At 47.8% G+C, this 115343-nt stretch carries 118 protein-coding genes (1 of these 118 running past the window's edge); 98 read left to right on the top strand and 20 right to left on the bottom strand.

The genetic code is table 11. The annotated features are described in order from the left end of the window. The 26 genes from KI362_RS13060 to KI362_RS12935 form a co-directional block, all read left to right on the top strand. Positions 1–701: the 3' portion of a UbiA-like polyprenyltransferase gene (locus KI362_RS13060; protein ID WP_301627585.1), read on the top strand. The gene continues 166 nt to the left of window position 1, outside the view; only the last 701 of its 867 coding nucleotides appear in the window; its start codon lies off the left edge, out of view; its stop codon occupies positions 699–701. 2 nt (positions 702–703) lie between these two features. Continuing rightward, positions 704–1330 (top strand): UbiX family flavin prenyltransferase, encoded by a 627-nt coding sequence (locus KI362_RS13055; protein WP_301627583.1) that lies wholly within the window; start codon positions 704–706, stop codon positions 1328–1330. Next, complete coding sequence (locus KI362_RS13050; protein ID WP_301627581.1) at positions 1311–2177, top strand: menaquinone biosynthesis protein; 867 nt, start codon at positions 1311–1313, stop codon at positions 2175–2177. Before KI362_RS13055 ends, KI362_RS13050 begins: the two co-directional genes overlap by 20 nt. Then, entirely contained in the window at positions 2174–3148 is a 975-nt protein-coding gene (locus KI362_RS13045) for a polyprenyl synthetase family protein (protein ID WP_301627579.1), read from the top strand. Before KI362_RS13050 ends, KI362_RS13045 begins: the two co-directional genes overlap by 4 nt. 122 nt (positions 3149–3270) lie before the next feature. After that, a complete protein-coding gene (ndk, locus tag KI362_RS13040; protein WP_216479334.1) occupies positions 3271–3714 on the top strand; it encodes a nucleoside-diphosphate kinase in 444 nt (147 codons plus the stop codon). Positions 3715–3732: 18 nt separating this feature from the next. After that, a complete protein-coding gene (locus KI362_RS13035; protein ID WP_301627576.1) occupies positions 3733–4539 on the top strand; it encodes a CheR family methyltransferase in 807 nt (268 codons plus the stop codon). Between the two features lie 69 nt (positions 4540–4608). Next, complete coding sequence (locus tag KI362_RS13030) at positions 4609–4782, top strand: hypothetical protein (protein ID WP_187375137.1); 174 nt, start codon at positions 4609–4611, stop codon at positions 4780–4782. A gap of 469 nt (positions 4783–5251) precedes the next feature. Beyond that, positions 5252–5875 carry a histidine phosphatase family protein gene (locus tag KI362_RS13025; protein WP_301627574.1) on the top strand — a complete coding sequence of 208 codons (624 nt, stop codon included), beginning with the start codon at positions 5252–5254 and terminating at the stop codon, positions 5873–5875. 45 nt (positions 5876–5920) lie between these two features. Then, entirely contained in the window at positions 5921–7243 is a 1323-nt protein-coding gene (locus tag KI362_RS13020) for a sugar ABC transporter substrate-binding protein (protein WP_301627572.1), read from the top strand. 91 nt (positions 7244–7334) lie between these two features. After that, positions 7335–8645 (top strand): carbohydrate ABC transporter permease, encoded by a 1311-nt coding sequence (locus tag KI362_RS13015; protein ID WP_301627570.1) that lies wholly within the window; start codon positions 7335–7337, stop codon positions 8643–8645. Continuing rightward, a complete protein-coding gene (locus KI362_RS13010; RefSeq protein ID WP_044479019.1) occupies positions 8645–9484 on the top strand; it encodes a sugar ABC transporter permease in 840 nt (279 codons plus the stop codon). The genes KI362_RS13015 and KI362_RS13010 overlap by 1 nt, the downstream gene beginning before the upstream one ends. A gap of 85 nt (positions 9485–9569) precedes the next feature. Beyond that, positions 9570–10379: a histidinol-phosphatase gene (locus KI362_RS13005; RefSeq protein WP_301627568.1), complete on the top strand. Its 810-nt coding sequence runs from the start codon at positions 9570–9572 to the stop codon at positions 10377–10379. A gap of 18 nt (positions 10380–10397) precedes the next feature. Beyond that, the gene (locus KI362_RS13000) at positions 10398–12491 is read left to right on the top strand and encodes a methyl-accepting chemotaxis protein (protein WP_301627566.1); all 2094 of its coding nucleotides are present in this window, start codon (positions 10398–10400) and stop codon (positions 12489–12491) included. Between the two features lie 64 nt (positions 12492–12555). Then, positions 12556–13251, top strand: coding sequence for an MgtC/SapB family protein (locus KI362_RS12995; protein ID WP_301627775.1), 696 nt, complete (start codon positions 12556–12558; stop codon positions 13249–13251). 43 nt (positions 13252–13294) lie between these two features. Continuing rightward, a complete protein-coding gene (locus KI362_RS12990) occupies positions 13295–14350 on the top strand; it encodes a LacI family DNA-binding transcriptional regulator (protein WP_301627564.1) in 1056 nt (351 codons plus the stop codon). Positions 14351–14651: 301 nt separating this feature from the next. Beyond that, on the top strand, positions 14652–15821 hold the full coding sequence (gene aroC, locus KI362_RS12985) for a chorismate synthase (protein ID WP_212939239.1): 1170 nt from the start codon (positions 14652–14654) through the stop codon (positions 15819–15821). After that, positions 15821–16927 carry a 3-dehydroquinate synthase gene (aroB, locus tag KI362_RS12980; protein WP_301627561.1) on the top strand — a complete coding sequence of 369 codons (1107 nt, stop codon included), beginning with the start codon at positions 15821–15823 and terminating at the stop codon, positions 16925–16927. Before aroC ends, aroB begins: the two co-directional genes overlap by 1 nt. Beyond that, positions 16920–17288: a chorismate mutase gene (gene aroH, locus KI362_RS12975; protein WP_044479011.1), complete on the top strand. Its 369-nt coding sequence runs from the start codon at positions 16920–16922 to the stop codon at positions 17286–17288. Before aroB ends, aroH begins: the two co-directional genes overlap by 8 nt. A 353-nt stretch (positions 17289–17641) precedes the next feature. Continuing rightward, positions 17642–19204, top strand: coding sequence for an anthranilate synthase component I (gene trpE / locus KI362_RS12970; RefSeq protein ID WP_301627559.1), 1563 nt, complete (start codon positions 17642–17644; stop codon positions 19202–19204). A gap of 38 nt (positions 19205–19242) precedes the next feature. Further along, positions 19243–20283, top strand: coding sequence for an anthranilate phosphoribosyltransferase (gene trpD / locus KI362_RS12965; protein WP_301627558.1), 1041 nt, complete (start codon positions 19243–19245; stop codon positions 20281–20283). Continuing rightward, entirely contained in the window at positions 20273–21079 is an 807-nt protein-coding gene (gene trpC, locus KI362_RS12960) for an indole-3-glycerol phosphate synthase TrpC (RefSeq protein ID WP_301627556.1), read from the top strand. The genes trpD and trpC overlap by 11 nt, the downstream gene beginning before the upstream one ends. Positions 21080–21161: 82 nt before the next feature. After that, complete coding sequence (locus KI362_RS12955; protein ID WP_301627554.1) at positions 21162–21842, top strand: phosphoribosylanthranilate isomerase; 681 nt, start codon at positions 21162–21164, stop codon at positions 21840–21842. 5 nt (positions 21843–21847) lie between these two features. Continuing rightward, positions 21848–23047 carry a tryptophan synthase subunit beta gene (gene trpB, locus KI362_RS12950; protein ID WP_301627553.1) on the top strand — a complete coding sequence of 400 codons (1200 nt, stop codon included), beginning with the start codon at positions 21848–21850 and terminating at the stop codon, positions 23045–23047. Between the two features lie 23 nt (positions 23048–23070). Then, positions 23071–23871 carry a tryptophan synthase subunit alpha gene (trpA, locus tag KI362_RS12945; protein WP_301627773.1) on the top strand — a complete coding sequence of 267 codons (801 nt, stop codon included), beginning with the start codon at positions 23071–23073 and terminating at the stop codon, positions 23869–23871. Between the two features lie 35 nt (positions 23872–23906). Further along, complete coding sequence (gene hisC / locus KI362_RS12940; RefSeq protein ID WP_301627552.1) at positions 23907–24989, top strand: histidinol-phosphate transaminase; 1083 nt, start codon at positions 23907–23909, stop codon at positions 24987–24989. A gap of 61 nt (positions 24990–25050) precedes the next feature. After that, positions 25051–26145 (top strand): prephenate dehydrogenase, encoded by a 1095-nt coding sequence (locus KI362_RS12935; protein WP_301627551.1) that lies wholly within the window; start codon positions 25051–25053, stop codon positions 26143–26145. Between the two features lie 614 nt (positions 26146–26759). Here KI362_RS12935 and KI362_RS12930 read toward each other — a convergent pair. Both KI362_RS12930 and KI362_RS12925 read right to left on the bottom strand, forming a co-directional pair. Beyond that, the gene (locus tag KI362_RS12930) at positions 26760–27824 is read right to left on the bottom strand and encodes a GNAT family N-acetyltransferase (RefSeq protein ID WP_301627550.1); all 1065 of its coding nucleotides are present in this window, start codon (positions 27822–27824) and stop codon (positions 26760–26762) included. Between the two features lie 220 nt (positions 27825–28044). Beyond that, the gene (locus tag KI362_RS12925; protein WP_301627549.1) at positions 28045–29955 is read right to left on the bottom strand and encodes a GxGYxYP domain-containing protein; all 1911 of its coding nucleotides are present in this window, start codon (positions 29953–29955) and stop codon (positions 28045–28047) included. A gap of 387 nt (positions 29956–30342) precedes the next feature. Between KI362_RS12925 and KI362_RS12920 the strand changes: the two genes are divergently transcribed. The 25 genes from KI362_RS12920 to KI362_RS12800 all read left to right on the top strand — a co-directional run bounded on the left by KI362_RS12920 (position 30343) and on the right by KI362_RS12800 (position 58604). Beyond that, on the top strand, positions 30343–31575 hold the full coding sequence (locus KI362_RS12920; protein ID WP_301627548.1) for a GntR family transcriptional regulator: 1233 nt from the start codon (positions 30343–30345) through the stop codon (positions 31573–31575). Positions 31576–31799: 224 nt separating this feature from the next. Then, on the top strand, positions 31800–32786 hold the full coding sequence (locus tag KI362_RS12915) for a carbohydrate ABC transporter permease (RefSeq protein WP_301627547.1): 987 nt from the start codon (positions 31800–31802) through the stop codon (positions 32784–32786). Continuing rightward, positions 32770–33693 (top strand): carbohydrate ABC transporter permease, encoded by a 924-nt coding sequence (locus KI362_RS12910; protein WP_044479000.1) that lies wholly within the window; start codon positions 32770–32772, stop codon positions 33691–33693. Before KI362_RS12915 ends, KI362_RS12910 begins: the two co-directional genes overlap by 17 nt. A gap of 51 nt (positions 33694–33744) precedes the next feature. Continuing rightward, a complete protein-coding gene (locus tag KI362_RS12905; RefSeq protein ID WP_301627546.1) occupies positions 33745–35205 on the top strand; it encodes an extracellular solute-binding protein in 1461 nt (486 codons plus the stop codon). A gap of 48 nt (positions 35206–35253) precedes the next feature. Further along, positions 35254–38247 carry an alpha-mannosidase gene (locus tag KI362_RS12900; protein WP_301627545.1) on the top strand — a complete coding sequence of 998 codons (2994 nt, stop codon included), beginning with the start codon at positions 35254–35256 and terminating at the stop codon, positions 38245–38247. A gap of 18 nt (positions 38248–38265) precedes the next feature. Continuing rightward, complete coding sequence (locus tag KI362_RS12895) at positions 38266–40476, top strand: hypothetical protein (protein ID WP_301627544.1); 2211 nt, start codon at positions 38266–38268, stop codon at positions 40474–40476. 51 nt (positions 40477–40527) lie between these two features. After that, the gene (locus KI362_RS12890; RefSeq protein ID WP_301627543.1) at positions 40528–42576 is read left to right on the top strand and encodes a glutaminase family protein; all 2049 of its coding nucleotides are present in this window, start codon (positions 40528–40530) and stop codon (positions 42574–42576) included. A 265-nt stretch (positions 42577–42841) separates the two neighbouring features. Beyond that, positions 42842–43435 (top strand): RNA polymerase sigma factor, encoded by a 594-nt coding sequence (locus KI362_RS12885; RefSeq protein ID WP_044478993.1) that lies wholly within the window; start codon positions 42842–42844, stop codon positions 43433–43435. After that, complete coding sequence (locus KI362_RS12880; protein ID WP_301627542.1) at positions 43432–44031, top strand: zf-HC2 domain-containing protein; 600 nt, start codon at positions 43432–43434, stop codon at positions 44029–44031. The genes KI362_RS12885 and KI362_RS12880 overlap by 4 nt, the downstream gene beginning before the upstream one ends. Before the next feature lie 120 nt (positions 44032–44151). Beyond that, a complete protein-coding gene (locus KI362_RS12875) occupies positions 44152–44748 on the top strand; it encodes a histidine phosphatase family protein (protein ID WP_301627541.1) in 597 nt (198 codons plus the stop codon). A 101-nt stretch (positions 44749–44849) separates the two neighbouring features. After that, entirely contained in the window at positions 44850–45533 is a 684-nt protein-coding gene (locus KI362_RS12870) for a response regulator transcription factor (RefSeq protein ID WP_301627540.1), read from the top strand. After that, complete coding sequence (locus KI362_RS12865) at positions 45530–46447, top strand: sensor histidine kinase (protein ID WP_301627539.1); 918 nt, start codon at positions 45530–45532, stop codon at positions 46445–46447. The genes KI362_RS12870 and KI362_RS12865 overlap by 4 nt, the downstream gene beginning before the upstream one ends. Positions 46448–46572: 125 nt before the next feature. Beyond that, entirely contained in the window at positions 46573–47250 is a 678-nt protein-coding gene (locus KI362_RS12860) for an ABC transporter ATP-binding protein (RefSeq protein ID WP_301627538.1), read from the top strand. Further along, entirely contained in the window at positions 47247–49901 is a 2655-nt protein-coding gene (locus KI362_RS12855) for an ABC transporter permease (RefSeq protein ID WP_301627537.1), read from the top strand. Before KI362_RS12860 ends, KI362_RS12855 begins: the two co-directional genes overlap by 4 nt. A gap of 121 nt (positions 49902–50022) precedes the next feature. Next, positions 50023–51111 carry a hypothetical protein gene (locus tag KI362_RS12850; RefSeq protein ID WP_044478984.1) on the top strand — a complete coding sequence of 363 codons (1089 nt, stop codon included), beginning with the start codon at positions 50023–50025 and terminating at the stop codon, positions 51109–51111. Between the two features lie 58 nt (positions 51112–51169). Then, the gene (locus tag KI362_RS12845) at positions 51170–51352 is read left to right on the top strand and encodes an IDEAL domain-containing protein (protein WP_044478982.1); all 183 of its coding nucleotides are present in this window, start codon (positions 51170–51172) and stop codon (positions 51350–51352) included. Between the two features lie 98 nt (positions 51353–51450). After that, positions 51451–51882, top strand: coding sequence for a DUF2487 family protein (locus tag KI362_RS12840; RefSeq protein ID WP_301627536.1), 432 nt, complete (start codon positions 51451–51453; stop codon positions 51880–51882). 180 nt (positions 51883–52062) lie between these two features. Beyond that, positions 52063–52605, top strand: a complete 543-nt coding sequence (locus tag KI362_RS12835; RefSeq protein ID WP_044478980.1) for a QcrA and Rieske domain-containing protein — start codon at positions 52063–52065, stop codon at positions 52603–52605. Between the two features lie 16 nt (positions 52606–52621). Then, entirely contained in the window at positions 52622–53293 is a 672-nt protein-coding gene (gene qcrB / locus KI362_RS12830; protein WP_044478979.1) for a menaquinol-cytochrome c reductase cytochrome b subunit, read from the top strand. Between the two features lie 82 nt (positions 53294–53375). Then, positions 53376–54260: a menaquinol-cytochrome c reductase cytochrome b/c subunit gene (locus KI362_RS12825; RefSeq protein WP_301627535.1), complete on the top strand. Its 885-nt coding sequence runs from the start codon at positions 53376–53378 to the stop codon at positions 54258–54260. A 66-nt stretch (positions 54261–54326) separates the two neighbouring features. Beyond that, positions 54327–54983, top strand: coding sequence for a DUF1405 domain-containing protein (locus KI362_RS12820; RefSeq protein WP_301627534.1), 657 nt, complete (start codon positions 54327–54329; stop codon positions 54981–54983). A 96-nt stretch (positions 54984–55079) separates the two neighbouring features. Then, positions 55080–55967, top strand: a complete 888-nt coding sequence (locus tag KI362_RS12815) for a sporulation protein YpjB (RefSeq protein WP_301627533.1) — start codon at positions 55080–55082, stop codon at positions 55965–55967. Positions 55968–56135: 168 nt separating this feature from the next. Beyond that, on the top strand, positions 56136–56528 hold the full coding sequence (locus tag KI362_RS12810) for a BlaI/MecI/CopY family transcriptional regulator (protein ID WP_044478974.1): 393 nt from the start codon (positions 56136–56138) through the stop codon (positions 56526–56528). Positions 56529–56539: 11 nt separating this feature from the next. After that, the gene (locus KI362_RS12805; protein ID WP_301627772.1) at positions 56540–58099 is read left to right on the top strand and encodes a M56 family metallopeptidase; all 1560 of its coding nucleotides are present in this window, start codon (positions 56540–56542) and stop codon (positions 58097–58099) included. Between the two features lie 106 nt (positions 58100–58205). Further along, positions 58206–58604, top strand: coding sequence for a hypothetical protein (locus KI362_RS12800; protein WP_301627532.1), 399 nt, complete (start codon positions 58206–58208; stop codon positions 58602–58604). Positions 58605–58790: 186 nt separating this feature from the next. On the opposite strand, the gene KI362_RS12795 is transcribed toward KI362_RS12800, so the two are convergent. The 4 genes from KI362_RS12795 to KI362_RS12780 all read right to left on the bottom strand — a co-directional run bounded on the left by KI362_RS12795 (position 58791) and on the right by KI362_RS12780 (position 61656). After that, complete coding sequence (locus KI362_RS12795; RefSeq protein WP_301627531.1) at positions 58791–59534, bottom strand: ABC transporter permease; 744 nt, start codon at positions 59532–59534, stop codon at positions 58791–58793. After that, a complete protein-coding gene (locus KI362_RS12790; RefSeq protein ID WP_301627530.1) occupies positions 59521–60255 on the bottom strand; it encodes an ABC transporter ATP-binding protein in 735 nt (244 codons plus the stop codon). Before KI362_RS12790 ends, KI362_RS12795 begins: the two co-directional genes overlap by 14 nt. Before the next feature lie 59 nt (positions 60256–60314). Beyond that, the gene (locus KI362_RS12785) at positions 60315–61085 is read right to left on the bottom strand and encodes a MerR family transcriptional regulator (RefSeq protein ID WP_301627529.1); all 771 of its coding nucleotides are present in this window, start codon (positions 61083–61085) and stop codon (positions 60315–60317) included. Between the two features lie 352 nt (positions 61086–61437). Beyond that, positions 61438–61656 carry a helix-turn-helix domain-containing protein gene (locus KI362_RS12780; RefSeq protein ID WP_301627528.1) on the bottom strand — a complete coding sequence of 73 codons (219 nt, stop codon included), beginning with the start codon at positions 61654–61656 and terminating at the stop codon, positions 61438–61440. A 111-nt stretch (positions 61657–61767) separates the two neighbouring features. On the opposite strand from KI362_RS12780, the gene KI362_RS12775 reads away from it, so the two are divergent. The 5 genes from KI362_RS12775 (at position 61768) to KI362_RS12755 (ending at position 65287) form a co-directional block, all read left to right on the top strand. Continuing rightward, positions 61768–62040, top strand: a complete 273-nt coding sequence (locus tag KI362_RS12775; protein WP_301627527.1) for a DUF6809 family protein — start codon at positions 61768–61770, stop codon at positions 62038–62040. A gap of 371 nt (positions 62041–62411) precedes the next feature. Beyond that, entirely contained in the window at positions 62412–62507 is a 96-nt protein-coding gene (gene comI / locus KI362_RS12770; protein WP_301627526.1) for a competence inhibitor ComI, read from the top strand. Positions 62508–63005: 498 nt separating this feature from the next. Then, entirely contained in the window at positions 63006–63635 is a 630-nt protein-coding gene (locus KI362_RS12765) for a GNAT family N-acetyltransferase (RefSeq protein ID WP_301627525.1), read from the top strand. Positions 63636–64030: 395 nt separating this feature from the next. Next, a complete protein-coding gene (yqeK, locus tag KI362_RS12760) occupies positions 64031–64567 on the top strand; it encodes a bis(5'-nucleosyl)-tetraphosphatase (symmetrical) YqeK (RefSeq protein ID WP_301627524.1) in 537 nt (178 codons plus the stop codon). 240 nt (positions 64568–64807) lie between these two features. Beyond that, on the top strand, positions 64808–65287 hold the full coding sequence (locus tag KI362_RS12755) for a DinB family protein (protein ID WP_044478964.1): 480 nt from the start codon (positions 64808–64810) through the stop codon (positions 65285–65287). Positions 65288–65515: 228 nt separating this feature from the next. On the opposite strand, the gene KI362_RS12750 is transcribed toward KI362_RS12755, so the two are convergent. Continuing rightward, positions 65516–65782, bottom strand: coding sequence for a type II toxin-antitoxin system RelE family toxin (locus KI362_RS12750; RefSeq protein ID WP_044478963.1), 267 nt, complete (start codon positions 65780–65782; stop codon positions 65516–65518). Next, entirely contained in the window at positions 65766–66005 is a 240-nt protein-coding gene (locus KI362_RS12745) for a hypothetical protein (RefSeq protein ID WP_044478962.1), read from the bottom strand. Before KI362_RS12745 ends, KI362_RS12750 begins: the two co-directional genes overlap by 17 nt. A 301-nt stretch (positions 66006–66306) precedes the next feature. On the opposite strand from KI362_RS12745, the gene KI362_RS12740 reads away from it, so the two are divergent. From KI362_RS12740 to KI362_RS12730, 3 genes are all read left to right on the top strand, one after another. Beyond that, positions 66307–66378, top strand: coding sequence for a putative holin-like toxin (locus KI362_RS12740; RefSeq protein ID WP_301627771.1), 72 nt, complete (start codon positions 66307–66309; stop codon positions 66376–66378). A gap of 732 nt (positions 66379–67110) precedes the next feature. Then, positions 67111–67800 carry a DinB family protein gene (locus KI362_RS12735; protein WP_301627523.1) on the top strand — a complete coding sequence of 230 codons (690 nt, stop codon included), beginning with the start codon at positions 67111–67113 and terminating at the stop codon, positions 67798–67800. A gap of 301 nt (positions 67801–68101) precedes the next feature. After that, positions 68102–68197 carry a putative holin-like toxin gene (locus KI362_RS12730; RefSeq protein ID WP_222860707.1) on the top strand — a complete coding sequence of 32 codons (96 nt, stop codon included), beginning with the start codon at positions 68102–68104 and terminating at the stop codon, positions 68195–68197. Positions 68198–68505: 308 nt separating this feature from the next. Here the strand turns inward: KI362_RS12730 and KI362_RS12725 are convergent, their stop codons facing one another. Continuing rightward, complete coding sequence (locus tag KI362_RS12725; protein WP_301627522.1) at positions 68506–69216, bottom strand: GntR family transcriptional regulator; 711 nt, start codon at positions 69214–69216, stop codon at positions 68506–68508. A gap of 207 nt (positions 69217–69423) precedes the next feature. Here KI362_RS12725 and KI362_RS12720 point away from each other — a divergent pair, with 207 nt between their 5' ends. The 8 genes from KI362_RS12720 to KI362_RS12685 all read left to right on the top strand — a co-directional run bounded on the left by KI362_RS12720 (position 69424) and on the right by KI362_RS12685 (position 75843). Continuing rightward, positions 69424–70398, top strand: coding sequence for an SIS domain-containing protein (locus KI362_RS12720; protein ID WP_044478954.1), 975 nt, complete (start codon positions 69424–69426; stop codon positions 70396–70398). 39 nt (positions 70399–70437) lie between these two features. Continuing rightward, a complete protein-coding gene (locus KI362_RS12715; RefSeq protein WP_301627521.1) occupies positions 70438–71307 on the top strand; it encodes a fructoselysine 6-kinase in 870 nt (289 codons plus the stop codon). A gap of 121 nt (positions 71308–71428) precedes the next feature. Further along, positions 71429–72745, top strand: a complete 1317-nt coding sequence (locus tag KI362_RS12710; protein ID WP_301627520.1) for an anaerobic C4-dicarboxylate transporter family protein — start codon at positions 71429–71431, stop codon at positions 72743–72745. A 33-nt stretch (positions 72746–72778) separates the two neighbouring features. Continuing rightward, complete coding sequence (locus KI362_RS12705) at positions 72779–73609, top strand: sugar phosphate isomerase/epimerase family protein (protein WP_301627519.1); 831 nt, start codon at positions 72779–72781, stop codon at positions 73607–73609. Between the two features lie 30 nt (positions 73610–73639). Beyond that, positions 73640–74053, top strand: coding sequence for a cupin (locus KI362_RS12700; protein ID WP_301627518.1), 414 nt, complete (start codon positions 73640–73642; stop codon positions 74051–74053). A gap of 420 nt (positions 74054–74473) precedes the next feature. Next, positions 74474–74569, top strand: a complete 96-nt coding sequence (locus KI362_RS12695; RefSeq protein ID WP_306432682.1) for a putative holin-like toxin — start codon at positions 74474–74476, stop codon at positions 74567–74569. A 284-nt stretch (positions 74570–74853) separates the two neighbouring features. Continuing rightward, positions 74854–75174: a hypothetical protein gene (locus KI362_RS12690; RefSeq protein ID WP_301627517.1), complete on the top strand. Its 321-nt coding sequence runs from the start codon at positions 74854–74856 to the stop codon at positions 75172–75174. Between the two features lie 24 nt (positions 75175–75198). Continuing rightward, positions 75199–75843: a class I SAM-dependent methyltransferase gene (locus KI362_RS12685; RefSeq protein ID WP_301627516.1), complete on the top strand. Its 645-nt coding sequence runs from the start codon at positions 75199–75201 to the stop codon at positions 75841–75843. Between the two features lie 244 nt (positions 75844–76087). On the opposite strand, the gene KI362_RS12680 is transcribed toward KI362_RS12685, so the two are convergent. The 3 genes from KI362_RS12680 to KI362_RS12670 are packed head-to-tail and all read right to left on the bottom strand — an operon-like array spanning position 76088 to position 78016. After that, positions 76088–76771 carry a hypothetical protein gene (locus tag KI362_RS12680; protein ID WP_301627515.1) on the bottom strand — a complete coding sequence of 228 codons (684 nt, stop codon included), beginning with the start codon at positions 76769–76771 and terminating at the stop codon, positions 76088–76090. A 1-nt stretch (position 76772) separates the two neighbouring features. Next, a complete protein-coding gene (locus KI362_RS12675) occupies positions 76773–77642 on the bottom strand; it encodes an ATP-binding cassette domain-containing protein (RefSeq protein ID WP_301627514.1) in 870 nt (289 codons plus the stop codon). Positions 77643–77647: 5 nt separating this feature from the next. Beyond that, positions 77648–78016, bottom strand: coding sequence for a GntR family transcriptional regulator (locus KI362_RS12670; protein ID WP_301627513.1), 369 nt, complete (start codon positions 78014–78016; stop codon positions 77648–77650). Positions 78017–78257: 241 nt separating this feature from the next. On the opposite strand from KI362_RS12670, the gene KI362_RS12665 reads away from it, so the two are divergent. The 6 genes from KI362_RS12665 (at position 78258) to KI362_RS12640 (ending at position 84540) form a co-directional block, all read left to right on the top strand. Further along, complete coding sequence (locus KI362_RS12665; protein WP_301627512.1) at positions 78258–78962, top strand: ABC transporter ATP-binding protein; 705 nt, start codon at positions 78258–78260, stop codon at positions 78960–78962. Positions 78963–78964: 2 nt separating this feature from the next. Continuing rightward, positions 78965–81289, top strand: a complete 2325-nt coding sequence (locus KI362_RS12660) for an ABC transporter permease (protein ID WP_301627511.1) — start codon at positions 78965–78967, stop codon at positions 81287–81289. Between the two features lie 346 nt (positions 81290–81635). Continuing rightward, entirely contained in the window at positions 81636–82166 is a 531-nt protein-coding gene (locus KI362_RS12655; protein ID WP_301627510.1) for a hypothetical protein, read from the top strand. Between the two features lie 69 nt (positions 82167–82235). Further along, on the top strand, positions 82236–83015 hold the full coding sequence (locus KI362_RS12650) for a phosphotransferase family protein (protein WP_301627509.1): 780 nt from the start codon (positions 82236–82238) through the stop codon (positions 83013–83015). 113 nt (positions 83016–83128) lie between these two features. Further along, complete coding sequence (locus KI362_RS12645) at positions 83129–83893, top strand: YqjF family protein (RefSeq protein ID WP_301627508.1); 765 nt, start codon at positions 83129–83131, stop codon at positions 83891–83893. 35 nt (positions 83894–83928) lie between these two features. Continuing rightward, the gene (locus KI362_RS12640) at positions 83929–84540 is read left to right on the top strand and encodes a class I SAM-dependent methyltransferase (RefSeq protein WP_301627507.1); all 612 of its coding nucleotides are present in this window, start codon (positions 83929–83931) and stop codon (positions 84538–84540) included. On the opposite strand, the gene KI362_RS12635 is transcribed toward KI362_RS12640, so the two are convergent. Both KI362_RS12635 and KI362_RS12630 read right to left on the bottom strand, forming a co-directional pair. Then, positions 84494–85054, bottom strand: a complete 561-nt coding sequence (locus KI362_RS12635; RefSeq protein ID WP_301627506.1) for a PadR family transcriptional regulator — start codon at positions 85052–85054, stop codon at positions 84494–84496. The genes KI362_RS12640 and KI362_RS12635 overlap by 47 nt on opposite strands. Continuing rightward, positions 85051–85893, bottom strand: coding sequence for a sialate O-acetylesterase (locus tag KI362_RS12630; RefSeq protein WP_301627505.1), 843 nt, complete (start codon positions 85891–85893; stop codon positions 85051–85053). Before KI362_RS12630 ends, KI362_RS12635 begins: the two co-directional genes overlap by 4 nt. Before the next feature lie 263 nt (positions 85894–86156). Here KI362_RS12630 and KI362_RS12625 point away from each other — a divergent pair, with 263 nt between their 5' ends. From KI362_RS12625 to KI362_RS12610, 4 genes are all read left to right on the top strand, one after another. Then, complete coding sequence (locus tag KI362_RS12625; protein WP_301627504.1) at positions 86157–86651, top strand: GNAT family N-acetyltransferase; 495 nt, start codon at positions 86157–86159, stop codon at positions 86649–86651. Between the two features lie 49 nt (positions 86652–86700). Beyond that, a complete protein-coding gene (locus KI362_RS12620; protein WP_301627503.1) occupies positions 86701–87357 on the top strand; it encodes an SMI1/KNR4 family protein in 657 nt (218 codons plus the stop codon). A 346-nt stretch (positions 87358–87703) separates the two neighbouring features. Continuing rightward, a complete protein-coding gene (locus tag KI362_RS12615) occupies positions 87704–88528 on the top strand; it encodes a MerR family transcriptional regulator (RefSeq protein ID WP_301627502.1) in 825 nt (274 codons plus the stop codon). A 23-nt stretch (positions 88529–88551) separates the two neighbouring features. Then, positions 88552–89532 carry a serine hydrolase domain-containing protein gene (locus tag KI362_RS12610; RefSeq protein ID WP_301627501.1) on the top strand — a complete coding sequence of 327 codons (981 nt, stop codon included), beginning with the start codon at positions 88552–88554 and terminating at the stop codon, positions 89530–89532. A gap of 115 nt (positions 89533–89647) precedes the next feature. Here the strand turns inward: KI362_RS12610 and KI362_RS12605 are convergent, their stop codons facing one another. Next, a complete protein-coding gene (locus KI362_RS12605; RefSeq protein ID WP_301627500.1) occupies positions 89648–90109 on the bottom strand; it encodes a VOC family protein in 462 nt (153 codons plus the stop codon). A 118-nt stretch (positions 90110–90227) separates the two neighbouring features. Between KI362_RS12605 and KI362_RS12600 the strand changes: the two genes are divergently transcribed. Continuing rightward, positions 90228–91148 (top strand): helix-turn-helix transcriptional regulator, encoded by a 921-nt coding sequence (locus KI362_RS12600; protein ID WP_301627499.1) that lies wholly within the window; start codon positions 90228–90230, stop codon positions 91146–91148. 56 nt (positions 91149–91204) lie between these two features. Here KI362_RS12600 and KI362_RS12595 read toward each other — a convergent pair whose 3' ends face one another. The 4 genes from KI362_RS12595 to KI362_RS12580 are packed head-to-tail and all read right to left on the bottom strand — an operon-like array spanning position 91205 to position 95851. Next, on the bottom strand, positions 91205–92791 hold the full coding sequence (locus tag KI362_RS12595) for a methyl-accepting chemotaxis protein (protein WP_301627498.1): 1587 nt from the start codon (positions 92789–92791) through the stop codon (positions 91205–91207). 29 nt (positions 92792–92820) lie between these two features. After that, the gene (locus KI362_RS12590) at positions 92821–94842 is read right to left on the bottom strand and encodes a chemotaxis protein CheA (RefSeq protein WP_301627497.1); all 2022 of its coding nucleotides are present in this window, start codon (positions 94840–94842) and stop codon (positions 92821–92823) included. Between the two features lie 11 nt (positions 94843–94853). Continuing rightward, complete coding sequence (locus KI362_RS12585; RefSeq protein ID WP_301627496.1) at positions 94854–95288, bottom strand: chemotaxis protein CheW; 435 nt, start codon at positions 95286–95288, stop codon at positions 94854–94856. Positions 95289–95314: 26 nt separating this feature from the next. Beyond that, positions 95315–95851 carry an HD-GYP domain-containing protein gene (locus tag KI362_RS12580; RefSeq protein ID WP_301627495.1) on the bottom strand — a complete coding sequence of 179 codons (537 nt, stop codon included), beginning with the start codon at positions 95849–95851 and terminating at the stop codon, positions 95315–95317. A gap of 305 nt (positions 95852–96156) precedes the next feature. On the opposite strand from KI362_RS12580, the gene KI362_RS12575 reads away from it, so the two are divergent. From KI362_RS12575 to KI362_RS12565, 3 genes are all read left to right on the top strand, one after another. Next, on the top strand, positions 96157–97125 hold the full coding sequence (locus KI362_RS12575; protein ID WP_301627494.1) for a tyrosine-type recombinase/integrase: 969 nt from the start codon (positions 96157–96159) through the stop codon (positions 97123–97125). Positions 97126–97559: 434 nt separating this feature from the next. Then, positions 97560–97847, top strand: coding sequence for an RNA polymerase sigma factor (locus KI362_RS12570; RefSeq protein WP_301627493.1), 288 nt, complete (start codon positions 97560–97562; stop codon positions 97845–97847). A 19-nt stretch (positions 97848–97866) separates the two neighbouring features. Further along, positions 97867–98463, top strand: coding sequence for a hypothetical protein (locus KI362_RS12565; RefSeq protein ID WP_301627492.1), 597 nt, complete (start codon positions 97867–97869; stop codon positions 98461–98463). Between the two features lie 76 nt (positions 98464–98539). On the opposite strand, the gene KI362_RS12560 is transcribed toward KI362_RS12565, so the two are convergent. Next, positions 98540–99403 (bottom strand): YitT family protein, encoded by an 864-nt coding sequence (locus KI362_RS12560; protein ID WP_044478913.1) that lies wholly within the window; start codon positions 99401–99403, stop codon positions 98540–98542. A 148-nt stretch (positions 99404–99551) separates the two neighbouring features. Between KI362_RS12560 and KI362_RS12555 the strand changes: the two genes are divergently transcribed. The 17 genes from KI362_RS12555 to KI362_RS12475 form a co-directional block, all read left to right on the top strand. Continuing rightward, positions 99552–99884, top strand: coding sequence for a nucleotide pyrophosphohydrolase (locus tag KI362_RS12555; RefSeq protein WP_301627491.1), 333 nt, complete (start codon positions 99552–99554; stop codon positions 99882–99884). A gap of 52 nt (positions 99885–99936) precedes the next feature. After that, complete coding sequence (locus KI362_RS12550) at positions 99937–100467, top strand: tetratricopeptide repeat protein (protein ID WP_301627490.1); 531 nt, start codon at positions 99937–99939, stop codon at positions 100465–100467. Positions 100468–100489: 22 nt separating this feature from the next. Continuing rightward, positions 100490–101296, top strand: a complete 807-nt coding sequence (dapB, locus tag KI362_RS12545; protein ID WP_044478910.1) for a 4-hydroxy-tetrahydrodipicolinate reductase — start codon at positions 100490–100492, stop codon at positions 101294–101296. An 18-nt stretch (positions 101297–101314) separates the two neighbouring features. Then, positions 101315–101734, top strand: coding sequence for a methylglyoxal synthase (gene mgsA / locus KI362_RS12540; protein ID WP_044478908.1), 420 nt, complete (start codon positions 101315–101317; stop codon positions 101732–101734). 2 nt (positions 101735–101736) lie between these two features. Further along, positions 101737–102456, top strand: coding sequence for a bacillithiol biosynthesis deacetylase BshB1 (gene bshB1 / locus KI362_RS12535; RefSeq protein ID WP_044478906.1), 720 nt, complete (start codon positions 101737–101739; stop codon positions 102454–102456). Positions 102457–102497: 41 nt separating this feature from the next. Continuing rightward, positions 102498–103658, top strand: coding sequence for an N-acetyl-alpha-D-glucosaminyl L-malate synthase BshA (gene bshA, locus KI362_RS12530; RefSeq protein ID WP_044478904.1), 1161 nt, complete (start codon positions 102498–102500; stop codon positions 103656–103658). Positions 103659–103699: 41 nt separating this feature from the next. Further along, positions 103700–105037: a CCA tRNA nucleotidyltransferase gene (locus KI362_RS12525; RefSeq protein WP_301627489.1), complete on the top strand. Its 1338-nt coding sequence runs from the start codon at positions 103700–103702 to the stop codon at positions 105035–105037. Beyond that, positions 105024–106001 carry a biotin--[acetyl-CoA-carboxylase] ligase gene (locus tag KI362_RS12520; RefSeq protein WP_301627488.1) on the top strand — a complete coding sequence of 326 codons (978 nt, stop codon included), beginning with the start codon at positions 105024–105026 and terminating at the stop codon, positions 105999–106001. Before KI362_RS12525 ends, KI362_RS12520 begins: the two co-directional genes overlap by 14 nt. Before the next feature lie 285 nt (positions 106002–106286). Continuing rightward, entirely contained in the window at positions 106287–107156 is an 870-nt protein-coding gene (panB, locus tag KI362_RS12515; RefSeq protein WP_301627487.1) for a 3-methyl-2-oxobutanoate hydroxymethyltransferase, read from the top strand. Then, complete coding sequence (gene panC / locus KI362_RS12510) at positions 107153–108046, top strand: pantoate--beta-alanine ligase (protein ID WP_301627486.1); 894 nt, start codon at positions 107153–107155, stop codon at positions 108044–108046. Before panB ends, panC begins: the two co-directional genes overlap by 4 nt. A 4-nt stretch (positions 108047–108050) precedes the next feature. Then, positions 108051–108434: an aspartate 1-decarboxylase gene (gene panD / locus KI362_RS12505; protein WP_212939113.1), complete on the top strand. Its 384-nt coding sequence runs from the start codon at positions 108051–108053 to the stop codon at positions 108432–108434. A 133-nt stretch (positions 108435–108567) separates the two neighbouring features. After that, complete coding sequence (locus tag KI362_RS12500; protein WP_212939112.1) at positions 108568–109209, top strand: tetratricopeptide repeat protein; 642 nt, start codon at positions 108568–108570, stop codon at positions 109207–109209. 156 nt (positions 109210–109365) lie between these two features. Beyond that, positions 109366–112227: an ATP-dependent DNA helicase DinG gene (dinG, locus tag KI362_RS12495; protein WP_301627485.1), complete on the top strand. Its 2862-nt coding sequence runs from the start codon at positions 109366–109368 to the stop codon at positions 112225–112227. Between the two features lie 38 nt (positions 112228–112265). After that, positions 112266–112928, top strand: coding sequence for a redox-sensing transcriptional repressor Rex (locus KI362_RS12490; RefSeq protein WP_044478891.1), 663 nt, complete (start codon positions 112266–112268; stop codon positions 112926–112928). Next, a complete protein-coding gene (locus tag KI362_RS12485) occupies positions 112906–114204 on the top strand; it encodes an amidohydrolase (RefSeq protein ID WP_044478889.1) in 1299 nt (432 codons plus the stop codon). Before KI362_RS12490 ends, KI362_RS12485 begins: the two co-directional genes overlap by 23 nt. 76 nt (positions 114205–114280) lie before the next feature. Further along, positions 114281–114766, top strand: a complete 486-nt coding sequence (locus KI362_RS12480; protein ID WP_301627484.1) for a cell wall elongation regulator TseB-like domain-containing protein — start codon at positions 114281–114283, stop codon at positions 114764–114766. A 204-nt stretch (positions 114767–114970) separates the two neighbouring features. Beyond that, the coding region (locus KI362_RS12475; protein WP_301627483.1) for a transposase at positions 114971–115343 on the top strand (373 nt) is incomplete at its 3' end.

Raw genomic sequence — 115343 nt, 5'->3', positions numbered from 1 at the left:
GCAGCGCGGCGATGGGCCTGAACCGTCTGATTGACCGGGCCAGCGATGCCAAGAATCCGCGGACTGCAAATCGCGCGATCCCAGCCGGACTTCTGAAGATCGGCGAAGTTATTATTTTTATTATTGCATCCTTTGCACTTTTGTTCTGGGCTTCCTCCCAGCTTAATTCCTTATCGATGAAGCTGCTGCCAATCGCAGTAGTCATGCTGGTGTTCTACTCTTTTACCAAGCGTTTCACATGGTTGTGCCATATTGTCCTGGGACTGACCATCGCCCTCGCGCCGCTCGGCGGCTGGGTAGCAGTTACAGGCAAGGTGGACGCGGCGGCATGGGTCCTGTTCGGAACGATTGTGTTCTGGGTTGCCGGCTTTGACATCGTCTATGCCTGCCAGGATGTGGAGTTCGACACCAAGGAAGGCTTGAATTCCATTCCGGTCCGGTTTGGAGTGGCCAATTCGTTGAAGATTGCCAAGGCGTTCCATATCATCACCGCTATCGGCTTTATTGGACTGCTATTATTAAGTCAGCTTGGCTGGTGGTACATCGCGGGAATGGTTATCGCTTACCTGATTTTGTTCTATGAACACTATATTGTGTCTCCTGCGGATCTTAGCCGCTTGCAGACATCCTTCTTTACCATGAACGGTGTGCTTAGCATCGTCGTCTTTTCCTTTACTCTGATTGATCTGGTGGTGCAGTAAATTTGAGCAATAACCATGGTCAAAGAAAGATTGTTGTCGGAATAACAGGTGCGAGCGGCTCCATATATGGAATCAGATTAGTACAAGCTTTGCTCGATACTGGTTATCAGGTTCATCTGGTCATTTCAAATGCGGGGTGGCGGGTGCTGAATGAGGAGCTGGGCTGGAGCGCTGCGGAGCGGGAGCGTATGCTGAGCGAGCATTTTGAAGCCGCCAGCGGCTCCCTCGTCTACCATCCGGCCGGCGATATCGGGGCCACGATTGCCAGCGGCTCCTTCCTTGTGGAGGCAATGGTCATCATGCCCTGTTCCATGGGCACGCTGGCCTCGGTTGCTAACGGAATCTCCGATAATCTCATGACCCGGGCTGCGGATGTCATGCTGAAGGAAGGACGGCCTCTGGTTCTGGTTCCCCGCGAGACACCGCTGCACGCTATTCATTTGGAGAATATGCTGAAGCTGGCCCGGCTGGGAGTTACTATTGTACCGGCTATGCCGGCCTTTTATTTCGGACCTCAATCCATAGAGGATCTGGTTCGTTTTCTGGTCGGCAAGGTGCTGGACACACTTCGAATCGAACATTCACTGTTTACTAGATGGGGGGATCGCAATGAACATCAGAGAGAATGAAGATATCCTCATCGGGAAGATCAAATATACCAATGTCTGGCCCGTATTTCATTATTTTGAGGCAAGTAGGCTCCCGCTGCCGGCCAGCCTGGTGACTGAAGTTCCTTCCAGGCTTAACCGGCGCATGCTTGAGCACACGCTGGACTTGTCACCAGTCTCCTCCTTCTCCTACGGCTACGGATCGGAAGAGCTTCTGCTCCTGCCGGATTTGTCCGTCAGCACAGATGGTCCTGTCCACTCGATCCTGGTCTTCTCGCGCAAACCGCTAAAGGAAATTCGGAACGGAACATTTGCGTTGACGAATACTTCCGCGACTTCGGTGAACCTGCTCAAGATCATTATGGAGCGGGCCTATGAAGGTAAGCCGACATATTGGGACAGCGAGCCCGTGCTGGAGAAAATGATAGAGAACAGCGACGCGGCTCTGCTGATCGGGGATCATGCGATCCAGGCCTCCTGGAAGGATCACGGTTATATCGTCACGGATTTGGGGGAAGTCTGGAGGGAGTGGACCGGGTACAGCATGACGTTTGCCGTCTGGGCGGTGCAGCGTTCTCTTGCCGAGCAGTATCCGGAGTTTGTCTCCGCCGTGTGTGAGGCGTTCCAGACCAGCAAAGCGAAAAGCCTTTCTAATCTTAAGCCGCTTGCAGATGAGGCGATGACTCAAATCGGCGGCACAGCATCTTACTGGAATCATTATTTTCATAACTTGCGCTACGACTTCCCGGAACACCGTCAGGCCGGGCTGGCTCTGTATTTCGCTTATGCCAGAGAATTGGGTCTGCTGGATCACGAGGTCCGGATGAACATATGGAATGACAATAAGCTGATACGGGTGAAAGAATGAAATTATTGGACATTTTCGGCGCACTAAAAAAAGATATGGATGTTATTGAGCAGCAATTGTACCGGAGCATCGAAGGCGATGAGGACCTGCTGAGCGAGACTTCTCTCCACCTGCTGAAGGCGGGAGGGAAGCGGCTGCGCCCTGTGTTTGTCCTGCTAGGCGGAAAGTTCGGAGACTACGATTTGAACAAGCTGCAGCATGTAGCGGTTCCGCTAGAGCTTATTCACTCGGCATCCCTCGTTCACGATGATGTCATTGATGATGCGGGGACAAGACGCGGCAAGCCCACGGTAAAGGCCAAGTGGGATAATAAAATTGCGATGTACACGGGGGATTTCATCTATGCCAAGGCATTGATGATGGCGACTACGCTGGAGAACCCGGAGCTGCATCGGATTTTGGCCAAGGCGATGGTTCAGATGTCCATCGGGGAAATGGAGCAAATCCGTGATTTCTTCAATACGGATCAAAGCGTGCGCAATTACCTGCTCCGTATCCGCCGCAAAACGGCGCTATTGATCGCAATCAGCTGCCAGTTGGGAGCATTGGCTGCCGACGCGCCATCATCAGTTCATCACCGATTGTACCGCTATGGCTATAATGTAGGCATGGCCTTTCAAATCCGGGATGATCTGCTGGATTTATTGGGCACCGAGAAGACCATCGGCAAGCCGCCGGGAAGCGATATGCGACAAGGCAATATTACGCTGCCGGTCATTTATGCGCTGCAGGAAGAGGGATTGAGAGCACCGCTGCTTGCAGAGCTGGAGCAAATCCGCGCTGCCGGACTAACGGCTGATACTTCCTCAGCCATCAACATGATTCGCCGGAGCGAGGGAATACGCCAATCCGAGGAGCTGGCTGACCGGTTTATCGCCAAGGCCTTTAATGCTCTGGAAGGGCTGCCGGAGTGCAAGGCGAAATCGCATTTGAAGGAGATCGCTCTGTTTGTTAACAAACGTTCTTACTAGAAAAGTGAAAAGTGATAAACTCCTTATCAGCTCTCTTTTTTTCTGGTAAACTACGGTTGATCTTTATCCTTCGCCGGTAGGCGGATGCTTCAGTATATTGACAAGTGAGACGGAGGTTAGTTATGGAGCGGACTTTTTTGATGGTGAAGCCGGATGGCGTTCAACGCGGATTGATCGGCGAGATTGTTGGCCGGTTTGAGAAGAAGGGCTTCAAGCTGGTGGCGGGGAAGCTGGTGACCGTTAGCAAGGAGCAGGCAAAAGCTCATTATGCCGAGCATGAGGGCAAGCCCTTTTTCGACAGCCTGATTACATTCATTACCTCAGGGCCTGTATTTGCCATGGTATGGGAAGGCGACGATATTATCGAGCTGTCGAGAATGGTGATCGGCAAGACGAAAGTAACGGAAGCGCTGCCAGGCACGATTCGCGGTGATTACGCTGCTCACACGCCATTCAATCTGATTCATGGTTCGGACAGTCCGGAAAGTGCGGAGCGGGAGATCGCCAACTTTTTTGACGAATCGGAGCTCGTGCTCTACGCTAAAAGTATTGCAACTTGGGTCTAATGATTGGGGGATAATGTGATGCTGCCGGAAGAACAGATTCAGATGGATCCGGACTATCTCGGATTTATTCAAAGTATCAAGAAGAGCACAGGCATAGATTTGGCCCAATACAAGGAAGCCCAAATGAAACGCAGACTGACTACGCTGCGCAACAAGAACGGCTTTCCTTCATTTGATGCCTTTTACACAGCCATGATGCAGAGCAAGCCTTTATTCTATGAATTTCTGGACAAGATGACGATCAATGTTTCGGAGTTCTGGCGGAATCCGAATCGTTGGGAGGTGCTTCGGGACAAGGTGCTTCCGTCCTTGCTTCCTGAATCCGGAACCCCCAAGCTGCGCATCTGGAGTGCGGCCTGCTCAACAGGAGAGGAGCCGTATACGCTGTCCATGATTCTGGCTGAGAAGGGATTGCTCCATAGTACATATTTGCTGGCGTCGGATATTGATGAAGGGGCGCTGGCAAAAGCCGCAGAGGGCAAATATCTGGAGCGTTCATTGAAGGATGTTCCCGAGGAGATTGCGAAGAAATACTTCACACAGGACGGAGCGATGTTCCGCTTTGACGAGAAGGTGAAGAAAGCCGTGAACTTTAAGAAGCAAAATCTGCTGCTGGACAAATTCGAAGAGGGCTTTGATCTGATCGTATGCCGCAATGTAATGATTTATTTTACAGAGGAAGCAAAGCATCAGCTCTATCACAAGTTTGCAGGAGCGCTGCGCCCGGGGGGCATTTTATTCGTCGGAAGCACTGAACAGATCTTCTCGCCTTCGCAATACGGATTTGAGTCTGCCGATACGTTCTTTTATCGTAAAAAAGCCTAGCCGCTGTATATTCCTCCTCTCGTTATCCCATAATGACGAACAACAGGGTCAATAGGAGGCAGGGCATATATGGATAAGAGAAAGGTCATTGATGCTTACCGGAGAGGATTATTGACGCTGCAGGAGTGCTCTCAGGTGCTGGGGCTCGAAAAGGCACAGCTGTCAGGAATATTGGAGCAATCCTACAGCGACAAGCGGCGTGAGCTATTGGATGAGCAGCAGCATGCGTCAGGACATCCTTAATCTTCCGGTATTCCGGGCCGATTTCCTTGCTGCATATTTTTTTAACCACCCGTTTTTGCAGGTAGTATTCCTGCAGAAACGGGTTTTTTATCTTTATGCAGCCGATCACACAAATGATTTTTTCAGCGAGCATCATAAACAGAATTCCCCTAGATAAAAACCACCCCAAAGTATATGTCATGTAATCCAAGTGTAATTTTTTATGGAATTATTTCTGAATGATAATGAAATATCTTATAAACATTTCGCAAATTTATTCATAATTTATGTCAATATAGACTATGCTAACGTTTATTATAAACGAATATTGATGTTTTAGGGTTTTTTATGTAAAAAAGCGCTTCACAAAGAAAGGTATATGTGATTAAATAAGAAAGTATCAAGTGAAATAAATATGAAATACTATGAAATAAATATGAATCTAATTTCACTTGAAGTATTCCATTTGGAGAAGGGAGGGAATTGTACGTTGAATTTGTACGTAATCCGACATGGACAATCAACAATGAATATCGGAAAAGGAGGCGGAGCAGATTGTGAGCTATCTGAAATAGGATATTGGCAAGCTCAGCAAATACCCACGTACTTTAAGGATATTAAAGTTAAGGTCATATTTTCTAGTCCGCTTCGAAGAGCTCTTCTATCAGCATTGCCTCTTGCACGTGCCTGCAACTTGCCGGTGATCCTGGTTCCCGAAATGTCTGAGATGTTTCTGGATCAATGGACAGAGTATCGGGATTATAACTGGCTAAGATGCGACCAAATTGAAAGCGATTACGACAACGTGAGGTTTATACATACACACGATAAAAGTAAGCAGTGGTGGCCGGTATGGCCGGAGGATCAACGTGCGGTAAGAGCTAGAGTTCGTTCTTTTTATGATAGGCATATTGCTCCAGAACTAGGGACTGACGAGAACATTGTTGTTGTTGGGCATGGACAATCTACTGCGGACTTGAAGCAAATTGCTAATCCAGGTGATATGATTCCGGTCTATAATGCCGGTATTGTCAAGTTCACGATGAGAGCTGATGGTAAATGCGAGTCTGCCGAAGTTTTTACCGAACATCTAGGAATACATGTAGCTGATTGAATCTTATTCACTTAATAACAAGGCCCAATTAGGAGGTTTTTTATAATGAATTTCAAAAAAATTACACTTTTGTTGACTGCATTAGTTTTAGTCTTTTCTATTACTGCATGCTCGTCGGGCTCTGGCAATTCAGTGACATCCGATGCAAGCAATAACATTTCGTCCGAGAATGGGTCATCAACATCAGTGAATGGTGAAGATGAAGGTTTAGTACCGGAGCCTGGTGCAAAGCTGGTCATTTGGGAAGGTAAGGATGAGCAGCCTTTCATTGAAGCGATTGCGAAGGAGTTTACAAGCAAATATAATATTCCGGTCGAATTTCAGGAGGTTCCAGCTACGGAACAACGGAAAAAGTTGAAAACTGACGGCCCTGCCGGCCTGGGCGCGGATATATTGGTTATGCCTCATAATACCTTAGGCGATGCGGTAGCTTCTGGCATTTTACTGCCTAATGATTATTATGCAGAAGAAACAATAGCCAACTACCCTAAGGAACTGGTGGATGCTGTATCGTTGGACGGTATGATCTATGGCTACCCTCGTAATGTAGAAACCTACCTCTTGTATTACAACAAGGAGCTTGTTGATGAGGAGGTTCTAAAATCATGGGACAGCATTGTCGAATTTGCTAAAGGATATAACGATGTAGCTAACAATAAGTTTGGTTTTATGTGGCAGGTGACGGATTTTTATTATAACTATTCTTGGATTGGGGGGAGCGGGGGTTATATCTTTGGAAACAATGGAACGGACCCGGACGATATTGGTTTGAATAGCGATGGCGCTATTGAAGGAATGCAATTTTTCCAAAGCTTAAAAGCAGCTCTTCCGATTAAAGGTGTCGATGCAACCGCAGACGTAAAAACTAACCTGTTCCAAACCGGGAAATTGCCGATCAATATGGATGGAGTAGCTCAATTGGGAAACTTCACGAAGGAAAAGCTGGGATTTGAAGTTGGGGCGGTTCCTCTTCCTCCGATGCCAAACGGCAAGACGCCTATCAGTTTCTCTGGAGTAAAAGCTTATTATGTAAGCTCATTCAGCCAATATCCGAATGCAGCTAAATTATTTATTCATTTTGCCACTACAGAAGAAGCTGCAATGAAGAACTTTGAATTAACGGGGATCATTCCGTCGCTTAATGGCATGGATTCTCTGCCTGAAATTACTGGTAATGAGGTAGTGAAAGCATTTACAGAGCAAATTAAAAACTCTCAGCCGATGCCCAATATTCTTCCAGCGACTCAAATGTGGGGACCGATGACTGCTGCCTTGGAATTAATCTGGGAAGGCGCCGATGTAAAGACGACACTGGACAAGGCTGTTACTGACATCAAGGCAGGCATTGAACAGCAAAGCGCTAAGTGATTCTCGGATTGTAGTAGATAACATAAAAGTTAAGCAGTTATCCTCTTCAAAATGGATAATTGCTTAACTTGAAGGAGATGTAATACTGATAATGAAACCCAACAGGAAGACGGCATCCATTCTCTCCGTCGTTGCAATGGGACTGGGACAAATCTATAATCGCCAATACATAAAGGGTATTCTAATGCTCTTATTACACGGCTTGGGATTATATTACATTGTCTTTAATTTAAAAGAAGCATTATGGGGCATCATTACTTTGGGCGAAAAGGCTCAGCAATTGGAACTGGTTGGAAAAGTATATAAGATGATTCCTGGCGATCATTCCATTTTCTTGATTGTTCAAGGATTGATTGTGTTGTTCGGGCTTATTGTGTTTGGCTATGTATACATTGCTAACATTAAAGATGCATATAAAGTCGGGAAGTCCCTTGAACAAGGAATTCGACCTCATAAATTTATAGAATCATTGAAATATGTTAGTCAGCATAGGTTTCCGCAGCTGATTATTTCTGTACCGCTTCTTTTTGTGTTCTTCTTTACCGTTCTACCGCTTGTATTTTCGGTCATGATTGCTTTTACTAACTATTCGTCGCCTAAGTATTTACCCCCCGCTAATTTGATAGATTGGATTGGCTTTGATGCCTTTAAACAATTGTTTACATTGAACAAATGGGCAAATACATTCTACGGGGTGCTAAAATGGAATGTTATTTGGGCGGTTCTTGCTACGGTATCGACATTCTTCGGTGGATTTGGCGTGGCGCTTCTGGTGCAGAGCACCAGAACACGACTCAAATCCGTATGGAGGACGATATATATTTTGCCCTTTGCGATTCCGAGTTTTGTCTCATATTTAATTATGCGCAACATGTTTAATTCTCAGTTTGGACCGATTAATCAGTATTTGAAATGGATCGGTATTCAGGGACCATCCTGGCTCTCTGACCCTACCTGGGCAAAGGTAACCGTGTTATTAGTTAACCTCTGGCATGGTTATCCAATATCGATGCTGTTGATCATCGGAATACTAACTACAATTTCCAAAGAATTGTATCAAGCCGCAGAAGTTGATGGAGCCTCTGCCTTCCAAAAATTTAGAATGATCACATTCCCAAGCGTTATGTATTCTTTATCTCCGATCCTAATTGGTATGTTTGCCGGCAATGTGAATAGCTTCAGTGCTATTTTCCTATTAACCAACGGCAACCCGGCTAACAGCGAGTATCAATTCGCGGGAAATACAGACATTCTGATTACATGGCTATATAACCTTACGATGAACCAAGGTAATTATAATTTTGCATCTGTCATCGGTATCATAATCTTTATCATCTTGGCAACTCTGTCGATCTGGAATGTTCGGCGGACACGCTCATTTAAAGAGGAGGATCTTAACTGATGATAAGTGCAGCGAAGTTGAAAAAAATTGTGGGCGACTTTAGTCACCATTTACTCCTGATTGTCATTGCCATCGTTACGATCTATCCTGCCTTATGGGTTGTATTAGCCTCTTTCCGGCCAGGAACTGCGCTATACAGCGAGCATTTGCTGCCTGAACGTTTTACCATTGAGCATTATTTAGAGCTTTTTAGAGAGTTTCCTTTTGCACAATGGTATATGAATACGCTCAAAATTGCGATTGTATCCATGGTATGCAGTACATTCTTTGTACTGCTGACCGGTTACGCTGTTTCACGCTTCCGCTTCCGTGGACGGAAAAGCTTGATGTCGGGACTATTTGTTCTGAATATGTTTCCTTCTTTTATGAGTATGATTGCAGTTTACATTTTGTTGTTAAATATGAATTTACTGAATAAGCATTCTGCTTTGATGTTTGTCTATTCAGGCGGGGCAGCTATGGGGTATTTGCTGGTAAAAGGCTATTTCGACACCATACCACGGAGTCTGGAAGAGGCGGCCAGAATAGATGGGGCCAATCACTGGATTGTGTTCTTTAGAATTTTTGTCCCCCTATCGAGGCCATTAATTGTGTATTTGTCGGTAACCTCGTTTGCCGGGGCGTTTAATGATTTTATTTTCGCTCAAATGGTGCTTCGAACCAAGGAGCAGCAGACGCTGGCAGTCGGATTATACAACATGGTAAGCAGTCAATTTTCAACACAGTTTACTTTGTTTGCTGCTGGATGTGTATTAGTTGCACTGCCTATTACACTAGTGTTCATGTTCTTCCAACGCTTCTTAGTGGAAGGGTTGACCGCTGGTGCTGATAAAGGATAGTCCGTAAGAGAGCTCGCGAGGTTATTGTGCTCGCGAGAAATCTCTGAATTGTATCTTGTCGTAGAAGGAGATTGGAGGAGAAGCTGTGTTTGATTTACATACACACCACGAAAGATGCGGACATGCAAGCGGCGCATTGGAGGACTATATAGAAATCGCAATTTCAAGAGGTATGAAAGTTCTTGGAATAACCGATCATTCTCCGTACTTTTTTTCAGATGAGGACAAGCCTTTTCCGAAACTAGCGATGGGAAAAAGTGAATTCTTTAAATATGTAGAAGAAGCTTACTATTTAAAAAAGAAATACAAGGATCAAATAGAACTGTTAATTGGTGTTGAATCGGATATCTTTAAGGAACACATTGACTTATATGATCACTCTTATAGCAGCTTTCCGCTTGATTATGTCATTGGGTCGATCCATTTTACTTCTCCCTCGCTTGTGAGTAAGGGCGTGGATTGGAGCACCGCCTCTGAAGAAGAGCGGGACGAGGAATTCAAAAGGTTTATTGAGTTAATGCAACTGTCTGTTCAGAGTAGATGGGTTAATATCATTGGACATATGGACAGGTTTAATCGGGGGTATGAGTCGTTCCAAAATTTATATGCGCCTTATATAGGGCCGCTGCTCAAGACTATGGCCCAAAGAGGAGTTGCCCTAGAAGTAAATACTGGAGGATTCCGAAAATCCCCAGAGGACTGGTATCCATCTATCAATGTGATTGAGCAGGCCTATTATTATGGAGTGGAGATTACATTTGGCTCAGATGCTCATGATCCTTTGCGGGTCGGAAACGAGTGGGAGAAGGTACGTAACACATTAGCGCAAATTGGATTTAGAAGATGGGTTATTTTCAGACAACGCAATCCTTATTACTTGGATCTCAAATCTTAATAAATCTGGAGGGTATTTATGAAGAAGAGGTTATCAGGAGTACGGCCCTTCAGCGTCATCAATCAATCAGTGGGACTAAAGCTTTTTTTGATAATTATTTGCAGTATTGTTGTGCTCGTATCGACTCTTGGAGTGGCCTCTTATTCAATATCGAAGAGTATTATTAAAAAGAAGGTTGCTTCTGCGTCTCTGCAAACGATTGAACAAGCTTCAGATAAATTAAATTTTCTATTTGGGGTATACGAGAGTCAATCTAGACAGCTAATGGTAGATCAAGAACTCATTGGACAATTGCTTGCCTATAATGAGCCTGGATTATCCACTGCCGGGAAGAACCAGTTAACGAATAATATTGTTGAGAGATTAAACAGTATAGTTGCGGCAGATAAAAGGCTGTTCTCGGTGAGACTTGTCCCGAAAAATTTGGATAAAACAAAGCTATTGAGTTCAAAGGGTGCAAGCTCACTGAATTTGACTGATGATAACCATTCGTGGCTCAGCCAAGTGATTGAAGCGAATGGTGAAGTCGTATATATGCCTGCTCAGAAGAAGGGGCTATTTGATCTGAATTCCGAGCCTACGATGATGATTGGACGACTACAAAAGAATCTAAATAATCCAGAGAAAGAATATATTATCTTGTTTGAAGTCAGGGATCAGGCATTAACAGATGTTCTGGCGAACATCTCTCTGGCTGAATCGAGCCGGATTATGTTAATCGGCAATGACAACAATATTGCTCACATTGAGGATATAAGTTTACTGGAAAGTAAATCATCACTCCGTATATTTGATACCGGTCATGGAGAAGAAGACAGGGGATCCATCTTTATTAAAGATGAGCAGAGCAAGACTCAGCTTGTAGTGTACAAGCGCAATGAACTATCCAATTGGATGGTGGTGGGTGTAGCACCGGTTAGTGAGCTGGTTCAAGAGACGAGTAGTATTATTACAGTTACTATTGGTATCATAATCATTTCTGCGTTATTAAGTATCGCTATCGGTTTTTTTGTACTTCGAATGGTAGGGAAACCCTTGCAGCAGCTTTCTTCCTTAATGGAGGAGGGAGAGGGAGGGAACTTATCGGTACGTACAAAATTTAAAGGACAAGATGAAATAGGCAAGCTGGGAAAGAGTTTTAACCGGATGATGGAGAAAATCTCCCTATTAGTCACCAAAACCGATGGTTCCGCACAGCATGTATTCCATACTGCTTTTGAATTGTCTGAGGTTTCTGAGAAGACTTCTGAGATGGCGAGAGAAGTGGCTTCAGCAATTGAACAAATCGCAAAAGGGGCTATGGAGCTTTCGATCGAGGCGGAAAGAGAGATGACTTATGCCGAGAACATTGGCCTGAGTATGAATAAAGTAATTGATTTTAATTCAAAAATGGAAGAGTCGGCTGACCAAGTGTATTTAATTAGCAGTCAGGGAACAGAGTATATGAACGACCTCATCTCAAAGACCAATACAACGGAAGAACTGACAAGCTCTATGGTCGGTAAAGTAGATCGGTTGAAGGAAAGTACCATTTCAATTCATAAAATATTGGAAGTATTAAAGACGATGACGCAGCAGACGAACATATTATCTTTGAATGCGTCGATTGAGGCAGTCAGGGCAGGTGCAGCAGGAAAAGGATTTATGGTCATCGCCAATGAAATACGCAATCTGTCAGATCAATCGAAGGAGTCTATTGGTATTGTACAGGCAATTACCAGCGATATTCGAAATGAAGTTGAGGCGACAGTTGAATTGCTCCTTACAGCATCTCCGTTGTTAAACGAACAGATTCGTTCAATTAAGGAAGCTGCAACTATATTTGATCATGTACGGGAGAAAATGGACTTGTTTATTGAGCATAATAAGTCATCTATTTCGTCAATTAAGGAATTGAATCAATCACAGTTAATTTTGTCGGAGTCAATAAGTAATGTGAGCGCGGTAGCGGAGCAGTCATCAGCAGCTTCTGAGGAGGTGGCTTCGATCACATCCGAGCAATTAAGCAGCAGCGAGAAGCTAGTCGGTCTCTCCCGCAAACTTGAGGATTTGTCACAAAAACTGAAAGAATCATTAAAACTATTCCAAACAAGAAATAAGGAGAGTGAATAGGGAAAGGCAGGGGAGACATGTGTTTGATATAGGCTCAGGTGTATGGCATATCACTTACTTGGATATGACGATCAGGATATTAATAGCCTTATTGCTGGGCGGGATCATTGGTTTTGAACGGGAAGTTAATAATCATGCAGCTGGATTTCGAACCCATATACTTGTCTGTGTTGGTTCTGCGACAATTATGTTGTTATCTATTTATGGATTTGGAGAATTTGCCGGTGAATCCAATGTTAGAATGGACCCGGCCCGGCTAGCTGCTCAGGTTATCACTGGTATTGGCTTTTTAGGGGCAGGTGCTATTATTCGAACAGGATCGTTTGTTTCCGGTTTAACGACAGCAGCCTCAATCTGGGTCGTGGCGGGGATTGGTCTTTGTGTTGGGGCTGGATTCTATTATGTGGCAGTTCTTGTCACTTTGCTCGTACTAGTCAGCTTGTTCGTATTCCAGAAGTGGGAGAAGTATATACTCCGCAAATACAGAAGACATGAAATGAATATAAAAATGTATGATCATCAAGGAACTTTAGGGCAAATTGTAGAAGAACTAGATGAACAGGGAATACAGATACACGAATTGCTGGTTCAGTCAAACAACAAGACGGAAGAAAAATCGAAAACCATAATTGTTCGCTTAAGCGTTAAATTGCCCCGGGAGAACAAAATTGTAAGTGCAATAAACAGGATTTACAATTTTGAAGACGTATTGTCAATAGAAATATCCAATTTATTCAATCTCTCTAAGAAACTCAACTAGATTCAACGGGATATTCATTATAAAATAAAGAGTAATATCTTTAATGTACTCATTTTTTGGAGAGGTGATTGAAATCTCTACTATAAAAGATGTAGCTCTTCTGGCAGGAGTTTCGCCAGCAACTGTCTCGAGAGTTATTACGCAAAAAGGTAATATTGCAAGTGAAACAAAAGCAAGGGTTTTATCCGCCATGGAGCAAATTCAGTATGTGCCGGTGCATTCTCAAGCAAATGATAAATCTGGAACAATAGGCTTTTCAATCGCTAGGGATCCAAAGGATATGCTTGACAATGTGTTCTTCAGCAACGTACTTTGCGGAATTTCTGATGCAGTGAAGAAGTTTGACTACAATGTTCAATTCTCCCTGTACTATAACATTGAAGAGTTGATTGAGAAGTCTATAGACTTGTTTAAGAAGAAGCAAGTTAATGGATTTGTTTTTACCAGCATATTCTCCTCGGACAAGGATTTATTGCTAAAGAGTATGCAGGAGAGTCATGTTCCGTTTGTGATGATAGGAAGCAGCTTGAACCAGAATGTTTTTTCTGTTCACAACGATAATATACGAGATAGCTATATGGCGACTAAGTACTTACTGGATAAGGGCTACCGTAAAATATTGTTTCTGACCCCCGATTTAAAACAAGATTTTACTTATGACCGTATTCATGGCTATCAGAGAGCTATTGAGGAAAGCGAAGAGACCGACTTTACCAATATCATCTATTGTGACAATGAAGAATTGGATATAACAAAAGCCCTGGACAAGGCTATTGAGGAAGAAGTGAGCTTCGATGCAATAATAACAATGGAGCCCATTGCATCTTTAATTACATTGAAGTATTGTCAAAACAAAAAAATGAGAGTGCCGGAGGATGTGGGTATTTTGACTTTCAATAACGTTACATATTTAGACAAAGTCGCACCATCCATCACTGGCTTAAACCTGAATCCATCAGCACTTGGAACCGAAGCTGTTCAATTGCTAAGCGAATTAATGGATTCGAAACCACCGGCTTGGGTACACAAAAGTGTGACATTACCTTCAGAAATTATTGAACGGCAATCTACAAATCGTTCTACAGTTAGTTTTATCTGACAAAAGAAGGTCTCTATAAGTCTCGGCAGTGGCGGTCGCGTAGACAACCAAAAGCCTCTAAGAGGAGTTAATGATGTAGATTAGTGCAAATAAAGAAGATCGTCAGCAGTTCACCCATACCGGGTAGGGTTGTGGCGATCTTCTTTTTCACTACCCTATATTCCAGCGTGCTAAAATTATAGCTTTCTTGTTTTTTACGGAAACATGCGTGACAAGACATTGCAACTAATATTATAATGATCAGAAGAATTATCGGATTTTAGCTCTTTACAGTTTAACAGTTTAAAGGGGGAACGCATCCATGACACTACGTTACTTAACGGCCGGGGAGACGCACGGACCCCAGCTGACCGCGATTATTGAAGGATTGCCCAGCAATTTGAAGCTGGATTTCGAGGCTTTGAACTTTGAGCTTGCCCGTCGTCAGAAAGGCTATGGCAGAGGCCGGCGCATGCAAATCGAGAAGGATACGGCTGAGATTGTCGGCGGAGTCCGCCACGGCTTGACGACCGGTGCGCCTGTCGCATTGGTGGTTGCCAATAATGATTGGACTCACTGGCGCAATATCATGAATATCGAACCGATCTCCGGCACAGATGAAGAGAAGCGGCGGGTTCATCGTCCGCGTCCAGGTCATGCGGATTTGAACGGAGGACTTAAATATAATCTGAAGGATCTGCGGAATGTACTTGAACGCTCCAGTGCTCGCGAGACAGCGATACGGGTAGCCGTTGGCGCGATTGCCAAGCAGCTGTTGGGCCATTTCGGCATCAAGATTGCCGGTCAGGTTATCCGGATCGGCGAGATCGAAGCCCCTCCGCACCAGCTTCCGATTGATGAACTGATCTCGAAGACCGAGAATTCCTCGGTACGGGTTGTTGACCCGGAGACAGAGAAGCTGATGGAGGCTTATATCGACAAGATTAAGGAAGAAGGAGACTCCATCGGCGGGATCGTCGAATGTATTGTCGAAGGCGTGCCGGTTGGCCTGGGAAGCCATGTACAATATGACCGCAAGCTTGACGGACGTATTGCCCAAGCCGTGATGTCGATTAATGCCTTTAAGGGCGTGGAGATCGGGATTGGCTTTGAGGCGGGCAGATTGCCTGGCTCCAAGGTGCATGATGAAATTCTGTACAGTGAAGAACGCGGATATCATCGGGCCAGCAACCGGCTTGGCGGCTTTGAAGGCGGTATGACGAATGGAATGCCGATCGTCGTCCGCGGTGTGATGAAGCCGATCCCGACGTTGTATAAGCCGCTGCAAAGCGTAGATATCGATACGAAGGAGCCGTTCGCGGCCCAGGTGGAGCGTTCGGATGCATGTGCAGTGCCAGCGGCCAGCGTCGTGCTTGAGCATGTAGTAGCCTGGGAGGTTGCGAAGGCATTTCTGGAGAAATTCGGCGGTGACTCGCTGGAGGAAATCGAACGGAATGTGAAAAGCTACCTGGCTCAGCTGGAGAGTTACTAATGCGTACGTTAACGGTTGAGCTGGGCGAACGCTCGTATCCGATTCATATTGGCTCCGGCCTGCTTGAATCAGCCGGCGAATATCTGGAGCAGCTTGGGATTAGCAAGAAGAGTCCGCATTTGATCGTAACCGACGATCAAGTGGGGCCGTTGTATCTGGAGCGTCTGACCACTTCGCTGGCTTCAAGCGGATACCGTACTGTTCATGCGGTGGTTGCAGCCGGCGAAAAGTCGAAGTCGTTGACGGTATTCGAGGAGGTTATGACCTCTGCGATTGAAGGCGGACTGGACCGCGGCTCGTCTGTTCTGGCGCTTGGCGGCGGAGTCGTAGGGGATTTGGCCGGGTTTGTCGCCGCTGCCTATATGCGGGGAGTACCTTTTATTCAGGTGCCGACAACCATCCTGGCGCATGATAGCAGTGTGGGCGGCAAGGTTGCAGTCAACCACAGACTCGCGAAAAATATGATTGGCGCTTTCTACCAGCCTGAAATGGTATTATACGATCTGGGTACTTTGCAAACCTTGCCGATTCGTGAAATTCGCGCCGGGCTTGCTGAAATGGTGAAGCATGGCCTGATCTGGGACGCGGCATTTACGTCTTGGTGCAGGGAGCATGCTGAGGAGCTGCTGAATCTCAAGCCCGAATCGCTTGGTTACGGTCTGGAGATGGGCTGTGCAATCAAAGCTCAGGTTGTATCCAAAGACGAGCGGGAGCTTGGTCTGCGGGCCATCCTCAACCTGGGGCATACGCTGGGCCATGCGATTGAAGCGGTTGGCGGCTATGGAGAGCTGTTGCATGGTGAGGCGATATCCATCGGCATGGCAGCTTCCGCAAAAATCGCTGTCAATCGGGGATTCGCGCCTACTGAGCTTTATGAGGAGACAAAGAATTTGCTGCAGCGGTTCGGACTTCCTGTAGCCCTTCCCGAGCACATGGATGAGGAGCGGCTGATTGCTGCTATGATGCATGATAAAAAGTTTGTGTCCCAGCAGCTTGTCTTTGTACTGCCTAGGGAGATTGGAACTGTAGAGATTGTTCCGGATGTGACCTTGGATGAAGTCCGTCAGGTCATCCGTGAATTGAAGGAGGTCGACCGCCGTGTATAACCGGGGGATTCGCGGGGCGACGACGATTGCCCGTAATGAAGAAGAGGAAATGTTATCAGCTACCTTGGAATTATTGAAAGAAATCGTAAAGCGGAATGAAATTGTTCCCGAAGATATCAGCAATGTCTGGATCACGGTCACACCGGATTTGGACGCGACCTTCCCGGCTCGCGCCATCCGCGGCTTAAGCGGCTGGGATATGGTTCCGTTGATGTGCTCCACCGAAATTCCGGTGAAGGGAAGTCTGCCGAAATGTATACGGCTGCTGGTGCAGGTTAACACGAACAAAGGCCAGAGGGAAATGCATCATGTGTACCTGAACGAGGCGCAGAGCCTCCGTCCAGATCTGAGCGTCAAGTAATTCCCTGTTGCCAAAAGCAGCTGGCATAAGGTATATTAGTTTTAAGATTTTTGAGGCCATAGGGCATGCTAGTCTGTGATGAGTGAGTATTAGAGCCGAGTAGAGTTGAGTTTAGCTGAGTTGAGCAGAGTTGAGATCATGATGAGCAGCGGCTATAGGGCCGGGTTAACAGAGGATGAATCCAGGGGACAGGTGTATTTTGCCTATCTGTTCTGGAGAAATTGTCCATGGTTCTGTTTCCTTATATGTTCATCATACGTGAATAATCTGCGATAAAAGCAAACCTCTACTTCGGTAGAGGTTTTTTTGTTATATACCGAAGATTTTCAATATCCGCGAAGGAAGTGAGCGAAATGACAACGCCGCAAGTGGAGCAAGTGATCGGGATGGCCAAAGAATATAATTTGATTCCAGTCGTCCGCACCTTGCTTGCTGACATGGAAACCCCTATCCGCATTTTTCGGCGGATTGCCGAACGGAATTATGCTTTTATGCTTGAAAGTGTAGAGGGCGGGGTGAAATGGGCTCGCTACTCCTTCATCGGTACCGATCCTTTCCTGCTTATGAAGGTGAAGAAGGGGGAGGTGATTCTGGAGAAGAAGGGCGTCCAGTCGACGCTCCAATCCGAGAAGCCCGTGGATGAGCTTAAGGCAATCTTACGGGGCTACCGCAGTCCCGAGCTTCCTGATCTTCCTCCTTTCACAGGCGGAGCCATCGGATTTTTCGGATATGATCTGCTCCAGTATTATGAGAAGCTCCCGGCACATCGCCGTGACGATCTGAATATGCAAGATATGCAATTTATGTTCTGCGATCAAGTGATTGTATTCGACCATGTGAGACAGCATATTTTGCTGGTGGCGAATGTGCATATTCAGGAGGGCGACAGGGATGAGGATATCCGCCGGGCTTATGCGAAGACCGAACGTAAGCTCGACGATATGGCTGCCCTGCTGCAGGAAGAAGGACCTGGAGAAAGCTTTAACCGCAGACCGGTGCCGCGGCAGGTGGATCTGGGGAATATTCAATCGAATCTGACCAAGGAGCAGTTCATTGCCAATGTGGAAAAAGGCAAAGAGTACATCCGGGCAGGGGATATTTTCCAGGTGGTATTGTCCCAGAGATTTCACATCGAGACCGAGGTTGATCCGCTTCATGTCTATCGGGTGCTGCGCACGATGAATCCTTCGCCGTATATGTATTACCTGAAGCTCGGGGAAGAGATCATTGTAGGCACTTCCCCTGAGGTGCTTGTCAAGGTGGAGGGCGAGCGCGTTGAGACGAGGCCGATAGCCGGCACAAGACCGCGGGGAGCGACAGATGCCGAGGATCAACGCTTGGAGCAAGAACTGCTGCAGGACGAGAAGGAACGCGCCGAGCACTTGATGCTGGTTGATCTGGGCCGTAATGACCTGGGGCGGGTAGCCGAATTCGGAACGGTCAGATGTGATTCCTACATGGAGATCGAACGATATTCTCATGTGATGCACATGGTGTCCAAGGTATCAGGCAAGATTCGTGAGGATAAAGACTTCTTCGACGCCTTTCTCTCCTGTATGCCAGCCGGTACGGTATCCGGCGCACCCAAGCTGAGAGCGATGGAGATTATCGCGGAACTGGAAAATGAATCGCGCGGCACATATGCCGGGGCCATTGGCTATCTTGGATTTTCCGGCAATATGGACTCCTGTATTACGATTCGAACTATTGTGTTCAAGCAAGGCAGGGCCTATGTCCAGGCTGGCGGAGGTATTGTCTGGGATTCGATTCCCGAGAACGAATATCAGGAGTCCGTGAACAAAGCCAAGGCGCTGCTGACTGCGATACGAACCGCAGAAGAGATGTTTCCGCCGCAACAGAAGAATGACTCGACAGTGAATCAGGACTATCTGTATGAATACCAGCCGCGGAGCTGACCGATATCCAATTACGACTAGGAACAGGAGGAAGGAAGATGAATGCACAAGAAGCGATTCAAAGCGGAATCTCAAAACTGATTGACGGTCAAAATCTGAGCCGGGAAGAGGCAAGGGGAGTCATGGAATCCATTATGGACGGACAATCGACACCTGCTCAGATCGGCTCGCTGCTGACAGCGCTGCGAATCAAGGGGGAGACGGTAGAGGAGATCACCGGATTTGCCGAGGTGATGCGGCAGTATGCAAGCCGGGTAGACGCGCCAATCGGCCCGTTGCTCGATACCTGCGGCACAGGGGGCTCAGGCATCCACAAGTTTAATATCTCGACCGTGTCAGCGATCGTGGCTTCAGCGGCTTCGGTACGTGTCGCGAAGCACGGCAATCGCTCGGCGTCAGGACGTTCGGGCAGTGCCGATGTGCTGGAGGCGCTCGGCGTCAACATTCAATTGAGTCCGGAGCAGGCGAGACGCTGCCTGGATCAGATCGGCATCTGCTTCTTGTTCGCACAGGTCTATCATCCATCCATGCGTCATGCCGCAGCCCCCCGCCGGGAGCTCGGGGTGCGGACCGTATTCAATATGCTGGGCCCATTGACGAATCCGGCCGGTGCGGACCGCCAACTGCTCGGGATCTATGATGGCTCGCGCACGGAGACGATCGCCTGCGTATTGCGGGAACTTGGCTCACGGAGAGCGCTTGTTGTCAACAGTGCGGAAGGATTGGATGAGATCAGCATCTCCTCGGCAACGAAGGTTTCCGAGCTTAAAGACGGTGTGGTTAAGACTTACGAATTGACGCCGGAGGCGCTCGGACTTCGCAGATACGGATTGTCTGACATGCTGGGCGGCAGCCCACAGGAGAATGCGGCCATCATTCGCAGAGTGCTGGAGGGAGAACGGGGGGCATACCGGGATGTCGTGCTTGCGAACAGCGGGGCCTGCATCTATGTGTCAGGCCAGGCCGAGAGCATCAAGGAGGGCATTCTCTTTGCTGCAGAAGCGATCGACAACGGGAGCGCGCTCGGCAAATTGGAACAACTGATTCAGACAACGGAGGAATTCAGCTATGTATCTTGATCAAATTGTTGCAACCAAACGGGTTGAGGTGGAACGGCTGGCGGAATCCTTTTCGCTTCGGGAAGCGGAGCAAGCCATTTCTGCCCTTCCGCCGACAAAGGGATTTCATAAGGCATTGACGACAGGGCGCCGCCGGGAGCTGGGGCTGATTGCCGAGGTAAAGAAGGCTTCGCCCTCCAAAGGGTTGATTCGACCGGACTTTCAGCCGGTAGAGCTAGCGCTGAGCTATGAAGAAGCCGGGACTGACTGCATATCGGTGCTGACGGATGAAGCGTATTTTCAGGGCAGCAATGCTTACCTGACAGCGATCCGCAATGCAGTCAGCGTGCCGCTGCTCCGCAAGGATTTTATAATTGATGAACGGCAAATTTATGAAGCAAGACTCATCGGAGCTGACGCTGTCCTGCTGATAGCGGCAATTTTGGAGGACTCGCAGCTTCGCGCCTATATGGATATTGCTGCAGGACTTGGACTGGATGTGCTGTTGGAGGTTCACGATGCAGGAGAACTGGAACGGGCGCTCGCGTTGGGTGATGCGAAGCTGATCGGCATTAACAACCGGAACCTGAAGACCTTTGAGACCCGGCTTGAAACAACCGCCGCGTTGGCTGCACTGGTTCCACCAGATGTTACGCTGATTAGCGAGAGCGGGATTTCCAGCAAGGAAGACATAGCTTATTTGACACAAGCCGGAGCAAAGGGCGTGCTGATCGGGGAAACCTTTATGCGAAGAGAAGAGGTTGGAGAAGCGATTCATGATTTATTGGGACCGGTTAAAGGTAATCGAGCGGAATGAATGGAGTTTGTGATAAGGAAAGCGAGAGCAGGGACGGCGTTGCACGGAAGTGAACCTGGGTGCAGTATGGGGGGCATGGCAAGTGAGTAAGGAGACAAAGGTAAAAATCTGTGGACTTCAGGACGTTGAAGTGCTAAAATCTATGATAAACTTGCCGATTGATTATATCGGCTTCGTGTTTGCACGCAGCAAGCGGCAAGTCAGTCCTGTTCAAGCAGCAGGGCTGATGAAGGTGCTCGGAGAATGGACCGGTACATACAGACCGGAAAGTGTCGGTGTATTTGTAAATCCCGATATGAGGCACATGGCTGAAGTGATGGAGCAAGCCGGGTTGGATATTGTGCAGCTGCATGGACAGGAGTCCCCGGCATTGTGCAGAGAGCTGAAGGAACGGTTCGGAGTCAAGGTGATCAAAGCATTGTCCGTAAAGTCAGATGGCAGTCTGCACGGAGTGGGGGATGCGGATGATCTTGACCTTTACGGAGAGGTCATTGACGGGCTGCTGGTAGATGCCTATGATCCGATCTATGGCGGCGGCGCAGGAGTGACCTTTGCCTGGGAGGCGGCGAAGCCGTTGCAGGCTTGGGCGAAAAATTCGAACATCCCGTTTCTGGTTGCCGGAGGACTTCATCCGGACAACGTGCATCGGGTGCTGAACGAACTTGAGCCGGATGGCGTGGATGTATCGAGTGGCGTGGAAAGCAACGGGGTCAAGGACCCCGCTAAAATAACAGCTTTTGTGGAAAGGGTGAAGCGGCGGTGAGCGAAGTGAAGCAGGTACCTGATGAGCATGGACGATTCGGCCCGTTCGGCGGTCGTTATGTTCCTGAGACGTTGATGAATGCACTGATCGAGCTGGAGCAATCGTATCGAAAATACCAGGATGACCCCGAGTTCCTGGAGGAAATCGGCTATTTGCTGAAGCAGTACTCCGGTCGTGAAACCCCGTTATATTATGCAGAGCGCTTAACCAAGCATCTGGGCGGGGCGAAGATCTACTTGAAGCGCGAGGATTTGAACCATACCGGTGCTCATAAAATCAACAATGCAATTGGACAGGGCATTCTGGCCAAGCGGATGGGCAAGCAGAAGGTGATCGCCGAGACAGGCGCCGGACAGCACGGGGTAGCTACAGCTACAGTAGCCGCTCTTCTGGGCATGGAATGCAAGGTATTCATGGGCGAGGAGGATACCAAGCGACAGCAGCTGAATGTCTTCCGCATGAAGCTGTTGGGCGCGGAGGTTGTGCCGGTCATGTCAGGCACTAGGACGCTTAAGGATGCCTGTAATGAGGCGCTGCGTTATTGGGTCAGCCATGTTCAGGATACGTTCTATATTCTGGGCTCCGCAACAGGGCCGCATCCTTATCCGATGATGGTCCGCAATTTCCAACGGATCATCGGCGATGAGACGCGGAGACAGATTCTGGAGGCGGAAGGACGGCTTCCTGACATGCTGGTTGCTGCGGTAGGCGGCGGAAGCAATGCCATCGGGATGTTCTATCCGTTTGTGGAGGATAGCAACGTTCGGCTTGTCGGTGTTGAGGCTGCAGGGAGAGGCGTCGATACGGATTACCATGCGGCGACGATGACGAAGGGAACAAAGGGAGTGTTCCAAGGCTCCATGAGCTACCTGCTTCAGGATGCTTACGGGCAGGTCTTGCCGGCGCATTCGATCTCGGCCGGACTGGACTATCCGGGGATTGGCCCCGAGCACTCCTACCTGAAGGATATACAGCGGGCCGAATATTACCCGATCACCGACCAGGAGGCCCTTGAAGCGCTGCAATTGCTCAGCCGGCTGGAAGGCATCATTCCGGCATTAGAGTCGGCGCATGCGGTGGCACAGGTTGCCAAGCTGGCTCCGCAGATGAAGCAGGATGAGATCCTCGTCATCTGCTTGTCCGGACGCGGGGATAAGGATGTTGAATCCATTATGGCTTATACCGAAGGAGGTGCAGAGCTGTGAAGGAAGCCGTCAGCAACAATTTGATGGAGCAGACGTTCCGCCGTCTGCGTGAAGCCGGAGAGACAGCGCTGATGCCGTTTATTACGGTCGGTGATCCGGACCCCGATACTACAGTCGACATTCTGCTTCAGCTGGAGCAGGCCGGGGCAGATATCGTAGAGCTTGGCGTGCCTTATTCTGACCCGCTGGCTGACGGACCGGTTATTCAGCGGGCATCCGAGCGTGCGCTGGTGCATGGGATTACGATCGAGACATGTCTGGAGACGGCGAAAAAAGCGCGAAATCGTGGCGTAACCATGCCGTTTGTCCTGTTTACCTATTATAATCCCATGCTGCAGATGGGATTGGAGCAGTTCTTCACTTTACTTCGTCAAGCGGGTATCAGCGGGCTGATCGTTCCGGATTTGCCGTTCGAGGAATCGGAAGAGGTGCTGCGCCTTGGGGATGAGCATGGTATCCTGCTTGTTCCGCTCGTCGCTCCAACCTCAAGCGAAAGAATTTCGCTGATTTTGTCCCGGGCCAGAGGATTCGTGTATTGCGTATCTTCCTTAGGCGTAACGGGAGAACGGAGCGATTTTCACAAGGGTGTCGATGACTTCATTGCCTCGGTTAAAGCAGGAACGGATCTTCCGGTTGCCGTAGGCTTCGGTATTTCTAACGGAGAGCAGGTCCAGCGGTTTGCAAAGATTTGTGACGGCACCGTAGTAGGCAGCGCCATCGTCAGAAAGATCGAGGAAAGTCTGCCGCTCTTGAAAAGTAAGGAGCTGCGGGAGCAGGGGCTGTTGCAAATTCGAGACTTTGTGGCACAATTAAAGATACGATAAGTTGAAAGTTTAAAGAGATAGAGGAGGGACCCGTCTTGTTGCCAAAACCCCATATTGTTAATCTGCCCGTCTATCAGCCGGGCAAGCCCATTGAAGATGTCAAGCGTGAGCTGGGATTGACCGAGGTGATCAAGCTGGCCTCAAATGAGAATCCTTTTGGTTGTTCTCCGCGAGTTCAAGCCGTATTGGAAGAGGAAATTGCGAACATCAGCCTTTATCCTGACGGCAGTGCGGTTGAATTGGCAGGTGCGCTGGCGGAGTATCATCATGTGAATTCCGACCAGATTATTTTCGGCTGCGGTTCGGATGAGATTATCGCATTGATTGCCCGTGCATTCTTCCTTCCAGGGGATGAGAGTGTCATGGCGGATCAAACCTTCTCGGTGTATAAGAGCAACGCGGACATCGAAGGGGCCAAGAGTATTGAAGTTCCGTTGAAGGACGGAGTTCATGATCTGGAGGGGATGCTTCAGGCGATTGGACCGAAGACTAAAATCGTCTGGATATGTAATCCCAACAATCCGACGGGAACCATTGTACCGGACAGCGAGCTCACCTCGTTCCTTGACCGGGTTCCGGAGCAGGTGCTGGTCGTGCTTGATGAGGCTTATGCCGAATATGTGGCTGATCCTACATACTCTGACGGTATATCCTTGCTGGAAAAATATCCGAACCTGATTGTTCTGCGCACCTTCTCGAAGATTTACGGGCTGGCATCGCTGCGGATTGGGTATGGCGTAGGACAACCGGGTGTGATCAAGCTGATCAATCAGGTTCGTGAACCGTTCAACACGTCCCGCTTTGCCCAGGCAGCAGCCAAGGCATCCCTTGCTGACCTTGAATTCGTTGCAACCTGCAAGGCCAGAAATCGGGAAGGAATCCGGTATCTGAATGAGCAGTTTGACCGTCTGGGTCTGGAGTATTTCCAGGCGCACGGCAACTTTATAATGGTTAACGTAAAGACGAAAGCCACCGAAATGTTCCAGTCCTTGCTTCGCCTTGGCATCATCGTACGTGCCGGGTTCCCGGTGTATCCGAACCATATCCGTGTGACTGTGGGATCGGCGGAACAGAATGCCAAGTTCATCTCAGCCCTGGAGCAGGTGCTCTTGAAATAAAAGCTCTAAATATGATCTTCTAGTAGATTCAATAACCTATTGTAGAAAACGAGTGAACAAGATGACGATAAAAGTTGCTATTTTTGGCGTAGGACTGATTGGAGGCTCACTTGGCCTGTGCCTGAAAGGGAAGCCTGGAATCACGGTTGTGGGACATAGCCATCGTCCCGGTTCCCTCAACCGGATGATTGAGCGGGGCGTTGTGGACGCTGCGACAGCTTCGATGGAGGAAGCGGCTGCAGATGCGGATTTTATTTTCCTATGCGTTCCTGTAGGCAACCTGGAGGAGTACTTGCGCAAGCTGAATGAGCTGCCGTTAAAGCCGGGCTGCATCATTACGGATGTGGGAAGCACGAAAGCTTCCATTTCGGCATGTGCGGAAACCTGCTCCAGACCGGGGGTGCATTTTATCGGCGGACATCCTATGGCGGGCTCTGAGCGCTCCGGAGTGGAGGCAGCCTCGACCTTGCTGTTTGAAAATGCCTTTTATGTTCTAACGCCTTCTGCTGGCGTGCCGGAGGAAGCCTATCTGCGGCTGGAGCAGCTGCTGGGTTATACCCGGGCACAGATTGTGCGGGTAGACCCGGTGCTGCATGACGAGATTGTCGGAGCGATCAGTCATTTGCCGCATATTATCGCTGTCGCCCTTGTCAATCAGGTCTGTGATTACGATAAGGATAACGGACTGCACCGGATGCTGGCTGCCGGAGGCTTCCGCGATATTACGCGAATCGCGTCCAGCGATCCGATTATTTGGCGTGATATTCTGCTGAGCAACCGTGATGTGCTGCTCTCCCTCTTGCAGGATTGGAACCGGGAAATTGACGGTTTCATCCATATGCTGGAGGAACGCGACGGCGAGAGGATTGAACAAGCCTTCCAAAAGGCGAATCAGTTCCGGGGAGAGCTTCCTGAACGCCGGAAGGGTGCAATCACCTCGTTGTATGATATTTACATCGATGTGCCGGACCACCCGGGAATTATCGGTCAAATTGCTACAGAGCTCGGCGTCCAGCATATCAACCTCAGTAATATGCAGATTATTGAGAGCCGGGAAGATGTGCCTGGCGTGCTGCGCCTGTCCTTCCGTCAGGAGAACGAGATGGAGCGGGCCAAACAGCATCTTCATGCGCAAGGCTATGCCGTATATTTATAATGACTAAGCTGGAGGCAGCGTGTGAAGCCATGATGTAGTTTTAGTTCAGCTTATATAGTTGAAACTTGGGAGGAACAGCACATTTTGATGGGCGAGTTCCTTCTTTTCGATTTAAAAATGAAAACGCTTAAAAAAAAGTGGTTGACAGAATGAAAACGTATACATATAATAAAAGTACAGTATGGTTTCTCTCCACTCCTATCCAATATCTGTTGCTCTAAAATGGGCAAGAACCGCTTCGGTTGAGAAGCGGTTTTTTTTTGCGGATTTAGCCAGTTGAGCTCGCGCAGCGTAGGAAACAGAAAACCACCCGCTATGCGGGTGGAGGGAACAAAGGCCGAACCAACAGGATCATTACTCCAGTTTATATTCAATTTATGGTGGCGGTTTAATGGTAAAAGGTACACCTAATTTCTGAACTTTGGCTCTGAATTTAAAAATAGCTGTATAGGGTGCAGTTAGATTCGCAAAAACGCAGCCATTCTGAAAAAAGACAGACTATTAGTTGTACGTGGTACACTTAAGCTTATGAAATTTGGAAATGTCAAGATTTTAGTTGCACTTTATACAATTCATCGACAAGGTGATCCAGTGATCAGCCTAGCGTCTTTAGGTTAAATGAAGAATAATCCGTACATATAAGGCAGTGGAACAAGAGGCAAACTGGAGTGATCTTCCTTGCGATAAGGACTTCGCGGATCAAACAGGCAGGAGCATAGCTCTTCCGCCGTCAAATCGGCTTGTCCATCATGCCCTAACTGCCGCAGGAGCTCCGGGCCGTCTACGATCATGACAGTTCCCGCATTACGTTCGGCAATGGGCTGGGAAGAATAGCTTTGCAGCAAGGAAGACAATGCCTGATCCTGCCAAGGAAGTGTGATCGTCAATCCGTCTAGTTGCTGGGAGGACAGGACGTTATGAAGGATTGCGATTATGCTCTCCGGTTCACCGGCCCATTCCAGCAGCCTGCCCTTGCTTTCCCGCTCCGCATTTACGCTTGACGTGTCCGTGGAAGGGATGCTGAACATGGCAATCCCGACGATCTCACCCGAGGATGAAGCGGCTGTCCGGAAGCAGGGAATTTGATCGCTGACAGCGGCATAAGGAGCGGCATCCACATATTGCTCCAGCTCAGCGACGCTCCAGCCTAATGCAGCAGGCTTCTGTTCAAGTAAGCGATGCAGCGTAAAAATATCAGAGGCTGTAAAATCAGAGATGATATAGGGCGATTCCTTCTGTGAATCTTGCGGGATAAGACTCCCGGCGTGTAGCTCAAACCGCAGCGATTGTCCGAAATAAGCAGCCCCGTTGCGAGTATAGAGAGAGCGGTCACCGGATATGAACAATAGGGGAGCACCGGAAATCCTCGCATAGGCTTGGCATTGCTCCAGCAGTGTACTGGCCAGACCGGCTCCGCGAAATTCGGGATCTGTGCATACCGAGCCGATCGCAAAGGCGTTCACCACGCCGGCTTCCGTACGAATTTGTAATGGGGCCATTCCCATAAATGCTCTTAGCTTGCCTTGGTCATCAAAAGCGCCGAAGGAATGAACTATACCGGGCTGGAATAGTGCCGGAAAGGCGGATCCCATGATCGGCGAACGGTTGCTTCGAAATACTTTGTTAGCCAGCTCGGCCGCTTGGGCCAGTTCGTGCTTGCGTACTTTTCTAATCTGCATAACTGCTCATCCTTTTAAAGTTGAAGTTGATAGGTTCACTCGCTATCTTAACAAACCTCTACTCAAAATAACAGAAGTAGCGAGGCGAGGCAGAAAAAGCCCGGAAATCATCAGTGAGACTGTGATTCCCGGGCTATATAAGTTGAACTGGATCAGATACGTTTGAAAAGACGAAAGTCTGAAGTTTGAATGCAGTTAAATCGTGAAGTCTAAATGCAGCTTAGGGTTTGACAGGAAGACCGTATGCTTCACGAATGAGTGAAAAGTAGTGATCTCCGCGCACCGCTTCGAACTCAGGCCCAAGTGCCTCTGTGATCTCTGCAACATCCGAAGGAGTCAAGCTCCAGGCCAGCAGACCGATCGACACAAATAACGGCGACTTTCCGTCCCAATCCGCTTTTGCCCGCTCCAGAATCTGCACCCCCTCTTGCACGGTGCTGATGCCCTGAATTGTCGATACCGGCAGCGAGTTATCGAGAATTTCCACGCCAAAGCGGTCCTCCCAGCTCAGGAATAAGCCCGGTGCTTTGTAATAGCGCTCATAGGCTTTGGCATAAGAGGAGCCCAGAGGGACGTTCTGACCGTCGATCCGATTCAACGCATAAGTCAGCTCCATACCGGATTTTTGCATATATTTATAGGATTGCTTCAAATAATCGGCAAACGTCGATTCCGGCCAGGCAGCGGGATAGAAGTACCCGGCTCCGGATGGACCGGCAATGATCAGGTCGTTCGCGCTTGCTGTCTGACGGTAGTAGTTCAGGATGGCCGGAGCGGCATCGTATAACAGCGGGCTTGAGGTCCAGTTGATCGGAACTTCTCCCCGTGCTGGATCATCCCACAGAATACGCATGCGGTGCTGGTTGTATTGGAAGTTATCGCCTTCGCTGAAGGTATATGTCACATAAATCTTGTTGTTCAACTTAGGCTGAGGGGATGATTTGGCCCGTGAAGGCTGTATTTTGGTGCCGGAGAACACGGTCAAATTGCTGAACCAGTCGGCTGCCAGCACATATACGCTGTGATTGGAGGCCACTTCTACAGAGCTGAATTCGCCCTCCACATCATTGCTGAACCAGCCCAGATAAGGTGTTCCAGGTTTAACGTCCGACATTATTTTTTCAAACAAGGCTCTTTGCTTTGGATCATTCACCTCGAGCCAGAACACCATTGCTTTATTGGCTACTGCATAATCTCTAAGATAGCCGTAAGGCTCCTTCTGCTCGGAGGAGAGGGGTTGGATATTCCCTGCAGAAACCTTATACTGGTTCCACATATACACCGTAGCGGTCAACTCACGGGTGCCGGCAGGAGGCGTGAATTTGTAGACGAAATAGCGTCCGTTATCGGCAAATCGATGCCCGCCGTCGCCAGCGGAGACTTGAGAGTCCTGACGGTCGTATAAGAAGGCTTTTTCTTCCGGCGTACCGGGAATGAATTGAGCAATCGTCCTGCCGTCCGCTTTAATGATCACTTCATGAACCGCCGAGCCCCATCCGTCCTGGGTGAATGCATCATCAAAGCGCAAATACACAGCCTCTTTACCCAGAAATGAGGTCAAGTCCAGATCATAAGCAGCCTTATTGCTGGCATCGCGAATCGGATCGGTTTCTTGCGCGATAGTCACAAAGGATTCAGGCAGTCCCGCCGGAATCTTGATCGATACGTTCGGACTGAGGCCAACGAGTATCCGGTGCGTGGTTTTGTCCCAAAGCTGCTCGTATTGCCACGTATACGCGTCCAACCGATCCTTGAATTTGCCGCGCAAATCCTGAACAATCTTCAGCTTGTAGGGGGCGGCTTGCAGCTTAACGGCCAACTCTGGACTAACCACGACAGCATCCTTAAGTCCGGCCAAAGTTGTAGCTACATTGATGGAATCGGGGACTTCCGGATCATAGATAATCAGGCCTTTAAGTTCGTTCTTGTATTTCTTCACAATGGTCCAGACATCGTCGTGCAGAACATAAGGAACACGAAGATCCTTCAGCCAGGTTAATTTTCCCTCTTCTTCATTTTCCAGCAGATAGATTCTCGGTTCAGCGCGGTTTACAATGCCTTGGAGCGTAGCCAGCAGCAGCCGGGTATCTCCGGGGGCGTCCAGCACGTTGGCAACATCCAGATGCTTCACGCTTGCAAAGCTGGGAAGTGCTTGCGATGCAGGCCAACTGATTTGGTTTTTTTGTGTAGAACCTGTAGAGGAATGTGCAGATGCTGAGGCGGTGCCAAAGACTAAGGACAGTGTACAACATACAACGAAACATCTGATCGCGAATGTTCGAATCAAGTTCGTTCACCTCATATCCTCGAATTGGGGGTTATCGTCTGGAGTCGCAGGCCTGGCATGAATTCCCTCCTTTCAGACCCTATATTTTAGGTTTAACGACAACACCTAAACAATATGTTAAATATATCCAATGTGGTTTGTCAATAATTTAAACAATATTTTAGAAGATTGACTAAATGACATAAATGATATAACGTAAATATGTAATAGAGAAATAGTAAGGAGAGTCCTATGCAAAATGAACGTAAACCGTTATATATGCAGATTCAACAATACTTTAAGGATTTGATCCTGTCCGGCAAGCTGCGGGAGGCAGACAAGATCCCTTCGGAAAAAGAATTGATGGAGCAGTTCGACGTTAGCCGGATTACGGTGGCGAATGCGCTCATCCAGCTTGCGAAGGAAGGGTGGATTTATCGTATTCCCGGCAGAGGAAGCTTTGTCAGCGAACAAATCGGCGATTTACTGTCACATCAACATCAGCAGGAGAGTGCGGCGCGACTGCTTCCGGAAGGGAGCGGCATCAGCTTTCCGCAGGCGGGAGCAGGTCACGTAGCTCATGGAGATCGATCCCTGGTGATGCCGGGGCAGAATGAGGTGACTCCAGGCTCCATGACGATCGGATTGGTCATGCCGCTTCTGGTCGATTACTTTGCGATCCGGCTGTTGCAAGGGATCAACAGTGTGATCGAGAATAGTCCCTATAACCTGCAAATTGTCCTGACCTATAATTCAATTGACCGTGAAAAGGCGGCGATTCAGGATCTAATCCGCAAGGGGGCTGCTGGACTGATCATTTTCCCTTCCGATGCTGAAATGTACAACGAGGATATTCTGTCGCTTAAAATGCAGGGCTTCCCGTTTGTCCTGATCGACCGGTATTTACCCGGCGTAGCCACCAATGTGGCACGCAGCGACGGGATGGTCGGCGGTCAGCTTGCCGTGGATTACCTTTGGGGATTAGGACACCGCGATATTGCGATCTGCTCGGATTCTCCCTTGCCGACGATTACCGTGGAGGATCGGATCAACGGATACATGGAGGCCATGAAGCAAAAAGAGGCGATGATTAATCCGGCGCTGATCCTGACAGACTTTGCCGTGGATTACAGTGAAATTGATAAGAAACACCCGCTTTACCGGTTCATTAAAAATCAAATTGCCACCGCCTATATTACGCTGAATGGCCGGCTAGGCTTGCATATATACTCCATCTGCAAGGAGCTGGGACTCAGGGTGCCTGAGGATGTTTCGATTCTGACGTTTGACGATCCCTCTCCGGGGCTGCATGAATGGGGCTACTTCTCCCATATTTCACAGTCTGAAATGGAAATGGGGGAAGCGGCGACGCAAATTTTAATGGATATGCTGGAGAACGGGAATTCCAGGGAGCAGGGCTACACCAAAGTGATCCTGGAGCCAAAGCTCATTGAGAGCCAATCCACAGGACCCTTGCGCAGATAGAGCGCAGCATGGAAATGGAACAAATGGAAATGAAACCATCAGAATAAGGATGGATGACACTTGACCTTTGCGTCAGGTGTCTTTTTTTGAAGCAAATTAGCGATAAATGATATATCTAATATCTTGACATAAATGACATACTACAATATATTTAATAATACAATTCGAATTGTAATCCGCAACATGTTTTTGCAGGGCAGAAATCACTAGGAGGTCGCTTGGCTATGGAAAAAACGGCAGAACAGGAGGGAAGGGTTTCTTTCAGCCGGCGCATGGGCAGACATAAGGATGCCATTATCGCCGCCGTCATTCTGATACCGATGTTTTCATTTTGGCTCGTCGTATCGGGGTTCCCAACGTTGTTCGGTTTCGCACTCGGATTTTTTGAGTGGGTCGGATTGGCGGATACGCCGAATTTTATCTGGTTCGACAACTTCGTCAGCTTCTTTAACAATCCGGTCTACACAGACGCATTGTGGCGATCGATATGGCTGGGCGGACTCGTTACGGCGATTACGCTTGGTGCGGGATTCGGGGCCGCGTTACTGATGAACATGCCTCTCTTCGGCAAAGGATTCTACCGCTCGATCTGGTATATCCCGGCTGTCACAGCAACGGTAGCCACAACACAGGTGTTTAACATTTTTCTCGATTCGAATAACGGAGTGATCAATAACATTCTCAAGGCCTTGGGCAAGGACCCGATTGTATGGCAGTATTCCGTAGGCTGGGGCATTTTCTGGATTGTAGTCTATTCGGTCTGGAAGGGTGTCGGGGGTGCGGCGCTAATCTGGCTGGCCGGACTGCAGTCCGTGGATGCGTCATTATACGAGGCGGCGGAAATGGATGGAGCAGGTCGGTTCAGCAAGCTCCTCTACGTAACCATGCCCGGTCTAAAGCCGATTGCGACCTACATTGTAATCACGAACCTGATCGGAGCTATCCAGATTTACGAGCAGGTACTGTTCATTACAAACGGCGGACCATACGGGCAAACGGAGGTGCTTGTCTTCCGGATTTACCGGGACGGCTTCTGGGATTTCAATCTCGGGATGGCCGGAGCCTCTTCGCTCATCATGGCGATCATCGTCATCACAGCTACGGTGCTGTACTATAATTGGTCAACCAAATCCGACAAGCAGACAACGATTCCGATCAAGCCTGTGAACCGAAGCGCGAAGGGGGGAAGCAGCCATGTCCGGAACACGTAACACAAATTTCAAGAAGCAGTTTAAGCCAGCCTATTTTTTCGGTCATATCGTGTTGCTCGGCATTGGCCTGATTCTGCTCTATCCCCTGATCTTCATGGTGCTTGCCGGCTTTTTTACCAAGACAGAATTTACGGCAACCGTGTTGGGGATCTTCCCTATTCCCAAGCAGCCGACATTAGAGAACTTTAAAGCCTTGATTATTGGATCGACGGACTCCTCGGTAGCGATGTATTTCCGCAACTCCGTGATTCGGACGGCATACAACACCTTCTGGGCGATTCTGACTTCCTTTCTCGCAGGGTATGTATTCGCTCGTCTGAAGTTCAAGGGGCGCGAGGTGCTGTTTCTGATTATGCTGGCTACGCAAATGATCCCGGGTACGCTGGCTATTATCCCGACTTATCTGGAGTTTGCCAGATTTCCGTTCGCGGGCGGTAATGATATTTTCACCGGCGGAACAGGGATCCTCAATTCCTGGTGGGTGTATTTGATTGGCGGGCCGAGCATCAATATTATGGGCACGTTTCTAGTCAAGCAGTCACTTGAAAAGGTACCGATTGAAATCGATGAAGCTGCAATTATGGATGGAACCGGAACGTTCCGGCTTATCTTCCAGATCCTGTTCCCGCTGCAGTTGCCGATCATGGCCTTTATCGCGATTACGACAGCGCTCGGGACATGGAATGATTTCATTACCCCGTTCTTCTACACAACCAATGATAATTTGCAAACGCTTCCGGCAGCGATCACCCGATTATCGTCGGTCGGCGCCAGTCCGGGTGCTGTAATCAATTATCCGATGATCATTACCTTAAGCCTTGGCATCACGATTCCAGCCTTGCTGATTTTTGCCTTCTTCCAGAAGTATATTGTACAGGGATTGGCAAATACCGGCATTAAGGGCTGAGCGACTAGTTCGAACATGCATTATCTATAAATATCATGGAGGGGTTCAAGAATGGTATTGAGAAAAATGACGCTCATCGCGCTCACGCTTATGCTTACGATTGGTCTGGCCGCTTGCGGCGGAGGCGGGAATGGCAGTGGAAGTGGAAACAACCAGGCCGGCGGTCAATCCGGAACCGATAATTCGCAAGGAACTAACGAGACCCCGGGAGGAGCAACAATTACCGTCCTCAATGAAGGTGCCGTCGGGGTTGGAGTCGGTGTACTGAATGATTTGCTGGAGAAAAAGAAGCAGGCGTTAATCGCCGATGAAGCCATGAACCCTAGAGTCGTGGAAGAGGATTTCAGCTATACTCCTGGAGAGCCGCTCATGGCTGGCGTCTTCCCTTACTTCTATCAATCCATCATGCTGGAGAAGATGGAAGCTCAGAATATTACGGTAAAAATGGAGGATTGGGGCTGGGGAGAGCAGCTGATCCAGAAACAGACAGCTGGATTCCTGGCAAAGAATATTCCGGACATTATCGTAGGAGAAACACAAATGCCCGGCTTCGCCCAACAAGGCCTGCTAGAGCCCTTCCCTGATGATATGGCACAGGAAATTCGCGAGAATATAGCGCCTGCAGCCTGGAAGCCGATGGAGTATGACGGGAAGATTTACGGCTTCGCCTCGCAGCCCGGGGTAAGCAGCTTGTTCTGGAATAAAAAGCTGGTAAAAGAAGCGGGCCTCGATCCTGAAAAGGCTCCCGCAACCTGGGATGAATTGCTGGAAAATGTACAGAAGGTAACGGAAGCGGGCAAAGGCAAGTACTACGGCGGCGGCGTATATGCCGGTCCGAATGCGGGCGGTTATTTGCGCTACGGTACGCTTCTGGTCATTAACGGCGGCGGGTTTGCTGATGATCAAGGTCAGCCGGTCTTTAACAGTGAGGCGAATGTGGAAACGGTACAGTTTTTGAAAGAGCTGAATGCGGCCCATCCGGCAGGATTGATGGCGAACACCAATGAAGGAACTTATTTCGATGCCTTCAAAAAAGAGCAAATCGCTTACCTGATTGACGGCCCATGGCGTGCCATTGAAAGCTCGCAGATCGGCATTGACTACGGCATGTCGCAAATTCCGTTAAGCTCTGACGGCAAGGCAGGGAATATTACGATCGGCGCGGCATTCCACTCGGTGCCTAAGGACGCGAAGAACAAGGAAGCGGCGTTTGCCTATATCCGGGCGATGTACAGTGATGAGATTCAACAATTGATCGCCGACACTGGCGTACGTTCCCCGGTGCTGAAATCCATCGCGGAGACAGACGAATATCAGGCCGTTCATCCGGAAATGTATCAGCATTATCTGGCCATGGCCGGAAATGTGCAAGGCCTTCCTACCTTTGCGAAGGAAGATTCAAAGATCTGGCAAATGTTTGGCGATGCGGTCACAAAATCCTTGATGACGAATGGGGATATCAAGTCTATTCTGGACGATGCACAGAAGAAGGCGGAAGCGATAACGAAGTAAACTACATTGAAAGAGTGATTCAGCATGCCTTTTGAAACAAATCCAATCATGACCCAAAAAGCAAAGGGACGTTTGTCCAAGCTGCAAAGCTGCATTTATGAGCCAGTCTCCTCACTTGGAGTTACCGCTTGGGTAACCAAGGAGCCCGTAAAGTATAAGGACCGGATCACCGGAACCTCCATCAAGCTGAAGCCCGGTGATAAATGGGGGAATCTATGGGATTGCGCCTGGTTTCATTTCCAGGGAGAAGTCCCGGCCTCGGCTGCGGGAGCAAAGGTTGTCTTGTTGATTGATATCAACGGGGAGCTGTGCCTTGTGGACGAAGCCGGAACGCCGCGACAGGGATTGACGAATGTAAGCTCTGAATTTGATTACAGCTTGGGCATGCCCGGCAAACGCGTAGTGGATATCACCAACGAAGCCCGAGGCGGCGAAGTGATCGATTTGTGGGGAGATGCAGGCTGTAACGATCTGTTTGGTCTTTATCGCAGCGGCACGTTGAAGGAAGCTTGCATTGCCATCTGCCATGAAGAGGCGAGACAGCTCTATTACGACCTGGAGGTGCTGATCGAGCTGTCAGAGCAGCTGCCTGATTCCAGTGCCAGAAAGGCGCGCGTGCTGCAGAGTGTCTATGAAGCGTCCAATCTGCTCGCCGAAATCAATGAAGAAACCGTCCGGTTAGCCAGAGCCAGAGTTGCGCCGGAGTTAGCCAAGAAAGGCGGGGACCCGGTGGTTACCGTCAGTGCCGTCGGGCACGCGCATATTGACTTGGCCTGGCTCTGGCCGATTCGGGAGACGATCCGCAAGGGCGCCCGGACCTTCTCTACCGCGCTTCGGAATCTGGAGAAATATCCGGATTACGTGTTCGGGGCGAGCCAGCCTCAGCTATATGCCTGGATGAAGGAGCACCATCCTGAGCTGTATGCAGAGGTGAAGGAACGTGTCCGTGAAGGGCGCTGGGAGGTCCAAGGTGCGATGTGGGTAGAGCCGGATACGAATATCTCAGGCGGCGAGGCGCTGATTCGGCAAATTTTATATGGAAAGAGATTCTTTCAGGAGGAATTCGGCCAGGACATGAAGGTGCTGTGGCTGCCTGACGTATTCGGCTATACGGGGAGCCTGCCGCAGCTGCTGAAGAAGTCCGGCGTCGACTATATGATGACGCAGAAGCTGTCGTGGAGCGTCTATAATAAGCATCCGCATCACAGCTTCCTGTGGGAAGGCATTGACGGTACGAAGGTACTGACGCACTTGCCGCCGGAGGATACGTACAACAGCCCGGCGGCTCCCCGCTCGCTTGCCAAGATCGAAGAGAGCTATCTGGATCGGAGCGTGTCGGAGCATGCGTTAATGCTGTTTGGTATCGGCGATGGCGGGGGCGGCCCGGGAGAGGAGCATCTGGAGCGCCTGTCCCGGGAGAAGAATCTGCTAGGCTTGCTGCCGGTTGTTCAGGAGCCTGCCATTTCGTTCTTCCATCGGCTGGAGGAGGAGGCTTCACGCTTCCGGACCTACCGCGGCGAATTGTATCTGGAGAAGCATCAGGGAACCTTGACTACGCAGGCAAGGAACAAGTGGTATAACCGTAAGCTGGAGAAGGGCCTGCGGGAGCTGGAATTTGCGTTATCCTTGCTGTGGCTGCTAACGGGAGACGATCATGCTTATCCGGCCGAACGGCTTGAGGTGATCTGGAAAGAGGTTCTTCTGTACCAGTTCCATGACATTCTGCCCGGCTCTTCAATAACACGAGTATATGATGAATCTCTGGAGCGGTACGGCAAGCTGTTGAGTGAAGTACAGACGATGATTAACGAGGCCTACAAGCAGCTCGCAGGCCTGTCCGGAACACCGAAGGGAGAGTCTGTTCTGTTCAATTCACTGCCTTGGGACCGGTCGCAGTGGCTGGAGCGCGGAGGCAAATGGCATTACGTGCAGGTTCCGGCAATGGGCTGGAGCTCGCTTGCAGATGCTGAAGCGAAGCATCCGGATGAGCTGCTGGCCGCGGAAAGTTTCAAGCTGGAAAATGAACGGCTCAGAGTTCTCTTTGATGAGGATGGCAGCATCCTTTCATTGTTCGACAAGCGGGCTAATCGCGAGGTGTTGAAGCAGGGGGCGAAGGCCAATCTATTCTCGGTGTATCACGATGACGGCGATGCCTGGGACTTCCCGCGCGATTACCGGGAGATGATCGCCGGAACAATGAAGCTTGAAGGTGTAAAAGCAAGCCAATCGGGGCCTTATGCTGTCATTGAGCAAGAATACCGCTTCGGCAAATCCACGCTGAGACAGAGAATCTCCCTGGAGCAAGGCGGAGAACTGCTTCGGTTCGATACGGAGGCGGATTGGCACGAGGCCGGTAAAATGCTGCGCGTCGCTTTCCCGGTGAATGTGGCGGCAGATCTGGCGAACTGCGAAATTCAGTTCGGGGTGATGAAGCGGCCTACAACGCGCAACAATCAAATTGAGTTTGCCCGCGATGAAATTTGCGCTCATCATTACATTGACTTGTCTCAGCCGGACTATGGCGCGGCCCTGTTGAATGACAGTAAATACGGACACAGCGCGGAGAACGGGGTACTGGATCTGAATCTGCTGCGCAGTCCTGCTTACCCTGATCCGAAGGCTGATGCGGCTGTGCATAGGTTCACTTACGCGCTGTATCCGCATGAAGGGGATTATATCGAAGCTGCAGTATACCGCAAGGGATATGAGTTGAACATCCCGCTTCATATCGCGGAGGCGTCGGCGGCGAGCCGGGGAGTAGATGCTATGAAGCTTCCGGAAAGCCTGGTGCACATCGACCATCCGAATGTCATGATCGAGGCTGTGAAAAAAGCCGAGGGCAGCGGTCATTTAATTCTGCGCCTGTATGAAACAGCAGGCGCGGGAGCCAAGGCCCGGTTATCTCTGTCCCTGGACTGTCAAACCATCGAGGAGACCGATTTGCTGGAGAATGCGACGGAATTACTGGTTGAACGAAAGAATGAGGCAAGCTTGTGTTTTACACCGTTTGAGATCAAGACCATCCGTATAAAGCTTGCCTAAGCGAGGGGGAGACGCATCGTGAGCGGAAGATCACGAGCAGAGGAGCGAACAGGCTTTCAAGAAGGGAGCAGCTTCGGTCCGGCATATGATCTGCAGGCCGATTTCGTAATGGTGTACGGCATCAATGATTCGATGCCGCGCAGAATTGCCGAATGGGCCGCGAAAGGATACCGGGTACACCTGATGACCGGCGTGTCCTGGGGCGGTTATCAGGATTACTTGAACGGTAAGGTAGACGGACGATCCCACTGGGATGAAGCACAGAAATACCATGACGGGGAGACGATTATCCACGGGACCTCAGCGGATATCCCCTATATGGTGCCGACGGTGAGTTACAGTGATTTCCTCGTGGAGCGGATTCGTCCTGCCGTGGATGCGGGCGTTGAAGCGATCCACCTGGAGGAGCCCGAGTTTTGGGTGGAGGGCGGTTACTCCGAAGCCTTCAAGCGGGAATGGCAAAATTATTATAATGAGCCGTGGATCCCGCCGCATGCCTCGGAGGATGCACAGTATCGCGCCTCCAAGCTGAAGGCCTATCTGTATACCCGATGCCTGGATCGCATCTGCTCGGCACTGAAGGAGTATTCGCTGGTTCGCTATCAGCGGCCGCTTCGCTTCTTCGTACCAACGCACAGCCTGATCAATTATACGCAGTGGAGGATTGTCAGCCCGGAATCGCGGCTGCTGGATTTGCCTTCGATTAACGGCTATATTGCACAGATCTGGACGGGAACCTCACGTACGGCAAATGTGTATGAGGGGACTCGTGCAGAAAGAACCTTCGAGACGGCATTTCTGGAATACGGCATTATGCAGGAGTTGGTGCGCGGCACAGACCGAAAGATGTGGTTCCTGCATGACCCGATTGAGGACGATCCCAAGCGGACATGGGCGGATTACCGGACTAATTACATCAAGACGCTGACCGCTTCACTGCTTCACCCGGATGTTGCCCGCTATGAGGTATCTCCTTGGCCGAGAAGGGTCTTCGAAGGGCAATATCCTGCGGAGCACGGAAATGGGAAAGAGGTGATCCCCTCCGATTATGCGAGCACTCTTCTGACCGTTATGCATTCATTAGGCAATATGGAGCAGGAGGATGTTCAGGTCTATGGGAATCCCGCGGTAACGGGAGTGCTGCTTGCCGATTCGGCGATGTTCCAGCGCAAGGTGATCGGAACGGAAACGGCTGGATTCATGATGAAGTATGACGGCACCAATGAGGTGGAGCTGACCGATGAGGCTGCTGTGGAATTGCTGAATCTGTCGGATTTCTACGGCTTAACGCTGCCATTGGTGAAGCATGGACTTCCGGCAAGGCCTGTCCAGTTGGATAATGTACGGCGGTTTCCCGGTTATCTGGACGGCTACCGGGTGCTTGTGCTCAGCTATGAGTTTATGAAGCCGGAATATCCGGATTTGCACAATGCGCTGGCTCAATGGGTACGGGAAGGCGGGGCGCTGATCTATATCGGTGACGACAGCGATCCCTATCACCAAATCCGGGAATGGTGGAATCAAGGGAAGCGAAAGTACGCTACGCCGCGAGCCCATTTGTTTGAAAGCCTTGGCCTGGACCGTGCTGCTGTCTGTGAAGGGATATCCCCGGTGGGAAAGGGAACAGTCACCTTCTTGCGCATGCATCCCAAGCAGCTGGCACAAAGCCGTAATGCCGCGGACATTTACCGGGCCAAGGTTCGCGAAGCCATGGCGGCGTTGAATGACGCCTCTGAGACCGGAGAAGCGGCCGAAGCCGGGAAGAGGGGAAGGCTGCATTGGGAACCGCTTAATTATTACCGGATTCGCCGAGGACCTTATGTGGTGGCATCCGTGATGACGGAATCCGTCAACGATACACCGCTTATCCTGCAAGGGCGGTATGTGGATCTGCTGGAAAAGGGACTGCCAGTACGCGAGCAAATTACTGTATCGCCCGGGCAACAGGTCCTCCTTTATGATCTGGATTACAAGGAGCGGCAAAGCGGAAAGATTGTGGCAGCCTCGTCCCGTGTTGAGGATTACAATGAGAACGACCGGACGATCACATTTACCGCCAAAGGTCCCCGCCCGCTTCAGGCTATTGTGCGGATACGCTGTGAGTCAAGGCCGGAAGCTGTCACTAACGGGACTGATCCGCTTCACTATGAGTATGATGCCGAATCACAAACATTGGTTATTTTTTATGAGCATGGAGAAGAGGGTACGAACATTACGATTATAAAATAAGTTTAGGGTCCGGCCTTTTGCCGGACCTATAACCTTGGAGGCCGATAACGAATGACGACGACATTACGCCCGCCGGCAGTTCCGCTGGTAGCCATTGATCCCTATTTCAGTGTCTGGTCGATGGCAGACCGGCTGACCGACGATTTCACGCGCCATTGGACAGGCAAGCGCAATGCTATGACAGGATTAATCCGTATTGATGGTATTCCGTGGCGATTCGCAGGACGGACAGAGCCCAACCCGGAACAATATTACACCGAGCCGGAGGCCATGCGGCAGACCGGAGTTCAAGTCACGCCATTATCCACGATCTACCGTTTTGAAGCGGGAGGTGTTGCACTGGAAGCTGTATTCACAAGCCCGCTTTTGCCGGGCAGCCTGGAGCTGTTGTCCCGGCCGGCATCCTATGTGTCCTTCCGGGTTCATTCCATCGACGGCAAGCCTCATGCCGTGCAGATTTATTTTGATGTCACAGGGGAATGGTGCGTAAATACGAGCGATCAAAAGGTTATTCTGGAAACGGAGCAGTCCGATGGCCTGACGGTCTTGAAGGCAAGCCATGCTAAGCAGCAGGTGCTCAATGCTTCCGGCGATGATCACCGGATTGATTGGGGAACCCTGATGCTTGCTGTGCAACAGAAGTCCGACACGCAGACCTGGATCGGGTCGGCACAGATTCGGAAGGCGTTCGTGCGATCAGGCGAGCTTAAGCCGGCGGACTGGGAGCCCCAACTGGCAACGTCCGAAGCGCATGAAGTCCGCGCGGCACAGCCGGTGCTGGGCACCCTATGGGATTGCGGCGAAATCCATGGAGAGGAAGAAAAGTCGCATCTGATCGTGCTTGCCTATGATGATATATATGCGATTGAGTATTTTGGAGAGAAGCTCGAGGCTTATTGGAAAAAAACGGGCCAGTCCGCTCTGGAAATGGTTGCAGCGGCATATCGGGAATACGCTGAGATCATGATTCAATGCGAGGCCTTTGATCAACGCCTCCAAGCGGATGCTATCGCTGCGGGCGGAGAGAAATATGGTGATATTCTGTCCATGTCCTACCGTCAGGCCATTGCTTCTCATAAGCTGGTGCTTGATTCAGAGGGACAGCCGCTGTTCATGTCCAAGGAGTGCTTCAGTAACGGCTGCATCGCAACCGTCGACGTCAGTTATCCTTCCATTCCGATGTTTTTGTTGTATCAGCCTGAGCTGGTGCGGGGAATGATGCGGCCGATTTTGAAATATGCGGCGAGCGATGCGTGGCCGTTTGAATTTGCCCCGCATGATGTGGGACAATATCCGCTTGCCAATGGGCAGGTGTATGGAGAGAATGCGCGCGAGGCGCAGATGCCGGTGGAGGAATGCGGCAATATGCTGGTAATGGCAGCGGCAGTCAGCCTGGCTGACGGGCATCTGGAGTTTGCGGCAGAGCACCGCCAATTGTTGTCTCGGTGGGCAGATTACTTGCTGGAATTCGGGCTGGATCCGGAGAATCAGCTGTGTACGGATGATTTTGCCGGACATTTAGCCCGGAACGCCAACTTATCGGCTAAAGCGATCATGGGGGTGGCGAGCTATTCCATCCTGTGTGGATTGCTGGGTGAATCTGCGGAGGCTGACCGCTATCTGCAGGCGGCCAAGGACATGGCTGTCCAATGGGCTCAGCTTGCAGCGAACGAAGGCGAAGGGAGTCCGCACACCAGGCTTTCATTTGGCAGTGAGGACACCTGGAGCCTGAAATACAACCTGATCTGGGATCTTATTTTCGATACACAAATCTTTGACAAGGCCATCATTCAACGTGAGATCAAATGGTATCTGGAACAACAGAATCGTTACGGTGTTCCGCTTGATAACCGGAAGTCCTACACGAAGGGAGACTGGCTGGTATGGGCGGCTTCATTGGCGGAGGAGCAAAAGGATTTCGAGGCGATGATCGCCCCGCTGTGGGATTTCATGAACGAGACCAGCGACCGTGTTCCGTTCTCGGATTGGTATGATACCATTTCCGGGCGGCAAATCGGGTTCCAGCACCGCAGCGTTGTGGGCGGCATGTTCATCAAGCTGCTGAAGGATAAGGGTCTTGTCCAAGCGGGTCAATCATGAGCTAAGCTTTATTGGTGAGAGGGTGTCCCAAAACCATCGTAGATGATTGGGACACCCTATTCTATTGGGAAATTCATAGGATACACTTTCTTTTATTTTGTTAATTTGGTTTTCGTGCTATAATATGGCTTGATTAAAAACCCGCTATTATGGATTAATTTTTATTACATAAGTTCCGCAACTTTTACTTTCCTGTTCGGTCTAATTATATTAGATGGATTGGACGGGAAGATGTATATAGACGGGCGAGGAGGATCGCGCTGTGATGACGGATTCCCAAATGATTCGAGAGATTAAGGAAGGCAATACAGAGCTCTATTCCGAGCTGATGCGCCGTTACCAGCGCAAAATTCTGGCCTTTATTTATCACATGTTAAAGAGCGCTCATCTGGAGCTGCTGGCAGAGGATATTTGTTCGGAGACGTTCTACAAGGCATTCCGGAGCCTGCATTCCTTCCGAGAGGTGGATGCTTCGTTCTCAACCTGGCTGTATACGATCGCGAGAAACACGGTGCTCAGCGAGCTTCGCAAGCAGCGGAGCAGCAATATTCCGCTGGAAGAGAGCGGATTTGTACCTGTAGCCTCAAACGATGAAGTTCCTGAACAGGCCGTTCTCCGTAATGAGAAGGTCGGCATGGTGCGGGAAGCGATCAATAATTTACCGGAGAAGCAGCGTTCGGCCCTGATATTGCGGGAATACGAACAGCTGGATTATCAGGAGATTGCCAATATACTCGGCCAGAGTGTGAGCGCAGTGAAATCCTTGCTTTTTCGGGCGAGGAGCAGTGTGAAGAGTCAGCTTGAACCCTACCTGTATGAACCTGTTTTCGAGCAATTTGAAGGGATGAAAAGCAGATGAATTGTAAAGAGGCCCAAGAGCTGTTTGGGGTCATGCCCGAATTGTCGGAGAGTGATCCTAAACGCAAAATGCTGGATTTGCACCTGCAAGGCTGCGAGTATTGTGCAGCTGAATACAAGATATGGAATTACAGCATGGATGCTGTCCTTGCCATGCCGGCAGAGGTCACGGAGTTTCAGGCCGAGCAAGTGAACCGGCGGGTGATGGACAGAATTTATGCGGAATCTCCGTGGCTTGCGCCGGATATCCGGGACAAAGCGCACTCCAGACGACTTCGCCGCAGAAGTACCATCTGGGCTGCATGCTTTATGGCGGTGTTTCTCCTCAGCAGCATTTTGTATGCCTTGGGCGGTTCCTTTAAGGAGGAGCAGCAATCTCAGCAGCTGACTGGCATTCTGCCGGCAGTTGTTCTGGCGGCTGACGAAGAGATGACTTCCGATTTCTCCTTCACGTTACCGGGATCTTCCCGCGGGATCGTGGATCCGTTTGTCGTACAGCTGGGCCCTGCTTATCCGCAGTACTGGATGCTGCTCTCGTCGGCAGGGATGGTCCTTGCATTTGTATCCTGGAAGAGCCTGCGCCGTTACCGGAGATAGGCCGTTCAATAGATTCAGACCTAACGCTCCCCGCATGCTGTTGCGAAGGGGCGTTTTTTTGATCATTTTTTTAGTAATATCATGCTATAATGGTCTGACATAGAAAAGGAGGGGGCAGCTATGCTGATAGGTTTGATCAGACACGGCTTAACCGACTGGAATGCGGTCGGAAGAATTCAGGGTCAAAGTGACATCCCGCTGAATGAAGAAGGGCGGAGACAGGCTAGACTTCTTGCTGACCGCCTGAAGAACGAGCAAGAGCCTCATTGGGACTTTGTAATTACAAGCGGACTTTCCCGAGCTCAAGAGACGGGCTCCATCCTTGCCGATGCGCTCGGTATCCCCTTATTAGATCCGGATTCACGCATTGTTGAACGCTCTTTCGGACAAGTTGAAGGATTGACTTCTACGGAACGGGAAGCCAGATGGGGCAAGGATTGGATTCTTCAAGACCTGGGTCAGGAGACCGAAGAGCAGCTGCGCAGCCGGGCACTGTCCTTTCTAGAAGAGATGAAGAAGAAATACGGTGATAACCATGTGCTCGTTGTGTCGCATGGTGCCTTGCTGGCTCAGATGTATGAAGCTCTTTTTCCCCAGCAATGCACGGAACGCATCGGCAATTTATCGCTAACCATCCTCGAGAATCATACCGCTGAATGGAAGCTGAATCTATACAACTGCACCCGTCATCTGGAGTATGCGTCCAAGGAAAATTAAACGGAGCGTCGAACCGCAGGATATGATATTATTCTGCGGTTTTTTTCGGTGTCTGTATTATACTAAGGCTGAAACTATACATAGTAGAGGATAAGTGAACTATGAAGCGTATCTTATTGATAGAAGATGACCGGACCCTGAGCCATGGCATTCTGCTAACGTTAAGAAATGACAGTATAGAGGTGGAACAGGCCTTTGATCTCCATTCAGCCAGGGAGCTTGCTCGTAAAGGGATCTTTGATTTGTTCATTCTGGATATTAACCTTCCGGATGGAAGCGGACTGGATTATTTGCAGGAATTGCGCAGTTCTCTCAACACCCCGGTGATCCTCCTGACGGCCAATGATATGGAGACTGATATTGTAGCTGGACTGGAATTGGGCGCGGACGATTATGTAACCAAGCCGTTCTCCTTGGCTGTGCTTCGTGCGCGTATCAATAATCAGCTCAGGCGTACGGAGCAGCCAGTTAGCGGGCTGGTTGTCATGGATGATTTCAGGTTCGACTTTGAACATATGGAATTTCGCAAGAAAGGTCAGTTGATCGAGCTCAGTAAAACTGAGCAGAAGCTGCTGCGTTTGTTAGTGATGAATCGGGGGATCACTTTATCGCGCGCCGATTTGGTTGACCGCATCTGGACGGATGGAGCCGAATTTGTCGATGAAAATGCCTTGTCTGTCACGATCAAGCGGCTGCGGGACAAGCTGGAGTCGATCCCTTCAAAGCCTGAGTATATCCGGACGGTATATGGCATCGGCTACACCTGGAAGGCGGGAGAAGCGTGAATCGGTTGCAATGGTTCGTGCTGCTAGTGTCTTTCTTGGCATTGTTCTCAGCTATAGTGCTTGCTTGGCATACCTTTTACCGGCAGAAGAAATTGATGAAAAAGTTGAATGATATGCTGGATTCTGCAGCCGCAGGCAGCTTCTCGGAGACGATGTTTGACGAGAGCATGCTCTCTGCGGTAGAGACGAGGATGGCGAACTATTTATCGGCTTCGCTCTTATCTGAACGGAGTCTGGCCGGTGAGAGAGACAAAATCAAGATGCTGATCGCGGATATTTCTCACCAGACCAAGACGCCGATTGCCAACATCTTGCTCTATGCTGAGCTGCTTAGCGAGCAGCAACTGCCTGAGGAGAGCATGGACAGTCTGGAAGTGCTGAAGGGACAGGCCGGGAAGCTGGCATTTCTTGTAGATGCTCTCGTCAAAATATCCCGGCTGGAATCCGGGGTGCTTGTGCTTAGCCCGAGGAAGCAGCCGGTTCAGCTGTTGCTGGAGCAGGTCTTGGAGCAGGCTATTCCGAAAGCGGCGGCGAAGCAAATCAGCGTGCACTTTGACCGGACTGAGAGCGCAGCCTGTTATGATCTGAAGTGGACGGCAGAAGCCCTCTATAATTTGCTGGATAATGCGATTAAATATACCGCTCCGGAAGGCGAAATCCATCTCGCTGTGAAGACGTATGAACTATTTCTTCGCATTGATGTTTCCGATAACGGCATCGGCATCTCGGAAGAGGAGCAGCCGCGGATATTTGCCCGTTTCTACCGTTCTCCAGCCGTTTCCGAGACAGAGGGGGTCGGCATCGGTCTTTATCTCTCACGGCAAATCATCACGGGTCAGGGCGGCTATATCCGGGTTCAATCTACGCCGCATGCGGGCAGCATCTTCTCTGTCTATTTGCCGCTGGAGAAATAAAGCGAACATCTTTCAGAACTGTTAGAATTCATGCAGCACTGGAAAGAATGTGGAAAGATTATGCTGGTAAAGTCTGTATGAGCAAGACGAATACAGACTTTTCTTTTTGGGGAGGCAAATGGAGGATGGAGATTTTAAGGACCTCGGATTTAAAGAAGGTATACGGAAAAGGTGAAACCGCAGTCCGGGCTCTCGACGGGGTTGACTTTCAGGTGAATAAAGGAGAGTTTGTCGGTATCGTCGGCACTTCCGGATCGGGTAAATCAACCCTTCTGCACATGCTGGGCGGACTAGATCGTCCAACGTCAGGCACGGTGTGGGTAGATGGTAAGGATATTTTTGCGCTTGGGGATGAAGAACGCACGATCTTTCGCCGCAGGAAAATTGGATTCGTCTTTCAAAATTACAATCTGGTGCCCGTTCTGAACGTATATGAGAATATTGTTCTGCCGATTCAATTGGATGGCAACGAGCCGGACAAGCAGCATGTAGACAATATCGTCGAGACGCTTGGTCTTCATGCGAAGCTGAACAATTTGTCCAATCATTTGTCCGGAGGGCAGCAACAGCGGGTGGCGATTGCGCGGGCTCTGGCGGCCAAGCCGGCCATTATTCTGGCGGACGAGCCGACGGGCAATCTGGACAGCCGTACCAGTCAGGACGTGATGGGGCTGCTGAAGGTGACCAGTCAGAAGTTCGCCCAGACGATCGTCATGATAACCCACAATGAGGAGATCGCCCAGCTGTGCGACCGGATCATTCGCATCGAGGACGGGAGAATCGCAGGCGGTGAGGGGCAATGATCAAGGTCAATAACAAGAAAGCGATCTCCAGGCTTTCCTGGAAATCGTTAAGGGCCAACCGGAACCGGAATTTGATCGCGATAATGGCCATCATGCTGACTACGGTGCTGTTTACCGCGCTATTCACGATTGCTTTTTCGATTAACCACTCTTATCAGCAAGCTAACTTTCGGCAGGTAGGCGGGTACTCTCACGGGGGCTTCAAGTATTTAACGGAGCAGCAATTTGAGGAGCTGAAGGATGACCCGATGATTCGGGATTACGGATTACGGCGATTTGTTGGCATGCCTTCAGAGCCCCCTTTTAACAAAGCGCATGTGGAAGTCAGCTACAGTGATGCTACCGAAGCGAAATGGATGTTTGCCGAGCCGGTCGAGGGGCGGTTTCCCCAGGAGGGAACCCGGGAAGCAGCAACGGATACGCGGGTGTTATCCCTGCTAGGCGTCGAGCCGAAGCTCGGCGCCGAGTTCACGATGACCTTTGAGGTAGACGGGAAGGAGACGACGGAAACATTCCTCCTGAGCGGTTGGTGGGAATACGATGAGGCGGTTATAGCGAGTCATGTGTTCATTCCCGAGAGCCGTGTCGAGGAGATTTTCGAGCGTCTCGATACGCAAGGCGTGGACGGAATAACAGGGACCTATCATTTGGATATGATGCTCGGAAGCTCGCTCCATATTGAGAGAGATCTGAATACGATTTTGGAACGTCATGGTTATCAGAGCAATACCAAGGCAGAAGGCAACTATGTCGCCATCGGGGTGAATTGGGGATATACCGGTGCTCAGCTGGCGGATAGCCTTGACCCGATGACCGCCATCACGATCATTCTGCTGCTGATCATCATCATCATTACCGGGTATCTGATCATCTATAATGTGTTTCGGATTTCCGTAACCAGCGATATCCGGTTCTACGGCCTGCTCAAGACGATCGGAGCCTCGGGAAGACAGCTTCGGCGGATCATTCGCCGGCAGGCGCTAATATTATCTGCTGTAGGGATTCCATTGGGACTTGTCATCGGATACGCAGTGGGCGTGCTGCTGACCCCGGCCATTTTAAATCAGTTAAACGGGGTAACTCACGGACAGTTCACGGCCAATCCGCTCATCTTTATCTGCGGAGCGGTCTTCTCGCTCGTGACGGTCATGCTGTCCTGTGCTAGACCCGGTAGACTGGCTTCCCGGGTCTCCCCGGTGGAGGCGGTTCGTTATACGGAAAGCTCTTCAATCCGGAAAACCGCACGAAAAGGGAAAACCAAGGTCTCGTTGTGTCGTATGGCCCGGGCGAATTTGGACCGCAGCCGAAGCAAGACGATCATCACGGTGATTTCCCTCTCTCTTGCGGTAGTATTGCTAAATCTTGCCGTTACCTTCACGAACGGCTTTGACATGAACAAATATTTGGCGGACAAGGTTGCCGATTTCATCGTGGCGGACGGCAATTATTTTCAGGTGGCCGGCCAATTCTGGAACGAGGATATGGAGGTTTCGGAAGATGTCATATCCGAAATTCACAAGCAGCCGGGAATTGAAAATGCCGGAAGAATTTACGCGAATACCACAAGCGTATTGGAATTCGTCTCCGAAGCGTTCTACCGCTCCAAATGGGAAATTTGGAACGATAAGGCTGCATTGGATATGATGGTTGAAAGAAAGGATCGACTTCCAGACGGCCTGCTGGCGGATCAGGTCCAGCTTTACGGCATGGAACGAAGCCCGCTGGATAAGCTGATCTTGCTAGACGGGGATATTTCGAAGCTTTACGAGGCAGGGAGCAAGTATGTTGCTGCGGTCTACAGTTATGATGATTACGGAAACCCTGTCATGTCCTCGCATTGGGCCAAGCTTGGAGATGTCATTACTCTGCGATATGTTAAAGAGTATGAATATTATAATCGGAATACCGGTGAGATTTATTCCGAAGGAAATATCCCTCAAGATGAGCCTGTCGATGCGCGACCGATCAAATATGAGGATAAAGAGTATGAAGTAGCCGCTCTGGTGGGCGTTCCGCATACGATAAGCTTCCGGCATTACGGTGCCGATGAATTCGTGCTCAATGCCGAGACGTTTGTTCAGGATTCCGGCACCGATTCGATTATGCTATACGCTTTCGACACTACGGATGAAGCGGAAGCATCGATGGAGGCCTTCTTGTCGGATTATACAACCACTACGCAGACCAGCTATGACTATGAGAGCAAGCAGACCTATGCCGAGGAATTTGAGGGCTTCCGGTCCATGTTCCTGCTCCTGGGCGGGGTATTGTGCGGCGTCATTGGATTGGTAGGCATTCTTAACTTCCTGAATGCGGTTCTGACGGGTATTCTTACCCGCAAAAGGGAATTTGCCGTCCTGCAATCGATCGGCATGACCGGGCGGCAGCTCAAGGGAATGCTGGTCTGGGAAGGATTACTCTATACTTTAGGCGCGGTAGGGTTATCTCTGGTAATCAGCGTGCTGACTGCCCCGCTGGTAGATCCGGCTTTATCCGGCATGTTCTGGTTCTTCACATATCGGTTCACGCTGATCCCCGTGCTGGGGATTGCTCCGGTGTTTGCACTGCTGGGGATCTGTCTGCCCCTGCTAGTCTATCGGATTACGGCGCGCCAGACCCTTGTGGAACGGCTGCGCGACATTGAAGGATGATAGAGAAAATAGGCTCGTCCCGCGAAATAACCCGGCAATTGCCGGGTTATTTTTTTGACTGTACTCGAATAAAGTTCAGAAATCTTCCCATAATGGTAGTAAAACGGCGAGGCGGGATGTTATGAATCTGGCAGATATGCTTACCTATGCCGACATCGGTCAGCTTAGCAGAATAGCGAACCATTACCAGTGCGACTGCAACGGGAATTCGAAGCATGAGCTTATCCAGTCTATCCTGCAGAGGATCGGGAGAAGGGAATTTCTGGAGCAAAACGTTGAGGACATGAGCATGGAAGATTTGCGCTTCCTGAATGCGCTGCTCTTTGACGGCCGCCGGCATTTCAGTCTGGAGGAGCTGGTCGCCTGTGCACAGCATTCACGGTTTACGGACGATGCAAGGGAGAAGGAGAACCCGAGGGAAGTTATATCCCGGTTCCGTCAGCGGGGCTGGCTATTCCAGGGGATGACCCAGAACACCCGTTACTTGTATGAGGTTCCTGAGGACTTGAAGCGGCGCTTCAGAGAGGTATTGGAGCGAAGATTCGCCTCCGGCATGATTCCTTTGGGGGAGGAGCCGTCCATCTACCGGGAGGAGCCGGACCTGCTTAGCGAGGATCTCTTGCTGCTGCTGAGGTATATTCGGGATCATGAGATCCCGCTCAATAATGAGGGCGTCATGTACCGAAGAAACCAGCAGCAGTTGCTGGATACACTTCACGTTGCCGAGCCGCTGGTGGGTAAAGGCTGGCGGTTCGGGTATGGCCGGCACTTCAAGGATTACCCCAACCGAATGTCGCTGCTGTACGATTATGCCACCCAATCCCGCTTGATTCAGGAGAACCCGGCTTCGCTAACCCTTACCTCTGCGGGAGAGTCCTATCTGCTGGAGGAACGGAGAGAACCCATGATGCAGTTTGTCCTGTTTTGGTTAAGACTCTATAAAGGGCCGATTCCAAACCTGCTCTCTTTAGTCTACTGGACGCTGCACTGCTGCCGGGAATGGGTGTCGCTCGCTTCGCTGTTCAGCAATTTGTCGCCCTTGATCAAGCCTTTTTTCTACGATTCATCAGAATCCATCTTTGAAGAACGTATCATCCGGATGCTGCTGCATCTAGGCATGGTAAGAATCGGTGATAACGGTCAAGGAGAGAAGTATATCCAGACGACTCCCTTTGGCAGAACGGCCGTACATAAGCTGACCAAAGAGTAGCAGACAATCAGATCTCGGCAAAATAATCACTCCTATTTATGCGCTGGAGGTGCATCCTATGGATCAGATGAAGGTGACTTACGAAGCAATGCTCAGTTTGGCCGCAGAAATGGTCTGGGACGAGGCTTTGCGCAAACACCGTTCGGAGCAAATTTATTGCGAGATCGACAATGCGCTAGCCCAAGGCGACGAGACAGCGTTTCGTCTCTTGACGGAAGAACTGAGAATGTTGAAAAAATAAAGAAATGCCGTCATGGCATTTCTTTTTTTTTGTCACTCGAACTTGTCAACGGCAGAAACATGTATATAATAGGTACGAAAAAGAAGGAGGCATATGTAATGAAGTTCAGCGAGTTTGAAGCGGAGACCTGGGATGAAATGAAGAAATTCTTCGATACCTGTCTTCTCCCGGTAACTGGGTTAACCGGAAGCGAAGCGCCCCACGAGGCTGCGGAACGACTGGAGCTGCTGCGTGATGTCATGGACTGGATCGAGTCTCCTTTTCAAGGAAGAGTGGTAACTTACCCGGCTGTCCAATATGGCGGTGCTGAAGCGGCAGACCAGATCAACAGGATCATACAGGGCGTAAGGCAAGCCGGATTCATCTATGTCATCGTGGCTTCGGCAGTAGAGGAGCTGAACGAGGAGCTGCTGTCAGGGGTAAATTTGATTGTGACACCGCAGCGGTATGCCAAATCTGCAGGTCAACGTAAATCACAGAATCCAGCAGTCCAAGAACAAATTCTCAGATTATGGCAAGAGGGAAAATAGAATAATTGTGACAAATTTTTGACTTTTACATAGATCGAAACTCCCGAATGATGGAAAAGTTGTGTCAAATTCTTGACGGTCCAAATGCGCTAATATATTATAAATATGACTTCTATAATAATGTGATATTTGTCATTGAAGACAGCGGCATTTTAGCGTGTAAAGGGGGTTGAAGAGAGTATGAGCCATCAGCACGAGGAACACGAATCATCGCACAAACCGCCTGTCCGTAAGGAAATGTCCAGACGGCAGTTTCTTACATACACCTTGGGAGGTGCCACCGCCTTTATGGTGGCAGGCGTTACGCTTCCAATGGTCCGGTTTGCCGTAGACCCGATCCTCCGGGATAAAGGAGAAGGCGCTTTCGTAAAAGTGGCCGAGGTCAGCAAAATTACGAATGAACCGCAGGAGTTCCACTTTGAATTAAAGCAGCAAGACGGATGGTACTTAAGCACAGCGAACCTGGTTGCCTGGATTCGCAAAGATGAGAGCGGAAATATTTATGCGCTTTCACCGATTTGTAAGCATCTCGGATGCACGGTTGGCTGGAACAGCAACAGCAATTTTCCGGACCAATACCATTGCCCTTGCCACGGAGCGCATTATACGAAGGAGGGCAAGCAACTGGCCGTTGCTTCCAAGCCGCTCGACGAGTATAAGGTCATGATTAAGGATGACTGGGTATATCTCGGCGAGATCGTTCCGAACACGATTGTATCTTAAGGAGGCGCAAATCCTGATGTTTAAAAATGTGTACGACTGGATTGACGAACGTCTCGATATTACGCCGATCTGGAGAGACGTTGCGGATCATGAGGTACCGGAGCATGTCAACCCGGCGCACCATTTCTCCGCATTCGTATACTGTTTCGGCGGCCTGACGTTTTTTATCACTGTGATTCAGATCTTGTCCGGGATGTTCCTGACGATGTATTATGTCCCGGATATTATTAATGCTTACAAAAGTGTCGAATACCTGCAAACCCAGGTTGCCTTCGGGCAAATCGTGCGCGGCATGCACCACTGGGGGGCAAGTCTGGTCATTGTCATGATGTTCCTGCATACGCTTCGTGTCTTCTTCACAGGCTCCTACAAGGCGCCTCGGGAGATGAACTGGGTGGTCGGGATGCTGATATTCTTCGTCATGATCGGGCTGGGGCTGACCGGATATCTGCTTCCATGGGATAACAAGGCGTACTTTGCTACCAAGGTCACGCTCGAAATCGCCAATTCCATTCCGGTGTTAGGACCGGTGATGAAGGAGCTGCTGCAAGGCGGAACGATTGTCGGCGCCGAGACTCTGACTCGCTTTTTCGCCATTCACGTGTTCTTCCTTCCTGCCGTACTGCTGATCCTGCTGGTAGGACACTTTATTATGATCCGCAGACAAGGAATATCCGGGCCGCTCTAGGCAACCCTTGTATTCGGGCAGTATGGACTTAGAACGATAGAAGTGCGTGTTCAACCTCTAGAAGAGAAGGGAGGCAATAAATATGGCTCATAATGACAAGTCCAAGCAGGAAAAGATTGTATTCGTCGGCGATTCCCGGGTCAGAAGGGGCAACGGATTCGTTACGCCTCCTGATTATACGGCTTATCCCGGCAAATCCGAGGCATTTATTCCGAACTTTCTGCTCAAGGAGTGGATGGTCGGCGTCGTGGTGCTTGTCGGATTTCTCGTGTTGACCATTTCGGAGCCGGCGCCGTTAGGATTCCCTGCGGACCCGAGCGCTTCGGTCATTCCGATGCCGGACTGGTACTTCCTGTTCCTGTATCAATATTTGAAATATCCGTATGCCTCAGGCAACTATGTTATCCTAGGAACGATAGGTATTCCGACGGTTGCATTCGGTGCTTTGCTGCTGGCTCCGTTCCTGGACACCAGCAAGGAACGCCGCTTCTATAAGCGGCCGATTGCTTCAGCTCTGATGTTCCTGTCTCTGGCATCCCTCGTTTATTTGACTAATTTTGCATGGACGCACTATAAGCACGAATTGGAAAAAGCGGGCGTTGAGCCCGAGCATATCCAGCGTGAGGAGCAGGCGCTTGAGAATCGCCTCGCCGGACTCCCTCCGGCAGGCAGTGAGCCGCAGGCCGAGATCGCCATTGTCGATAAGGATGATCCGGCAATGGAGTTCTATACCAAAGCCACTTGCATAAGCTGTCATGGCACGGACCTGAAGGGCTCGGGCGGCCCTTCACTGAGGGGTGTCGGTGACAAGCATGATAAAGAAGCTATCCTTGCCATAATCAAGGAAGGGTACAACGGGAAGATGCCTCCGATGTATACGGCAGCGATGAATGCAGGCTTAACCGACGAGGATCTCGATCATTTAGCCGAATGGCTTGCGAAGCAAAAGGCGGAAGCAGTAGAATAGAAGGAACAGAAAACCTGATCGGTAACGGTCAGGTTTTTCATTTACATAAGGAAAGAGGAATACATCTTGAAGCTGTCATTTTTCTGGAGCCGTTCTTTTCTGGCTTCTCGTCCGATTCTGTGGACGTTGTTCGTGTGCAATCTGCTTGGCACGATCTACGGTTATGTCTGGTATGAGTCCCAGCTTCGTTATACCTGGGACAACCATCCAATGTGGCAACTTATCTTCGTTCCGGACAGCCCGACTGCGAGTTTATTTTTTACCATATCACTTCTGTTCCTGCTGCTGCCGGATTTACTGGGGCGCTTCCGCTTTCTGCGCGGCTTGATTGAGGGCTTGGCGGTCGTAACTAGCGTGAAGTACGGGATCTGGGCGGTAAGCATGATCTTTGCAGGTGCGGCCATGGGGGATTCCCTGGTGTGGCAGGATTGGATGCTTGTAGCATCCCATTTGGCGATGGCTGTTGAAGCCCTGTTGTTCGTCCGGTTGTTCAGCTTGCGGTCTGTTATGCTCGTCATTGCCGGAGCCTGGACCTTGCTTAATGATACTGTCGATTACGGTTTTGGCGTCTATCCTTGGCTGCCCAGACCATTGTGGGATTATGTTCCGGTTGTCGCCGTATTCACGGTGCTGCTGACGTTAGCAAGCATAGGGGCCGGTTGGCTCGCCTTGAAATATGGGCGAGGAAACGGAGCGCCGGAGCCGCAACCGGAATCCGTATAATTTCTGTCCGCCCTGACATTATGTCTATCATCACGGACAAAATTGGTTCTATGCAGGGACAACCCGCCATACCATGTGGTAAAGGAGGGATTGTCCGTGAAAATACTGGCGTTAAACCGGCGGCTTCTGTTATTGCTATGTTGTTTATTGCTGTTTGCCGTCTGGCTGAGTCCGGCTATTGCACATGCAGAGGGGAACAATACCGCTTTGCCAAAAGGGAATGAGCGGGAGCAAAAGCTGGCGCAATTTGAGCAAATTACCGAGAAATTGTACCGGGATATGCAGGATATTAACCTGACCGATGCCCCCAAGCAGATGGAGTTGCTTATTGATTCGCTGGAGGGGCTGTCTTTTCAAGGCTTGACTTCCGTTGAAGGAATTCATGCGCTGGCGGAAGTGATTATGGATACGCGCGGGACACTCGCGGAAGTGAACGTAGATCCGGAAGCATGGGCAAGATCATCCGCCAAGCTGCGGCTCGCCGTGAATAGTCTCGCCCATCAGGACAAAGCGCTATGGGTGCAATATTATAAAGTGCTGGCCGATGATTTGGCCGGAATGACCAAGAGCAGGGCGGAAGGAAAGCGAACCGTGCTGCGGGAATATTTTCTGTCCCTGCAATCGCATTATGATATTGTTCGTCCTGCCCTGATCATCAGCCGTCAGCCGTCGGAAGTGAATAAATTCGATTCCTGGCTCTCTTACATGGGTCAAATCAGCAAGGATAACTCGGCGGATGACGCTTCGCTCAGCCGCTCGCTTGAGCAAGGCGAGGCCGCTTTGAAGGAACTGTTCGGGCGTAAAGGTGCAGATCCCGTCTTTCTGCCGATTGCCGGATACAGAAATCCCTGGTCCTGGACACTGCTGATCGGCGGGTGGATCCTGTTGGCGCTTGTCTACACCGGATTGCGTAAATACCAAGCCTATCAGAATGTTGAGTCGGTGCACGTACCCTCGGAGCGAGGGGATCGGTTTCGGTTTTGAAGGGAATGTATATGAACCTATATGAGTAAGGCGGCTTTCGTCCTGATTTTGGGTGGGATGAAGGCCGTTTTATTTTGTCAGGGGAGGAGATTTATAAAAGACTATAAACATAGTCTAATGAGATGCCGATAAAACAGACAGAGACGTGAAATATAAGGAGGGGATTTTCTGAAAGGAAAAGAGAAGAGCATTAGCCGGTCCGAGCTTGTGGTGATGAATGTGCTGTGGAGAGAAGGGCGTTGTCCGGCCAGCAGGGTCGTTGATCAGGTTGCGAAGCATTCCGATTGGCATTTCCGTACTGTGAAGACCCTCTTGCGAAACCTGGTGGCGAAGGGGTTTGTCGGTTACGAAGTCGATGCGCAGGACAGCCGAATTTACTACTATACGCCGCTGGTTGATGAAGAGCAGTATTTGCAACAGGAGCGGCAGCAATTTCTTCATCTATACTATGGGGGCGATCGCAGTTCCCTGCTGGCAGGATTTTTACAGGACGGGAAATTGTCCGCAGCGGAGGCAGAGAAGCTCCGGCGGATGCTTAACTCCAGTGCCGAGGAGGAATGAATGGCGTGACGATGCTGTTGTCCATGCTTTTTCTGAAAGGATTGGAGCTAACGCTAGCCGGTACGGTTATCGCGATTCTGCTGCTTCTGATCCGCCGCTTTGGATCCAAGAAGCTGGGTCCCCGGATCATGTGCTGGCTATGGGCAATTCTCCTTTTGAAGCTTCTGCTGCCCATTTCCTGGTCAGGAATAGTCAGTCTGGAGAACTGGACGGATCCGTATCTGTATGATGCCCGGTACGGCGCAGGCAAAATGGTGATTGAAGCGGGAAAGGTATGGAACGGGCTCCGAGACCATTTACTTCCACAGGAAAAGGAATGGATGGCTTACAGCCCAATGAGAATGTATCAAAACGGGCAGGAGCTGCAAGTGCCGATGCCTGCGGTGAAGCAGGAGCTTGTAAGTTCTCTGCAGGCTCAAACCGGCATGATGCAGTCGCAAACGGTCATGGCGATCCTCTGGATCACAGGGGCAGCTGGCGTGTGGTGCTGGCAGCACTGGAAAAGCCGCGGCATCCGAAGATGGATTGCAATGTCTGTGCCTTTTAAAAGCGATGAATTGGATCTTTTGCTGGAGGATTGCTGTAAGGAGGTCAAGGTTCGCAGGCAGGTTCGGCTGATGCGCTCGGCCCTTCCTTATCCGGCCTTGCATGGCTGGTTTCGTCCTGTGATTTTGTTGCCTTATGAGAGCATGACACTCTACGGGAAAGATGAACTTAGACTCATTTTGCTCCATGAGCTATGGCATTATAAGCAGAAGGATATACTCATGTTCCTGCTGGCCCGCTTTCTGCGGCTCGTTCATTGGTTCAACCCCTTGATTCGGCTGGCGCTTAAGCGATTTGAAGAGGATTTGGAAATCCGCTGTGATTGGCGGGTGCTGCGTCAACTGGAGCGTGAAGAGGGATTGAACTACGGCTTGCTGCTTGTTCGTCAGGGGGAGCTTAACGGCGGCGGATCACTTAGCGGCGGGCCGGGACTCCCGTTGTTGACCGGGGCATCCGGAATCAGACACCGTATCGGCCATGTGTCAGCCTTCCTCAAACGGTCGTATGGAAAAGCTAATCTCCGGCGGCCATGGCGTATCTTGTTGGAAATCAGCGCGGCTTTTATGCTGGCGTTCGTCCTGCTGCCCTCCAGTAATCTCTATGGCCTGCTTCGCCAGGAGCAAACACCGATGCTGTATGCCTATTGGCTGGAAGAAGGAGCCAATCCGCGGGATACAGATGTGATCAACAGGATGACCGCTCAGATGATCGGAAGGACTGGGAGCGCCGTCGGCGACTCGCCTGTTAGGCTCGTATATCAATCGCCATTCGAAGCGGATCCTCTTCAGCATGCCTGGAATCGGCTACACTTGCTGATCGAGTCCGAGGAACGGCCGTGGCCCATACAAGTCGATGTTCGTCCTATTCGAGCAACCATGCGCGAACAAGGTCTTTCGTCCGGCAATGTGTTATTGATACTGCACTATCCGTATCGTCCGATCAAATATTGGGGGTTCAGCAGCGGCAAAAAAATGATGAGCGATGTAGCAAGCCTGGAGCAGTTGGAGAGGATGAAAGTGTATTGATGCTTTTGCTCGTTATGGCGAGTGAATGCATTAATATGCTTCAATAGACTATAAACATAGTCTTTTTAACGATTTCATCGAATCTATATTAGAAAGGATGGTTATCATGCAAATTGGATCTTTGGAGCATTGTACATGTATCTATCATTCCCCAACCATTGGAGGCGCGGGAAAGCAAACCACTACGACGGAGACGGGAGCAGGGAGATCCTTCAATCAATATTTGGCACCGCTTCTCACGGGGATGTTGTACCCTTCCCCAATGCAAAGCAGCGGGTTGTCTTCCGGTAATTTGGCAAATCTTCTGCCTTTGTTCATGTTATCCTCCACTCTGTCTCCCTTCGGCGGTTTCAACGGAATGAACAGTAGCTCCCTTTCCTTAATGCCGTTGCTGCTCGGTACCGGGATGGGGGGCACCGCTTATACGCAGCCCTATTCCAGGTATCAAAGTCCGTTGCTCTCAAGTCAGCTGCAGCCGACTTCGAGGTTTAACTTGACGCTTTAATAAACACAAGGTTATCAGAAGGTTAACTAGAAAATACAAGAGGGAATGAGGACATACGAATATTGGGGCGGAAAATATCGTCCGCTTGAAGAACTCCTGGAGGAAAGCTTTAATCAGCGCCAGGAAGGGAAGTAAGTGTATCAAGCCTGCTGCCGGTTCACGGCAGCAGGCTTTTTATCGTCATCCCTATTCCCATTTGAAGAAACGCAGAGCAATGGCGGTACAGACTATGGCTACTGTAATCATGATGATGATGGGAAGCAGCACGATGTCCAACGGCAACCCAAGCGAGGCTGCCTTCAGCAGTTTGATGCCTTGCGTTAAAGGCAGAACATCGGCGATTTTTTGCATTGCCGCAGGCATCACTTCGTATGGTAGCGTCGTACCCGAGAAGATGAGCATCGGAAAATACAGGAGACTGGCGATGACTCCGGCAATTTTCGGGTTTGGCGCGAGCACGCCGACCATGACCCCGATGCTGAACATTGACAGCATAATCAGAAGATACGCTCCCAGAAAATGAAGCCAGGATCCCTGCAATTGATAGTCAAAAAAGAGGGCGGCCGTCGCAAATACGAGAATGAGCGATACGATGGAATAAAGCGCGTAATTGACCACCTGCACGGCCAGAATTAGGGCAGGGCTCGTAGGTGTCACCTTGAATCGCTTGAGTATTTTTCGGCTCCGATATTCGGAAATGACCAGTGGGAGTCCCATCACCCCGCCGGCACAAATTGCAATGGTCGCGACGGCTCCAAAGGATTGATCGACGAACGAATACTCGGCTCCCTCAAAAGCGGGTTTATTTCCAAAGATAACTCCTAAGACGATCAGTACCACGACAGGCATGCAAATGGCGAAGATGACCATGTCCATCCCGCGCAGGGAGAGCTTGCTTTCCGATATTAGCAGGGCTTTAAATGGCCGCATATTCATGAGCCTCCTCATCCGTATACCAAAGATACGCATCCTCGAATTTTTCATAGGGACTGGCTTCGACGGCTTCCTGTACCGTACCGCAGAAAATGCTCTCCCCTTGCTTCAAAATCATGATGTTGTCGCACAGCGCTTCTACCTCGTCCATAAAATGAGAGGTCAACAGAATCGTCAGGCCCTTGGCCTTCAGGTCGGAGAGACATCGCCACACATCCCGCCGTGCTCTGGCATCCAAACCGGTTGTCAACTCGTCCAAAAACACGACCTCCGGGTTCGGAATGAGCGCCAGTACGATAAATAGGCGCTGCTTCTCGCCGCCGGACAGCTCACTGACCAGATTTTTCACCTTGTCCGTGAGTCCGAACTGCTGCAACAGCCCCGCATAGTCCCGAGCGCCTTTGTATAGGGAGGCTGTAACTTCGCATAGCTCCGAAACGCTGATTTTATCCTGATAGTTGGCCTCCTGAAACTGAACGCCGACCCTTGCGAACAGCTTCTTGCGATCCTTGTGGACATCCATACCGAGAATGGATACCGTGCCGCGATCCTTCTTCTTCGTGCCTAGAATGCACTCGATTGTCGTGCTTTTGCCTGCTCCGTTGGCGCCAAGCAGTCCGAACACTTCCCCGCGCTTTACCGTCATGTTAATGTCGTTCACGGCCTTGACCTGGCCGTAGGACTTGCATAAGCCTACTACTTGTATGGTCGTTTCCACGAAATATCCCTCCTGTATTGATGTACAATAAAAAAATAACACCAGAACAGAGTCTGGTGTTAAAGTGGAGGGTTTGCGGAAAAAGTTTTGTTCATGAACTCTAGTCGGGTGAGCATCGTCAGCGCGTTCTGTTCTGCGTTCTGTAAGGACGTGAGTAATTTGTCGCAGACCGAGATGATGTCATCGCTCTCTTCCGGGGTGTTGATGATTTCGCGGATATCTGCGTCCGGATTCAGGGAGAGGGTATTTAGCATGCGCAAAATGGATGCTAAGGAGTAGTTGGCGCAACGCAGGCAGCGGATGATTTTCAAGCGGTGTATATCGTCATTGGAGTACATCCGATATCCATTATGTTTACGCGTTACTGTCAGCAGACCGTTAAGCTCCCAGTTTCTTAGTGCATCCATAGAGATTTGCATCAAATCGGCTGCTTCCTTTCTTGTTAACGCCACCGTGCTGTCCGTTGCTTGTGTGTCGTCTTTTCCGGATAAGAGCTTTTCCACGATGGATATGGCTTCTTCCGCGCGGGACTGTTCCTCTTTAATTTGCTGCAAATATTGCTCCGCCAGGCTGATCGCTTTGCTGAAGTTGCTGGAAGCCGATGTCTTGATAATCTTCATCGCCTGCTTCCGCAGTCCGTTCTGCACAATCTCAACCTGTAGCGCGAGCTTCACCAGCTTGATCTGCTCGACATGCAGCGCGGTAAAGACGCGATAACCATTGCTTTTCCTTTCAGGTCTAGGGATCAGGTGGAGCTCTTCATATAGCCTAACTGTGTTGGGATGGATTCCGACCATGTGGGCGAGTTCGGAGGTTCTATATGTGCTCATTGAAATGATCACCTCTTAGGGAAGGAATTATATCGTTATTATTTCATTATATAACGGGGTGGAAGGCTGGTGATAAAGTGGAGGGTTTCTGGAAGAGAGTCAGGCAGGAAAAGCTAGGAGCCATAGCTTTGGTTCGCTTGGTTATAGGCTTACCTGAAGAAAGAATTTATTGCGAGTAAATATTATTGTTTTTCGTCATATTATTCCATTCATATGGTAGGGTAGAATGTATATAGAAAGTAACGGATGGGGCGTAGATACTGTTTGTATAATATGAGGTTGTGTAATGCGTGAATATGTGAGTTAACTGAAATCAACGAGAGTTGTATTAAGATTCACATAGATAACTAACTCAATCAATAGGATAAGCTTTCTTGATGTTAGTTCTGTTCAGAAGATAGTCTGTACTAGTTTGGTGAAAATCGGCAAGCTTAATCAGTATTGCTGTGGGAATGTCGACTTCACCGCGTTCATAATTGCTGTAGATTCGTTGACTACAGTTCAAATATGTAGCAATTTGTGACTGCGTCAAGTCTTTATCTTCACGCAGACTTCTGATTCTTTGGTACATGCCTAACACCTCCATAACAAAGATACTCTAGCGATTTATTCGCTATTGTATTTTAGCGAGAAAATCGCTAAAATATTCTGTAATGAATTTAATTGGAGGGAGAGGTAGGGAATGAGTAACATATTAGAGCAATTATATTTTGGAGAAATTAGACCTGAAGAAGTGATTGTACCAAAAAATCCTGAGTACATATCTCTAAATAACAAAATTTCCAACTCGAAGGAACACCTTAAGATGAAGCTTTCAGAAAATGACATGGAACTTCTTGAAGAAACTTTTGATTTACTTGGCAGATCCTCCTCAATATATTCAACCGAGGTTTTCATCTATGGTTTTAAAATGGGTGCTCTAATGATTACTGAAGTGTTTGCTAATAGAAAGTAATCAAAGTGGTTTTTTCAAAAGTATTTCAGTGCAGTTTAGTATAAAGTTATTACAAGTTCAAGAGTATTGTTGTTCGAAGAGGTCGTTGACTTCAGTTAACACCGCATTCACGCATCGGGGCTTTCGCCCCTTGGTTATCAGATGTATAATCATGGAAGAAGCTCAGATAACAAACGCCCCAGCCTAAGATAAGAGCTATCTAGGGCTGGGGCGTTTCGTGAATACAAGAACGTTATCGGAATTCCGGCAAATGGTATATAAACACAAAACACGAACAAACATTCTATTAATGAATGGGTATATGTGGTAGAATGGGGAAGTACAATTGAATCTTGGGTGGGCATGGTTTCCCTTCGAAAGGAGGTGAGACCATGGAGGTTAAAGATGCAATCCAGTTGATGTTCCTATTCGGAATGTTTATTCTTGCACTTTTAACATACATCGGAAAAAACAACAAGAGAAAGTAAAAACCCACCCCAAGGTTAGCGCCAAAGGTGGGTTTTGATCCGTTTCGACTTAGAAGGGGATTAACCATCCAAGCCAATTGTATGGCCGAGTGTTTGCCGCACTCGGCTTTTCTAATAGAAATCATAACATATCTTCAAGTCGCTGAAAACCTGGATAAACAAAAAATAACTTGGTTAAAAACTCGAATAAAGACTACAATACCAGAACCTATGTTAGTAACTCGAAGATGGCCGGAACATCCTATAACAATGTATTCATGCTGCGGGCCTGACGTCCCTTGGTCTGCAGAGGATTTTCGAGGAAGCGGAATTAGCAGACAAACCTACGAGGCTAAGTGGCGGGGCTACGGCAACTGCGTTGTTGCCTTAAGCCTCTCGGGTTCGTGAATACAAGGACGTTATCGGAAAGATACGCAGTACAGTAATATTACAAAATCAAGATCAAGCGCTTTAAGTTCATGGGATTATATAATAATTGAACGCAGGAGGATAACCATTATGAAGCTTGAAATCAAACCTCTCACCCCGGCTCTTTCCGAAGACTTTTTTGATTTTTTCGACAATCGAGCGTTTACTGACAATTCTCCTATGCAGCCGTGCTTCTGTTGCCGACCTCAAATGACTATGGAGCAGGAGAAAACTGAACTATTCGGATTAATTGAGGCAAACCCTGGAGTCATGCCTCGCGACATACCTAGTTTCAAGTCGACGCTCCGAAAAATTGCTGAACAGCAAATTTTAAACGGTGATTTGCAGGGATACTTGGCATTTGAAAAGGGCGTATCTATCGGTTGGTGTAATGCTAACGATAAGGAAAATTATACGACACTAGGTATTTGTGAAGAAATCAGAAATGCTTATAAATCTAATCTTAATGAGAGTGTTAAGTCTGTGCTATGCTTTGAGATTGCTCCGAATTATCGGGGTAAAGGTATTGCGACCGCTTTGCTTACTCATGTGTGCGAGGATGCGAAGGCAAGTGGCTTTGATGCGGTTGAGGGGTATCCTCACCTGCGCCTCCAACGTGAAACTTTCGATTTTATCGGTCCGGCCCGGCTGTTTGAAAAAGTTGGGTTCATTAAAGTGGCGGAGCAAGTTAATGTTGCCATTATGAGAAAAGAGATTTGAAATGAACCATAAGTCAATGATTATTGAATGCTCGACAAGCAAGGAGTTCAAACAGGAAATTTTAAACAGATTATTGAGTGAATCATTAAGAATTTATTCGAAGAAGGCGTACCCATCCGATAACACCGTATTCACGCAGCGAGACCTGACGGTCCCTTGGTCCTCAAGAGGATTTTCAGAGAAGCGGATCAGCAGACAACCCTGCACTGGCTAAATCCGTCGGACCCGGGGCTAACGCCCTCTTAAGCCAGTGAGGGTTCGTGAATACAAGAACGTTATCGGAAATTTTTGCGTGCGGTTAATACGTTTTAGGAGGGCTTATGAAGTCAGTATATAATAATCTTGTTATAAATACTTTATCCGGAAATCTCAAGGATGACATATAAAATTTTTTAGTGAACAATGGTTGCCCTAAAACTGCGGAGCATTGTGTCAGGGTGGGGAAAGAGGCAAGAAAGATAGCGGAAAGATTTAATGCTAATGCAGATTCAGCTGAAATAGCTGGATATTTACATGATATAAGTGCGGTTTATTCTAACGATGTAAGGATTCAAGTTTCCTATGATCTAGGTATTGAAGTACTGTCTGAAGAAGAGGCTTTTCCAATGATAATTCATCAGAAGATATCTAAAGAAATGGCTAGAGATATATTTAATATTATGGATCAGGAAATTCTTGATGCAGTTGGATGTCATACGACACTAAAGAAAAATTCAACTATTTTAGACAAGGTTTTGTTTGTTGCAGATAAGATTGAATGGGACCAAATTGGCGAACCTCCATATTTATTTCAGATTACGCAGAAACTAGATCATTCTTTGAACGATGCAGCATTCGAATATATTGATTTTTTATGGAAACAGCGAGATAACCTTAGAGTTATTCATCCATGGCTTAGAGACGCTTATTATGAATTGAAGGACTTAGTTTAGTAATTCGAAGAAGGCAAGAACATCCGAACATCGTATCTACGCTGCGTGCCTTTCGGCCCTTGGTCTGCAAGAGGCATTTCGCAGATGAAACTCAGCAGACAACACCTGCGAGGCTAAGTCCGTCGGACCCGATCGCGTGCGCTCTCTTAAGCCTCTCGGGTTCGTAGATACAGAAACGTTATGTGAAAGTTCGGTAGTTCTTTAAAAAATAAAAATCTGAAAGATTTAAGGGGCGAAGCCATGAAAAGTCTCATTTTGTATAACTGGGAAGTTCGGGATGAATATATAAAAGCTTTTAGTAGCTTGTCAAAAGAGGAATTGTTTAAAGACCGAAATGCAGGGCTTGGGACGATTATAAAGACATTATTGCATATTATAGATGTTGAATATAGCTGGATCAGGGCAATGAATAAAAAGCCAGATATTTCGATAAATTTAGATGAATACAAGGATCTTCCAGAAGTTTTAGAATTATCTAATCAGTTAAGAGTTGAAATCAAAGAATATATAAATCAATGGAACGATAACTTGGAGAATGACAGGGTAGAACCTTCTTGGATGGAAGAATCATTTAGAAAAGGCGAAATCTTTAGACATATATTGGTTCATGAAGTTCATCATATTGGACAATTATCAATTTGGGCAAGGGAATTAGGAATAGAACCAATCAGTTCAAATTTTATAGGAAGAGACATTTTTAATAAATTGAAGAACATGTAAGCAACTCAAGGAGACCGAACCTTCACATAACAATGCATTCACGCTGCGGGCTGACGCCCTTGGTCTGCCGGAAGGATTTCGAGGAAGCGGAATCTGGCAGATAACCCTGCACTGGCTAAGTCCGTTGGACCCGGGCTGGCGCCCTTAAGCCGTGAGGGTTAGTGAATACAAGAACGTTATCTGAAACCGGTGTAAAACAATAAAAAGACACTTGAGACCCAAGTGCCACTAAGATTTGTAAATATCTCCTCGTGATCCTAGCTTAATAACTATAATGATTAACTCTTTATCTATTATTGAATAGACAATTCTAAAGGATCCTACTCGAAGTCGATATTGATTTTCAACACCTTGCATCTTCTTGATATCAAGTTCAGGATGCCTAGGATCATCGGATAGAATTTTCAAATGATCCAGAATCCGATTACGTGTAGTAGAATCTTGTTTTTGAAGATTTTTGTAGGCATCTTTAAGGAACTTAACTTCGTAGTTCATGTTCAACATCCTTAAAGTTAATCAATTCACCTTTTAAGTATGCTTCTTTGGCTTTATTAATGGCATCTAGATCATCTTGAGTAGTGGGCTCATCATCAAGTGGGACTTCTCTGTGAGGTGATTTTTTTTGGGAAAGACGTTCCATTAATTCAGAAACCAGTTCGAGGTCTTTATCAGATAACCGATCCAGTAATTCATTAAATCGTTCTTTATTAATGGCCATAACAGATACTCCTTTCAAGAACTAATTATAACCATTATAACATCAAATACACCTGGATGAGTTATGGAAGCTTCTCGAAGAGGACACCGGCATCAGATAACACCGTGTTCACACATCGGGCATTAGCCCTCCATCCGGCACGAAGCTAGAAGTGAATTCAGAGAGGCAGTTCAGCAGCAGGGAAGTAGATTCAACCGGACACACCCGCACCGACTACCGTGTCGCGGCCGGCTCTTCGAGCCTTAAGGTGGTGGGGGTTCGTGAACACAGAGACGTTATATAGGAAATTCCATTGACAATAATGTTCCTTTTCGGAACGTTTATCCTTGCCCTCTTAACATACTTTAATTCTAACAACAACAAGAGAAAGTAAAAACCCACCCCAAGGTTAACGGCCGAAGGTGGGTTTTGTTCCTTAAATGACTTAGAGGGGAATAAACCATCCAAGCCAATTGTATAGCCGAGTGTTCTCAGCACTCGGTTTTCTTACACAAATGATACCACAACAAAAAGGAAATGAAAACTCTAATTGTAAAGAAATGATAAAGACCTGTATAAGGTCCTTACCACTAAAACAGACAAGTAAACAAATCGATGAAGGCCTGAACATCCTATAACACAGCATTCACGCTTCGGCCAGCTAGGCTGCCCCTCGGTCCGCGAGAGGTATTGTCGAAGAGACAGCCTCAGCGGACAACCCTGCACCGACTAACAAACATCGCGGCCGCTTACTTCGTTCGCTTAAGTCGGTGAGGGTTCATGAGCGCAAGAACGTTAACTGAAATAGTGCTCTAGCGAGTAATTCGCTATTGAGATTTAGCGATAAAATCGTTAGAATCTTCTTATGAGAAATACAAAAATTAGTGATACATAGAGAGTGAAGCAGTTCGAGGAAGACGTTGACTTCAGTTAACACAGTATTCACACTACGGGGCTATCGCCCCTTGGTTGTCGGATGTATAATCACGGAAGAGGCTCAGACTACAAACGCCCCAGCCTAAGATAAGAGTTATCTAAGGCTGGGGCGTTTAGTGAATACATCAACGTTATCGGAAATCAGCGTAAAACATTAAAACAGCAAATCTCAATAAAGGGAGGGATTATTTTGGATCTGAGCCAAAGAAAGCAATGGAATGAAAATCATAAGAAACTAACTAGTGTTATTCTAAAACCAAGTGAATATCAGAATTCCATAGGCCTTTTCTTGAGTCAACATAGTTTGTTGCATTCATCAAAAATGAGCAATTCACCAGTTGCTACTCTTGAAGATGATTTATTAAAGGATTTAATGGAGGAGTCATTCCGAAAGTATCCTGTCGAAGCACCTGATACACGGAACTCTATTGTATGGCATGTGTGGCATGTTACACGTATTGAAGATATGACAATGAATATTCTCGTAGCTGAAGGCGATCAAGTCTTACACACCTATAATTGGGCTAAGGAACTTAAAGTGGATTATCCGCATTCGGGAAACCAAATGACAGAAATTGAAATTGCTGATCTAAGTGAGAATATTGATATTAATGCACTATTGGAATATCGAATCGAAGTAGGACGAAAAACTCGAGAAATTGTATCTCATTTATTGCCGGGTGAATTTAGAAACAAAGTAGATGCAGGAAGAATTGATATTCTTAAAGAGCAAAATGCAGTAAAGAGAGAAGCATCTTGGTTGCTTGAATATTGGGGAAATAAGACAATAGCAGGTTTAATACTAATGCCTGCGACAAGACATATTTTTCTGCATTTGAATAAAGCGATCCGAATCAAAAAAAGGATACAAAAAATATAGATTATCAGAATTTCGAAGAAGACGCAGACATCCTATAACAATATATTCACGCTGCGGGCTGGCATTTAGAGAAGTCGAGTCAGACGGACAACCCTGCGAACCTAACCGCGGTCGCGGCCACCCGCGTTGGGGGCTTAAGGTTCTCAGGTTCGTCAATACCGGAATGGGGAATTCCGGCAAGAGCTTGTAATAAAGATGACAACGAATGAGTGTTCTATCAATTATTGGGGTATTATGGTAGAATGAGGAAGTGCAATTGCATCTTGGTGGGCATGGTTTCCCTTCGAGAGGAGGTGAGATCATGGAGTTAAAGGACGCAATTACTATCATGATTCTATTCGCAACATTTGTCTTGGCTCCTTTAACATATATCGGGAATAACTACAAGAAAAAGTAAAACCCACCCTAAGGTTTCGCGGCCATAGGTGGGTTTTTGTGTCCTAATTGACTGAAGGGATATATCCATCCAAGCCAATTGTATAGCCGGGTGTTAGCAGCACCCGGCTATCAAATACAAATGATACCATATTTACAAGACTATGAAAACCTGAAATTGGAGTAATGATAAATCAAAACTGGAAAAAGAAAATAATAATCCGGCTCCTCTGCTAACAATTGCGGGGCTTTTTTTTATTCATTGGCCCAATTGCTTACCCGTAACAGAACTCAACTTCGCGATCAAAGATGACTTGTTTGAACAACCGTTTAAACAATCAATTCAAATCTATCCCCTAATATCAATTGTTTGGAACGATGAATTTTTTGCCCGTCCGGGCTGCTGACGGTACTTCTGATGCAAAGCAGAGGATGGCCTTCCTTGATATTTAAATAGGTGGCCACATCGAAGGAGGCGTACTCCATCACAATATACTTTCGCGATATGCCAAATGAAATTTTGTGCTTGTTTCTTAAAATCTCGTATAAAGATTTATGATTTAAATCCTCCTGTAGCAAAAAAGAATAGGAAGAAGGAAGACGGGTGTATTCCACAGATACAGGAATATTGTCGGCATACCTGATTCTTTCGATGTTAATGATTTTATCTCCGGGTTTTAAGCCCAAATGTTCCTGATCCGGTAACGTAGCCTCTTCAATCACGCACTTAATGACCTTTGCGCCAGGGATTTTGTTTTGCAATTTGCAAGTGTCGCTAAACCCAATCGTCTCCGTGACGTTCTTTCTGATCTTTTCTTTCGTGATAAACGTACCTTTTCCGGGAATTCGCACTAAATAACCTTCAGAGGTAAGTGAATCGAGAGCAGCGCGGACCGTCACGCGGCTCACATTGTTCGTTTCGCTTAATTCCAATTCCGTGGGGAGTTTGTCCCCCGGTGCAAGGATACCGCTATGGATGGAGTCCAGGATTTTATCTTGCAGTTGTTTATATAATGGCACGGATTCAGAATGATCAACCATGGTTATACCTCCAAAAAAACTTTGTATTATATTGTTTTATCAATCCGTCTCTATATTATAACAAAGATAATTTGTTATGAACATAAAAAAGCAATAAAGTGTACTTGTTTTATGTATTACTATGTGCTACTATTTCATTAATACATTCCAATACAAATCACCGGTGTGGGATGAAAAAAATAAAATGTATCATACAAGGAGAAGAAGATGGACATAAAACAGATTATTGGAGAAATTGTAGCGGAGAAGCAAGAGGTCGGAGGCATTAAGCAGATTTATTATGTAGCATGCGGAGGTTCTTATGGGGCTTTTTATCCGGCCAAAACCTTTCTGGAAAAAGAGGCCAAGAACATTAAAGTAGGACTGTATAACAGCAATGAGTTTGTATACAACACGCCTAAATCATTTGGCGAAAATTCGGTGCTGGTGGTAGCTTCCCATAAGGGTAATACGCCGGAAACGGTCAAAGCGGCCGAGATCGGCAAAAAGGCGGGCGTTCCAGTCATTGCGTTAACCTGGCTCACGGATTCGCCAATTACGGAGCACGCGGATTATGTGGTGAAATATACCTTTGGCGAAGGCAAGGATATCGCTGGCGAAAAAACCATAAAAGCCCTGTTGACGGCGGTAGAGGCATTGAACCAAACTGAGGGATACGAGCACTATAATCAATTCCTCGACGGCGTGGCCAAAATTGATCAGATTGTTAAAAACGCTTGCAAACATGTGGCCAAACGCGCGCTGACGTTCGCCAAAAATCACAAAGAGGATAACGTCATTTACACCATGGCGAGCGGAGCCGGTTACGGGGCGGCCTACATGGAAAGCATCTGTATCTTCATGGAAATGCAGTGGATCAACTCCTCCAGCATTCATTCGGGCGAATTTTTCCACGGACCGTTTGAGATTACAGATGCCGAGATTCCGTTTATCATTCAAATTTCTGAAGGAAGCACACGGCCCCTGGATGAAAGAGCGCTGAAGTTCCTGAACCGTTATGCCAAGAGAGTAGAAGTATTAGACGCCAAGGATTTGGGCTTGTCCACCATCGACAGCTCCGTGGTCGATTACTTCAACCACTCCCTGTATAACAACGTGTACCCGGTTTACAACCAAGCTCTGGCGGTGGAAAGAGAGCATCCGCTTACAACCCGCAGATATATGTGGAAGGTTGAATATTAATTTTACCTACATTTAGAAGCCTCGAAGGGGATTATTTTTATGAAACAATATAAGGTTATCGGCATTGGAGACAACGTAGTAGACAAGTATGTCCACCAGGGTATGATGTACCCTGGTGGCAACGCCCTAAACTTTTGCGCGTATGCCAGAATGTGCGAAATGCAAGCGTCTTATATAGGGAAATTTGGCAATGATCAAGTCGCCGAATATATCAAACAGGTGATGGAGAAGTTGGAGATTGAGCATAGTCATTGCCGGATCTTTGAAGGAGAGAACGGCTATGCGCGAGTTACATTGGAGAACGGAGACCGCATATTTCTCGGATCGAACAAGGGCGGTATAGCGAAGGAAAAGGCTTGGGATTTTACGGAAGAGGACTTGAATTATATTGAACAATTTTCCGTGATTCATACCAGTCTTAACAGCTACATCGAGGGGGATTTGAAGACCTTAAAAAAGAGTAATGTACCGATCTCCTTTGATTTCTCGGTGCGCTGGAATGACGAGTATTTAGAGCAAGTATGCGGGCATGCGGACATTTCCTTTCTTTCCTGCAGCCATCTATCGGATAGCGAACGAGAAAGAGAAATGCGGAAGGCCCAGACCTTCGGCTCCCAAATGGTGATAGGAACGGTGGGGGAAAACGGCTCATACGCGCTTTATAAAGATCAATGGATATACCAGCAGGCTGAATTGACGGAAACCGTGGATACGATGGGAGCGGGCGATTCTTATTTAACAGCTTTTCTTATAGGGATGATCAGAAGCTCGGAAGACGGCAACTTGTTCTCCGGTTCGGATGAGGAGATGCTCCGTAGAATCAAAGCAAGCATGGAGCAGGGGGCTGCGTTCGCCGCGAAGATATGCCGAATCAACGGTGCTTTTGGCTATGGGACAGCAATTCTATAAAGAAACTTCCGAAACCAAAAGATACACCTTAAACCGGCTGATTGTAAGCGTATTCATTTATGGTGGCAAGTGCTGCTTATTTAGATAGGTCGGTAAATTCATATAAGGAGGGGGAACCTTCATGTTTTGGTTTCAACTGTTAATTATTGTTTTGCTCATATTCTTTGGCGCCAGAAAAGGCGATGTATTTATGGGCTTGCTCGGTGGCGTGGGTGTGGCGATCTTTGTCTTTATCTTTCACGTCAAACCGGCGGCGCCTCCCATCGATGTCATGTTGATTATTTTGGCGGTCGTATTGGCGGCCTCCGCGCTGCAATCTTCGGGAGGGCTTCATTTTCTCGTCCATCTGGCGGAAAAGATGCTCAAAAAGTCGCCTAAAAATATTACGATTATAGCTCCGATCATTTCCTGGTTATTTACGTTCATGTCGGGGACGGGACATGTCGTCTATAGCTTATTGCCAATCATCAATGAACTGGCCATTGACAATAAAATCAGACCGGAAAGGCCGATTTCTAACAGTATCATCGCTTCCCAGCAGGCCATCACCTGCTCGCCGGTATCTGCGGCTACCGCGGCTATGATCGGATTTATGGCTCCCCTTGGTGTGAGTTTGGGAACCATTTTGGCCATCGTGATACCTGCAACACTGTTAGGCATCATTGCAAGTGCATTGTTGACGATTCGCAAGGGGAAAGAACTGGAGGAAGATCCGGAATACTTGCGTAGGTTGGCGGAAGGGTTAATCGTCAAACCGGAACAAAGCGCAGAGGAAAAAGCGGTCTCAAAAGGAGCGAAAGTCTCGGTTGTTCTCTTTTTGCTGGGCGTTCTGACGATCGTTATCATGGGGCTGTTTACCCATCTCCGTCCATCCTGGGTACAGGGCGATGAGATTACTATTTTATCCATGCCGTATACGATTGAGATTATTATGCTGGTTTGCGCTACGCTCATCATTATCTTTGGTCGACCGGCAATCGAAACGATTCTTAACGGTCCGATATTCAGGGCAGGGGCGCTGGCGATGGTTTGTGCTTTTGGGCTCGCGTGGATGAGCAGTACCTTCATCAACGGACAAACCGCTTTTATTCAAGAACATGTTGCTACTATCGTAAATAGCTATCCATGGACGCTTGCCGTGATCATGTTCATCGTCGCAGCTTTAACCACAAGCCAAGGAGCCACGACGTTAATTATGATTCCGATTGCTATCGCTCTTGATTTGCCTCCTTACATCATCATCGGAGCATGGATGGCCGTCAATGCCAACTACTTTTTGCCAGTCGCGTCGCAGTGCCTAGCCGCCATCTCATTTGATACCGCTGGAACGACCAAAATCGGCAGGTTTGTACTTAATCACAGTTTTATGTTACCGGGATTAATTAATAGTGTTATCTCTATCGTTGTAGCCACTTTAATTGGAAGCGTTTTAATTTAGGGGGGGTAAAGAAGAAGGAGGGATTTCGTTAGTATGATACAGATCTCGCAAGTGGCGGCCGCAAACTATCATTATAAAAGGTATTCTCTAGAGTATTTTTTGAATTCCGCAGCTCGGTTGGGCTTCCGCAATATTGAGTTATGGGCGTCAGGACCGCATTTTCATTTGGATTATTTTACGATTCAAGAGGTTAAATGTTTATACCAACAGATAAAATCAAAGGGCTTAAAAGTTGTCTGCTTGACCCCAGAACAGTATGTCTATCCGGTCAGCATCAGCCATCCGGATCCGGAATACCGCAAACAAAGTGTCGAATATTTTCGCCGGCATATTGAAGCTGCGTCGCTTCTGGAATGTGACAGAGTGCTGGTGACGACGGGAATTGCCTATTTGGATGCTGATGAGACGGAGGCATGGGAATGGTGCAGGGAATCTTTGAGCGAAATTTGTAAAACGGCTGAAACGAACGGAGTCTATCTTCCCATGGAGGCGTTTACCAGCTTTTCTACACAAGTATTTAACCAGGCCGGGCATATCGCTAAGATGATCGAAGAAGTCGGGAGTCCGTATTTGAAAGGCTTGGCGGATACGGATGTTATGGCAACGACAGGTAAGGATACGATCCATGACTTCATAAGAGAACTCGGAAATGATTTAGATCATGTCCATTTTGTTGATGGCAATCCCGGAGGACATCTCGTTCCCGGAGAAGGCGTGTTGGATATGGCCGAAGCGTTAAAGGCGCTGAATGATATCGATTATAAGGGATATCTGGGCCTTGAATTGCTGGATAGAAGGTATATCCTGGATCCTGAAAAAGCGATGCGGGATTCGCTCACGTGGTTCGAAGAGCACTTATCTTGATAGTTAACCTGCGAAAGGAATGATAAATTAATGAAGGCGAATATCTATGCTCATGAGGGCGAAGGCATTGAATGCGTATATAAAAACGAGAAATGGCTGGTATGCATTAAAAACTGGAAACCGGATAACGATATCAATGGCATTCATCGTCTGGAAGTGCATCGCGAAACCGACGAACAGTTCATTTTGGTAAAAGGCAAGGCAATTCTAATGGTATCGGAAAGGAAGGATGATCGGTTCGATATTGAACTGATCGAGATGGAACTGGGAAAGATCTATAATGTACCACAAGATACTTGGTTTTATACGATTATGCAAAAAGACACAAAAATGATGTATGTTCAAGACGCAAACACCACAAATGAAAACAGTGAATATTGCGAAATGAGCGAGACGGAGTTAGTTGATGTTAGAAAAAGAGCACTTGAAATATTTATTAATTGATTCAAACTGGTTGTCATTCCGAGCGTTTCTCTGTAATCTACAGGGGGACGCTCGCAGTTATTTTCTGTCCAATTTTGCAAAAGTGCTTTAATATAGAAGAAGCAAGCAACCCAATATGAGTTACTGGTTCAATCGCCCACTGGCCAATCGAACGAGTCATTCCTTGATCTGCAGAGGATTTTCGAGGAAGCGGAATCAGCAGACAAACCTGCAGGGCTGAGTGGCGGGGGGACGGCAACTGCGTAGCCTTAAGCCTCTCGGGTTCGTGAATACAAGGACTTATAGGAAGTTCCGGCAAGAGCTTGTAATAAAGATGACAACCAACGAGCGTTCTATCAATTATTGGGATATTATGGTAGGATAAGGTAGTACAATTGAATCTTGGGTGGGCATGGTTTCCCTTCGAGAGGAGGTGAGATCATGGAGTTGAAAGACGCAATTACTATCATGATTCTATTCGCAACATTTGTCTTGGCTCTTTTAACATACATCGGGAATAACTACAAGAAAAAGTAAAACCCACCCTAAGGTTTCGCGGCCATAGGTGGGTTTTTGTGTCCTAATTGACTGAAGGGATATATCCATCCAAGCCAATTGTATAGCCGGGTGTTAGCAGCACCCGGTTTTCAAATACAAATGATACCATATTTCCAGGACCATGAAAACCTGAAATTGAGTAATTGTGGGTTTACACCATTGGATAGTAACGAGGTTATTGGAGATAAATTATGGCCTATTATTAAAGGAATTATTATGACTAGTTAGAGAACAATCAGAGCCTTATAGTAGAAGGGTGCTATTTGTTTCCACATTATTTGAAAGAAATAGAAACAATTTACCCGGGAGAGATTATTTCAGTTTTCCTTGGATTTACCAATAAATATATTAATGAGAAATTTACATACATAATTAATAACAGAAACGCTATAGAAACACGGGGCTATCAAGAGGAACGGATAATTAATGATTTTATTAATGAACACAACGAATTCAGAATAATATGCCAAGAAGCTAAGGTTAAATATTTTGAAATCGATCAAGATTATGAAGAAGATATAAAAATGATATATGACTATATAGAAGATAAGATAAGAATGCTAGCTGAAATTGCTGATCGTTAAATACATAGAACAGAGGTAATTATTATGAAAGAATATTGGAATAACAGATTTATTCATGAAGGGCATATTTGGGGGAGACAACCAAGTAAAACAGTAATCGACGCAAAGAGAATTTTTGCGCTGAATAGTGTTAAAACAGTTTTAGTTCCGGGAGCAGGGTACGGAAGGAATACAAAAATTCTATCTGATACCTTTCAAGTCGATGCAATTGAAATCTCATCCGAAGCGGTTTTACTTGGAAGACAATGGGATACTGGAAGTCACTTTATTGAAGGATCCATATTTGATTTATCATTTAATAACAAAAGATATGATGCAATCTATTGTTATGACCTTATTCATTTATTTACTAAGTCGGAGAGAATGAGACTCATCAAAACATGTATCCAGCAATTAAATGAGGGCGGGATATATTATTTTACGTGTTTTTCAAATGAAGATGAGTCTTTTGGTGTGGGTAAGGAAGTCGAATATAATACTTTTGAATATAAGAAGGGAAAGATATCGCACTTTTTTGATGAAGATGACTTAATCAATCATTTCAGTGAAACGGAAATAAAAGAAATAGGGGAAGTAGAAGAAGTTTTCGAATACTCAAATGACGTTTCTAGAACTTATAAACTCAGATATATCTATGGAAGAAGTAACAGTAATACCTCAAAAGTCTGATCTTTATGAAGACGATATCTATGAGAAGAATCCAATGAAAATAGTTATTCGAGAGATTCCCGAGGAAGAGCCCTACATCTGATAACACCGTAGTATAATTAGCGTCAACTTTTTGTACGCCTTTCTGTAAGTGCGTTCGAAAGTATGACGCTTTTTGTATGAGCATTACACATAATGTGGAACATGAACAATTGCAATAACATGCTTATAGGTGAAAAGCATAGTCAACATCAGATTACCAGAATTAATGCACCCGCACTCTAGTAAACAGCCATCCGCCTGCCGCGAATAGAAGGTAAAGCAAGAGGTTGAAGCTGACACCAAGCAAAAGCGAGTCGTTGAACAACAACGTTCGGAAAAAAGAGACGACATGAACTCGCAATGAAGGAATCGCCGTTCCGAGCGGAATCGCTGCTAGGATCAGCGCGGACAACAACCAGCCTACAGGGTTGGAATACCCCGATGCAAGCATACTAAGAAGCGCCATGGCCATCAGGTAAAAAGCTGTCTGATAGAGGAACGATCCTGTGAAGCCAAAGTCGTTCCAATGAAAGGCGTCGACTAAATCAACGGTACCGGAATAATTGTGAAATACATGCATTTGCAGCAGAATCCAAAGGGAGTTGAGCAAAGCAACGGTCGCCGCCCAGACGGCATAAACGCCATGCAGCCCCCTGAAATATTGCGCTCTGCTAGCGCCTAAATGAACAATGCGTCTGTAATAGCTTAATGGCAGCACGATAGCTATCAGCGGCAACAGGATAATGAGCATATTAGCCTCGGAAAGGCGGGATATCCCGCTGCTGTCTGTGAGGGAAGTAACGATAAGTTCGGCAGTTCTGCCAAGCAAGATAATCATTAAGACAAACCAAACATACATTTTGAGCTGTCTGTAAGTTGATTTCAAATAAACGGCCAAAGTATCCAAATCAGAGACCCCCTTCAATCAAATACAGGAATAACTTTTGAAGACTCAGCGCCTCGATCGAAATATCCAATTCGCGGGCTTGCCGGAAGTCTGTATCAGCAAGCTGTTCGTAAATAGCAGCAAGCGTGCCCCGTCCATAGGCCTCGTGGTATAAAACGCGCTTGCTTTCCGTAAACGAAGCGACAGCCTCTGCATTTCCCCGAAGGAGATAGGCGGACATGCGTATCTTCTCCATGTCATCCTGCAGCAGGAGTGAGCCTGATTCAAGGATGAAGATGTGTTCCGCAACAGGTGCAATTTCGTCGATCAAATGCGTGGACAGCAAAATCGTGCGTGGATGATTGGCGTAATCCTCCAACAGTGTCTTGTAGAACCGCTCCCTCATTAAGACGTCAAGCCCCAGCACGGGCTCATCGTATAAGGTTAATGAGGCCCGGCTTGCAAGGCCGACTATATTTCCGATCAGCGACTGGGTACCTCTTGAAAGCTGCCGGATCTTTTTGTCCGGATCGACCAGAAAAAGGTCCAGCAGTTCCCGGGCGTAGTTCCAATCCCATTGGGGATGGAAATTCGCGGCAACCTGCAAAGCCTCGATCACCCGTGCTTCCCCGAAGTGCCGATATTGATCGCGGACATAACAAAAGTTCTCCGGCAGTTCTCTTTTGCCGAGCCGCTTTCCGTTAACCTGGATCGTGCCGGAATCCGCCGCGATTCCGCCCGCAATGATATTCAGTAAAGTAGTCTTGCCGGCGCCATTCCGCCCAAGCAAGCCGTAAATCACGTTTTCCTCCAACTGCAAATCCAAATTCCGCAATGCGGCGATAGTGCCGTAGGATTTGGTCAAATTGCCGCAAGCCAAGGCTATACTCACGGATTTCAGTCCTTTCTCATCTGTTTGATCATGGCAATGATTTCGTTGGTTGTCAGTCCAAGCTTATCGGCCTCGCTCAGCAGACTCGTCAGCATTTCCTTATAAAAACGATCTCTACGCTTCAACTGAATTTTCTCTTTTGCATCTGCCGAAACAAACATGCCAAGTCCTCTTTTTTTGTACAAAATTCCTTCATTTACGAGCAAGGCTATCCCTTTCACCACGGTTGCCGGATTGATTTGAAGCAGCTGGGAAAACTGGGCAACGGAAAGAATCTGTTCGTCCACGCGGAACGTGCCGTTCAGAATATCATCCTCTATTATATGGGCGACTTGCTGAAAAATCGGTAGATTATCATCGAAAGTGATGGTCATAGCTTCACCATTCGTCCTATTAGTATGTTACTCATCTAACATACCATAAGGGATGCAGAATCAATTGTCAATAGTGGATTGAAGCATGGAAAATAAACCAGAAGAGTCTGTTGACAGGGAAATGAATATGCATTACAGTATGCTACATAGGTAACATACTATCATGCCGATATACCAAAGCGAAGGATAAACCCGAATGACGCGGAAGTTTCCGCACAGACAATCAAAGGAGATGGAGAACGTGAATAAGCTGATTGAATTCAAAAACGTGACAAAAGAATACAAAATGGGCGAGGTATCGATCAAAGCGCTGGATGGAATTGATTTTTCCATATCGGAAGGGGAATTTGTTGTTGTTTTGGGGGCAAGCGGAGCCGGCAAAAGTACGATTCTCAATATATTAGGCGGCATGGATACAGCTTCCTCGGGCCAAGTTCTTGTGGGCAGGCAAGAAGTTACGAAATTAAACGAAAAGAATTTAACCCGATATCGCGGCGAAAAGATTGGTTTTGTCTTTCAGTTCTATAATCTGATCCCGAACCTGAACGCATTGGAAAATGTCGAATTTGCAGCCGAGGTTTGCAAGGACCATCTGGATGCCAAGAGTATTTTGCAGAAAGTAGGATTAAGCAGCCGGATTAAAAACTTTCCTTCCCAGCTCTCCGGAGGCGAGCAGCAGCGGGTGGCGATTGCCAGGGCCGTTGCCAAAAATCCGCTGCTTCTGCTCTGCGACGAACCAACCGGGGCATTGGATTATGTGACGGGAAAAGCCGTGTTGAAGCTTCTGGAGGACTTAAACAGAGAAATGAAAAAATGCATTGTTCTGGTTACGCATAATTCAGCGATCGCTCAGATGGCGGACAAAATCATTAAGGTAAAGAGCGGAAAGATTGAAAGCATTACAATCAATGAAAACAGACAAAGCGCCGAAGGGATTGAGTGGTAAGCATGAAGCTTTTTTATAAATTACTCCGGGATATTAAACAGTCGGCAGGGCAGTTTCTCTCTTTCGTGCTGGTTGTCGCCGTAGGCGCCTTTTTCTACACGGGACTAGCCACCTTGAGCAATGATTTGAGCGATTATTCGGAGGTATATTTCGAAGAACATAATTTAAGCGACCTGAAAGTGTTCTACCGCGAAATCTCCCAAGAGGAGATCGCGGAGTTAAGTCAAGCGGAAGGGATTCAAAAGCTGGAGGGACGCTATACCTTTGACGCCACGGAAGCCTTCGAAGGCTACAGCGCGTCGTTCATCATTCATTCCATACCCGAAAACAACGAAATCAATACGATCGCTTTAACCGAAGGCGCTCTTCCGTCAAGCAAAGGCGAGATTCTGGTGGATTCCCGCTATGCTGGGGAGCATCACTATGCGGTTGGCGATCAAATCACGATGAACGTCCATGAAACGGAGCATGCCTTTACCATCAGCGGCTTGGGCGAAAACGTGGAGCACGTGAAAAAGAGCAATACGCAGGATCATAAAAACTATGGAATTGCCTATATTGCGGAAGAAAGCATACCCGATATTACAGGGCGTTTGTTCTACAATGAGGTATTGGTCGATGCCCAAAATGATTACGATGTCGAACAACTCGGCAAGTCTATTGAGGCACAGTCCGCAGAACTTTCCTACTTGGGCCAAGAGAGCAAGGAACGTGCATACGGCTATTCGCTTTTGAAGGATACGCGGCATAATAATAGCCTGATGAGCAAGGTGATACCTCTCGTGCTTTTTATAATCGAAGCCATAATCTTGTGCCTGGCCATGTCCAGAATGATTGAATCTGAGCGAAATCAGGTTGGCATCATGAAAGCTTTGGGCACAAAAAACAGCAGCATTATGCTTCATTATATGGGCTATCCCGTGTTGGTTAGTATAATTGGGTCTGTTGTAGGCTATGTCATTTCAGCGCTGGTATTTGTTCCTCTCATCATAAACTCCAATGCAAGGTCTTATTCGTTGCCGGGTATTGAATTTTCCCAATCGCTGGATCTAATCTTGCCGCCAATCCTTATTTCCAGTTTATTCGGAATCATTGCTTGCTATATTAGCGGAAGGAATGTATTGAAGGAGCGCGCAGCCCAGGCGATGCGCCCCAAACCGCCAAAATCGATGAAAGCCATATTCATCGAAAGAATTCCCGGCCTTTGGAACCGCCTGCCATATAACTATAAGCTCATTTTGCGAAATATCTTTTTGAATAAACGGAAAGTGCTGGCGAGTTCAATTGGCGTTATGGTTAGCACGGTGTTGTTGATTACGGCATTTGGCACGCAAGCTTCTTTGCAACAAGTGGCGAGTCAGTTCGAGAAGGTATACTCCTACGACTTGCGGGTTGATTACAAAACGAGCGAAGCCCTGGATGACCTTACTCTCCCTGACGGTGTTGCAAGCCATTATGCTTTGTCTTCTTATCCCATTGAATTGAAGAAGGATGAGCAAATCGAAACAGCTTCCTTAATAGTGACGGAACAGGATAACGAGCTTATTCATTTTTTTGATAAAGACGGAAATCCTTTGCGCTTGGAGAATAATGGCGTGATCGTGCCTGGGTCGTATGCGGACCAAATGGGCATTGCGGAAGGGGAGTTCATTGCTATTATTTTTAAAAGTCCAGGGCTGGACAACAAAACTGTAGAAATGAAGGTTTTAAAAATCTCTACGCAATATTCCAACCCGGCTTTTTATATCACGCAAGACTATTTGACAAGCTTTGGACTGGACTACGAGCCGACTACGCTTTTGGTGGAAGCTGATCCTTCGGCAGATGTGGATGTCATTCGCGACTATTTTGGGCAGGATCAAAGGGTGGCCGCTTTGACCGGTATGGACGATGTTCGGAAAGAAGCCCGCTATATTTTGCAGCAAAACAGCTTTCCTTTTATTGCGTTTATCGTCTGCGCCGTATTCCTTTCGTTTGGTGCCATTTATACCATATCGTCCATCAACATCTTCGAGAGGAACCGAGAGCTTGCAACACTTAAAGTATTGGGTTATTACAGAAACAAAATTAACCGGCTTATCTTTTTTGAAAATATCATCATTACGACGTTGGCTGTGCTAGTTGCTTTCCCGATCTGCGGATATGTATATGAGCTGGTTGTAAAAGCGTTGTCGAGCACCCATCAGCAAATTCCGGATCAATTGAATATTGCCATCGTATTGGTAGCGGCACTGGTTGCATTTATGCTCACCATCATGGCCAATCTGCTGCTCAGACGAAAAGTAACCCGCATCCATATGATTGAATCCTTGAAAGGTTTGGAATAGCACTCCATTCATAAGAATAGCGATTTGGCGATTGTTCTTCATCATCATGGTAGATGATGGTACAATAGGTAGGACAATTGAATCTTGGGTAGGCATGGTTTCCCTTCGAAAGGAAGTGAGGCCGTGGAAGTAAAGAATGCATTGACGATATCAATTCTAACAACAATAGAAAGTAAAAACCCACCCCTAGGTTGACGCCAAAGGTGGGTTTTTATGTCCATTCGACCAAGAAGGGATCTGTATAAAGATCCTGAAATAAGAATGCAATTTATCACCCGATTAGAAACAAGTTTTTTTACAATCTGCAACGTAAAATTAATTATTAAATACAAACAGAGGATGAATAATGAAAATAAAAGTTGCGTTTTCTATCCTATTATTGATTTTATTGGCTTCCATTGGCAGTATGGTCTATTACAACATAAATTATAAAACTTTTGATGAAGCAATAAGTGAATCCAACGTTTCTATTGATGAAGTTTTCCATACTACTGACTATAAAGGGCACACTATCATTTTTTATGGAGAAAGAGATACATTATCAGTTGGATTAATTGAAAAGACACTTTTTGGATATCGTTGGAGTATTGGAGTAGGAAGTAAGATGTTCAACGAAGAAAATCAAAGGATCACGAGTATGTTTAGCAACTTACATCCAAGAGAAATACGATCTGACGATGACCTTGTTCCTTTAGTATTTGGTATTATTTATGACGATTCAATAGACAAGATAAAAATAAAATATAAAGACCAAAATATCACCGAAGCAACAATTATTGAGACAAGTAAAGGTCGTATTTGGTATTGTTTCTCAGATACACCTATCAATTATGATCCGGAGGTTCAAATGACATATAGGGATGGTACAGCAATTTGAAGGTAATTTATTCGCAACGTCTTGTTGCTCGAAGGGAAGGAATCCATGAGGCACGGTGATTTGCTTGGAATGGGTAATACAGCAAATGTTTATCAATGGGGAAATACGGAGGCCATAAAGATCTTTCATGATCAGGAGCGTTCAAGATATGAAGCAAGCAAAGAAGCCAAGAATGCAGAAATTATAAATAATTTAAATTTAAGAGCACCAAGATTTTGTGGAACATTGGAATATGAGGGAAAGCAGTGTCTTCTTTATGAAAGAATTAACGGTCCTACAATGCTTATGCAAATAGCGCCTACCATCTCCAGTATTTCTTACTACGCCAAACAATTAGCACAACTTCAAGTTGAAATACATCAAGTAAAAGTAGGAATTCAACCAAATTTAAAAACCGAATTATCTAGTAAAATATTTTCTCATGAAATAATAAGTGAAGGTGAGAAACAAGTAATTAAAGAGATTTTAGAGCATCTCCCTGAGAGCAATACTCTTTGCCATTATGATTTTCACCCTGGAAATATCATTCTATCTTCTGAAGGTCCAATTATCATTGACTGGTTGAATGCACTGGTTGGTCATGAGGCAGCTGATGTGGCAAGAACTTCAATGATGCTTCAATCTAATACCTTACCGCCAAATGCTCCTGAGATTTTAATAAGAAGAGAGCTTCGAGAGTTGTTCCATGAAGAATATGTAAAAGAATATGTCATGTTAAGCGGGAAGGAATATGAAGAGATAACGAATTGGACAGTACCCACCTTAGCATATCGGATCGGAGAAATGAATGGTTCGAATCAAATTGAGGTGTTGTCAAAGTTAAGAATGGGTTTAAAAAACCTTAGATAGCTCTTATCTTAGGCCCGGTCTTTTCGTAAATATAAGATATCGCAGCAGGATATAAAGGAGAGCTTCCGGAGACCCTACAAAGATAGAAATGAGATGAAAAGGAGAAGGGAGCTATGAAGCCTGATGAAATTCTGGAAATTCATAAGCATCGCCCATTTGAGCTGCCGGAGGGCAGCTGGGTGATGAGGCAGGTCTGGCATGATCTTCTATTTGCTCATTGGCCAATCGAGAAAGAGCTGATTACTCCCCATATTCCAAAGGATCTTCAGTTGGATCTTTGGCAAGGAGCTGCCTGGGTTACTATTTCGCCGTTTTACATTCGACCATTACATATTCGGTGGCTTCCACCGCCCCCATTTGTCCGTTCTTTTTTAGAATTTAATATGAGGACCTACGTCACTTATAAAAATAGGCCGGGTATTTATTTGCTCAGTGTAGATGCTTCGAGCCGGCTTGCAGTCGAGGCTGCAAGATTTGCCGGACTGCCTTATTTGAACGCGGATATGAGTATGAAGCAGAGGGACGGAATGTTTTACTATGCCAGTGAGAGGAAAGATAGACGAGGAGAATCTGCGAGCTTTAAGGGGATATATTATCCAACCAGCAGTGAGGTTTTCCATGCATCTCATAATTCACAACTATATTGGCTTACAGAGAGATATCGTCTATATACCCAGAAAAGAAACGGCGTAATGTTGGCAATCGATATTCATCACATACCCTGGCCGCTTCAAACCGCCGAATTAACGATTGAAAAAAATTCAATCGGTGAGGTGCTTGAAATTAAACCTCCAAACAGCAAAAAGCCGATATTAACCTACTCAGGTCGCCAAGATGTTTTGATCTGGCCGCCCAAGAAAGTAGAAAGCCGTGAATGAAAGAAAGAACTGCATATAACAGGAGGTGTACTTTCATGGAAAAAAGAAAGTTAATAAGTTTATTTGATAAACAAGCAGTGCAATATGACAAAAATAGAGAAAACCCAACACAAGCACGTTGGCGTAAAAAACTTTTAAGCCATGCCGGGGGTGAGGTGCTTGAACTTGCGGTGGGGGCAGGCGCTAATTTCCCGTTTTATCCTCCAGAGATAAAGCTTACTGCGGCTGACTTTAGTGAGATGATGATCGAAAAAGCCCAACTGGCAGCAAAGCACTATCGCATGAATGCAGATTTTATTTGTGCTGACATTGAAGAAATGGACTTTTCCGAGCAATCCTTCGATACAATTATTTCGACTTTATCATTTTGCAGCTACAACAATCCGCTAATGGTGTTGGATAAAATCAACCGTTGGTGCAAGCCTGACGGGAAAATCCTGCTAATTGAACATGGGATTAGTTCTAACTACGTGGTCTCCATGATCCAAAAGCTCCTTAATCCACTTTTATACCGCAGTTATGGATGTCATCATACCCGGGATATTCTTGGACTGATCCAAGAATCGGGTATTCGAATCGAGAAAGCAGAAAGCTACTGGTTCAATATGGTTCATCTTGTTTGGGCAAAACCGACCCCTCAATTTTAGCTTTTAATTGTTGAAACCATTCTATATTAACCAAGTGATGAGAACGGGAATTTTCGTTCATAAGGCGGTAGTAATCGGTCGTACCGGGAACTTCCTGTGAGTTGGACAGGTATTCATCAAGAAGAGCAATTCGCGTCTTAGTCTGGTCGATTTGAGATTGAATCAGCTCCAGCAATTTGTTTTTGTCGTATTCATTTGCAAATAGCAGTGCCCCATAAAATTGTAGGTTTACATATTCCGATTTGGTCCCGTATTTGACCATTAATTTTTCGAATTCAGCTCTTCCCGCTTTAGTGATATTATAGCTCCGAATTTCGCGCCCGCTGGTTGAGGGTTTCTGCTGGATCTGTTCAATCCAACCCTTTTCTTCAAGTTGCTGAAGATTATAATAAAACGAGCCCTTCGTGAAGTTTACAATGTACTTGTAATGGCGTTTTTCCATGAATGCCAGTAGTTCGTAGCCGTGAGCGCCGGGGTTTTGAATGAGCAAGCCAAGAACGAGTAAAGGGATCAAGACTGCATCACCTTCGCCATCTGTGCCTCAAATTCCGCATAAGTGATTTTACCCGAGGCCAAATCTAGGCTATGAAGGTAAATCTGTTCTGTTTTCGAATAGTCACACGACACGCTAAGCGACTGCTCCTCCCCGGGAATGGGTTCCAGGACATGACATTTTTTTGAAAACGCCTCGAAATAGCGGTAGCCGAATTTGCGTTGCGAGACCGCATCTAAATGAATGCCATCCGGGTTCGCGGTCAAATCTGCAGCCGTTACAAAATAACAATTATGCTGTTCGCTGGCAAAGTGCTTCAATTGTTCATTGACTTGCAGATACTCTGTTGCATGCTGTCCGAAACCGGTCTTCCCAAGGAAATCACCTAGTCCGCCTATAATCAACGGTACCTCTTTAAGATTCAGCTCGTTTCTTAGAGTCTCGATGATGTTCTTTAGTTTCTCGTAATAAGTTTCGTACAGCGAACCATAACTGTCGCTTTCCCCCTGGTGCCAAAGTATTCCGGAAATTTGACTGGAGCGCTGGGCGAAGCGGGCTTCGGACAAAGCATGCTGAAAAAGTACTCCCTCCGGATGCCAGTCATTTAAAGAACTGCCACCTTCCGCACAAGGAATCAGACCAATTTCTTGATCGGGATTAGCTTTCGACCACGCATTGGCAAAAGAGGCTGCCAAGCTTACACCTGAAACCGGGCGGTCGTAATTAATAGGCTCTGTCATCATCTGCCACTGTCCATTTCGCAGCATTTTTATTTTTTCGTTATAGATAGGATCGACTTCATGTAAAAATCCACGGCCTGCCATATTCGACTGACCTAACATTAAAAATGACTTGATCATTATTTGTTACTCCTTTACTTCTTGACTATAGTCTAATTAGACTAAAGTCAGTATATAGTCTAGTTAGACTATAGTCAAATGTCCAATGAATACCGAGAGGGAGATAGATCAAAAAGCCGTAAACATTGTAAATCAAAGCTTTTGGTATAATTATGTTTGAACGTCTTGTAAAATAAATAGGGAGAAGAATTATGGGACTTATAAATTATGGGACTTATAATTGAAGGAATTGAAAAAGAGCTAAGAAGAGAGAGGTTTTATAGATGATCTATCTAAGAAAATTAGCACATGAAGAACCTGAAGAGATCTATCAAATGATATTAGAGATTGGTGCCGGGGAGAACGGATTCGTTAATAGTTTACGGTCTAGTGATTTTGAAGAGTTTAAGCAGAAGCTGAAAAAGAACGATGATATTTCTAACGGCATCAACCTGGAAGAAGGACTGGTGCCCCAAACGATCTATTGGTTTTATGATCATGATCGGCCGGTTGGATATGGGAAGCTTAGGCATAAGCTTAATGAAAAATTACTGGAGCACGGAGGGCATATAGGGTATGTGATTCGTCCTACAGCAAGAAATAGGGGCTATGGAAAGCAGGCATTAACAGAGCTGGTAAAACAGGCTCATCTCATGGGAATTAAGGAAATTTTGCTAACCTGTGATGAAGCTAATATGGCCTCGAGGAGAATTATCGAGTTCAATGGCGGCGTTATGAGTGAACTGAAGGAAGGATCCTGTAAGTACTGGATCAGATGAAGCTGAAATTCCGAGAGCTTGATCAAAGAAAGCAAAGGATGGTGCGGAAATGCCTTTCTCATTTGAAATTCTCAGAGAGCGTATTGAGCGGATAGCTGAGCGCATTGAAGAGATAGGGGGGATGGTTAGAGAAATTACTATCAAAGATCCTGCCAAGCAGAAACAAATAGATTTAGTAGAGCAAAAGTTGGGTGTTCGACTGCCGTTGAGCTTTAAATATACGCTGTTGCATTTCTCCGCTGAGTTTAGCTTTCGCTGGTTCTTTCCGGATGACTATCAATTGCCTGAAAAATATAAAGGAATTTTCTGCGGGACACCAAATTGGAGCTTGAATAATCTTATCCGATTTGAGGAGAAGCGACAAGGGTGGATCGAGCATGTCTTTCCGAATCCCGAGGATAAGTACGATAAAGTATGGCACAACAAGTTAGCATTCTTGGAAGTCGGGAATGGGGATTACTTTGCATTTGATCTGAGTGAAAAGGGGAAGCATCCGATTGTGTATTTAAGCCATGACGATGGGGCAGGGCACGGATACATCATAGCAAATGACTTTATGGAGCTGTTGGATCATTGGTCAAGAGTCTGCTTTGTAGGTGCCGAGGACTGGCAGTGGATCCCCTTTGTACAATCTCGTGAAAGTGGTATTTTGCCAGATAGTGAGTCCGCCATTGAATTTAGAAAGCAATTAGATATTACGCTTTAGAGCATACAAGTCGAATTATTAGAAAGCAGCCACTTGAGCTGCTTTTATTTTGCTTTACGCACCTTTTCACGACTCCAGCAATGGAAATTTGTTGGTTACGGTCAGATGAGACAAAGAAGAAAAAGACGTACTCCATTACAGATCATGAGCAGTTCATAGTTGCCGTATTTCGAAATGATACTCATGTATATAAATTAGTCTGCCATGGAGGTTTGATTAAATAATTCTGATAGGTGATTGGAGAGTCACCATCCATGCGCGTTAGCAGAAAACGCTTGACCTTGCCCTAAGGGCAAAGTGTAGGGTATGAATAGAACAATACGATTGGTAAAGCAGAGGTGATGTTGTGTTATCGATAGGAGAATTCTCAAGGATCAGCAAGGTGTCTACAAAGACGCTTCGTTACTATGCTGAAATAGGGCTCCTTTTGCCGGATGAAATCAACCCTAAGAGCGGGTATCGGTATTATTCTATCGACCAATTAGAAACGATGTTATTTATCAACCGCCTGAAATCATACCGTGTTTCCTTAGAAGAAATTAAAAAAATCCTTGAATCGGAGGAATCTCAAGACGAACTACTTTATTTGGCGCTTACTAGAAAGAAAAAAGAAATTGAGAAACAAATGCAAGAATTTCAAAAAAACTTAGGCCAACTAAATGAGGATCTATCAAATTTGAAGCAAGGCAAGTCGATCATGTCTTATCTGGAAAACATTGATATTCAACTTGTGGAGATCCCCATGATGTATCTTCTATCTATCCGAAAATTGGTTCATGAATGTGATTTTGCAGAAGAGTACGGCAATTGCTTTGGTCAATTATTTAGGGAAATTGCAGATGAGAGATTAACGATGCTGGCTCCGCCAATGGTGCTTTTTCACAGTGCGGAATTTAGCCCATATGGCTTGGATACTGAATTTGCAATTCCGGTAAAGGAGTATGTGACTGGGACAAGGGATTTTTACCCGGGCCTATGTTTGAAAACAGTTCTATATGGCTCTTATTCTGATCTATCTTCAGTTTATACGAAGCAGCGAGAGTGGGCAGAGAAGGAAGACTATGAGTCCAGCGATGCCCTTTATGAAGTATATGTAACAGACCCTTCTCAAATATCAGAAGAAAGCGAGCTCATTACTGAAATTTATTATCCTGTCAGAAAGAAAGTGTGAAGACACTGGAAGGAGAAAGTGCTATGAATCAAGAAAAAGTGGCCGCGTTGGAAAAGAAAATAAATCACGATTATGGCAACATTGCTGGCATAGTTATACTAAAGGACGGTACGACATGTTATGAACATTACTTTAATGAATGCACCCCCGATAGCCGGATTCATGTCTATTCCGTAACAAAAAGCATTGTTTCCCTATTGATCGGGATTGCTATGGACAAAGGGTACATCAAAAGTATCGACCAGAAAGTACTAGATTTTTTCCCGGATTATACAGTTAGAAGAAGAGAAAGAACAATCCAGCAGGTTACTCTTAGGCATTTGCTAACCATGACAGCGCCGTACAAATATAAGCTTTTTACACCGTACATAAAGTATTTCACAAGTGATAACTCGGTACAATTCACACTCGATCTGTTAGGAGGAAGGGGGGAGATTGGGAACTTTAGATACACCCCCCTTATAGGACCAGATATTTTGTCGGGCATTCTTGTAAAAGCAACGGGTCAATCGGTGCTTGAGTTCGCGACCGAAAATGTATTCTCACCCATGGGAATTACTGTTGAGCGCAATGTGATCTTCCATAATAAAAAGGAGCAGCTCGCATTTAATCAAGCTAAGCATATTAGCGGCTGGGTTGCTGATCAGGCCGGGATAAATACAGCAGGCTGGGGGCTTTCCTTGAGTCCTGTGGATATGGCAAAAATAGGGCTGCTCTACTTGAACAACGGAAAATGGGGGGATACACAAGTTGTATCGACGTCATGGATAGAGGAGAGTACAAGGGAACATAGCCGATGGAAAAAAGTCAATCTCCCATATGGATATTTATGGTGGATTGTCGATGATAAAGAACATGCCTGTGCGGCTATGGGAGATGGAGGGAATGTTATTTATTTTAATAAGAAGAATAGAATCGTGGTGTCTATTGCTTCCTTTTTTAAGCCGCGGGTGAAGGACAGAATAGAACTTATCAAGGAGCATATTGAGCCAATATTTTCATAGGTCAGGGGATGATTGAGCAAGGTAATAGATATTACGAATTTTTAGAGTAATTTCTTTAAAAAAGGAGGTACAGCAATTTCTCATTGCTATGCCTCCTTTACATATAGCTTTTCCGTTACCGGGAAGAAATGACCTGATTTAGAAACCTCTCTGCATCACGATTGAATTTCCAGGTGATCCCGAATTTATCCACTAGCATACCGAAGCACGAAGACCATGGGACATTGGATAGAGGCATGATAACAAAACCACCGGCGGCTAAGTTGTCAAAATAATGCTCCAAGGCCTGCTTGTCATCAATAATGATGCTGATAAGCACGTTATTTCCCTTTACCAATTCACCTGTAGTACTCTTCATCGAAGGCAAGATATCGGACATCATGAGTTTCCCGCCCGCAAATTCGATCGATGACTCCATGATCATATTCAACTCATTTTCCGGCATCGGAAAGCTGGGGTCCTGCGGAATATCCTTGAATTTCACCTTTTTGACTTCATTGGCCTGCAAAGCCTCCGAATAGAAATCAATCACTTCTTCTGTGTTCCCATCAAAGTTTAAGTATGCAATAACTGACATATGACAACCTCCTTCTTGTTATGAATGAAGTATAAGCTATAATAGATGACAGCTAATATGTCACCTTTTTAGACTGAAAGCCAAAAAATAATGATTTACTTGCGAACGGATGGGGAAGATGGGAAAAACCGAACGACTGATTTCTATAGTAATGATCTTACTGCAAAAAGAAATCGTATCTGCATCAGAATTTGCCAAGCTATTCCATGTATCCAAAAGAACGATTCTTCGTGATATGGAAGCCTTAAGCATGTCCAATATTCCCATCTATGCTATCAATGGCGTAAATGGGGGTTATGGCATCATGGAGGAGTATAAATTGGATAAGCGGCTTTTAAGCAGCCAGGATCTAGAGAACATCCTTACAGCGCTAAGCGGGCTGGAGCAAATTTTGTTCAGCCAAGAGGTCGAATTAACCATCCGAAAAATTGCGTCCATGGTTCATGCGAACGCGCAACAAAGCTCAATTCATTTGTCCTTTTATGATTGGAAGGGCCGCGCTGAAATTTTGCAGGTCTTGAGAACATGTCAGGACGCCATTAATCAAGGCCGACTGGTCTCCTTTGATTACATCGATAAGGATGGGAAGAGCACGAAACGAATGGTGGAGCCCTACCTGCTTCATTTTAGCGAAATGAGCTGGTATTTGAGGGGATTCTGTCTGGAGCGCAGGGGATACCGAACCTTTAAGCTGTCCAGAACCGAGCATCTTCACATGGAGTCGAAGACCTTTTCCCCTAGGGAGGATGTAGCACATGATTTGGCCGAAGCGCGGTATCAACCGCAATTAATCGAAGTCAAAGCATGGATTAAGCCCGCTATACGGGATCAGTTTATCGAGCGATATGGCCGGAATAGTGTTATAAGCCTTGAAGACGAATCCTTATTGGCAACATTCCAGGTGCCCCATAGCCCAATCGGATTTCAACTGATCGCCGGCTTCGGAACGAATCTGAGAATCATCGAACCTGCGGCTTTTGCCGAGGAATTTCGGGCATTTTTATCTAGTATGCTTGAACAATATGATCAGGTAAAATGACCCACAAGAGGATCACTTGGAATATAAGTGGTCTTCTTATGGGTCATCATGTTGGCTTAGAGCTTGAAGGTGGATACGGATTGTTGAAGCTCTTCGGCTACTTGGGCTAGGGACTGGGCTGTGGCAGCCGTTTCTTCACTGCTGGCAGCCGCTTCCTCAGTTGTTGCTGAGATGTTCTCAATTGCAGTAAGAACTGTAGAGGTCTGGGCAGCCTGCTGTTCACTGGCGGCAGCAATCTCCATTACCTTTTGGCCTGCTTCATTGACATAATTAACGATGTGTCCAAAGGACTCTCCGGTACGTTCAGACAATTCCGCGCTGTCATGTACGGATTTTACGCTGGCACGTGTATTTTCCTGCATGCCTTTAATAATACCTGTAATCTGCTTGGTTGCTTCGCCGCTACGTTCGGCAAGCTTTCGCACTTCATCGGCGACTACCGCGAACCCGCGCCCCTGCTCGCCAGCTCTTGCTGCTTCAATTGCCGCATTAAGCGCAAGCAAGTTGGTTTGATCTGCAATATCCTCAATCACACTAATAATTTCGCCAACCCTCTGCGAATCATCTTCCAATCTCGTCATTTGCAGACTTACTGATTTCATGCTTTCGCTGGAGGTTTGAACAACATGGCTTCCTTCCTCAGCGATACGCACGGTTTCATTAGACAGTTCGGAGGCCAGCTCGGTGTTACGGGCTACGGCGTGTATCGCTGCAGACAAGTCCTTGAACAATTCATTCATCGTCTGAGCATCACTCGCCTGACTTGCATTTCCGCTGGCAATTTCCTCCGTGCTGGCAGAGATTTGCTGAGAGGCTGCAGCGAGGCTTTGAGCATGGCTCAAAATGTTACCGACAGTGTCCCGCAAGCTTAAGACCATATTATTCATTCCTTGAGCAAGCTGCCCGATCTCATCTTTAGTGGAGATGTCAAGAGTGTTCCGGAGATTTCCACCAGCTACTTGCTGGACAAGTTGAGTGACTCGTGCAAGAGGTCTGGCAATGATCTGCGCAATAATATAACCCAGGAGAATAGAGATTACGGCAGAAATAGCAATTACAGCTATGGAGATATTTCTAGAGGAGGTATAGGTTGCCTCTCCAGCATCCTTTGTCGCGTCCGCCTCCGCCATATTAATGTCGATCAAATCATACAACAGGTCTCTGATTTTATCACCGACATCGCCCAACTCGTTCTTGATCAATTGTTCCATTTCTTGTTTTTGGTTGTTGCTGCTCATTTCCACTGCTTGATCTAGCAGCCCCAGATATTCATTCCATAGTCCGTCGAACGGTTCTAGAGCGGCTTTGGATTCCTCGCTGAGGAGCGTACTTCGAAAGGCATTCATATTATTCAGCAGTTCTTTCTTTTCTATTTCCAGTTGATTGATGTCTTCCTCTTCAGCCGCTTTGTTGTCTGCCATATAGATGCTTCTAACGAGAACCCGCATACGCGTGTAGCCGATCTGTGCAGATTGCACGGATTGTAGAGGAATAAGCCCGTCATCGTACATCGACTTCAGGGACCCGTTCAGCTTGCTTAAATTGGTGAGACTATATACTCCAACAAAAGCGAGAATCAGCGATACTAGCAAAAATGCGGAAATCAGCTTTACACTGGTCTTCAAATTGTAGAAAAATTTCATGTGATGTTCCTCCAGGTTCGTTGGGTAGTCTATGCGTTGCCGGATAACTTAATAATTGTTTCGACATCAAGAATAAGGGCTACATTACCGCTGCCTAAAATCGTTGCTCCTGAAATCCCGTCAGTTCTGGCGATAAAGCTGCCAAGACTCTTGATCACGATCTCCTGATTTCCGATTAACTCATCCACTGCCAGTGCGACTCGCTTTTCAGCCCTTCCGATAATAACCATGGGCAAATAGTTGCGAGCTGGAGAATGCGGGTATTGAAAATGTTCCTGCAGCCAGACGACAGGAATGACTTGTTGCCGGATTTTTATAACAGGCTCTCCTTGCAGCCTTTTGATTTCATCTGTTTCGACCCGTGTAATCTCCGCAACGCTGCTCATAGGAATAATAAAGGTCCGTCCGCTGATTTTTACGAGCAATCCTGTAACAATGGCTAAAGTAAGGGGGAGGCGGATCTGGAATACGGTGCCTTCACCCTTGACCGTCTCAATATCAATCATGCCGCTCATGCGTTCAATATTATTGCGAACAATGTCCATGCCCACCCCGCGGCCGGAGACTTCACTCACCTCGGCGGCAGTTGAAAATCCCGGTCTGAAGATGAGATGAAGAGCTTCATCATCACTCAAGCGCTGGGCTTCAGCCTGTGATAGGATTCCTTTCTGGACGGCTGATAAACGAAGCTTGTCTGCGTCCATTCCAGCTCCGTCATCTCGAATGGAGATCACAACATGGTTATCCTGATGTATAGCGGATATGGTGACTGTGCCGCGCTCGCTTTTACCGATCAACCGTCTTTGCTCCGGCCGCTCGATCCCATGATCAACCGCGTTACGGATCAGGTGGATCAGAGGGTCGCCGATCTCTTCTATGAGGTTGCGGTCCAGCTCGGTATCTTTCCCTTGCAAAATAAGGTCAACCTGTTTGCCCAAAGATTCGGATAAATCTCTAACCATACGCGGAAAACGGCTGTACAGCTGCTCAATTGGAAACATCCGGGCTTTCATTACACCGTCCTGCAATTCGCTGGTGAGCAAGCTCAAATGGTCCGAAAGCTGAACCAGCTCTTCAACAAGCTCATCAGCACCGAATTTTTGTCTGAACAGTTGCTTGATCTGCTGAAATCTCGTCTGATCAATCACAAGCTCACCAGCGAGATTCATCAAATGATCCAAGCGTTCGATATTCACCCGGATGGTTGGGGATTTACTCTTTGTCCCCGGCATTTCAGAGCGCTGCAAGAGAGAAGGATCCGCAGCCTCCGGCAACAGCTCCTTTGGTGCTTCCGCGTTACCTGGAATATCAGAGAGCAGGAAGGGGAGGACGTCTACCGTTTCCACATCCAATATTGCACTCACGCTCTTTTTAAGTCCGTGATCATCCAGGTCATTAGAGGCCAGAATCCATGTAACTTCATGGATTTCCTCTTCCTTAAGCGATTCCCAGCTCGGGGGATCGCTGTCTACCATCGTGCCATAGTTCCTAAGTTCCGTCTCGACCAGATACATTCGCGGCAGCCTCATCTGTGCGTGGGGAGAAAGGGACACCCTGATCGAAAACAACTTTTTTCCGGCTTGTATTGCTTGTTTGACATGCTGCTTCAGACGTTCATGCCATTCTGGAGAAACTGCATTTTTTTCAAATGCTTCGGCTTCTGAGGCTTCGAGTAGGCTGTACTGCTGAAGCTCCTGCAGAAGGGATGAAATATCTGCTGTTTCGGAATCGGTCTGGATGATTTCATCTTGAAGTCCTTTCATGACATCGAGTCCTGTGAACATCAGGTTAATTAAGGGCTTGGCCACAGATAGCTGTCCATTTCTTACTTGATCCAGAAGATGCTCAACATGATGAGTCACTTCCTTCATCTTGTGATATCCCATCGCGGCGGAAGAGCCCTTTAAGGTGTGCGCAGCGCGAAACAGCCGATCAATAGCGCTATCGGCAGGCCCTTCCCGCTCAAGACGTAATACTTCTTCTTCAATAAGCTGAAGCTGTTCATCCAATTCTTCTAAGTATAATTCGCGGTAGTCCGACAAATTGGTCACGAATGTTCCTCCTAGCTGTCTCCGAGAAGCACCTCATCTAGTTTTAGAATTCCTACCAGGCTCCCGTCTGACGCCAACCCAATACCTGTAAAAAAACTACCGCTTACCTGAGCGATCTTATCCGGAGGGGGTTGAATATCACTGAAGGTGGTCACCTTGCTGACTTTATCCACAATGATTCCTACTGCTTCTTCCTTGTGATTGGCAACCACGATGCGTGTAGCTTTCGTGAATTCATCGGGTTCCAGCATAAATAGGCTCCTTAGACTAATGACAGGTACGATTTTTCCCCGCAAGTTAATCACACCCTGGACATAAGGGTAGCTGTTAGGGATATCTGTTATGGCTTGCATCTTAATAATCTCATGAATTTCGGAGATCGTGATCGCATAGTTCTCACTGTCTACACAAAACTCGATATACTGCTCCTGATCTGTTGATTGCATTTCTCAGTTTCCTACCTTTCCTGATTTCACCCAAGATAAGAGTTGTCCGAATCGAACAGCTCAAGTGCTACCCGGGTAATGTCCGGATCGAACTGGATGGCACTATTGCGCTGCAATTCCTGTTTGACCTGTTCGAGCGTCAAATTTGGACGGTATGGTCGTTCGCTCATCATTGCGTCATAGGCGTCAGCTATGGAACAGATGCGAGCTAGTAAGGGGATCTCCTGCTCTTTAAGCCCGGAAGGATACCCATACCCGTCCCAACGTTCATGATGATGAAGAATCACTTCGAAGACGGATTCCTCAAAATCAGAAATGTTATGTAAAAGATCCGCACCTACCTGCGGGTGAAGCTTAATAATTCGCCATTGCTGCGTGGAAAGGGGGGCTGTTTGCTCCAGCACACTTATGGGCAGCATGATTTTACCCAGATCATGAAGAAAACAGCCGCGCAATAAATTCTCTTTCTCACAAGTTCCCAGATTCATCTTCGTGGCGATTCGTTCTGCGAATATAGCTACCCGAATACTATGTTGATAGATTTCAGGACGATGTTTTTGCATAAAGTTCATGAGGTGAATCAGAGGAGTAGATTCTTGGTATATTACGGACTGTCGGTCGATTAATTCTTGCAAAGGGCTCAATATGGTTCTCCTTTCCTGTGAGATACATGAAAACAGAATCCGACGATGTGATCAGCGAGACAGTCAAAAAAACCTCCTTTTCCTAGTAAATTCAATCACTTGCGGTCTTTGCATGCCTTTATTCCGATGACTTGCGACGTGTCAAGTTTCAAAATCAAGTAAATATCGACCTGGATAGGTCGTATAATGATAATTATCCGACAAAAATTCAGGGGGACACATGAATGACTACTACTAACAACATGATTCTTGCAGATTCGTTCGCTTTGCTTCATTCGGATTCAAAGGGCCTTAGTGACGATAAGATCGTCAACATGTTTTTAAGTGCCTGCTGTACAGCAGAAAATACGAAGAGGAGCTACTTAAGAGCTATTCATTGTTTTCGGGAATTCATTGGGTTCAAGAAGCTTGATACGGTAACATGGAGGGAAATTGAGTCATTTAAGCTTTATCTGCAGCAGCGTGAGAAGTTAAGTTCAAAAAGCTCGCTGGCGCCAGCGAGCATCGCGGCTTTTATTGCTCCACTGAAATCATTATATAGATGGGGGAGCGATGAAAACGTCGGGCTCTTTAAAAGTAATCCTACATCTAATGTGCGCCTTCCTGTTGTACAGGTAACAAGCCACCGGAATTTTTTAACTAAAAAAGAGGTAGGGTTGCTGCTGAAGTATCTGCAGCAGGATAGTCAAAGGAATTACTTGATCGGGCTATCCCTCGTATTGCTTGGTTTACGTGTGTCAGAGCTCAGTTCGATCTGTTGGGGGAATTTTCACAGTGATCCTTTAGAATCGAGTGTGTGGCTTACGCTTCAATATACAAAGGGCGGAAAAACAAGGGAAGTTAAGGTGCCCGAAAGTTTATGGAACATATTTTTGGATTACGCAACACGTATGTTCGGAGACTCTGTTCCTCCTGCAACGTTCAGATTGTTTCCAATCTCCACAAGACAAATTGAACGAATTATTCGCAAGGCTGGAGAAAGAAGCGGGATAACGAAAAAGCTGACGCCGCACTGGCTGAGACATACAAACGCTACCTTGGCATTACTTGGGGGAGCATCGCTTCAGCAAGTGCAAGAAACGCTAGGTCATTCACATATTAATACGACACAGCGATATTTGCATACTGTGGAGCAAATGAAGAAGGCGGCCCCGGATTATGTACATGATACGCTGCGGGAAATTATTTACTAATGCTCTATGCAAAGTAGGTTGTTTGTCCTATAATTTGATTAATCACTCCAACAAAAAACGGTCTTTTTATACATTTTTGCCCATGACATTTGTCGGATAATTATCATTATACGACCTATTTCGACATTCTCGACATTCCATTCCTAAAATTTAAACTTCCCAAAAATTACCTTGTCATAGAAAGGTCCGGAACTGTCACGAGTGCTATGAAAGAAAAACAGAAAAAGATCTATAGCAAGCACTCAACGTGCATTACACCAGTTCTTCTACCTGTGAATCAGCTTTGCGAGCCTCAGTTTATTGAATAGCTAAATACAGACATGGCCGTCCAAGGGCCGTGTCTTTTTTTGGCAGAATTAATTTGTATAAAAATGAACCTATTCATGATTTGTGACAATGTATAAATGAATGCGTGTATAGAGAGGAGGAGTTACTTGGAAATTGATGAGTTGATCGAACTGGTGGAGCTGCACGGTAAGGCGGTTTATGGCTTTTGTTACAATCTGACCAGAAACAAGGAAGACGCGGACGATTTGTATCAAGATACTTTTCTGAAGGCCGCTGAATTAAGACACAAGATGGATATGTCGGGCAATCCAAAAGCTTTCCTGATCTCCTTCCGAGCCCGAGTACGGACAAGATCCGTTTTTTATATCTCCGTTGATAAAAGGGCAGAAGCCTTGGGTGGTCAATATCGCAACGATGAATGGCGGGTACAGTGATACTGTTATGGATGGTGTGATGTATAGAATGATTGAATGCGATCAGGTAGAGGTATTTGCAGACAGAGGGGTGTACTTGGCAATTAGCAGCGGGACTTCGTTCTATAGCAACGAGGCGTTTAGGTTCGATGAGAATACAGGTGAGGTTCATGTAAGAGAGGACTACTCGAAGGCCTCACTTTTGTTCGATCTTCCTCTTGATCCGGCAAAGGCAGATCGTCAAACCGCAGAGACTTATTTGAAGGAATTGCTGAACAACTCTACATCTACGCAGAACACGGAAAATCATGAATACTCAGGGAGTATGGAGGATGCGGCTTGGGTTAGCTGGATTGAGGAATTGCGGGCCAAAATCCGCAACGGTGAGCAGGTAGGCGAGACGATTACCGATTCGATCAAGGAAGTGACCTATGATGCCTCTGGGAATATCACGTATACTTACGGAGACTTAACTGCAACCATTTCCCTTGAAAATTTATTCGAAGAGGGACAGACCGGATTTACGGATCGGCGGCTCCCAATTAGCAGGAACGGGGATGACTATAGAGCCATGCTCTTCCACAAAGATGAGAATGGCGTGATTACCGGAAGAATTGTTGAAATTGAAATAGAATAGTCTACTGGAATTAGCGAGCCCAATCCTTGGAGCTCGCCTTTTTTATCGAAGGAATACAGAATGCCATTTCCTTATACTAATCTTCCTTAAATCCTTCCCCATGCACATCATGCACATCGTTGATGATAATGAATGCCCGGGGGTCGACCGATTTGGCGATTTGATGAAGGCGGCGGATTTCCGGACGGGAGACGACGCAGTATGCCATGTATTTGGATTGCTTGGAGTAGGCGCCGATCGCCGGGATCAAGGTCACTCCCCGATCCATTTCCTTCGTAATCATATCCGCAATGTCCGGAGCATGATCACTAATAATGGTAAAGGCCTTGGCCGAGTATGCCCCCTCCTGGATAAAGTCGATGACTTTGGAAGCGATGAATACCGCGACAAGGGTGTATAAAATATTTTCCTTCGCTACATAGAAAAGTGACAGCGCAATAATGATAATATCGATGGTCAGAATGACCTGTCCCATACTGAAGCCGTATTTGCGGTTCAGAATTCGCGCTACAATATCGGATCCGCCCGTCGTGCCGCCGAATCGAAATACAATGCCAAGTCCGGCGCCAAGCGTTACACCTGCATAGAGAGAGGCCAGAATGAAATCCGTTTCGAAGGTTTCGATCCAGCCGTGCTCAATCATCTTTTCGAAGATCCATAAGAAAAAGGACAGCGAACCGATCCCGATTCCGGTATAAACAATCTGGCGTCCGCCAAGAATTTTCCATCCCAGAAAGAATAGCGGGATATTCAGAAGCAAATTGGAGAACGATGGTGAAATACCAAAAGCGTATTTGAGCAGGATCGTGATTCCGGTCACCCCTCCCTCCATAAGCTGGTTGGGTATAATAAAATAGAGAAGTCCGAAGGCATAGATTGCGGTTCCCAATAAAATAGGAAGCACCGTTTTCACGACTCCCGATACTTTAAATGAATTCATTAATTTCATCCCTCACCTATCCATAAAAGTGAATTTTTCGCATACTTACTTAGTATATCTTTTTTTCGTGCGATTAAAAATGATTTGTCTTCAAAACTGCTTTGCGATAACATAGGGATGAAACTCACAACTTGCGGAGGAATGTCGGATGGAAGAGAAGTCTCTCGCCGAAATGCAGCGGGAAGTGGACCGATACATATCGCAGTTTAAGGAGGGCTATTTCAGTCCGCTTGCATTGATGGCTAGAATGAGTGAAGAAGTCGGAGAGTTGGCCCGAGAGGTCAATCATAGCTATGGCGAGAAGAAGAAAAAAGCAGACGAAGCGGATAATTCCATTGAATTGGAGCTTGGGGACATTATGTTTATCACCATGTGCTTCGCCAATTCGCTGGGCATCGATCTGACGGAAGCTCACAATAAGGTGATGCATAAATTCAATACCCGCGATGCGAATCGGTGGACTCCTAAGGACACCGAATAAGGACCTCTGTCATATGCTGTACTGTGAACAGCCCATGACAGGGGGAAAGCAGATGAAGGCGGAGGACTATCTTAAGAAGGCATACCGCAGCATTTACAATAATGATTTTGAACAGGCGATATCCTGGTTTGACCAGGCGCTCGCGATTGAGCCGGATAACGCAGATATTCATTATCGGTGCTCCATTACATGTGCGCGAAGCAACAGGCTGGACAAAGCCATTGCCCACGCCAGACTCGCATTCGCATTAATGCCTGCGCAGGAGGAATATAAGCTGCATTTTGACCGGATACAAGCCAAGGAGCTAACACAGCTGGCCAAGAAGCGTTTGGATTCTTCCTCTAGCAGCTCGTCACAGGGAAGCAATTCATCATCCGCGATTCGACTGTTGAAGCGGGCCGTCCAGCTGGATCCGCTATCTGTAGATTCACAGGTGTGGTTAGCTATTGCCTATGCCGAGACGGGTCAATATGTGAATGCGCTGAAGGCGCTTCGGGATGCATCGTCACTGCCCCAGGATGAAGCGGTGGCGACACAGCTTCGAGAACTGGAGCAAAGAATACGCAAAACCATGAAAACTTAGTTGAACAAGTGGAGGTATCAGGATGACGGATAGAATCAGAGTTGCTGTGGCTGGTGCAGCTGGCAGAATGGGACGCGAAGTCGTCAAAATGGTGCTGGAGGATGAAAGTCTGGAGCTGGTTGCCGCCATCAGCATTGACAATGACGGGGAGGATGCAGGGACCCTAGCGGGATTGAAGCCTTGCGGTGTAAGACTGACATCCGACCTGGAGCTTGCGCTGCTTGAGAGCAAGCCGCACGTCATGGTCGATTTTACTACCCCGGCATCGGCATATGGAAATACCGAGCTAGCCATCAAGCATGGCGTTGCTCCTGTAATCGGTACGACCGGCTTCACGCCGGAACAGATCGAGGATCTGGACAAGCAGTGCCGGGCCAAGAAGCTTGGCGGGCTCATTGCACCGAACTTCTCAATCGGCGCGATTCTGATGATGAAGTTCGCTGCGGAAGCAGCCAAATATTTTCCGCATCTGGAGATTATCGAATATCATGGGGATCAGAAGCTGGATGCGCCTTCCGGAACCGCGGTGAAGACCGCTGAACTAATTGCGGCTAACCGGGAAGAGCTGCGCCAGGGCAATCCGAACGAGGAAGAGACGATTGAAGGCTCAAGAGGCGGCTATTATAATGGCTTTAGAATCCACAGTGTCCGGCTGCCTGGAGTATTTGCGCAGCAGGAGGTCATCTTTGGCGGATTCGGGCAGAGTCTCAAGATACGCCACGATTCCTTCGAGCGTGCAGGATATATGCCGGGCGTTAATTTGGCGGTCAAGAAAGTGCTTCAATGCGAGGGCATGGTTTATGGTTTCGAACATTTAATGGATGGATAGTAAGGGGAGAGAGAGAACATGTTGAATATCGCTTTTATTGCACACGACCGTAAAAAAGAAGATATCGTTAATTTTGTCATTGCCTATGAGCATGTGTTCAGGGGGAAGAAGCTGTATTCGACCGGTACGACGGGGATGCGTATTATGGAAGCGACAGATCTACAGATTCACCGCTTCCTCTCCGGGCCGCTTGGCGGCGACCAGCAAATCGGCGCTCTGATCGCGCAAAATGAAATGGATCTCGTGCTCTTCTTCCGTGATCCATTAATGGCACAGCCTCACGAGCCGGACATTACCGCGCTGTTGAGATTGTGCGATGTGCACGGTATTCCTGTCGCGACGAATTTGGCTACGGCGGAGATTCTGGTTCGCGCTCTGGATCGCGGAGATTTCGGCTGGCGTGAGCTGGTAGAATCCAACAAGCCGGGATTGGGGTAAGGATGAGTACATCTGTAGAACCGTTGGACATCCTTGTGTTCGGTGCTCATGCAGATGATGCGGAGATTGGGATGGCAGGCACAATTGCCAAGCATACCGCTGCCGGTATGCGGGTTGGTCTGTGTGATCTGACGCAGGCCGAATTATCCTCGAATGGCACGGTAGAGCTAAGGCTTCAAGAAGCCGATGCGGCTGCCCGGGTGCTAGGCGTTGCCATGCGCATAAATCTCGGTCTGCCGGACCGCGGGCTATTCGGGACACCGGAACAGATTGCTGCCGTAACTGAACTGATTCGCACCTATGCACCGAAGATGGTGTTTGCTCCTCATTGGGAGGATCGCCATCCCGATCATGTAGCCTGCAGCAAGCTGGTGCAAGAGGCGGTATTTAATGCGAAGCTGCGCCGGTATATGCCGGACAAGCCGGCGGTTAGTCTGCCGGAGCTTTATTTTTACTATATTAACGACTGGACAACCCCGGATGTGCTGGTGGATGTAACGGACCATTATGCGCTCAAACAACAGGCTCTTGGCTGTTACCGTTCCCAGTTCATAAAAGCGGAAGGTGACGATGCTGCGCCGACGCCGCTGAATCAGGGGTATATCGAAAGGGTGCAGGCCAGAGATGCCTTACTGGGCCAAGCCCGGCTGATTCCTTATGCCGAAGGCTTCACGGTTAAGACACCTTATCTTGTTCATCTGTTCGGAGCCAGCCGCTCATAAACTATACTTGGGAATTAAGGAATCAAGGAGGCCGCTGGCGGATGGATTCATTTCTGAAGATCGGCATTACATGTTACCCGTCGCTCGGCGGGTCAGGAGTAGTTGCGACAGAACTCGGCAAGCTGCTGGCGGAGAAGGGGCATGAGGTTCATTTTATATCGCATAGTGTTCCTTTCCGTCTTGGCAGCTTTCATAAAAATATTAAGTATCACGAAGTGGATGTCAGCGACTATTATGTGTTCCGCTATCCGCCTTATGATCTATCATTAGCTACGAAAATGGCTCAAGTCGCCAAGCAGCAGGAGCTGGACGTGCTTCATGTGCACTATGCCGTTCCGCATGCTGTGTGCGCCTTCCTGGCCAAACAGATGGTTGGCGATAAGCTGAAGGTGGTCACGACCTTGCATGGAACGGATATAACGGTGCTGGCTCAGGACGAGTCGCTGAAGGATCTGATTCGGCTTGCCATTAATGAGAGCGATGCTGTAACCTCGGTGTCCAAGGATCTGACCCGGGAGACCCGGGAAGTACTGGATATTACCCGCGAGATCGATCTGACCTATAATTTCGTGGATCCGCGAGAATATTATCCGCGAAATACCTGCAACTGCAAAAGCGACTTTGCAGAACCGGGCGAAAAGGTATTGATGCATATTTCGAATTTCCGGCCGGTGAAGCGGGTTGGCGATGTGGTTGAAGTATTCAAGAAGGTTCAGGAGCAGATGCCTGCAAAGCTGTTATTTGTTGGCGAAGGCCCGGACCTTCCAAAGATTCAATGGAAGATCCGGGAGATGGGGATAGAGGATAAGGTGCATTTTCTGGGCAAGCAGGATGATATCGCCCAGGTGATCTCCATGGCGGATCTGCTGCTGCTTCCTTCCGAGAAGGAGAGCTTCGGGCTTGTCGCGCTGGAGGCAATGGCGTGCGGTGTGCCTACGGTGGGCTCCATTGCGGGAGGTATTCCGGAATTGATAACACACGGCGAGACCGGCTATCTGGCTCCGATTGGCGATGTGGATGCGATGGCTGAACATTGTCTCACCTTGCTGACCCAGCCTGAACAGATGAAGAGATTTCGCGAAGCCTGTCTGTATCGCGCCAAGAATGATTTTAGCAGCGAACGGATGATGCGGACTTACGAGTCCATTTACTATCGAGTGCTTCAACGCGAGACTCCCGGCGTGAATCAAATCTGTCCTTGAGTCTTAGATCTGCACGAGAAGTGTGCTTGGAGGCTGATCCTATGAACAGATGGAAAATGGTTCCCCCCCTGATGGTTCATCAGGGGGAGCTGGTGCTGGAACGGCTTGCGCTGCAGGGCTTCGAAGCCTACTTCGTAGGCGGGTGCGTTCGGGATGAATTGATGGGGCGCCCGGTTCACGATATGGATATTGCAACCTCGGCCACACCGGAACAGGTCGTTGCTCTGTTTGACCGGACTGTGCCGACCGGAATTCAGCATGGTACTGTAACTGTGCTGATGGAGGATCATGCGTTCGAGGTGACGACCTTTCGCAAGGAAGCGGAATATGAGGGGCACCGCAGGCCCTCCGGGGTGCAGTATGTGCGTGATCTCGAGCAGGATTTGCAGCGGCGTGATTTCACGATGAATGCTATCGCAATGGATCGTCACGGACAGATTAGCGACCCGTATCACGGGCTTCAGGATATTGAAGCGGGTGTCATTCGTGCGGTAGGGAGTGCTGCGGAACGCTTTGATGAGGATGCCCTGCGCATGGTGCGTGCTGTTCGGTTCGCTTCGGTCTTCGGCTTCCGTCTGACCAAGAGCACCTGGTCCGGTCTTCGGATTTGCCGCGACAAGATCGCCTATATCGCAACAGAGCGTATTCGCACTGAGCTGGAAAAGATGATCGCAGGCCCTCGCCCCCTGCGGGGACTGGAACTGCTGCGGAGAAGCGGTTTGCTAGAATACATAAACGCACCTGTTCCTATGTCGGCACTGCGGTGGCCTGTCAAGGAAGCGCCGAATGCCTGGCTGGCTGCCATTGAGCATGCCGAAGGGGCGGAGCTGCCGGAGCTTCGATGGTCGCTGCTGCTTCAAGGCTTGAGCGTTCGCGGTGAGGAGGCAGTCCCGATGCTGAAGCGTTGGACCTTTTCAAGGAAGCTGTCCCAGGCGGTGTCCAACATCATCATCTTCGATGAAGTGATGAACACGCTGAATGAAGATCGCTCTATTTCGCTGGAAGCACGGAAAACCCGGTTCATCGAGACGACGCTTCGGCTGGGCAAGGAGACGGCGGAAGGCTGGCTGCTGCGGAGAAAGGCACTGATTAAGAACCATCATCCGGAAGACGAAGAGAACGATCCAGGTAAAGCTAACCTTCTAACGGAGAATTTCCCGGAGGCAGAGTGGTATAGAGCGATCACCGTATTTGCTCTGTCGGATCTGAAGCTCAGCGGCGGTGAGATTATTGCCGCAACCGGACGGAAAGGCGGCCCTTGGTTAACGGAGCTGTTAAACGGACTGCTCTTTGCCGTTGCGGCAGGAGAATTAAGAAATGAGAAAAATGTACTTCTTGAACATGCGAAAGCTGTGGTGAATACGTATGGACACATCTAGGTTGTTAACCTTGCTGGAGGAACATGCTGCAACAGGAAAATATTTGTCCGGAGAAGAGTTAAGCAAGCTGCTGAAGATCAGCCGAACTGCAGTCTGGAAGCAGATTAACAAGCTAAGAGAAGAAGGTTATGAATTTGATGCGGTATCCCGCAGGGGGTACCGCCTCCTTCATGCCCCGGATCTAATGACTGCCGAACGGCTGGAGCGGTATTTGCAGACAAAGCTTTATGGGAGGAAGCTGCAACTGCTGAGCGTAACAAGCTCCACTCAAATCGTAGCCAGGGAATTGGCAGAGGAAGGGGAGCCGGAGGGGACGCTTGTTTTTGCTGAGCAGCAGACCGTAGGAAGAGGAAGACAAGGGCGCAGCTGGCATTCTCCAGCCGGCAAGGGCATCTGGATGAGCCTGGTGCTGCGTCCGGAGCTGCCTCTAAGGTCCGCCCCGCAGCTTACCTTGATGACCGCAGTAGCAGTATGCCAGGCGATACGCAAGGTAACCGGTGTGGAGGCCGGCATCAAGTGGCCGAACGATCTGCTTGCAGGCGGCAAGAAGATATGCGGGATTCTTCTTGAATCGGTAGGCGAAGATACCCGGATGAAATATTGCATCGCGGGGATCGGAATTGATGTTAATCTGGAGCAGGAAGACCTCCCCGAGCATTTGCAGGGCGTCGCTACCTCGCTAAAGCTGGCTGCGGGTCAGACTCAAGACCGGGCGGAGCTTGCGGCAGAGGTGCTTCTTCGAATGGAGCAGCTAATGGAGCTTTATCAAGCTGAGGGCTTCCAGCCGATCAGATTACTGTGGGAGGACATGTCCGTCACGCTAGGGCGGGGCGTGTCGGTCGCCGGTCATCAGGGGATGAATACCGGCAGAGCAGTCGCCCTGGATGATTCGGGCGGATTAGTGATTCTGGATGAATCCGGAGCGCTTGCCACGATTTTTTCCGGAGAACTTGAACTTGACTGATGTAAAATGTTTTGCAATTTGTTATACTGTCCACATGAGGCGATATCGATTTGAAATCGAATTGCACTCCAATGGGCAGACTTAAGTTAGACAGGTAAGTAGTACAGAGTTTCCAAGATCGCATGGATTCTGCTCTGAGCCGATGAGGACCGAGACAGAAAGAACGAGCGAAAGACGACTCTTCTTTTGTGTGGATTCGGGACCTTTAGTGCCAAACTAAAAGGTTTTTTTTGTGCGTCCAGAATATCCTGGTGTGCAAAATACCGAAGGAGGATAATGACAACGATGGCTGAAAAACGTGCACTAAACATTGTGAAGATGAAAAAAATGAAGCAGGAAGGCAACCCGATCACGATGATTACGGCCTATGACTACCCTTCCGCAAAGCTGGCGGAGGAAGCGGATATCGACATCATTCTTGTTGGCGATTCGCTGGGCAATGTAGTATTGGGTTATGATTCCACGATTCCGGTGACTACGGACGATATCGTCTATCATACCCGTTCTGTCGCTCGTGCTGCCGGGAATACGTTCATTGTAGCGGATTTGCCATTCATGACATATCACGGGAGCATTGATGAGACGCTCCGGACAGTAAGAAGAATCATGCAGGAAGGCCATGCCCATGCGGTTAAAATGGAGGGCGGTGCGGAGATTGCGCTTCAGGTGCAGAGCATTGTCCAGGCAGGCGTGCCGGTGCTGGGCCATATCGGCTTGACACCGCAATCGGTCAATCAGATCGGCGGCTACCGCGTGCAAGGCAAGGACGAGCAGGATGCCCGCCGGCTCATGGAGGATGCCAAGGCGCTGGAGCGTGCCGGTGTATTCGGGATCGTCCTGGAGCTAGTTACTGAAGAGGTGGCAGAAGCGATCTCGAAGGCTGTGTCCGTGCCGACCATTGGTATCGGGGCAGGACGGAGGGTAGACGGGCAGGTCCTCGTCTTCCACGACGTGCTGAAGTACGATTCCGACTACCGCGAGAAGCGCTTCGTGAAGACTTATGCGGATATCGGCGCTGAAATTCGTCAGGGCATTGCGGCTTATGTGAATGAAGTGAAGACCAGACAATTCCCGGCACAGGAGCATGTGTTCAATGCAGAGGATACCGTTATAGCGGGTCTTTACGGGAAAGTAAAAGAGGAAGCTGTGAAATGAACCTATTCCGGAATATTCAGGATTTAAGACAATATTTGAAGCAGGAGCGCTTGAAGGCAGCTCTGGAAGGCAAGGTCCTGGAGACAGGCTTCGTGCCTACGATGGGTTACTTGCATGAAGGGCATGCGAGTCTGCTCCGAGAAGCGAGACGCAACAATGATCTGGTGGTGCTGAGTATTTTTGTCAACCCGATTCAGTTTGGTCCGAACGAGGACTTTGAGCGTTATCCGCGGGACGAAGCGAAGGACCTGCAGCTTGCGGAGCAGGAAGGCGTTGACGCAGTCTTCTTGCCTTCAGTCGGGGAGATGTATCCTGCACAGACGCTAACCAAGATTACGGTCAGTCAGCAGCTGACTGGAGGGCTGTGCGGCGCTTCACGTCCCGGACATTTCGACGGGGTAACGACCGTTGTCAGCAAGCTGTTCAATATTGTTGAACCTGAGCGGGCTTACTTCGGACAGAAGGATGCTCAGCAGGTAGCCGTAATTACCCAAATGGTGAAGGACTTGAACATGCCCGTTCAGATTGTTCCATGTCCGATTAGACGGGAAGAGGACGGCTTGGCGCTCAGCTCCCGCAATGTGTATCTTGCCCCGGCTGAGCGCGAGGCGGCATTGGTCTTGTCCCGTCAGCTACTGCATGTGCAGGAGCTGATCAACGAAGGCGGGACCCTGACAGCGGGCGAGGCAAAAGAAACATTGCTGCATGCGTTCACGGCCGAGCCTCTGGCTGAGGTGGACTATGTGGAGGTTGTCCGCTTTCCAGGTCTTCAACCGCTTGGCGATTCCGAGAGAATAGCCCAAGATGGAGAGGTACTGGTTGCTGTTGCGGTAAAGTTCGGGAGCACCCGGCTGATCGACAACGTTATTCTGAGCAAGAAAGGTGTGTAACGCGATGTACAGAACGATGATGAAATCTAAAATTCACCGTGCCACCGTGACGGAAGCGAATTTGAACTATATCGGCAGCATTACTATTGACGAGGATCTGATGGAAACAGCGGATTTACTGGAAAATGAAAAGGTGCAGATTGTAAATAATAACAATGGCGCCAGACTTGAGACTTATGTAATTCCCGGCCCTCGCGGGAGCGGGGTCATCTGCCTGAACGGAGCGGCTGCACGTCTGGTTCAACCGGGCGATAATGTCATTATCATCTCTTATGCCCAAATGTCGGCGGAAGAACTGAGAAGCCACAAGCCAACCGTTGTGTTCGTGGATGAGAATAACCGACCTGTGGAGACCGCAGCTCAAGAGCTGCATGCCACGATTCGGTAATTGATCGCCAGGACCATCTGCCCTGACCGCCATGGCTATGCAATTAATGCCTGCGGGAATGAAATGTGAGCCCATAACAAAAAATGAACGTAAGGCTCACACTGATTTCATTTTCGATAAAGGTGGGATGCGGATGATGTTTCAACATATGTTTGCGGAAATGAGCGGGATGCTGGACGAAATCATTCATTATTATCCTGGAGCGAGCGGTCCTGCGCGTCAGGAGCTGGCTGCCAAGTGGCAGCTGCTCAAAACGATGAGCGATGGAATTATCGAGGAATGGCTGAGCTTTGAAGAGAAGCTGGGTCATTTCCGTCAAACCGGCGCCAGTCCGGATGGAGGTGGCGCTCTCCCTGTGCCTGAGCTGCCTGAGATGGCCGCAGAAGCCTTTGTAAAAGGTCAAGGGTATTATAAGCTGATGATGTTTACGCAGGCACTGACGCAGTTCAAACAGGTCGTGGAGCAGTATCCGGATAGCGCGGTGGGACGAACGTATCTGGCGATGTGCTATCTGCATCTGAATGAATCCGAACAAGCGGTACCGCATTTTTGGCGCGTTCTGGAAACCTGTGATTCGAAACGTATTCGTTCCATCATTTATAATGCACTTGGCTGCATTGAGGCTCAGAACGGAGTGCCTTTGAAGGCGAAGGAATATTTTAAGCTGGCTCATTACCATGATCCTTCCCTGCGAGAGCCGCTGGCGAATCTGGAATCATGCATGCGCAGCAGCGGGAAGCTGCATTATGGAAGCGAATTGACCTCTCTTCTGTAGTATTTCCGGCAACGCAGGAAAGGATTATCAGGCGATGCAGAACCCTTTGTCAAGGGGGCATCGCTTTTTTTTGTAGCGATTTCACATTCAATTTTCAAATTCGCCATCTTCTGTTATGCTGTTAATTAGACTGGAAGAAAGGGACTTTACAAATCAATGAAATACGCCGTACTTGATTTTGAAACCACGGGCAACCAATCCTCGGATGTGATTATTCAGGCTGGATTGGCCATTATAGATGAAGACATGACGGTATCCCGTGTATACAGTTCTTTTGTGAAGCCCGGGATTCCGATTCCGCCGTTCATCACAAGTCTGACGGGGATTACCGAAGAGGACGTCAAGGATGCGCCTGATTTGGACGAGGTCATGATGGAGATGGTTCCATTGCTCAATGACGCCGTGCTGGTCGGCCATAACGTTGCCTTTGATTTCAATTACTTACAGAGCGCGCTGGATAAGACCGGCTACCTGCCGTATACAGGGCGAATTCTCGATACCATGGATTTTTTGAAAATATTATATCCCTCCTTGACGACGTATCAGTTAGGGATGGTTGCCTCGGAGTTCGAGGTGGAGCATGACCGGCCGCATCAGGCGGATAGCGATGCCTTGGCTACGGCTCTGATCTTCATCAAATGCCTGGAGGAGCTGGAGCAGCTGCCGCTATTAACGATACAGCGACTGGCGGATTTGCTCTCCGGGGAGGACAGTGATCTGGCCTGGTTCTTCGATGCAGTACTGGAGCAGCGTCAGCAGAACCCTTCTGTAGATCAGGATGGTTATACGTACTACAGACAGTTCGCGTTAAAGACCGAAGACTGGATGAATATTGAGCCTGAGCGCAGCAATATGATGGATAACCCGCTTGAGGGTGTCAGCTTCGAGCAATTTATGGAGCAGGTGCAATCGTCTCTGAAGGAGAAGCTGCCTGAATATGAAGAGCGTGAAGCGCAGAACCTGATGCTGAAGGAAGTCGCAGCCGCTTTCCAGGAAGACAAGCATTTGCTTGTAGAAGCGGGCACAGGAACGGGGAAATCGTTAGGTTATTTGCTGCCCGCCATTTATCACAGCGTCAAAACTGATGAGAAGGTCATGGTGAGCACCCATACGATCAACCTTCAGGAGCAACTGCGCGAGCGGGATATCCCGCTGTTAACCGAGGTTGTGCCCTTCCCGTTCAAGGCCGCGGTATTTAAGGGAAGACAGCACTATTTGTGTTTACGCAAATTTGAACATAAAATGAACAGGAGAGACTTCGCCTCTCCGAAGGAAGAAGTCATGACCGCCGCGCAAATGATTGTCTGGCTTGCCCAGACAGAGAACGGCGATGACGAGGAGCTGAATCTCGGCAACCGGGGAGGAGACTTCTGGGAGACTGTGGCGAGTGAATCGGACTCTTGTCTTGGACGCTCCTGTCCATGGTTCCGCAAGTGTTATTATCACAAAGCGAAGCATGAAGCAGGAGTAGCGGACGTAGTCATTACCAATCATTCCAAGCTGTTCACGGACATCCAGGCGGGACATCAGCTCCTTCCTGGCTATGAGCGTCTTGTCATCGACGAAGCCCATCATTTGGAGGATGTAGCCGGAAAACATTTAGGAATGCAAATGAAATATTTCACAGTAGTGCACACCCTGACACGACTGTTCAAGGACAGCAAGAACGGTCAGCTTCCGAATCTGAGGCAGCAGCTTCAGCAATCAGGGAATGAGCGGGCAGCTTCCTGGGGAGCGGTCATCGATGGACTTTATCCTGCTTTCCTTGATGTGAAGGAGCATTGGGATCGTCTTGCTGAAGCGATGTTCACACTGATGCCCGAGCGGAGCGACGCCGCTTCTGGCGATCCTGGACAATTCGTGCTGCGGCTGCTGCCGCACAAGAAGCCGAAGAGCTGGGATGATCTGCTCACGATGGAGAACCAGATTTATGTGACCATTGGAGATATTGTTCGCAAGGCCGAGAAGCTGCTTACAGAGCTTAAAGAGCAGGACGAGCAGGATTTTGGCTCCGAAAGTCTAATTACTGATATAACCGGGCTGATCAAGGACCTGGGAACTGAACGGGACGCACTGCGTTCCTTCATGAAGCTGGAGGACGTAAACACCGTCTACTGGATTGAAGGCAACGGAAATTATCGAAGCAAATCCCTGCAGATATTTGCCGTGCCGATTGATGTCAGCGAGCAGCTCAAGAGCTACTTCTTCGACCGGAAGAAGAGCATTGTTATGACATCTGCCACCTTGTCGGTGGACAAATCCTTCCAATATATGATTGACCAACTGGGCCTGCAGGAGGCGCAGGCTCAAGACCGGCTCATGACCTCCATGCTTCCTTCGCCGTTTAATTACCGCGAACAGGCCTTGCTTGTGATTCCGCGGGACTTTCCAAGCGTCAAGGGAAGCGTAGGGGATGATTACTTTGTCAGTACACTCGTCCAATCATTGGCTGACACAGCGATCGTAACTCAAGGCCGTATGCTCGTGCTGTTTACCTCCTACCGGATGCTGAGGCAGGTGTATGATCCGCTAAAAGAGCTGCTGTCATCGCACAATATTTCGGTAATCGGCCAAGGCATGGACAGCGGCAGCCGCACCAAGCTTACCCGCCGGTTCCAGGGGCAGCAAGCATCCGTACTGCTGGGAACCAGCAGCTTCTGGGAGGGCGTTGATATCCCGGGAGATGCGCTCACGAGCCTGGCGATTGTACGCCTGCCGTTTCAACCGCCGAATCATCCGCTTGTGGAAGCCAAGAGCGAGCGGCTGCAGCAAGAGAAGAAGAATCCTTTCATGAAGCTGTCCGTTCCGCAGGCCGTCATCCGGTTCAAGCAAGGCTTTGGACGGCTCGTACGGACTTCCCAGGATCGGGGGATCGTCATTGTGTACGATACTAGAATTCTGGAATCATATTACGGAAAGTACTTTTTGTATTCTTTGCCTGGACCGAAGATGGAGCATATGCCGCTTGGCCAGATGGTTCCGCGCATTGCGGAATGGCTGGACCCGGAAAATCCGTAAACGCTTCTTAATTTGCGTCAATAATAGGGGGATAATCGATGAAGTCGGAGAAAATTTCAGACGCCGTTGTGCGTAGATTGCCAGTCTATTTGCGTTTTCTTAATGAATTAAGCCGCCGAGAGGTATCCACGGTTTCATCTCAGGAGCTGGGACAGAAGCTGGATCTGAATCCGGCGCAAATTCGTAAGGATCTCGCCTATTTCGGTGATTTTGGCCGGAAGGGGATCGGCTATGATGTGGCTTATTTGATCGAGAAAATTCAACAAATTCTGAATCTGGATCAACAGATTAATGTGGCGCTGATCGGAGCTGGTAATCTCGGACAAGCGCTATCGAACTATAATGCTTATGTGAAGGACAATATGAAGATTGTTGCCGTATTTGATGCAAGCCCTGGTAAAATCGGAGGGAAAATCAATAACATCGAAATTCAGCCGATCGAGATGCTGGATGAAACGGTACGCAACATGAATATCCGGATCGGAATTATCACGGTTCCTGCGGCAGAAGCCCAGCATGTTGCTGACAAGCTCGTGGCTGCGGGGATTGGAGCCATTTTGAATTTTGCGCCGACGATTCTCAAGGTGCCTGCTGAAGTGCGGGTACATGCGGCAGACTTTACCACAGACTTAATGAGTCTCGCTTATTATCTGGACGGCGGAAAGGAAATGAAAGACCATGACTCGAAAATGGCTGATTAAAGACGGCACGTTCGCGGTGCTGCATCAAGAACAAACCGTGATCCGCGGCTATATGTTGATCGAAGGGGATAGAATTACCTATATCGGCCAAGAGCGGCCGGAAGGCGTGGAAGGGGCCGAGACATTCGACGGCAAAGGCCTTCTATTCCTGCCCGGTCTGATCAATACCCATGGACATGCAGCGATGTCGCTGCTTCGCGGCTATGGCGATGACATGGTGCTTCAAGAATGGCTTCAGCAGAAGATGTGGCCCATGGAAGCAAAGTTCACCGGTGAAGATGTACGCTGGGGCACGGCGTTGTCTGTGATTGAGATGCTCAAGAGCGGAACGACGACCTTCCTAGATATGTATGATCACATGGATCAGGTGGCCTCGGTAGTGGAACAGTCCGGCATCCGTGCGGTCCTGACGCGCGGCGTGATCGGGCTTTGTCCGCCTGAGGAGCAACAGCGGAAGCTGGATGAAGCGGTGTTGTTTGCTCGCAATTGGCATGGGAAGGCAAACGGCAGAATTACGACGATGATGTCGCCGCACGCTCCTTATACCTGCCCGCCGGATTATATCGAAAAAATTGTGCAAGCGGCGCATGATCTGGATTTGCCGCTGCATACCCATATGTCGGAGACTCTAGCGGAGGTGGAACAAAATGTTCGGGATTACGGGGTTCGTCCGGCCCAGCATTTGTTGAACCTGGGCTTATTCAGCCGTCCGTCTTTGCTGGCGCATGCGGTGCATTTGACTGACGAGGAAATTGCAATGCTTGCCGAGCATCGCGTAGCCGTCTCCCATAATCCGGGCAGCAACCTGAAGCTTGCCTCCGGAGTAGCCCGTGTGCCGGAGCTGCTGCGGGCAGGTGTGACGGTATCCTTGGGTACGGATGGCGCAGCCAGCAATAACAATCTGGATATGTTCGAGGAGATTCGCCTCGCCGCCCTGATCCATAAAGGCGTTACAGGGGACCCGACCGCGATTCCGGCAGCCGAAGCCCTTCGTATGGGAACGGAATATGGCGCGAAGTCGTTGTTCCTTGACCAGACAGGTGTGCTCGCAGCGGGAATGAAGGCTGACTTTATCGCCTTGAACCTGAAGCAGGCTCATTTCCTGCCGAAGACCGATTATATCTCCCATGCGGTATATTCCGCTGCCGGTCAAGATGTCGAGCATGTCTGGGTGGACGGTAAGCAGGTCGTCAAATCACGGGAGTGTCTGACTCTGGACGAGGAGAAAATTCTGTTCGAAGCGCAACGAGCCTTTGAGGGCTTGCTTGCAAGATAGGATAGATAAGGCGTCTTAATCTATGTAAATTAACTTTTTATAGAAAGCCATTCAGGAGAGGAAAGGAAGGGAGCTTTTGCGTAACAGAACCAAATGGGTCTTGCTTTCCTTTATCATCCTTGCGCTTATTCTGCTTGGCCTCTATCGCTTTTATCTATATGTATATGAGGACACCTGGCAAGCGGAGAAGCTTGCAGTGCAGAGGGCGAAGGCGGAGACTACGCTTGTCAAGTCCGATGAAGTATGGAAATCAGTCTGGGACAAGGTATGCTGGGTGGTAGAGGGACAGAACGAAGACGGTGAACAGGTGATGGTCTGGCTGCCCGAGGATGGGCAGGCCGAGGTGAAGCTTCTCTCGGAAGGGGTCTCGGAATCCCAAGTGAGAAGCATCATTAAGGAGGAGCTGCCTGACAGCACCATTGTTCGTCTGATGCCAGGAATTTATGAGAACGAATATGTATGGCAAGTATTTTATAAAGAGAAGGCGCATCACTACTACAAATTCTATCGCTTTAGCGACGGTAAGCCGCTGGATGAAGTTTTCACCCTGCCGAATAGGTAGCCATCGTGCGAAAATTGCCGGGGTGGGTGTTCATGCGGTGAATTTAGTGCAAAAAGGCATTAAAATTACTGGTGTGGGTGCTCGTGTGAGTAGAGTCCATATAATTGTGTAAAAAGCTAGGCTTCAAAAATAAAAGGAGCCATAGTCAAAATCCTCGTTTAGAATGAGGTTGTCGAGACAACATTCTTTGGAGGGGATTTTGATATGACTCAATACCAGATTAACCTAGATTCCAAGCTTTTGCATCAGTTGTTTTTAGGTAGTTCACAGGATGCGGGGGTGTCCGCTTTGTTGGAATCCGTATTAAATCAAGTATTGAAGGCACAAGCATCGGATCAATTAGCAGCAGAAAAGTATGAGAGAACGGAGGGACGACTTGGTTACCGCAATGGAACTTATCCACATACCCTGACCACTCGCGTAGGTAATCTGACCCTTTATGTGCCTCGTTTCAGAGACGGTAAGTTTTCCACGGAGCTCTTTTCTCGCTATCAACGAAGCGAACAAGCTCTTGTGCTTGCACTGATGGAGATGGTCATTAATGGCGTATCCACTCGCAAGATCACCCAGGTGACCG

The sequence above is a fragment of the Paenibacillus apis genome (genome assembly GCF_018333295.1).
Classification (GTDB): domain Bacteria; phylum Bacillota; class Bacilli; order Paenibacillales; family Paenibacillaceae; genus Fontibacillus; species Fontibacillus antibioticophila.
Note: the sequence above shows the minus strand (reverse complement) of the source record. Positions and strands in the feature narration are given on the sequence as shown.

Bases quoted from the DNA above. Each gene is read 5' to 3' on its own strand.
- KI362_RS13050 (WP_301627581.1), top strand. From the start codon at position 1,311: ATGAACATCAGAGAGAATGAAGATATCCTCATCGGGAAGATCAAATAT.
- KI362_RS13045 (WP_301627579.1), top strand. From the start codon at position 2,174: ATGAAATTATTGGACATTTTCGGCGCACTAAAAAAAGATATGGATGTT.
- ndk (WP_216479334.1), top strand. From the start codon at position 3,271: ATGGAGCGGACTTTTTTGATGGTGAAGCCGGATGGCGTTCAACGCGGA.
- KI362_RS13035 (WP_301627576.1), top strand. From the start codon at position 3,733: ATGCTGCCGGAAGAACAGATTCAGATGGATCCGGACTATCTCGGATTT.
- KI362_RS13030 (WP_187375137.1), top strand. From the start codon at position 4,609: ATGGATAAGAGAAAGGTCATTGATGCTTACCGGAGAGGATTATTGACG.
- KI362_RS13020 (WP_301627572.1), top strand. From the start codon at position 5,921: ATGAATTTCAAAAAAATTACACTTTTGTTGACTGCATTAGTTTTAGTC.
- KI362_RS13015 (WP_301627570.1), top strand. From the start codon at position 7,335: ATGAAACCCAACAGGAAGACGGCATCCATTCTCTCCGTCGTTGCAATG.
- KI362_RS13010 (WP_044479019.1), top strand. From the start codon at position 8,645: ATGATAAGTGCAGCGAAGTTGAAAAAAATTGTGGGCGACTTTAGTCAC.
- KI362_RS13000 (WP_301627566.1), top strand. From the start codon at position 10,398: ATGAAGAAGAGGTTATCAGGAGTACGGCCCTTCAGCGTCATCAATCAA.
- KI362_RS12995 (WP_301627775.1), top strand. From the start codon at position 12,556: ATGACGATCAGGATATTAATAGCCTTATTGCTGGGCGGGATCATTGGT.
- KI362_RS12990 (WP_301627564.1), top strand. From the start codon at position 13,295: ATGTACTCATTTTTTGGAGAGGTGATTGAAATCTCTACTATAAAAGAT.
- aroC (WP_212939239.1), top strand. From the start codon at position 14,652: ATGACACTACGTTACTTAACGGCCGGGGAGACGCACGGACCCCAGCTG.
- aroB (WP_301627561.1), top strand. From the start codon at position 15,821: ATGCGTACGTTAACGGTTGAGCTGGGCGAACGCTCGTATCCGATTCAT.
- trpE (WP_301627559.1), top strand. From the start codon at position 17,642: ATGACAACGCCGCAAGTGGAGCAAGTGATCGGGATGGCCAAAGAATAT.
- trpD (WP_301627558.1), top strand. From the start codon at position 19,243: ATGAATGCACAAGAAGCGATTCAAAGCGGAATCTCAAAACTGATTGAC.
- trpC (WP_301627556.1), top strand. From the start codon at position 20,273: ATGTATCTTGATCAAATTGTTGCAACCAAACGGGTTGAGGTGGAACGG.
- trpA (WP_301627773.1), top strand. From the start codon at position 23,071: ATGGAGCAGACGTTCCGCCGTCTGCGTGAAGCCGGAGAGACAGCGCTG.
- KI362_RS12935 (WP_301627551.1), top strand. From the start codon at position 25,051: ATGACGATAAAAGTTGCTATTTTTGGCGTAGGACTGATTGGAGGCTCA.
- KI362_RS12930 (WP_301627550.1), bottom strand. From the start codon at position 27,824: ATGCAGATTAGAAAAGTACGCAAGCACGAACTGGCCCAAGCGGCCGAG.
- KI362_RS12920 (WP_301627548.1), top strand. From the start codon at position 30,343: ATGCAAAATGAACGTAAACCGTTATATATGCAGATTCAACAATACTTT.
- KI362_RS12915 (WP_301627547.1), top strand. From the start codon at position 31,800: ATGGAAAAAACGGCAGAACAGGAGGGAAGGGTTTCTTTCAGCCGGCGC.
- KI362_RS12910 (WP_044479000.1), top strand. From the start codon at position 32,770: ATGTCCGGAACACGTAACACAAATTTCAAGAAGCAGTTTAAGCCAGCC.
- KI362_RS12905 (WP_301627546.1), top strand. From the start codon at position 33,745: ATGGTATTGAGAAAAATGACGCTCATCGCGCTCACGCTTATGCTTACG.
- KI362_RS12900 (WP_301627545.1), top strand. From the start codon at position 35,254: ATGACCCAAAAAGCAAAGGGACGTTTGTCCAAGCTGCAAAGCTGCATT.
- KI362_RS12890 (WP_301627543.1), top strand. From the start codon at position 40,528: ATGACGACGACATTACGCCCGCCGGCAGTTCCGCTGGTAGCCATTGAT.
- KI362_RS12885 (WP_044478993.1), top strand. From the start codon at position 42,842: ATGACGGATTCCCAAATGATTCGAGAGATTAAGGAAGGCAATACAGAG.
- KI362_RS12880 (WP_301627542.1), top strand. From the start codon at position 43,432: ATGAATTGTAAAGAGGCCCAAGAGCTGTTTGGGGTCATGCCCGAATTG.
- KI362_RS12875 (WP_301627541.1), top strand. From the start codon at position 44,152: ATGCTGATAGGTTTGATCAGACACGGCTTAACCGACTGGAATGCGGTC.
- KI362_RS12870 (WP_301627540.1), top strand. From the start codon at position 44,850: ATGAAGCGTATCTTATTGATAGAAGATGACCGGACCCTGAGCCATGGC.
- KI362_RS12860 (WP_301627538.1), top strand. From the start codon at position 46,573: ATGGAGATTTTAAGGACCTCGGATTTAAAGAAGGTATACGGAAAAGGT.
- KI362_RS12855 (WP_301627537.1), top strand. From the start codon at position 47,247: ATGATCAAGGTCAATAACAAGAAAGCGATCTCCAGGCTTTCCTGGAAA.
- KI362_RS12850 (WP_044478984.1), top strand. From the start codon at position 50,023: ATGAATCTGGCAGATATGCTTACCTATGCCGACATCGGTCAGCTTAGC.
- KI362_RS12845 (WP_044478982.1), top strand. From the start codon at position 51,170: ATGGATCAGATGAAGGTGACTTACGAAGCAATGCTCAGTTTGGCCGCA.
- KI362_RS12840 (WP_301627536.1), top strand. From the start codon at position 51,451: ATGAAGTTCAGCGAGTTTGAAGCGGAGACCTGGGATGAAATGAAGAAA.
- KI362_RS12835 (WP_044478980.1), top strand. From the start codon at position 52,063: ATGAGCCATCAGCACGAGGAACACGAATCATCGCACAAACCGCCTGTC.
- qcrB (WP_044478979.1), top strand. From the start codon at position 52,622: ATGTTTAAAAATGTGTACGACTGGATTGACGAACGTCTCGATATTACG.
- KI362_RS12825 (WP_301627535.1), top strand. From the start codon at position 53,376: ATGGCTCATAATGACAAGTCCAAGCAGGAAAAGATTGTATTCGTCGGC.
- KI362_RS12805 (WP_301627772.1), top strand. From the start codon at position 56,540: ATGCTGTTGTCCATGCTTTTTCTGAAAGGATTGGAGCTAACGCTAGCC.
- KI362_RS12800 (WP_301627532.1), top strand. From the start codon at position 58,206: ATGCAAATTGGATCTTTGGAGCATTGTACATGTATCTATCATTCCCCA.
- KI362_RS12795 (WP_301627531.1), bottom strand. From the start codon at position 59,534: ATGCGGCCATTTAAAGCCCTGCTAATATCGGAAAGCAAGCTCTCCCTG.
- KI362_RS12785 (WP_301627529.1), bottom strand. From the start codon at position 61,085: ATGAGCACATATAGAACCTCCGAACTCGCCCACATGGTCGGAATCCAT.
- KI362_RS12780 (WP_301627528.1), bottom strand. From the start codon at position 61,656: ATGTACCAAAGAATCAGAAGTCTGCGTGAAGATAAAGACTTGACGCAG.
- KI362_RS12775 (WP_301627527.1), top strand. From the start codon at position 61,768: ATGAGTAACATATTAGAGCAATTATATTTTGGAGAAATTAGACCTGAA.
- comI (WP_301627526.1), top strand. From the start codon at position 62,412: ATGGAGGTTAAAGATGCAATCCAGTTGATGTTCCTATTCGGAATGTTT.
- KI362_RS12765 (WP_301627525.1), top strand. From the start codon at position 63,006: ATGAAGCTTGAAATCAAACCTCTCACCCCGGCTCTTTCCGAAGACTTT.
- KI362_RS12755 (WP_044478964.1), top strand. From the start codon at position 64,808: ATGAAAAGTCTCATTTTGTATAACTGGGAAGTTCGGGATGAATATATA.
- KI362_RS12750 (WP_044478963.1), bottom strand. From the start codon at position 65,782: ATGAACTACGAAGTTAAGTTCCTTAAAGATGCCTACAAAAATCTTCAA.
- KI362_RS12745 (WP_044478962.1), bottom strand. From the start codon at position 66,005: ATGGCCATTAATAAAGAACGATTTAATGAATTACTGGATCGGTTATCT.
- KI362_RS12730 (WP_222860707.1), top strand. From the start codon at position 68,102: ATGGAGTTAAAGGACGCAATTACTATCATGATTCTATTCGCAACATTT.
- KI362_RS12725 (WP_301627522.1), bottom strand. From the start codon at position 69,216: ATGGTTGATCATTCTGAATCCGTGCCATTATATAAACAACTGCAAGAT.
- KI362_RS12720 (WP_044478954.1), top strand. From the start codon at position 69,424: ATGGACATAAAACAGATTATTGGAGAAATTGTAGCGGAGAAGCAAGAG.
- KI362_RS12715 (WP_301627521.1), top strand. From the start codon at position 70,438: ATGAAACAATATAAGGTTATCGGCATTGGAGACAACGTAGTAGACAAG.
- KI362_RS12710 (WP_301627520.1), top strand. From the start codon at position 71,429: ATGTTTTGGTTTCAACTGTTAATTATTGTTTTGCTCATATTCTTTGGC.
- KI362_RS12705 (WP_301627519.1), top strand. From the start codon at position 72,779: ATGATACAGATCTCGCAAGTGGCGGCCGCAAACTATCATTATAAAAGG.
- KI362_RS12700 (WP_301627518.1), top strand. From the start codon at position 73,640: ATGAAGGCGAATATCTATGCTCATGAGGGCGAAGGCATTGAATGCGTA.
- KI362_RS12695 (WP_306432682.1), top strand. From the start codon at position 74,474: ATGGAGTTGAAAGACGCAATTACTATCATGATTCTATTCGCAACATTT.
- KI362_RS12685 (WP_301627516.1), top strand. From the start codon at position 75,199: ATGAAAGAATATTGGAATAACAGATTTATTCATGAAGGGCATATTTGG.
- KI362_RS12670 (WP_301627513.1), bottom strand. From the start codon at position 78,016: ATGACCATCACTTTCGATGATAATCTACCGATTTTTCAGCAAGTCGCC.
- KI362_RS12660 (WP_301627511.1), top strand. From the start codon at position 78,965: ATGAAGCTTTTTTATAAATTACTCCGGGATATTAAACAGTCGGCAGGG.
- KI362_RS12655 (WP_301627510.1), top strand. From the start codon at position 81,636: ATGAAAATAAAAGTTGCGTTTTCTATCCTATTATTGATTTTATTGGCT.
- KI362_RS12650 (WP_301627509.1), top strand. From the start codon at position 82,236: ATGGGTAATACAGCAAATGTTTATCAATGGGGAAATACGGAGGCCATA.
- KI362_RS12645 (WP_301627508.1), top strand. From the start codon at position 83,129: ATGAAGCCTGATGAAATTCTGGAAATTCATAAGCATCGCCCATTTGAG.
- KI362_RS12640 (WP_301627507.1), top strand. From the start codon at position 83,929: ATGGAAAAAAGAAAGTTAATAAGTTTATTTGATAAACAAGCAGTGCAA.
- KI362_RS12630 (WP_301627505.1), bottom strand. From the start codon at position 85,893: ATGATCAAGTCATTTTTAATGTTAGGTCAGTCGAATATGGCAGGCCGT.
- KI362_RS12625 (WP_301627504.1), top strand. From the start codon at position 86,157: ATGATCTATCTAAGAAAATTAGCACATGAAGAACCTGAAGAGATCTAT.
- KI362_RS12620 (WP_301627503.1), top strand. From the start codon at position 86,701: ATGCCTTTCTCATTTGAAATTCTCAGAGAGCGTATTGAGCGGATAGCT.
- KI362_RS12610 (WP_301627501.1), top strand. From the start codon at position 88,552: ATGAATCAAGAAAAAGTGGCCGCGTTGGAAAAGAAAATAAATCACGAT.
- KI362_RS12605 (WP_301627500.1), bottom strand. From the start codon at position 90,109: ATGTCAGTTATTGCATACTTAAACTTTGATGGGAACACAGAAGAAGTG.
- KI362_RS12600 (WP_301627499.1), top strand. From the start codon at position 90,228: ATGGGAAAAACCGAACGACTGATTTCTATAGTAATGATCTTACTGCAA.
- KI362_RS12595 (WP_301627498.1), bottom strand. From the start codon at position 92,791: ATGAAATTTTTCTACAATTTGAAGACCAGTGTAAAGCTGATTTCCGCA.
- KI362_RS12585 (WP_301627496.1), bottom strand. From the start codon at position 95,288: ATGCAATCAACAGATCAGGAGCAGTATATCGAGTTTTGTGTAGACAGT.
- KI362_RS12580 (WP_301627495.1), bottom strand. From the start codon at position 95,851: ATGCAAAAACATCGTCCTGAAATCTATCAACATAGTATTCGGGTAGCT.
- KI362_RS12575 (WP_301627494.1), top strand. From the start codon at position 96,157: ATGACTACTACTAACAACATGATTCTTGCAGATTCGTTCGCTTTGCTT.
- KI362_RS12565 (WP_301627492.1), top strand. From the start codon at position 97,867: ATGTATAGAATGATTGAATGCGATCAGGTAGAGGTATTTGCAGACAGA.
- KI362_RS12560 (WP_044478913.1), bottom strand. From the start codon at position 99,403: ATGAATTCATTTAAAGTATCGGGAGTCGTGAAAACGGTGCTTCCTATT.
- KI362_RS12555 (WP_301627491.1), top strand. From the start codon at position 99,552: ATGGAAGAGAAGTCTCTCGCCGAAATGCAGCGGGAAGTGGACCGATAC.
- KI362_RS12550 (WP_301627490.1), top strand. From the start codon at position 99,937: ATGAAGGCGGAGGACTATCTTAAGAAGGCATACCGCAGCATTTACAAT.
- dapB (WP_044478910.1), top strand. From the start codon at position 100,490: ATGACGGATAGAATCAGAGTTGCTGTGGCTGGTGCAGCTGGCAGAATG.
- mgsA (WP_044478908.1), top strand. From the start codon at position 101,315: ATGTTGAATATCGCTTTTATTGCACACGACCGTAAAAAAGAAGATATC.
- bshB1 (WP_044478906.1), top strand. From the start codon at position 101,737: ATGAGTACATCTGTAGAACCGTTGGACATCCTTGTGTTCGGTGCTCAT.
- bshA (WP_044478904.1), top strand. From the start codon at position 102,498: ATGGATTCATTTCTGAAGATCGGCATTACATGTTACCCGTCGCTCGGC.
- KI362_RS12525 (WP_301627489.1), top strand. From the start codon at position 103,700: ATGAACAGATGGAAAATGGTTCCCCCCCTGATGGTTCATCAGGGGGAG.
- KI362_RS12520 (WP_301627488.1), top strand. From the start codon at position 105,024: ATGGACACATCTAGGTTGTTAACCTTGCTGGAGGAACATGCTGCAACA.
- panB (WP_301627487.1), top strand. From the start codon at position 106,287: ATGGCTGAAAAACGTGCACTAAACATTGTGAAGATGAAAAAAATGAAG.
- panC (WP_301627486.1), top strand. From the start codon at position 107,153: ATGAACCTATTCCGGAATATTCAGGATTTAAGACAATATTTGAAGCAG.
- panD (WP_212939113.1), top strand. From the start codon at position 108,051: ATGTACAGAACGATGATGAAATCTAAAATTCACCGTGCCACCGTGACG.
- KI362_RS12500 (WP_212939112.1), top strand. From the start codon at position 108,568: ATGATGTTTCAACATATGTTTGCGGAAATGAGCGGGATGCTGGACGAA.
- dinG (WP_301627485.1), top strand. From the start codon at position 109,366: ATGAAATACGCCGTACTTGATTTTGAAACCACGGGCAACCAATCCTCG.
- KI362_RS12490 (WP_044478891.1), top strand. From the start codon at position 112,266: ATGAAGTCGGAGAAAATTTCAGACGCCGTTGTGCGTAGATTGCCAGTC.
- KI362_RS12485 (WP_044478889.1), top strand. From the start codon at position 112,906: ATGACTCGAAAATGGCTGATTAAAGACGGCACGTTCGCGGTGCTGCAT.